Genomic DNA, 108,285 nt, shown 5'->3' with positions numbered 1-108,285 from the left:
TGGGCCGATCGCGGCGCCCGGACCTCCACCACCGAAGCGACCGCCGGCGTCGTCCATCCGGCGCGCCGGCCGCGGCCGCCGGCGATCTGGGGCCGGGGCTAAGGCCGGTGCCTCGCGGCGAAGCGGCGCTCGACCTGAGCCTGACCTGGGTCGAGCTCGTGTGGATCGAGAAACAGACCGAACACTGGATCCGCTTCGGCCAGGTTGCCGCCGAGCAGATCCTCGACCGCCGCCGCCGGCGCGTCGCCTTCCGGCCGGGCTCCGTCTTCGCCCTTGTTCGGTGGAGCGCCAATGACGCCGGAACCGTCGCCTCGCGGTTCGACATCCTGCGCTCAGCGCCGCCCGGGAGCCCTTGTTCGACCACCCCTGGGGTCACGCCGGGCGCAGAGTCGCTATTGCGCATTTCTGGCTGGCCGCGCGTGCGCCTGGCCCTGGCCGCCGTCGATGCGGTGGAGGCCCTGGGTCTTGATCCGGTCGACGCCGCGCCGGACCATTGGCGCCACGTCCATAACCGCTTGATGGGGCGCACCAGGACCAGGCCCTACACCCTGCGTCGGCATCGCGCCTGGCGTCTGCGACAGGGCCTAGACGCATGAACCGGCGCCCGATCACCCTCGCCGCCGTGGCCGGCGGTCTGGTCCTGGGGCTCTCGCCGGCGCTGTTTCGGCCGTCGACGATGGTGATCTGGAACGCCACGGCGAGCGCGCCCGAAGGGCTCTATCGGCTGCGGCCTTCCAACCCATTGCACGTCGGCCAATGGGTCGCCGTGGCGCCGCCACCGGCGCTTTCGGACTGGCTGGCCCGACGCGATGCTGCGCCCAAGGGTGTGTTGCTGATCAAGCGTGTGGCGGCGCTCAGCCCTAGCCTGATCTGCTGGTCGGGGGGCGTGGTCAGCCTCGATGGCCAGCTGGTGGCGATCGCGCAGACCCGCGATCGGAACGGACGCCCGCTGCCCATCCTGATCGGCTGCCGACGCGTGGCGGCCGATCAGGTCTTCCTGCTCAACGCCGCGCCGGGATCGCTGGATGGACGCTATTTCGGGCCGCTGCCACGCAGCGCCGTCATCGGCCAGGTGACGCCGATCTGGGTCGCCGATCATGAGGGCTGACCCTCATCTCGTGCCCGCGCCTTTGTTCGATCAGAACCCTGTCGGCCGCGCCTTCGTCCCGACCATGTCCCGCCAGGCCCGGGAGCGGCGGCGCGGTCCAGGGCGGCCGCCAGGCCGGCGCGACGGCGCCTTGCCCTGGACGGCGACGGCGCCGCGGGCACGCTGGATTGCTCTTGGGGCCCTGGCCTTGATCCTCGCTGGCGCGCCGATTTCGATCGAAGCCCGGGCGCAGGATTTGGCGCGCCCGTCGCGCCTGGAGCGCGAGGACCTGATCTCAGAAGCTGCGACGCGCTTCGCGATCCCGGCGTCCTGGGTCGCCGCCGTGATGGGTGTCGAAAGCGCCAACGATCCGCGCGCGGTCTCCAAGGCCGGCGCACTCGGCCTCATGCAGGTCATGCCTAGGACCTATGCCGATCTGCGGGCGCGGTATGGGCTGGGGGCCGATCCCTTCCATCCCCGCGACAACGTGATGGCGGGGGCGGCCTATCTGCGGGAACTCTACGACCGGTTCGGCGCCCCGGGGTTTCTCGCCGCCTACAATGCCGGGCCGGACCGCTACGCCCAATACCTCCTGCAGGGCCGGCCCTTGCCGCTCGAGACCCGCCGATATCTGGCGATCCTGGCGCCGAGCGTGATGATCCCTGGCGCGGCGACCTCAACGGGGGAGCCTGTCGCGCCGCCGTCGATCTTTGTCCGTCTGCAGGCCGACCCCGCCGACGTCATGCATCCATCTCCCACCCTATTCGTCATCCTCACGGTCCGGGGCGATGCGCCGTGACCTGCTTCGAGGTCGCCTGCGGGTTTTCGCACGGTGTCGCGGGATCGGCGGCGGAAGGTCGGTCTTGGTTCAAAAAGATGGAGCGATGGCAAGATAAAAGCCGCGAGGTGCGGCCATGGTTGGGGGATGAAATACACTACAAAAACAATCCTCTCTCGCGAGGTGTGAAAGCACTGCTCAGCCTGCCAAACCGCTGGAATCCTTATCTCGTAACCGGTTGGCGCACCTCCCGGTGGACGCGCGGCTGATGGTCCAGGACGAGTTCGAGCTCCGGCCAGGTCGGATCCGCAGCCGCGGCGCGGGCGGGGCCAAGACCTTCGTCGGCGAGGCCCTGGCCGCGGCCCAGCGGGCTGGCGGCCTGCATCATCGGGTCCCGAGCCGCGGCAGCGTGTTCGGTCGGGGCCGGGCGTCGAGCCTGTCGGCCAGCCGGGGTCTCGGCCCCCGCGCCCGCCGGGTGATCGTCAAGGCCCGGGTCGTGCGCCAGGCGCCCGGCCGCGCGCCGCTGTCGCTGCACCTGAAATATCTACAGCGGGAGGGCGTCACCCAGGACGGGGAGAAGGGCGCCCTGTTCGACGCTGGCCGCGAACTCGCCGACGGTGCGGCCTTCGCCGAACGGGGCGAGGGCGACCGGCACCATTTCCGGTTCATCGTCTCGCCGGAAGACGCCGCCCAACTGGCCGATCTCAAGGCCTTCACCCGCGACCTGATGGGCCAGGCGGAACGCGACCTGGGAACCCGGCTCGACTGGGTGGCGGTGGACCATTGGAACACCGGCCAGCCGCACATCCACATCATCGTCCGCGGCCGGGACGAGGCGGGCGATGACCTGGTGATCTCACGCGACTACATCGCCGATGGGTTACGGTCGCGGGCCGCCGAACTGGTGACCCTGGAGCTTGGGCCCCGGAGTGATCTCGAGATCCGGCGCGGGTTCGAACAGCAGGTCGGCGCCGACCGCTGGACGGACCTGGATCGCCGGTTGGCTCGGGATGCGGGCCGCGACGGCCTGATCGACGTGCGCCCGCCCGCGGGCGGCGCGACGGACGAGCTCCACGCGCCAAAGGTGGCGCGCCTGCGCCGCCTGCAGCTCCTGGGTCTGGCCGAGGAGGTTCGTCCCGGCCGCTGGCGGCTGGCGGCCGACGCCGAGCCCTGCCTGCGTGAACTCGGCCAGCGCGGCGACATCATCGCACGCCTGCATCGCGCCCTGGGCGCCCAGGGCATCGAACCCGATCCGGCCCGCTTCGTGGTCGAGGGCGACGGGCCCATCATGGGCCGCCTGGTCGGGCGGGGTCTCGATGATGAACTGAAGGCCAGCGCCTATGCGGTGATCGATGGGATCGACGGGCGTATCCATCACGTCGCCCTGCAGGACCTGGCCGACGCCTCGGACGCTGCGCCCGGCGCCATCGTCGAGGTCCGGGCGGTGGGGGAGCGCGGCCGGCGAATCCTGGCCGTGCGCTCTGATCTTGACGTCGGGGCCCAGGTGACAGCCCAGGGCGCGACCTGGCTCGATCGGCAGCTGGTGAGCCACGCGGCCGCCGGGATGGGGCAGGGCGGGTTCGCCGCGGAGGTCGAGACGGCCTTGGTCGATCGGGCCAAACACCTGATCGGCGAAGGGTTGGCGCGGCGGGCGGGGGGCCGTGTGATCTTCATCCGCGATCTGCTGGAAACCCTTCGTGTCCGGGAACTGGCCGCCGCGGCGGCCGGGGTCGCCGCCGAGACCGGCCTCGAGCACCTGCGACTGCAGGACGGCGACACAGTCTCGGGCGTCTATCGGAGCCGGCTGAACCTGGCCTCGGGCCGGTTCGCGGTGATCGAGGGCGGGCTCGGTTTCTCCCTGGTCCCCTGGCGGGCCGATCTGGAACGCCAGCGCGGACGCGAGGTCGCAGGCGTCATGGCCGTCGGCGGGGCGGTGGATTGGACTCTTGGGCGCCAGCGTGCCCCGGAGCGGTGAGGAGGTCGAGATGTCGGGAACCAAGGTGATGTGGGGCCAACTGGCGATCGTTTTCGCCATCGTCCTGGCGGCGATCTGGGCGGCCACCGAGTGGACGGCGCTCAGGCTCGGATTTCAGCCGCAGCTGGGTGCGCCGTGGTTTACGGTCCAGGGATGGCCAGTCTATCCGCCGCCGGCCTTCTTCTGGTGGTGGTTCGCCTTCGACGCCTATGCGCCCAGGGTCTTCCTCGAAGGCGCGGCGATCGCCGTCTCCGGGGGGATGGCCGCCATCGTCGCGGCGCTTGGTCTGTCGATCTGGCGGGCCCGGGAGGCGCACAACGTGACCACCTATGGGTCGGCCCGGTGGGCCAGGCGCGCCGAGGTGCGGCGTTGCGGCCTGTTGAACGCGGCTGGGGTGATGCTGGGCGAGCTCGACGGCGCCTATCTGCGCCACGACGGGCCCGAGCATGTGCTGTGCTTCGCGCCCACCCGCAGCGGCAAGGGCGTCGGCCTGGTGGTGCCGAGCCTGCTGACCTGGCCGGGCTCGGTCATCGTCCACGATATCAAGGGCGAGAACTGGACCCTGACCTCGGCCTGCCGGGCCCGCGTTGGGCGGGTGCTGCTGTTCGATCCCACCAATCGCGACAGCGCGGCCTACAATCCGCTGCTGGAGGTCCGACGCGGCGACAGCGAGGTCCGGGATGTCCAGAACGTCGCCGACATCCTGGTGGACCCGGAAGGCGCCCTGGAACGCCGGTCCCACTGGGAGAAGACCAGCCATAGCCTGCTGGTGGGCGCGATCCTCCACGTGCTCTATGCCGGCCAGGACAAGACCCTGGCCGGGGTCGCCGGCTTCCTCTCCGATCCGGCCCGGCCGATCGAGGCGACCCTTAGGGTCATGCTGAAGACCCCGCACCTGGGCGACCGGCCCCACCCCGTGGTGGCCCAGGCCGCCCGGGAGCTGCTGAACAAGAGCGAAAACGAACGCTCCGGCGTGCTCTCCACGGCCGTGTCGTTCCTGGGGCTCTATCGCGATCCGGTGGTCGCCCATGTCACCCGCCGGTGCGACTGGCGGATCGCCGACCTGGTGGAGGGGCCCCGGCCGGCCAGCCTCTATCTGGTGGTGCCGCCGTCCGACATCAGCCGCACCAAGCCGCTGATGCGCCTGCTGCTCAACCAGATCGGCCGGCGGCTGACGGAGGACCTTGGGCGGCGCGACCAGCGCCATAGGCTGCTCCTGATGCTGGACGAGTTTCCGGCCCTGGGACGCCTCGACTTCTTCGAGAGCGCGCTGGCCTTCATGGCCGGCTATGGCCTCAAGGCGGTGTTGATCGCCCAGTCGCTCAACCAGATCGAGAAGGCCTATGGCGCCAACAACGCCATCCTCGACAACTGCCATGTCCGGGTGTGTTTCGCGACCAATGACGAGCGCACGGCCAAGCGGGTATCGGACGCGCTGGGGACCGCCACCGAGCTTCGGGCCATGAAGAACTACGCCGGTCACAGGCTCTCACCCTGGCTCGGCCACCTGATGGTCTCGCGTCAGGAGACCGCCCGGCCCCTGCTGACCCCGGGCGAGATCATGCAGCTTCCGGCGATGGAAGAACTGGTGCTGGTCTCCGGCGTGCCGCCGATCCGGGCGCGCAAGATCCGCTACTACGAGGACCCGCGTTTGCAGTCGCGCGTGGGCGCGGCGACCGGGTCCACGCCGGGCCTGGCGCCCGGTGACGACTGGTCGGACCTTGCGCCCACGGTCCAGGCCGCGGAGCCGACGCCTCAGATCTCCGCGTCAGGCGGGGAGGGCGGGTTGCGGCGCGAGCCCGAACCCCCCTTCGAGCACGGCGTCGAGCCGGTCCCCGTCGCCGACCGTGAGTTCGAGTTCCCGGACGGCCTTGAGGAGAGCGATGACGACCAACAGGCTGGCGAGCTGCAGCGGCGGTTTCGGCGGGTGGCGCGCCAGGCCGCCCTCGATCCGGACGACGGGGTGGAGCTATGAGCGCCAAGTCGCGCCTTTCGGTCTATCTGGAGCCCGAGCTGTTGCGGGAGCTCGAGGTCTTCGCCGCCCAGCGGGCGAAGTCCAAGTCCCTGGTCGCCGAGGCCGCCATCGCCTCCTTCCTGTCGCCAGACGCCGCCGAGCGGCAGGAGGCGGCGATCGCCCGGCGGCTCGATCAGCACACCCGGGCGGTGGAACGCCTGGAGCGCAACCTCGGCATCGCCATTGAGATGCTGGCCCTGTTCGTCCGGTTCTGGCTGACCACCACGCCGGCCGTCCCCGATGCGCGGCAGAATGCCGCGCGGGCCAAGGGCCAGGAACGCTATGAGGGCTTCGTCGCGGCGCTCGGACGTCGCTTGGCCAAGGGGGTAAGCTTCACCCGCGAAGTGTCGCTGGACCTGCCGTCGGCTTTCGTTGTTCGCGACCCTGACCCCGGACTTGAGGAAACCGAGGGTGACGGAGGCCGGCTTTAGAGGCCCGGCGGCTTGGCCGGCCTTGCCCCCCGCGCAAGACGGACGTCGCCGTAGGCCTGCGCGATCCCTGAGGACTCAGATCACGCGTCGTGGGTGGTTGGCCACATGCCCAGGCGAACAACCCGCTCGCCGTGGGCAAGTCATTGGACGCTGTCGCACTACTACGACCAAAGCCCTGTTGAACCTCGGACTTCCCACCGCTCATTGATCGCCCGTCTCGTCGCCAGCTCGGCGACCCCGGGAGCCGCCAGTGCAAGTCGCGCCCATCCGCAGTGAAGTCCTGGTCCGCAGCGCGCGCATGCTGCGCACGGCCATGGGCCCGCAGATCGCGGCCTGGCTGGATGACCCGGCGGTCGTCGAGATTATGCTCAACCCGGATGGTCGCCTTTGGTTGGACCGGCTCGGGGGAGGGCTGAGCGATAGCGGATACGGTCTGCCGGCCGCCGACGGCGAGAGGATCGTCCGCCTGGTCGCCCATCATGTGGGCGTCGAGGTTCACGCGGGCGCGCCGCGTATTTCGGCCGAATTGCCGGAGACCGGCGAGCGGTTCGAGGGTCTCCTGCCGCCGGTGGTCGCGGCGCCGGCCTTCTCGATCCGAAAGCCCGCCATCTCGATCTTTAGCCTGGAGGCCTACGCGGCGGCCGGAGTGATGTCCCCGGCCCAGGCCCTGACCCTGGGCGCGGCGGTCGCTGGGCGGCGCAACATCCTGATCGCCGGCGGCACCTCCACCGGCAAGACCACGCTCGCCAATGCCTTACTGGCCGAAGTGGCCAAGACTGGGGACCGCGTGGTCCTGATCGAGGACACGCGCGAGCTTCAGTGCTCGGTCCCCAACCTGGTGTCGCTGCGGACCAAGGATGGCGTCGCCTCCCTGACCGATCTGGTGAGGTCGGCCCTGCGCCTTCGGCCCGACAGGATCCCGATCGGGGAGGTGCGGGGCGGGGAGGCGCTCGACCTGCTGAAGGCCTGGGGCACCGGACATCCCGGCGGGATCGGGACGATCCATGCCGGCTCGGCCATGGGGGCGCTGCGGCGCCTCGAACAACTGGTCCTCGAGGCCGTCGCCGTGGTTCCCCGCGCGCTCATCGCCGAGACCATCGATGTGATCGCCGTGCTGTCCGGCCGCGGCGAGTGCCGGAGGCTGAGTGAATTGGCGCAGGTCCGCGGCCTGACCCTGGCAGGCGACTACGCCCTGACCCGCATCCCAGACCCCGAAGGAGACCAACCATGATCCCGCGCCTTTCGCGATGGAGGGCCACGGCTGTTGTCGCCTTGACCACAGTCCTGGCGACCGGCCCAGCCTATGCCGCGGGCTCGTCGATGCCGTGGGAAGCCCCGCTGCAGAAGATCCTGGAGTCCATCGAGGGCCCGGTGGCCAAGATCATCGCGGTGATCATCATCGTGGTCACCGGCCTGACCCTGGCCTTCGGTGACACCTCCGGCGGCTTCCGCCGGCTGATCCAGATCGTCTTCGGCCTGTCGATCGCCTTCGCCGCCTCGAGTTTCTTCCTGTCGTTCTTCTCGTTCGGCGGCGGAGCGCTGATCTGATGGCCCAGATCGCTTCCATTCCAGGGTTCGAGTCGCCGGTTCACCGCGCCCTGACCGAGCCTCTGCTGCTGGCCGGCGCGCCCCGCGCCCTGGCGATCCTCAATGGGACGCTGGCGGGCGCGCTCGGCCTGGGGCTCCGGCTCTGGCTGGTCGGCCTGGTGGTTTGGGCCGTGGGGCATGGCCTGGCGGTCTGGGCGGCCAAGCGCGACCCGCTCTTCGTCGAGGTGGTGCGACGGCATATCCGTACCCCGTCGCACCTGGAAGTCTGAGCTGATGTTCGATCTTCGGGAATATCGCCGCCGCAACGCGCAGCTCGCGGACTTCCTGCCGTGGGCGGCTCTGGTCGGGCCGGGCCTCGTGCTGAACAAGGACGGCGCCTTCCAGCGCACCGCGCGGTTCCGTGGCCCCGATCTCGACTCCGCCACCGACGCCGAGCTGATGTCCGTCGCCGCGCGGCTCAACAATGCCCTGCGCCGTCTGGGTTCGGGGTGGGCCGTCTTCGTCGAGGCCCAGCGCGACGCGGCCGAAACCTATCCCTCGAGCGCCTTTCCCGATCCGGCCTCGGACCTGGTGGATGAGGAGCGCCGAGCCCAGTTCGAGGCCCATGGCGCGCACTATGAGAGCCGCTACTTCCTGACCTTTGTCTTCCTGCCGCCGGCGGAACAGGCCGCGCGTGTGGAAGGCTGGCTCTACGAGGGCCGGCAGGCCGGTGGCGTCGACTGGCGCGAAAGCCTTCGCGGTTTCCAGGATCGCACCGATCGGATACTCGCCCTGTTCGAAGGCGTGCTGCCCCAGGCCGCTTGGCTCTCGGACGTCGAGACGCTGACCTTCCTGCATTCGACGGTTTCGACCTCGCGGCACCTGGTCGCCGAGCCGGAAACGCCGATGCATCTTGATGTGCTCCTGGCCGACCAGCCGCTGGTCGGTGGCCTGGAGCCCAGGTTGGGCGGGAGCGATCTGCGAGTCCTGACCATCAGCGGCTTTCCGACATCGACCTGGCCCGGCCTGCTCGACGATCTCAACCGCCTGGCCTTTCCCTATCGCTGGTCCACCCGCGCCATCTGCCTCGACAAGATCGACGCCGCAAAGGTCCTGACGAGGATCCGCCGGCAGTGGTTCGCCAAGCGCAAGTCGATCATGGCGATCCTCAAGGAGGTGCTGACCAACGAGGCCTCGAGCCTCGTCGACACCGACGCTGAGAACAAGGCGCTCGACGCAGACGAGGCGCTGCAGGACCTGGGCGCCGACTTCATCGGCCACGCCTATGTCACCGCCACGGTCTGCGTCTGGGACGCCAATCCCGCCACCGCCGACGCCAAGCTGCGCCAGGTGGAGAAGGTCATCCAGGGGCGCGACTTCGTCTGCACCATCGAGACCGTCAATGCGGTGGAAGCCTGGTTGGGCGGCCTGCCGGGCCACGCCTACGCCAATGTCCGCCAACCGCCGATCTCGACGCTCAATCTCGCCCATATGATCCCACTCTCGGCGGTGTGGTCGGGTCCGGCCCGCGACGACCATCTCGACGGACCGCCGCTGTTGTTTGCCAAGACCGAAGGCGCGACGCCGTTCCGGTTCTCGCTCCATGTCGGCGATGTCGGCCACACGATGGTGGTTGGTCCCACGGGAGCGGGCAAGAGCGTGCTCCTGGCGCTCATGGCCCTACAGTTCCGGCGGTACGCGCACGCCCAGGTGTTCGCCTTCGATTTCGGCGGCTCGATCCGGGCCGCGGCCCTGGCCATGGGCGGCGACTTCCACGATCTCGGCGCGTCATTGGGGGAAACTCCGACCCAGGCTGTCAGCTTGCAGCCCTTGGAACGCGTGGATGATCATGCCGAACGGGCCTGGGCGGCCGAGTGGATCGCGGGGCTCTTCAGCCGTGAGGGCGTCCATCTGTCGCCAGAGGCCAAGGAGCATGTCTGGTCGGCGTTGAACAACCTGGCCACCGCGCCTGCTGGCGAACGGACCCTAAGCGGGCTAGCCGCCCTTCTGCAGTCGACGCCTCTGAAGCAGGCGATCGCGCCCTTCACCTTGTCAGGACCGTGGGGCGGCCTGCTCGATGGCGACCACGAGCATCTTGGGATCGCGTCCGTCACCGTGTTCGAGACCGAAGGCCTGGTCGGGACCACAGCCGCGCCCGCGGTCCTGGCCTACCTCTTCCACCGCATCGCCTCACGGCTCGACGGTCGCCCCACCCTGGTCATCGTCGACGAAGGTTGGCTGGCGTTGGACGACCCCACCTTCGGCGCGCAGCTGCGCGAGTGGCTGAAGACCCTGCGCAAGAAGAACGCCTGCGTGGTCTTCGCCACCCAGTCCCTGGCCGATATTGAAACCAGCGCCATCGCCGCCTCGATCATCGAGAGCTGCCCGACCCGGATCTTCCTGCCCAACGACCGAGCCCAGGAACCGCAGCTTGCCGCCAGCTATGGCCGGTTTGGTCTCAACCAACGTCAGATTGAAATCCTCAGCCAGGCGACCCCCAAGCGCGACTACTACTGCCAGTCCCGGCGGGGAAACCGGCTCTTCGAGCTGGGTCTGGGGGAGGTGGCGCTGGCTTTCTGCGCCGCCTCGGCCAAGGCCGATCAGCTGGCCATCGCCGACCTCGTGAGCCGCTTCGGTGCGGCGAAGTTCGCCGCGGCCTGGCTCAACCATCGCGGATTGCCGTGGGCCGCCGAACTCCTCGGCCAGCCTCAACCTCAGGCCCAAATGGAGAACCTCAGATGACATCCTCTGGATTCCCTCGCCGCGCCCTGTTTGGCGCCGCCCTGGCGCTGGTGCTCGCGAGTCCGGCCGCCGCCCAGCTCGCCGTGTTCGATCCGACCAACTACGCGTCCAATGTGCTGCAGGCGGCCCGCGCGCTGGAGCAGATCAACAACCAGATCCGCGCGCTGCAGAACCAGGCGCTGAGCTTGGCCAACCAGGCGCGCAACCTGGCGCAGCTGCCCTATTCGTCGCTACAGGCCATCGAGACAAACCTCAACCGGATCAGGGACCTGATGGCGCAAGCTCAGCTGGTCGCCTACGACGTCAAGGCCATCGAGCAGGAGTTCGGGCGCAACTACACCCTCGACGCCAGCGCGTCGGACCTCGCCCTGTTGTCGTCGGCCCAGAAGCGTTGGGCCAATTCCGCCGCGGCCTTCCGCGATGCGCTTAATGTCCAGGCTGGCGTTGTCACCGGCATGCCGGCGGCCCAGGCCGAGACCCGCGCGTTGGTGACCGCCAGCCAGGGGGCCACCGGCATCGTCCAGGCCACCCAGGCCGGAAACCAGCTTCTCGCCCTGCAGTCCCAGCAACTGGCCGACCTGACGGCGATGATGGCGGCCCAGGGGCGGGCGACCGCCCTGGAACAGGCCGAGCGCGCCGCTAGCCGTGACCAGGCCCGGGAACAGTTCCGGCGGTTCATGGATCGCAAGCAGGGCTATCAGGCCCAACCGGTGGAGATGTTCCATTGAACCGGATTCGAACGCGGCTTCTGCCGCTCTTGGCGGTCATGCTCGTGGTCATCTGCGCCTGCCAGCGGGGGACTATGGATCCGTCGAAGAGGCCGGTGCTTCAAGGGGAGGCGCTGGGGCGAGAACTGGATCGCTGCCGCCATCTGGGGTTGGAGGTCTACAGGGACCGAGCCTGCGTCGCCGCCTGGAAGGCCAACGACGACCATTTCCTCGGACGTGACAAGGGTCTGCGGCGATGAACACCGGCGTCGTCGATCGCTTCCTTGAGATATTCACCCGTTACATCGACTCGGGTTTCGGTCTCCTGGGGGGGGAGGTCGCCTTCCTCGCGAGCACGCTGGTCGTCGTCGATGTCACGCTGGCGGCGCTGTTCTGGTCCTGGTCGACCGGTGACGACATCATCGCCCGGCTGATCAAGAAGACGCTCTATGTGGGCTTCTTCGCGTTCCTGCTGTCGAACTTCAACGGCCTGGCGCGCGTGATCTTCGAGTCCTTTTCGGGGCTAGGCCTGAAGGCCACCGGCGGGGCCATGCCGGCTTCCGACTTCCTGCATCCGGGCAAATTGGGTCAAGCCGGCATCGAGGCTGGGGCTCCGATCCTGGAGGCCGCCATGCAGATGTCGGGCTTTCCGGGTGTCTTTGAGCACTTCCCCCAAATCATCGTCCTGATGGTCGCCTGGCTGGTGGTGCTGGTCGCCTTCTTCGTCCTGGCGGTGCAGCTCTTCGTGACCTTGATCGAGTTCAAGCTCACCACTCTGGCCGGCTTCGTCCTCGTGCCCTTCGGACTGTTTGGCCGCACGGCCTTCCTCGCCGAGCGCGTGCTGGGCAATGTCGTGGCTTCGGGCGTGAAGGTCCTGGTCCTGGCGGTGATCGTCGGCATCGGTTCGACCCTGTTCGGCGAGTTCGTGCAGGGCTTCGGTGGGCCGTCGCCGTCGATCGAGGAGGTCCTGGCCCTGGCCCTGGCGGCGCTTTGCCTGCTGGGCCTGGGCATCTTCGGACCTGCCGTCGCTAGCGGCCTGGTCTCCGGCGCGCCACAGCTCGGTGCGGGCGCGGCGGTCAGCACCGGCCTGGCGGCCGGAGGCCTTGGGGTCGCCGCCGCCATGGGCGCCCGGGGCATGGTGGGCGCCGCGGTCGGCGGCGTTCGACAGGCGATTTCGGCGGTCCGGGGTGGTCGCTCCGGACCGACCGGATCCGGCGACGGTGGCCAGGGTCCGCAGTCGGGCGGTCCGAGTGGCGGCGGCTCATCCCCGCCGGCCGGCCCATCCGGCGCTCCGGCCTGGGCCAAGCAACTGCAGCATCGCCAGGCTGCCGTCCATGGCGCGACCGCGGCGGTCCATGCCGTCCGGTCGGGTGACCATGGCGGCGGCGGCGCATCCGTCTCACTTGCGGAGGACCGCTCATGAACCCCTTCCGTCGCCCCGGCGTCCGCTACGGCGAGACCCCGGAGCTCGAAACACCTTACCAAAGGGCTTCACAGGCCTGGGACGACCGGATCGGATCGGCCCGGGTCCAGGCCCGAAACTGGCGGCTCATGGCCTTCGCGAGTCTCCTGCTCGCCAGCGGCCTTGCCGCGGCGCTGGTGTGGCAAGGCGCGCACGGCAGCGTGACGCCCTGGGTGGTGCAGGTCGATCATCTAGGGGAGGCGCAGATCGTGGCCCCGGCGGTGGCGGGATACAAGCCGACCGATCCGCAGATCGCCTGGCATCTCTCCCGGTTCATCGAGGAGGTACGCTCGATCCCGGCCGATCCTGTGGTGGTGCGCCAAAACTGGCTGCGGGCCTATGACTACACCACCGACCAGGGCGCCCTAGCGCTGAGCGCCTATGCCCGGGCTGACGATCCCTTCGCGAAGGTCGGCGCGACCCAGGTGGCCGTGGACGTCTCCAGCGTGATCCGGGCCTCGCCATCCAGTTTCCGCGTCGCCTGGGTCGAGCGTCGATATGTCGACGGGGCCTTGGCCACGACTGAACGGTGGACCGCCATCGTCGGCGTGGTGATGCAGCCGCCCCGTACGGCCGAGCAACTCCGGAAGAACCCCTTAGGGGTCTTCGTCCATGCCCTGAACTGGTCGAAGGAGCTCGGCTGATGCGCGGTCTGATCCCATGGACCATGGCCGGGCTCGCGCTCAGCGGTTGCGCGTCGCATCCGGCGCCAACTGTCTCCAGCGCCGTGGCCACGCCGATCGCTGCCGTCGCCCTCCGCCCGGCCGTCGCCGTGCCGCCTATCCTCGCTTCAACGCCGGCGCCCAATCCGCCGGAGCGTCACACGGGCGTTCCACCAGCGTCAGGCGCAGTTTCGGGGGGCGACCCGCTGGCCCGGGTCGCCAGGGCCAATGCGACGGCCAGGGTGCAGCCTGGGGCAGGAGACTATTCGACCGCCGTGCAGATCTACGCCTTCGCCGAAGGCGCCCTCTACCAAGTCTATGCCGCGCCCGGGCGCGTGACCGACATCGCCCTCCAGGCCGACGAGAAGCTTGCCGGGACAGGCCCCGTCGCCGCCGGAGACACCACCCGCTGGGTGATTGGTGACACCGAGAGCGGAACCGGCCCCGAGCGGCGGGTCCACATCCTGGTGAAGCCGACCCGGCCGGAGCTGCGGACCAACCTAGTGATCAATACTGATCGACGAACCTATCACCTGGAACTGCGCGCGACGCCGAGCACCTATATGGCTGCCGTGTCCTGGCGCTATCCCGCCGACGAAGCCCGCGCCGCGGCGATCCTGGCCGAGGCCGCGCGCCTCGCCCAGGGCGAGGCGCAGGCGGCGCAACCGCTCCCGTCCAGTGTCCTCAACTTCGGATATCGGATCGTCGGGCGCGCGAGCTGGCGACCGGTCCGCGTCTATGACGACGGGCGTCAGACCTTCATCGAGTTCCCGCTCTCGATCGCCCAGGGTGAGATGCCACCGCTATGGGTGGGAGGGGCCGGTCGCGCCCTGGAGCTGGTGAACTACCGCGTTCAGGGGCGGGGCATGATCGTGGATCGCCTCTTCGAGACCGCGGAGCTGCGCCTCGGAGACCGTCGCGGGCATCAGCATGTCCGCATCGAGCGGACTGCGGAGGGCCAGCCATGAGCGACGAGCTCGCCGAACCGCAAATCCCCGCTGAGCTGCGGCTTCGCTCGAGACGACCACCCGTGGTCCGCCTGTCGCGTAAGGCCCTGGTCGGGTTCGGATCGGTGCTGGTCATCTCGGTCGGCGGGGCCGTAGCCTATGCCATGATCGCCCACCGGGTCTCGAAGGCGCCTACCGAGCTCTACAACGTCGGGGGCGGGGCGCTGGAAGCGGTCCGCACACTGCCCAAGGACTATCGTGCGCCCCCGCGCCTGGGACCGCCGCTTCCGGGCGACCTCGGCGGACCAATCCAGGCGGCAGGCGCGCCGGCGCCGGCCATTGGGGCCGCGGAACCGCCTACGGTCGCGCCGGGCGACCCGGCGGCGCAGCAAGGTCGCGAGCGCTTGGCGCAAGAACGGAACGCCGCGCGCACCAGCCGGCTATTTGCGAGCGACGCCAGACCGCTCGGCGCGGACCAACCCCTCGCCTTTGGGACGACGGGACCCGTAGAGCCAGCGCCAGGCCGTCCGGCGGGGGAGGGCATTCTCGACGGTCCCGTCGATCGGCGGACCACCAGTCCCGATCATCTGACGGCTCCCGCCTCGCCCTATGTGGTTCAGGCCGGCGCTGTGATCCCCGCGGCCCTGATCACGGGGATCCGGTCGGATCTGCCCGGGCCGATCATCGGCCAGGTGACGCAGAACGTGTACGACAGCCCGACCGGGCGGTTCCTGCTGATCCCCCAAGGCGCCCGATTGATCGGGTTCTACGACAGCCGCGTCGCCTTTGGTCAGAGCCGTGTCCTGCTGGCCTGGACCCGACTCATCCTTCCGGACGGCCGCTCCCTGGTGCTGGAAAAGCTGCCGGCGGGCGACATCGAGGGCTATGCCGGCCTGCAGGATGACGTGGATCATCACTGGTCCGGGCTCTTCGGCATGGCGGCCCTCTCGACCCTCCTGGGGGTCGGAGCCGAGCTCGGGGCCTCGGACGACGAAAGCAAAATCCTCCAGGCCCTGCGGGCCGGCGCGGCCGGAACCCTCAACCAGGCCGGCCAGCAGGCCGTCGGCCGCGGACTGAGTGTGGCGCCCACCCTTGCGATCCGACCGGGCGCGCCTGTGCGGGTGATGGTGACCCGCGACCTTGTCCTGCAACCCTATCGTCCCTGAGGCCCCATGTCCGAGAAGCTGAAGCTCGCAACCTTGCTCGATGACACCCCAGTCAAGCTCACCGTGGAGCTCCCCGCTGCTGTCCACCGGGACCTCCTCGCCTACGGCGAGGCGCTGTCTCGGAGCAGCGGGCGGATGGTGGAGCCCGCCAAGCTCATTTCGCCCATGCTCGCGCGCTTTATGGGCGCAGATCGGGCGTTTTTGAAGATGAGGCGATCAGGAAGCTGATCGTTGATCCACGGAGACCACGGCCCAGTTTCGCCTCAGGCGCCTCCGCACGGGCGCCTGTTTTGTCCCGAGCGCTGGCGAGATCGGGTCCGAAAGTTCGATCGGCGTCCGGAGGCCCAAGGGGCGGGTGGAGTGCGTGAGCGACCGACAAGTTCGGCCTGACGACCGCGACTGGGTCCGCAGGGGCTAGCGTAGTGATGTCACGAGCGTAGTGATGTCACGAGCACCCGGAGTTGATCGCGAGCCTGTCTGAAGTTCAGCAACATCTCGTCTGCCGACAGGGGGGCGACGCGGGGGTCTTCGATCTGCCACTCGCGCCGATGCAACCCGGCAAATGTGGGAGGCAGCACAAGTTCGGGTTCCACCAGGATCAGCTCGTCCATCATGGCGGCGTTGATGGCGTCGAGCGATTTGCTCTCCTGGGGCGTGATGTCGATGCCGACCTCCGCCATGACCCTAACCGCCCAGTGACTGACCCGGGTCGGCGTGAGACCCGCACTCCATGCGACGACCCCAGAAGGTTCAAGCTGGGCCGCTGCGAAGGCCTCGGCGATCTGCGTCAGCGCATCATTGCGACGGTCGACAAAGAGGATGTTTCGAGGCGGAATGCGACGGGGCATAGCGCCATTTCCGAACAGGCTGGGAGCGGGACCAACCTGGTCTCGGTGGCTTGGCATGTCGAACTCCCGGAATGTGCTTCCATCGAACCCTGAGCCGACCGTTCAGGCGGCGACGCTGCCCACCTGGGCGATACTGCAGCGGGTCCAGAGCTCCTTGAGGGCCGCAGCCAAGCCGTCCATCATGGCGTCCGAATGAGCCGGGGAGGGGGTGAAGCGGAGGCGCTCCATGCCGCGGGGAACGGTCGGATAGTTGACCGGTTGGACGTAGATCCCATGCTCGTTGAGCAGGATGTCGGAGATCAGCTTGCAGTGCGCCGCGTCGCCCACCAGCACTGGCACGATGTGGCTGGCGGATGGCATGACGGGTAGGCCTGCTTTCAGCAGGCGGGCCTTCAGGGCCGCGGCGCGGGCCTGGTGGGCGATGCGAACCTCGTTGTGGTCCTTCAGATAGCGGATCGAGGCCACCGCGCCGGCCGCCAGAGCGGGCGGGATCGAGGTGGTGAAGATGAAGCCATCGGCGAAGCTGCGGATCGCATCCACGATCGCGGCGTCGGCGGCGATATAGCCCCCCATCACGCCAAAGGCCTTGCCAAGCGTCCCCTCGACGATGTCGATCTGGTCCATCACCCCGTCCCGCTCGGCCACGCCGGCGCCGCGGGGGCCGTACATGCCCACCGCATGCACCTCGTCGAGATAGGTGAGCGCGCCGTACTTCTTGGCCAGGGCCACCGTGCCGGCGATGTCGGCGATGTCGCCGTCCATCGAATAGACGCTCTCGAAGGCGATGAGCTTTGGCGCTTCCGGATCGACGGCCGCCAACAACTCCTCCAAGTGTCCCAGGTCATTGTGGCTGAAGACTTGCCGCTGGTCGCGTCCGCCGGCCCGGATGCCGCTGATCATCGAATTGTGGTTCAGGGCGTCGGAGAAGACGATCAGGCCAGGCAGGATCTTGTACAGGGTCGAGAGCGAGGCTTGGTTCGACACATAGCCCGAGGTGAAGAGGAGGGCTGACTCCTTGCCGTGCAGGTCGGCCAGTTCGCGCTCCAGCTCCACATGGTCGTGGGTGGTTCCGGAGATGTTGCGGGTGCCGCCGGAGCCGGCCCCCGTGTCCTCGATCACCCGGTGCATGGCGTCCAGCACCACTGGGTTTTGACCCTGGCCCAGATAGTCGTTGGAGCACCAGACCACGACCTCTGAGCTGGTCCCGTCCTCGCGGGTCCAGGTCGCACGCGGGAACTCACCCCGGTGACGCTTCAGGTCGGCGAAGACCCGATAACGTCCCTCCGCATGAACTTGATCCAAGGCGGCACGGAACACTGATGCGTATTTCATCAAGGCGATCCTACTGGAGTGACCCACGAAGCCCCGCGAGTGCTCGGCCGCGCGCGGAAAACGATGCATTGTGATGCTTATAGCATCAGTAAGCACTATTGATATATCGTCAAAGGCGCATATCTATAGTTTGTTCGGGTAGAGGGCACAGCCCCACCGCTTCGGGGAGGAAGCGCCCCCGACAAAGGCCCGCCGCTTTCCCTCGCGGCAGGCCATCTTATGTGCGGCGCCAGACTTGAGCCCCCGCCGATCCAGGCGGGGACCAAGGGCGGGAAGCCTCATCCCCAAATCCGCAGGGCGACGAAGACGACGGCGATCAGGCCGCCGCAAACCATGACGAGCATCCAGCCCCCGCGGGTGAGCAGGTTGAATCGCTGGCGACGGTAGGGGTGGCGCTTGAGCATGCGCATGGGAGGCAGCCTTCCTTCGGCAAGGTGAGGGTGGGGTCGTGACAAATCGCCGGCTCCGCGCGGCCGGCCTCAGCTCCCGCCGATCTGCTGGGCTTCGAAGGCCGCCAGGGTCGCCATGGTGAGGATGCGGGACACCGAATCCCCGAGCCGGCAGACCTGCACCGGGCGGGAGAGACCGACCAGGATCGGACCGACGACCGCGACCTCGCCCAAGGCCTGCACCAGCTTCGTCGAGATGGCGGCCGAATGGATGGCGGGCATGATCAGCACATTGGCGGGCTCGCTGAGCCGCTGGAACGGGTAGCTATCCCAAAGCGCGCGATCGAGCGCGACGTCGGGCGGCATCTCGCCTTCATACTCGAAGTCCGCGCCGCGCTGATCCATGAGTTCGACGGCCTTGCGCACGCGCAACGGCTGCTCGCCATAGGGATGGCCAAAGCTCGAATAGGACAGGAAAGCGACCCGCGGCGTGTGTCCGAGCCCTCGCACCGCCGCGGCTGCGACGCAGGCGATCTCCACCAGATCCTCGGCGCTCGGCAATTCGCTGACGGAGGTGTCGGCGACAAAAATGGTCCGGCCCCTGGCGAGCAGGGCCGATAGGCCAATCACGCGGCCTCCGGGCGCCGGATCCACGACGCGAGACACCTCTTCCAGGCATTGATCGAAGTTGCGCGTGACGCCGGTGACCAGGGCGTCGGCGTCCCCCAGGGCGACCATGGACCCGGCGAAGCTGTTTCGATCCAGGTTGATCAGGCGCTGGACGTCGCGCTTGAGATAGCCCTCGCGCTGCAGGCGCCCATAGAGGTGGTCGACATAGGCGCCGTTGCGGTCCGAGAGGCGGGCGTTGACGATCTCCAGGTCGAACTCGGTGGCGTCGAGCCCGGCCTCCAGGGCGTTGGCCCGGATCAGATCCTCGCGGCCGACCAGGACGGGAATCCCCAGGCCCTGGGCATTGAAGGCGTGGGCGGCCCGGATCACCGCGGCTTCCTCGCCCTCTGCGAACACGATCCGCTTCCTGGGGCCTGAACGAACCGCCTCGGTGATGGTCTGCAGAAAGCCCGCCGAGGGATCCAGCCGCCGCCGGAGTTGAGCGCGATAGGCGTTCATGTCGGCGATGGGGCGTCGCGCCACGCCGCTGCGCATGGCCGCCTCGGCGATGAAGGGCGGGACAAACCATATCAGCCGCGGATCGAAGGGGGAGGGGATGATGTAGTCGCGTCCGAATTTCAGTTTGCGGCCCTGGTAGGCCATGGCCACCTCGTCGGGCACGTCCTCGCGGGCGAGCATGGCCAGGGCCTGGGCGGCAGCGATCTTCATCTCGTGGTTGATCGAGCGGGCCTGCACGTCCAGGGCGCCCCTGAAGATGTAGGGGAAGCCCAGGATGTTGTTCACTTGGTTCGGATAGTCGGATCGCCCGGTCGCGATGATGGCGTCCTGGCGCACCTCGAGAACTTCCTCGGGCGTGATCTCCGGATCGGGATTGGCCATGGCGAAGATCACGGGATTGGGCGCCATCGAGGCGACCATCGCCTGGGTCAGGACGCCCTTGGCCGAAACCCCGATGAAGACGTCGGCGTCGACCAGCGCTTCGGCCAGCGTCCGGTGTAGGGTGTCGGTGGCGTGGACAGACTTCCACTGGTCCATGCCGACGGTCCTGCCGCGATAGACGACGCCGTCGATGTCGACGAGCGTGGTGTTCTCGGCCCGGACGCCTAGCGCCTTCATCAGGGTGATGGAGCCCAGGCCCGCGGCGCCGGCGCCGCAGAGGACCAGGCGCACATCCTCGATCCGGCGGCCGGTGACCTCGCAGGCGTTGATCAGGCCGGCGGAACAGATGATGGCTGTCCCGTGCTGGTCGTCGTGGAAGACCGGGACGTCCAGCAGGTCCTGCAACTCGGCTTCGATCCGGAAGCAATCGGGGCTGGAGATATCTTCCAGATTGACGCCGCCGAAGGTCGCGCCGATGTGGCGAACGACCTCGATGAAGGCGTCGGCGTCGTTGGTGGCGACCTCGATGTCGAAGGAGTCCAGGTCGGCGAACCGCTTGAAGAGCACCGACTTGCCCTCCATCACCGGCTTGGACGCCAGGGAGCCCAGGTTGCCGAGTCCCAGGATGGCCGTGCCGTTGGAGATCACACCCACCAGGTTGCCCTTGGAGGTGTAGTCATAGGCCGCGTCGGGATCGGCGGCGATCTTGCGCACGGGCGCGGCGACCCCAGGGGAATAGGCCAGGCTCAGATCGCGCTGGGTCGCCATCGGCTTGGTCGCCGCGATGGAGATCTTTCCCGGTTGCGGATAGCGGTGGAAGTCCAGGGCTTCCTGGTCGGCGCGGGCTCGGCGTTCTTCGGCGGTCATGGCCTGGCTTTCAGGAGTGCGGGGGTTTTCCGACCGCCCAGAGAACCCCGACGACCGCGCCCTTGACGACGGGCAGCAAGGTCAGGGTGAGCGCGGCCAAGGCCGGCATGACCAGCGCCAGGACGAGGCCGGTCGGCAGGGTCCAGATGAACTGGAAGATGAGCAACGGAGCCACGACCAGGTGCCCGACGATCAGGATGGTGAAGTAGGGCGGCGCGTCGTCGGCGGGGTATTGGCTGTTGTCGTGACCGCAGATCTCACAGCGGGGGCGGATCTTCAGATAGGCGGTGAACAGCTGACCCTTCCCACAGTTGGGACACTGGCCCCGGGCGCCACGCTTTAAGCCGGTAAGAACTGACCCTGCGGTGGGGGCTTGCTGGCTCATCACCTGACCACGCTCGACTGGGACCAGGACATCAGCGGACGCACGACGTCATGAGCAACCGGTTGCCGGTCTCGAACTCGTCGCTCAGGGCGACGGCGTCCAGGCCCGCATCGGCCAAGGCGCGTTGGAAGGCCCGCCAGTCCGGTCCGAGGTGGAGGCGGTTGGTCACATTGACCAGAACGGCGCCCCCGGGCCGAAGCAGGCGGTCCACGCCCCGCCAGAAGCCCTCCGATAGGTAGGCCGCCGGCGTGACGAGCGAGTCTTGGAAGTCGACGACAATGGCGTCGAAGCAAGCTGGCGGGGAGGTGTCGACATAGGTGGCGGCATCCTCGACGACCACATCGAGGCACGGTGGCGCACGGAAGAACAGGCGCGCCAGATTGCCGGCGCGCGGGTCACAGTCGACCGAAACGACGTTCATGCCCAGCCGATGGAGCATTGAGGAGGCCGCGCCGCCTCCGTGCCCAAGGACGAGCACCCGCTCGGGGGCCTCCTGGGTCAGCACCTGCACGATCGCGTTCACATGAGGCGCGAGGTTGCCCCCATGAGCGTCGATCAGTGTCTGCAGGTGACCGTCCTTGAAATAGCCGACGGCGCCGTCACGCTTGCTCAGGGCGATGGAAATCTCGCCCCTGGTGGTCTGGGTGCGATGCAGACTGATCATGAGCTGGTTCCAATCGCGGCGCGGGCGGCGGCGAAGGTGGGTTGGAAGTCCACCGTCTCCAGGATGTGCGCCTCCATCGTGCGAGACAGATTCCGGCGCACGGTGTCCCGCGCTCCACAGACGATGACCTTGGCCTGATCCTGACTGGCCCGGTGAAGGAACGACGACAGGGCTGCGGCGCCGGTCGGATCGACCAAGGGCACCTCCTCGAACCGCAGAACGTACCGCCGGCTGCGGGCTCCGATCTGGTCGAGCGCGTCCTTCAGCACACTGGTGCTGCCAAAGAACAAGGGGCCGCGGAAGGTGATCACCGAAGTGTAGTGCGGCAGGCCGTCATTGGGCTCATAGGCCGCTTCACCTGTCCGGCTGAAATCGTCCAGATCGGCCTCGATCAGGCTCGGACCGCCGCCTTCGACCGTGGAGAGCTGGCTCATGCGATGCATGAAGACGAAGGAGGCCAGCACCATGCCCACCTCGATAGCCAAGGTCAGATCGACGATGACTGTCAGGCCGAAGGTCAGCAGGAGGACGGCGCGATCTCCATTGGAGGCGCCCAGCAGCATCCGAAACCGGTGCAGCTCGGCCATGTTCAGGGCCACGACGATGAGAATCGCCGCCAGGGCCGCCAGGGGAACGAACTTGGCCAGGGGCGCGAGCAGCAACATGAACAGCAATAGGAAGGCCGCATGCAGCATGCCGGCGACCGGCGAGTGCGCCCCGGATCGGATGTTGGTGGCGGTCCGCGCGATCGCGCCGGTGGCGGGAAGGCCGCCGACAGCCGCCGAGGCGATGTTGGCGATTCCCTGCGCCACTAGCTCAAGGTTCGATCGGTGGCGGCGGCCGGTCATCTGGTCGGCGACGACCGCTGAGAGCAGGGACTCGACGCCGGCCAGGAGGGCGATGGTGAAGGCGCTGGGCAGGACGTCGCGCGCCTTGGCCCAGGACCAGAAGGCGAGGCTGGGGGCGGGCAGGGTCGAGGGGATGCCGCCGAACTTTGTCCCGATGGTCTCGACGGGCAAGCCCAGCAGGAAGACGCCGGCGGCGGCGGCGATGGTGACCACCAGAAAGCCCGGAACCTTGGGCGCGTAGCGCCGCAGCAGCATGATCGAGGTGAAGCAGCCGACCGCCAGGCCAAGGGTCGGCAGGCTGAGGGAGGCTCGCGCGGCCCAAAGCGTCTGGAGCTTGGGAATGAAGTCGGCCGGGACGTGATCTGCGGTCAGACCGAAGATGTCCTTCAGTTGGCTGGCCAGGATGATGGTCGCAATGCCGGTGGTGAAGCCCGTCGTGACGGGATCGGGGATGTACTTGATCAGGGTCCCGATGCGCAAAAGGCCGGCAGCCACCAAGATGACACCCGCCATCACGGTGGCGATCAGTAGGCCGTCATAGCCGTGCTTGGCGATCACGCCGTAGACGACGACGACGAACGCCCCCGTCGGGCCGCCGATCTGGAACCGGCTTCCGCCCAGAAGGGAAATGAGGAAGCCCGCCACCACGGCTGTGATCAGCCCGCGCTCGGGGGTCGTGCCGGACGCGATCGCCAGGGCCATGGCCAGCGGCATGGCGACGATCGCCACGGTAAGCCCGGCGATGACGTCGCCGCGCACATCGCTCAGACTATAGCCTTGACGGAGAACCGTCACCGACTTCGGGACAAACAGTCTCCAGTCGCGCCACATGGGATACTTGCCTTTTCTGAGTTCTTTCAAGCATACGGACGCCGCTCCCGACCCCCGTGCTAGGCGCGCCGTCCGCAATCATCTCGACGCCCGCGGCGGTAAATGCTTCGAGCACCTTCTCCAGGCTGTCCACAACAGCCCGAACCGAACCTTCCGAGGACTCCATCCTCTGGATCGTCGGCAAGGAGAGACCCGACAGCTTGGCCAGATCTCGCTGGTCAAGGCCGAGAAGCACCCGGGCGGCGCGCATTTGCGAGCCGCTGATCATGATCCGCGGCCCCTGCGGGAATTCGGCGAGACGACCCCGACCAGCAGGTGGGCGCTATGGGTCCGTCGGGTCGTCATTGCGCGCCTCGGAAGCCCGGTTGTGGAACTGCAATGCAATCATGATGGCCTTGAACGGCCGCAGGGCGGCCAGGGTCATGATCCCCATCAGCGGGAGCCAGATGAGGATCTCGAGCCAGACCGGCGGATGGAACGCGACCTCGGTGAACAGGAGGCCAAAACAGCCGATGGCGCCGACGATCAACAGAATGAAGACGACGGGCCCGTCACCAGAGTCGGCGTTCGACAAGTCCTCGCCACAAGCCTCGCACTTCGGGCAGACCCGCAGGTAGCCGCAGAACAGGGGCGCCTCGCCACAGTTCGGGCATCGGCAGAGCAGGCCGGCCAGGAACGGGTTGACGCCGGACATGGGAACCCGCGGAGGCGCCGGGTGGGTCATGACGCCCTCGTGCGCGCCGCCAGGACGCAGGACTTTGATTGACGGTACCGCCGCTGCAGAACGCTCCTCAAGGCCGGGCGGGCGGCGACAAGTCGGATGAAGCGCGAGAGCCTCCCGGCTTCAATGGGTTTAACCAGCGCATGGGCGCCCGCGGGCGCGGCGAGCCGGTTGGCCTCGGGAGATCGCGTGAAGATAACCTCGAGGCGCGGCGCGGCGTCCCTGGCCAGCTCGGTGAGCTCCAACTCCGTCAATCGGCCCACGGCGGGTTCCGTGACCAGCATCGCGGCCTTCAAGCCCCGGTTCAGCGCCACAAGCGCTGCTTCCGCAGTGGCGTATTCAACGACGCGCATGCCGTCCAGCCGCAGACCAGCGGCCAGTTTGGCGCGCTGCCCCTCATCGGACTGAACAAGAAGGATGGCGGGGGTGTCAGGCATGGGTGTCCATGGGTTGTGGTCCGAACCAGATTGCGCGACGGGACGTGATGGAAGCCGTTTCACATATATCTAGTGATGTTGCAAGCATCACGATGTGTGATGAAAAGATCACTATCTTGGTCTGAAATGGAAATATTCCCCCGGACGGAGCGTTCTGGCCAGAATCCGTTCAGCCGCCTCCCCATGACCAAGGCTGGTCATTCCCGCCAACGGGCGCTATAGGGCGCGCCTGTAACGATATCCAAGACATCACAATCGATGGTTATGCTGGCGAGATGCTCATTGCCCCGTCGCGTTGGGAGAGACCCATTGGAAGCTGCGGACGATCTTGCCAGGCTGCGGAAGGCGGTCACCCTGCTCGATGGAGAGGTCATGCTCGAAGGATGGGCGGCGGACCGCGTGAGCGTGAGAGAGCGACGCCTCGGCCTGGTCCTGCTCACCAACTGGCGGATTATGTTCGTCGATATGAAGGGGGGATTTTCGGCTATCCCGATCGCGAAGATCGACTATGTCGAGATCATCTCGCCGACCCAGATCATGATCTCGACTTGGTACGACCGCCTGCATCTTGCCTTTGACAGCCGCGGCCCCTCCAGTGCGGTGCTCAACCTGCTGCGTCAGGATCCGAACTGGAACGCGGTGGAGGCCGACCTCTTCGGCAAGCCGGATGTCCGGAGTCTCGCTAACGGAAACGGGCCCGCCGCTGACGAAGGTGAGATGGCGGGGGCTCTGCGGCTCTGCGAACTATCGTCGAGCTGGTGACGCGGTGTTCACGAGCCCATTCTCACAGGTCGATCGCGGCTTGCTGATACCCAAGGTATCACTATAGATAGCCGAATGATCACCGGTTCACAGATGAAGGCTGCGCGCGCTCTCCTTGGGATTGACCAGAAGGAGTTGGCGCGCCTCTCGAATGTTTCGCTTCCGACCATCCAACGGATGGAGGCCAGCGACGGCATTGTCCGTGCGGTTGTAGATAGCCTGGAGAAGGTGGTCAACGCCCTGAACGGGGAGGGGGTCGAGCTCATCGCCAGCGGCGCGCGCAGTGAAGGCACCGGGCGCGGCGTGCGGCTGATCGAGCGGAAATAGAAACGTCGCCTGATGACCAATTGATGTCTGAAGCATCAATTCAGGCATTCTGAACATCGACATGGGTGCGTGGGATGTGCTACCAATCCCGGCATGACCCCTGTAAGGACCGCCCCCGCCCGCCCCGTTGGTGAACCTCTGTCCGCCGCTCTTGCGGCGATGCCTATCGAATCGGGTGAGCGGCGGTCGCTCTCAGAAACGGCGTACGCTGTCGCCACACAGGAGCGGGCCGTCACGCTCGCGCAACCTTGCGAACTCATTCTGTTCCCCGAGATGGGCTCGGAGCGGGACCAGCGGCCGAGCGAGCGGATCAAGCTGCTTTTCGTGTGCCGAACCCACGCCATTCTAAGTCCGATGGCCGAGGGCCTGGCGCGCGCCGCCTACACGCGCCTCAACATCAGTGTTCAGAGCGCCGGTCTCACGGCCGACCCCCTCGACGCCGAGGCCGTCGCGGTGATGGGCGAGATCGGGATCGACATCGCGCCGATCGAGGCCGTGTCTGTGCGCGACCTCGACCTTGCCGGCTTCGACATCGTGGTCTCGCTTGGAGTGCACAGACTTGGCGTTGGTCGTCACCAGATGGCGGTCGCGTGGGAGACCCCCGAATTCCGCAGGCTCCGCCGGCCGCGTCCCCTCGCGCGGCTCCGGGATGTACGCGATGCGCTCTCTGCGCGTGTCCGCGGGCTGGGCGCCGTGCTGACGGCGACCAATCGCGCTTAGGCTTCGGGGCGCCGCTCGGCGGCGCGCTCGTCAGGCTACCGGCGTCTTGGCGACTTCGGGGCCGAGCGCAGTCTCAGTCTCCCCGTTGGGCGCCGGCGTCTGTCGGGACACCACGAGGGTGTTTCCGGCATCATCCTCCAGCACCGAGACCAAGCGTGTCTCGTAGCCTGCCAACCGGAGCGCCTTCGAGATCCATTGGGTCGGCCAGGACTGGGGACTGTCGGCGACGTTCCAGACAATCAAGCCGCCTGGTGTCAGGACTTGGGTGAGCAGGGCGCCGATGTCGCTGGCGAGCATCGACTCCGGAATCTCCACGCCACGGAAAACATCAACGGCGATCGCGTCCCAACGCCGCGATGTCGATCGCAGGAACTGCATGGCGTCTGCATGCACGCACTCGACCTGCGGCGGAAGGCGGAACCATCGGCGGGCGATTTCAAAGGTCATCGACCAGTTGTCGACGGTCGTGACCCGGGCGCCGCGCCGGCTGAGTTGTGTCGCCAGAGCTCCCCCCGCGGTTCCAAGCAGGAGCACGTTCTTTGTGTCCTCAAGGGCCCGGTCCATCTCCGTGATGTATCGGAGGAGATTGGCCCCCTCGGCATCGACATGGGTGTAGAGGGCGCCATCCTCATAGTAGAGGCGCGCGCCGTCCCACCGGCGTTCGATAACGCGCACCTGCCGCCCGTCCTCGTCGCTCCTGAACAGCAGTTTCATTTTCGGAAAATCCCCGTCGTGGCGGCGTCGATGGCCCGCGAGACCCAGGTCTTGTCGCCGACACAAGACCCAAAGGCTTACAGCCCGCGCGGAGCATCATCAGTTATGAGCATAGATATGCAGAACATCACTAACCAGTGTTGCAATATCCATCCTGCACGCCTAGATTTCTGGGTGAGCGGCGCGCCTGATCGCGTCGCCACTCGGGATTGCTGTGGCCTCTATCCAGGCTCGCATCGAGCTGAGGCCGAGCGTTCGATCCGGCGCCGCACAGCATCAGGGTTCACTAGCGGCGCTCTCTCAGGGGGCGGCCCACTTCGAAGTTCGCACGGGCCGCAATTTCCCTCTCCCTAGACGGAGCCCGACATGTCGACAGGTCAGCTCGCCTACCTGGTTATGGTGGTAGCCGCCTTTGCGCTCCTGCAGCTCTCGTTGGCGTGGGCTGTTCTCTACACTTGGCTCGGTGACCGACGAGACCGAAGGGGCGCGGCCTTGGCCTCTAAGCCTCAGGCGCAATTTCACGCATTCGAGACCCGTCAAGCTAAGCGGGTCTCAATCGATCCCTCATATTGATTGCGACGGTCTGCTCGCCCTCGCCAAACGCGACCGGCGAGGAGCGCCGTTTGGATAGTCAGGCGACCCGGTCCGCCAGGGTCTTCTTGATCTCGGCGATGGCCTTGGCGGGGTTCAGGCCCTTCGGACAGACCTGGGCGCAGTTCATGATGGTGTGGCAGCGATAGAGCTTGAGGGGGTCCTCCAGGGCGTCCAGCCGGTCGCCTCATCTCTGGAGTCAATCAGCCAGCGATAGGCGTGCAGCGGGGTGGCCGGGCCCAGGTACTTGTCGCCGTTCCACCAGTAGCTGGGGCAGGAGGTCGTGCAGCAGGCGCAGAGGATGCACTCGTAGAGGCCGTCCAGCTTCTCCCGATCCTGCGGGCTCTGCACCCACTCCTTCTGCGGTTCCGGCGTGGTGGTATGCAGCCAGGGCTCGATGGAGGCGTACTGGGCGTAGAACATGGTCAGGTCGGGGATCAGGTCCTTGACCACCGGCATGCTGGCCAGGGACATGGCCCACCCCGCCAGGATCAGGCGCCGACATAGAGGGCCGAACCGGTGATGCGGTGCAGGATAGACCCCACCATGGTGGCGTGCGGCCGCCAGACCTGGAGGTGCGGCGACAGCGGGCGTTCAACCCTGCGAGACATGTGTTTCGATTCCTCCGGCATATGGTCCCGAAAAGGCCGCTCACCCAGTCCCTTCGAACCACGAGCCACGAGCCCAGGGCGCCTGCGCCCTGGGCTTTTTCGTGTTCGCTTCACAGGAAACCGACCGGCCCCCCAAAGGCACAAACCCCATTTTGGGCGCAAGCCACCTTCTCGCCTTAAAGGCGAATATATAGATTAGAGAACGCCAAGGAAGGTCGTGCCGAACTAAGTCGGAACCATCTTTGGTGTCTCTGGTTGACATGCGAAGCGCTATAATTCTCGAAAGCCGGACGATAGGCCAGAATTACTTGATTAATGTGCGTTAACTCTACTGAGAGGCCAATCTGATGCTTACTGTGTCTCATGAAGATCAAAAGGCTTCGGCCGCAACGGACACGGCCCAGCCTCTCGTGAACGGCGAGCCCGCCTCCTGGGCCGAGCCCTATCCGGGCTATCTCGACCAGGACGTGTCGCGCTTCTTCTATCGTTGGGGCGGTCATCTGTCCTCCAGCCTGGTGCGCGCGCGCAGCCGTTTCGACGGCGATCTGGACCAGTACCTGCTCTATCTGATCTTCCTGCTGGCCGACCTCTCGGAGTCCATGGCCCAGGCGTCACAGCCCCGCAGGATCTCCGGCCGCCCCCGCGGCCTCAACGCCCTGAGCCTGGCCGACATCACCCGCATCCCGCGGGAGAGCGCGCGGCGCAAGCTCCTGGCCCTGGCCGAGCGGGGCTATCTGGTGCGTGACGGGGAGGGTCTGTTCGTCCTGGGAGACCAGTACGGCCTCGACCAGTTCTTCGGCGACCTGCGGCCGCTGTTCTGGGACCGCCCGGAGCCCGGAGCGTCCGACGCCCGGCGCGGCGCGGCATAGAGGTGGTTTCGGTTGACCGCGATGCGTGCGCCCGCGGGTTGGCCACCCAGTTCTTTGGGGCGCCACCACGGACCCATGTCGTGACCGCTGATGCGGCGACCTTTGTGCGCGACGCCGCCGACGGGTCCTTCGGAGCCGCGTTCGTGGACTTCCAGGAGTCGGCGACTGTCCCAAAGTCTTATTTCGCCGTTGGCTTTTGGATTGATCTCGCGCGGGTGGTCCGGCTGGACGGCGCGATCGTTCTGAACGTCACCGAGGGGCTCTGGAAGAGTACAGATTGGAACGCGTGCACGGCGGCCCAGCTCGAAGCTGGACTTGAAGTCGTGGCGATCTCCGCACCCCTTCCGTCCGGCAATCGGACGCTAATCAGCAAGGCTCGCAAGCCAGGCGGGTTCAGTGGGCCCGTTGGCGATGGGGACGGTCTCGCCACGGACTGCGAGACCGATCTCTCGACGGCTTCTCATCCGATGGAAAGACCATCTCCTTCAGGTCCCTCCAGATGATCCGCTCGTCTGGCCCATTGGGTTGCGGCCGAAAGGTCACGATCAGGGCCAGCCCTGACATCGCTGCCGCATAGCCAACTTCACGCCATGCGCGCTCGTGGCGCTCCTGGCCTGGATCCAGAGGGCCCACCCACCATCGCGGTCGCGCGGCGGGCGCGGGCAGTCGACCGCAGATGATCTCCTCGATCTCCTTCAAGGAGAGATGCAATTCAGCAGGATATCTTGCCCTCAAGAAGTCCTGCAGGCGCGCAAGTTTGAGTTCCAACGATTGCCTCCGATTGACTTAGATAATGGAGAGGGAGGGGCGCTCGGGGCGGCGACAGATGATGAGGGTGTTGCTCTCCTCGTCCATCGAGACCGAGACAATGCGGGGGGCGAGGCCGATCAGCCGGAGGGCTCGCGCCACCCAGGCGACGGGCCAGGAGTTCCTGCCCTCGGCGATGTTCCAAACTATCATGCCGCCGGGCTCAAGCGCCTCGACAAGAAGGAAACCAATCTCCGTGGTCAGGAAATGCTTGGGTATCTCGGCCCCGCGAAAGATATCGATCGCGATGGCCGCCCAGCGACGTTTCGTATCCCGCAGAAACGTCAGGGCGTCCGCCTGAATGCACTCAACTTGACGCGGAAGGTGAAACCACCGTCGAGCGACGACAAAGGCGAGCGCCATGTCATCTACCGCCGTAACCTGCGAGCCTGTCCGGCTAAGCTCGGTCGCGAGAGCCCCGCCCGCCGTGCCGAGTAGGAGCACGTCGGGGGAATTCTCAAGGGCGCATCGCATGGCCTCGACATATTCCAGAAGGTTCTCGCCGCTTGCAGCGACATGCGTGTAGAGGTCGCCACTTTCGAAATACAGACGCGATCCATCCGCCCGACGTTCCAGTATCCGGATGCGGCGGTCGCCGTCGTCATGGGATTCAAGCAGTTTCATCTTGTGTAACGATCAGGCCATCAATTCGCATGGATGATCAGGTTGACCGACGATCGCGCTGACGCCCCGATCGTAAAGGCCAAGCCTTTGGCGCGGACCTCAAGCTTCTGTCGAACATCCCTCAGGCGGCGGATCTCTTCACCTAGGGCCAACCCGGTCTCGGACCCGGCGCACGTCCATGTCAGCCGCACAATGCGTTCAAGAGGTGCGGGCGTCTCATGCATCTCATGGAAGGCGACGACCTGCCCGATCCCATCCGGACCAAAATCGCTCAACCGCTCGCTTCGTTGGTCGCGGATGTCGATGCCAATCTCCGCCATGACGTTGACGGCCATGGTGCTGGGAAAAGTCGGCATCATCGCCGCACTAGTGACGTCCACGTCACGGGTCTTCAGCATCTTACGCGCCCACCCGGCCGCCATCTGCGCGCGATCGCCGCCACCGTTATCGACGAAGGGGACCAACATGGGGACTTTGCGCCCTCCAGGAACGCCATCCGGCGATGCCGCCGCCGCTGCTGCTTGATCGATTGCAACCAAGCGGCAGATTGGGAGATTGAATAGTGATCGATACGATCTCTAGCATGATGCGTTAAACATCGATATAGATATTGAGCGTGCGCCGCTGGCCATCAACGCCAGGCGGGCGGCCACCCCTGCGGATGCAATACTCCGAGGAGAGGCGACCGAGACGTTTTGTGGAGACCGTGAAGCCCATGTTCGTTTTCGTGGCAGGCTTTCTACTCTTGGCGACAGCCCTTCTCCTGCGGCGTTGAAGGTCCAGCGTCACCCAAGGCCAACTGGGCGGACGACTTCATCGCACCAATGAATGGATGAGGGCGTGCCCCTGAATGGCCGATGCCAGGGCCGGGCTAGGGGCCTTCGTACGCGACCGCCGTGGGCCATGGAGTTCGGGTCAGAAGCTCTGGCCCTGAACGCTGCTCATGATCGCCATCGAGCGGGAGGCCAAGTGATTTCGAAGGAGGTCGAGTACAAGATCCCTTGCTTGTTCGCTCGCGAAGTTCAGACGGATTTTCTGCTCCCATAAGGTCACCGAAATCGCCTGGGCGTCCGAGGCATCAATCCACGCGATCCTTTCCATGGGCGTCTCCAACACCTCGTTTGGAGAGGCGACGAAAACCAGCCGCTCAGCGGTCATGGACAGAACGCCGGTTATGCGCTCGTCCTGGCGACCAAGGACGACGGGGTGTCCGTCGGTTTCAACGCTTTCGCCAGACAATCCCGCAACCTTCGAGGGGCGCGAGCCGCCAAACCAAGGCCCTACCAACGTACATATCCATTCCATTTCCATCGCTCCGATCTCGGATCGCAGACCTCCCTGGCCGCCACCATCAGGCTTGAGTCGGGCCAGTCGTCGGCGCGACGAGGCGCTTGGGCGGTGGCGTGGGACCTTGATCGTCAGCCCATGGTCGCCTCGTATTGGCGCCATGCGGATCGCGCGCCATCAGAGGCCCGCGCCCTGGGCTTGAGGCGTCAGCAGCCAAGCCGCCTTGGCTTCGGCGAACACGTGGGGCACGCGGTCCCTCAGATCGCAGCTGCGCAGGATCTCAATTCCCACCTCGGCGGCCTTGAACCAGACCGCCTGAGCCTCGTGGGCCTCTCCGGAATCCCACTCCACCACCACGAAGGTGTTGGGCAATGCGCGCGTAGGCTCCACGCCTAGGCGCATGCCTCGAGTTGTGAGATCCAGGATTGTGCAGACCACGCCCGAGGGAAACAGGCGAGCCGCCAAATCAACCGCTTCCCGCGGTCGCAGGCGCTGACCCTCAGGCGCGGAGGACGAAGGTGGCAGGGGTGCTTTGGGTGCGGAACAGGCCTTCATTCTAACGATCAAACCTCCAAGTCCATGACGCTCACCGCCCGGCGCAGAGCCAGCCCGAGCAGCCGTCAGGCCCTCTCAAGGCACATGGCCACGCCCATCCCACCACCGATGCAGAGGGTGGCGAGTCCCTTCCTGGCCTTGGAGCGCCGCATTTCGTAGAGAAGCGTGGTGAGCACGCGCGCGCCCGAAGCGCCAAGCGGGTGACCAATGGCGATCGCCCCGCCGTTGACATTCACCTTGGCGGGATCGAGCCCCAGCTCCTGCATGACGCACAGGGATTGGGCGGCGAAGGCCTCGTTGGCTTCGATGAGGTCCAGATCGGAAACCGACCAGCCAGCCTTCTGCAGCGCCATGCGGGAAGCTGGGATCGGTCCGGTGCCCATGATGTCCGGCTCCACGCCGGCCTGAGCCCAGGACGCAATGCGGGCCATGGGCTGAAGTCCGAGGCGGTTGGCTTGACCCGTCGTCATCAGCACGACAGCGGCCGCGCCGTCATTGATACCGGAAGCGTTGGCCGCGGTGACGGTGCCTTCCTCGCGGAAGGCCGGCCGCAAGCGTGAAATGCTTTCGAGCGTGGCCCCAGCGCGAATGTACTCGTCCTTGTCGACAAGCACCTCGCTCTTGCGCCCCTTCAAGGTGACCGGTGCGATCTCAGCGTCGAACCTGCCGGCCTTCTGCGCCGCCTCGGCCTTATTTTGCGAAGCGACCGCGAATTCATCCTGCGCCTGACGGGTGATCTGCCAGCGGCTGGCGATGTTCTCGGCGGTGTTGCCCATGTGGTAGCCGTGGAAGGCGTCCCAGAGGCCATCCTTGATCATGATGTCGATGAGTTGCAGGTCGCCCATCTTCTGGCCGTTGCGCAGGTGAGCGACATGCGGCGCCTGGCTCATGCTCTCCTGACCGCCGGCGACAACGATGCTGGCATCGCCAGAGGCGATCTGCTGCAAACCCAGCGCGACGGAGCGCAGCCCGGAGCCGCACAATTGGTTGACCGACCAGGCCGGACTCTCGATCGGGATGCCGGCCTTGACGGAGGCCTGCCGCGCCGGGCCCATGCCGGCTCCGGCCTGCAGAACCTGACCCAGGATCACCTCATCCACCTGGCCCGGCTCAAGACCCGCGCGTTCGACCGCGGCCTTGATCGCGACCACTCCCAGGTCGTGAGAGGCCAAGCTCGAGAAGGTGCCGTTGAAGGATCCTACCGGCGTGCGCGCGGCGGAGACGATGACAATGTCGCGCATAGGAGAAGGCTCCGAGAGAAGGTGGGCCGCAGCTTTCCAGCCTTTAGTCTAGATGCGCAAGATATCAATATCAGGGACAAGGACGTCCATGGTGAGAGTTGGCGTTGCCGCGACATCCGTGGGCGATACGACGAAGATCGTCGGGAGGCGGGCAATGAGACGTTCGTCGAGGCCCTATCGGATCGCCCAGAATTGCGGCTCGGACGTCGATGTATCGATGGTCGGCGTGACTTCGAGAACAACGCGCGCGCGGACCAGATTGCCGGGCGCAGTGTCAGGACGTCGGGGTGCTTCTGAGGCCAGAGCCATAGGCTGAAGACTCTGGCTCTGGCCTCGTCCGCCTACAGGCGCTCGACGATGGTCACGTTCGCCAATCCGCCGCCCTCGCACATGGTCTGAAGGCCGTAGCGCTTCCCCCGCTGCTTCAGAGCATGGATCAGTGTCGTCATCAGCTTGGCGCCCGAACAGCCGAGGGGGTGACCAAGCGCGATGGCGCCCCCGTTGACATTGAGCCGTTCCGGGTCGCCGCCGAGCGACTTCAGCCAGGCCACGGGCACCGAGGCGAAAGCTTCGTTCACTTCATAGAGGTCGATGTCGTCCATCCGCAGGCCGGCCCGCTTGAGCGCGCGCTCGGTCGCGGGGAGGGGCGCTTCGAGCATGATGATGGGGTCGCCGCCGCCCACGGTCATCTGATGAATCCGCGCCAGCGGCGCGACGCCAAGCGCCTTCAAGCCGCGCTCGTTGACAACCATCAGGCCCGCCGCGCCGTCACAAATCTGGCTGGACGTGGCCGCGGTGATCGCTCCGCCTTCTTGCAGCAGCTTCACGGCCTTCATCGCTTCCAGCGTGCCCTCGAAGCGGATGCCTTCGTCTGCGTCATGAACTTCCTTCGTGCCGTCGGCGGTCGTGATCTCAAGCTTGATGATCTCATCGCTGAACAGGCCTCCGCGGGTCGCGGCGATGGCCTTCTGGTGGCTGTTGAAGCCGAACTCGTCGAGCTGGTCGCGGGTGAGCCCGTACTTCTTGGCCATCATTTCGGCACCGACGAACTGGTTGAACTGAATGCCCGGATAGCGCTCCTCCATGCGGGAGCTCTTGGATACCCCATATCCGTTCTTTGCCGGAAGCACGGACGCCAGCCCCATGGGCACCCGCGTCATGCTCTCCACGCCCGCGGCGATCACGATATCCATGGCGCCTGACATCACGGCCTGGGCCGCGAAGTGCAGAGCCTGTTGGGACGACCCGCACTGGCGATCCACGCTGGTCGCCGGAACGGATTCCGGGAGTTTGGACGCAAGCACCGCGTTCCGGGCGACATTCCCAGACTGCTCGCCGACCTGGCTCACGCAGCCCATGATGACATCCTCCACCAGGGCGGGGTCGGCGCCCGTTCTCTCGATGAGGGCGTCGAGCACCTTGCTTGCGAGGTCGGCGGGGTGCCAGCCGGCGAGGCGTCCGGCTTTGCGACCGCCGGCCGTACGCGCGGCGGCAACGATGTAGGCTTGGGTCATGATCACTCCGTTACAGGGTCGCGTCGATGGCTGGGCCAACGCCAGTGGATGTGCGGTGGCTGGCGACGGATCGGACCATATCGTCGATCGACTTCCGTGACGGGAAGCAAGCAAAAACGACATAAAGGAGTTCATGAATTATGGTCAGAATATCTATTATGATAAGATGCACATCACCCGGCGACGTGTCGGCAACTCTATTCCGGAGGTCCTTGCGGGGGCTGAGTAGGTGGGGGCGGACCCGGTCGTATTGAGGGGCCGGAATGCGCTAGTGGTGAGATTCTGACGGTCGGTACCCACCGTAACCGTTGCTGGCCAAGGGGTCGTGCCGGTTGCAATGGACTCAAGCGTCCCGTTCTATCCACTAGGATTGGGGCTGCTGCCACGGGCGTCAGAATGACTTGCTTGAATTTGCTGCGGGGAGGCCACGCTATCGGCGTGGCCGTGGCGCCCAGGAATGCCAATCTTCAACTGGATATCCCGCGACCCCCAGTCGATGACGGGGACAGTGCGCCTATTGTAGCCGCGGGGCACATCGCAGGGCTGGCTATGTCGCTTCTAGCCATGGATCGTTGGGTTAGAAGAGTGTCGATTGCTGGAATATAGGTGGAAGTATGGTTGGGCTTTTCACCCGCAGCTGCTTGTTCACATTGAAACGACCAAAGACCACCATGATCGCCGACTGAGGAACGCCGAATTCACCGGCGAGAAAACGCACCATGTGGTCTGTCGCCCGACCCATATGTGGGGCTGCAGTCACGCTGACCTTAAGCTGTTGCCCCTTGGGCTTGCCGATAGCATCTCGGCTGGCGCTGGGTTTGCCCAGAATATTGATCACCAGCGTGTCATCTTCCCACCAGAAAAATGAGCGCCCATCGTCGGCTGTTGATACTGGCGTCGAGCGTAGGTTTTTCATCTGCGGAATCCTGTCAGGTGGGCCAGACGCTCATCGTAGCGGCTTGCCCAAACGCGGCGCCGTCAGCGGACGCCAGTACTGGGCGTGGGACGAGATCCGCAACTCTGTGATGCATGGCAGCTTGGTGAGCCCTTACTCCATCGAACGCGAAGACGAGCAACTGTTAGATCTGGCTGGCATGTTCCACCCACTAACGACTGCTTTCCTTCAGCGGCGCGCGCGCGTCTCGAAGGGCGGCGATGGCTTGCGGAATGAAGAAGTCGGTAGGCACACATCGTTCCCAGTGAGAGGATACATTCTCTCTCACTGGGGGTAAAAATATCCAGCAATTACAATATACTGATATCAGACCAGTAGAATCCTACCGGGCGTTCCAAACCGTGTCCTGGTCCATATCGGTCTGGCGGCCCATCCATTGCAGGTAATCGAGCGAGGGCTCGGCCCAGGGCGTGCCGCGGTGCTTGCCGAAAGGAATGTTCGGCATCAGTTTCGGCTCCTTGGTCCAGGCGATCATTTGTTCGACCGTTGTGACCTTCCGGAGATCGGCGAGCAGGTGTGCCGTCACCCAGGCGTCAGGCCCCCCCGGTGAGGAGGCATGGCCAAATCCAGATCGAGGTTGAGACCACGCCAGTAACGCAACACCTGATTGGAATGGCGCGGGGCTTCCGGCCAGACCCGCAAGGCGACCTTGTAGGTGCAGATCCAGGGCAGGGCGTCGGTCACGGTCTCCGTGACGAACTGGCGTTCGAAATCGGAGCTGTGAGCGACAAGCGCGTCGGGTGCCTCGCCGCCCCAGACAGCGCGGCGCAGACGGTCGGGGGTGCAGACTGGCGTGTCGTCGGTGAAGTCCGCCTCGGTGATGTGATGCACGGCCATCGCCCTGCACGGCAAGCCGGAGATCTTCAACACCGACCAGGGCAGCCAGTTCACCAGCGCGGCCTTCACCGGCCTGCTGGCCGACAACGGCATCGCGATCAGCATGGACGGCAAGGGGGCCTGGCGCGACAACGTCTTCGTCGAGCGGCTCTGGCGATCGGTCAAGTATGAGGAAGTCTATCTGAAGACCTATGACAGCGTCGCTGAGGCCCGCGCCTCGATCGGCCGCTATCTGGAGTTCTACAAACGCAAGCGCCCGCATTCGAGCCTGGGCGCCCGCACCCCGGACCAGGCCCATTTCGACCGCCAGCCCCAGGCCCTGGCGGCATGAAACTTTCGCCGCCGGGGCTGGCGCGTTACTCCAGTCGGGCTACGCCCTCCCTGCGTGACGCGCCAACCGCGGCGAAACACAACCGGCAGAGATTCCACTTAGCCAGCGGCGATCCCTGTCCAGACAATCCCGGCCACCGCTGACCTCGAGTGTTAGCGCCCACGTCAGGCGGCTGTGTTCTGCGGGCCGGGTTCCGCGGCCGCGGCTTCAGTCAGCGCCAGCGTCTGCTCCATCACCTCGAATAGATGGGCGATTTCGATGGGTTTGGGGACCAGGCCGTCCATTCCCGCAGCCTCATACTCGACCACCTGGTGGGTCATGGCGTTGGCGGTCACCGCGACGATGGGGGTGCGGGCTCGACCGGTCTCCAGCTCGCGCAGCCGGATGGCCCTCGTGGCTTCGATGCCGTTCATCTCGGGCATCTGGATGTCCATCAGGATGATGTCCCAGGTCTGGTCTTCCCAGGCGGCGACGACCTCGCGGCCATTAACCACCAGGATTGGTGTGATGCCCGCCTGCGCCAGAAGGGACTTGAGGACCAGCTGGTTGGTGGCGTTGTCCTCGGCCGCGAGGACTCGAAGTTCGGCCGGCCGTTCGGTCTCTGCCGGTCGCGTTTCCGCGGCCTTCGGTTCGGCCAAGGCCTGGGCCGGCTCCAGCGGCAGCATTAGGGTGAATGTGGAGCCCTCGCCAAGCTCGGTAGAGACTTCAATGACGCCGCCCATCAGGGTCGTGAGTTCGCCGCAGATCGTGAGCCCGATGCCCGCGCCGTCATATCGCCGCGTGAGCGTGCCGTCGGCCTGGAAGAAACCTTCGAAGAGGCGCGCAACGTCGTCCTCGGCGATGCCGATGCCCGTGTCGGCCACGCGGAAGACGATGTGCCCGGCGTCGCGGTCGACCCGCAGCCTGACGCCGCCGGTCTGCGTGAACTTCACGGCGTTTTCGGAGAGGCTGTAGAGGACACGCTTGATGCGCGTGGAATCGCCCAGGTAACGCCCGCGGGCCGCCTCGGCGACCTCGAACTCGAACGCCAGCCCCTTCTTCCCGGCCAGCGACTGATAGGCGGCGGCGACGCCGCGCATGAGGTCCTCCAAGTCGAACTCGACCACCTCGGGCTGAAGGGCGCCGGCTTCGATCTTGGAGAGGTCCAACAGATCGTTCAGCGTCGCGAGCAGGGTCTCGCTCGATCGACGGATGACGTTGACGCGTTCGCGCTGAACCCGGGTGAGTCGGTCGCCTGTAAGCGCCTGGACCATGCCGAGCACCCCGTTCAAGGGTGTGCGCAGCTCGTGGCTCATGGTGGAGAGGAACTGCGATTTCGCACGATTGGCCGCGTCGGCGGCGCGCTCACGCTCTTCGGCCTCGTGACGCGCGGTCATGAGCTCGATCCAGGAGGCCGCAAGCTGCGCCCGCGCCGACCAGAACTGGACCGCGAACATCGCAATCGTGAAGATGGATGCGAAGGCGCCGAGCACGTGGCCCTGCTGCAGCGCCGTGCGCGTCAGGCCGAAGCCGACCAATCCCAGGATGATGAGGTAGGGTGACAGGCTCGCCATGAGGATCAGGGGCGATCGATAGTAGCGCATGAGCACGTGGACCATCGAGCTGCTCATCAGCGCGAAGGCGAATAGGCGTGCGCCCGGCCCGCCTTTCACGATCAGGGCGAAGGCCGCGACGGCGTAGACCGTGGTCGCGAAGACCCGAAGCGCCGGCGTCCACACGCCAGCCGCCCGCGAGGAGCGGGCACCCGTGGCGATGAGCCGTAGGAAATGATCCTCCGTGGCGACTGCAGCGATCGCGACCAGGGTCCAGGCCAGGACCATCGGCCACGGCAGGATACTCAGACCCATCAGGCTTACCATGCCCATGCCGAGCGCCTGCACGATCAGGTTTCGGCCGAGCTGAATGGAGAAGGCGCTGGGCTCGGGATATGCGGCCAGGGTCGCTGGGTTGATGTTCGGTCGACGTAACATTGGCATGGAGCGCTCCCTCAACTTGGAGCATTGATCCCGATCGCCTGACGCTACGTTAACAACCTTGGCTTGTTGCTCATCCGTCAACCCTCGCACAGTCACGGACCGTCCGACGACGGTCGGGTCGAGATCGACAACAACACCGTAGAGCGCGCCATCCGGCCCCTGGCGCTCACCTTAAGAACGCGCTGTTCGCCGGTTCCGACGCCGGCGCCGACCACTGGGCCATCCTCGCCTCGCTCATCGAGACCGCCAAGCTCAACGACATCGATCCCCCAAGCCTACTGAGGTAGCGCCGGTTGTCCGTACAGTTTGGCGGCTTGGCTAAGGTTGCTTCAGGTTCAGATCACACCGCCAGTTTGTGCTCAGGGTTGGCCCTATCCGGGGCGAGCCCCGGATAGGGCGGCGCCTGGATTTGCCCATAGGCCTCGTCGGGGGTGGCCCCGGCAAGGGCCGAGTGGGGCCGGTTGGTGTTGTCGTAGCCGATCCACCGGGTGAGGCCGGCCCGCAGTTCCGATCCGGTCTCGAAGGCGTGGATGTAGACGCACTCGTATTTGAGGCTGCGCCACAGCCGCTCGATGAAGACGTTGTCCATCCAGCGCCGCGGCCGTCCATGGAGACCCGCACGCCGGCGTCGTTCAGCACGTCGACGAAGCGGGGCAAGGTGAACTGGCTGCCCTGGTCGGTGTTGAAGATCTGGGGCGGCCCGTAACGGGCCAGCGCTTCTACAGGGCCTGGATGCAAAACTCGGCGTCCATGCTGTTGGAGGGCCGCCAGGACAGGACTTTCCGCGTCGCCCAGTCCATCACCGCCACCAGGTACAGGAAGCCGCGCTGCATCGGGATGTACGTGATATCGGCGCACCAGACCTGGCCCGGCCGGTCGATGGTCAGCCCGCGCAGCAGATACTTGTAGGCCCGGTGTTCCGGGTGCGGGATCGTCGTGCGCGGCTTTTGATAGATCGGCGCCAGGGCCATCTTGGCCATCAGCCGGCGCACCCGCATCCGGCCCACCTCATAGCCCTGGCGGCGAAGATGGCGGGCCATCTGGCGCGAGCCATACCAGGGCGTCTCCAGGAACGCCTCGTCGATCAGCCGCATCAGCGCCAGGTTCAGCGGGGTCTCGCCCGTCGGCTGGTAGTAGAGGCTGATCGGCTGATCGACACCAGGGCGCACTGGCGCTGGATCGATAGTCGGGGATGCTCGGGCTCGATCATCTGCCGCCTCCGGTCCAGGCTCAACGACCGAAGGCTTTGGCTAAAAAATCCCGCTCCACCACCAACTGGCCGATCTTGGCGTGCAGCTTGTCGATCTCGCCCTCCCGGGCGCCCTCGGTCGCCTCGGCCTTGCCGGAGAACACCCCGGAAAGCCCCTCGATGGCCTGCTTGCGCCACGCCGCGATCATCGTCTGGTGGACGCCGTGCTTCGTCGCCAGCTGCGACAGGGTCAGCTCCCCCTTCAACGCCTCCAGCGCCACCTTGGCCTTAAAATCAGCCGAGTACCGCTTCCGCTTCCCAGTCATAAAGTCCGTCCTTCAAGCAGGTCGAGCCTACCTTCGACAACTGTCCGAATTTCCGGTGCCACCTCAACCTGCGGCGCTTAAACCGCGGGCGGCTTTTTCGGTGGATTCACCGTCATCTTTTTCGGTGGATTCACTGTCATCGCACTATCGTCCTTGGCTTCACGCTGACCTCAGGCCCTCAGGACCCATCATGACCGTGGCGGAACTCATTGCCGCATTAGAGGCTTTTCCTTCGAACCTACCCGCCATTGTCGAGGTGGATGGTCGGCCCCTGGAAGTCGAAGGCGTGCATCTTGTGGATTCCGGCAGGTGCTTCCTGGAGTCCACGGGGATTCGCGGGGACGTGGTCCTGCTCGACTGACCCCGTATTCGGTGTGTCGCCGAGTGTCGCCCACAATCTATGCGAGCGCTTGACTCATTCCTAAACCCCGTTCCGCGATGATCCGGAACCAACCACCTTGCCATAGGCGGTCATGACTCAACCTCCCGCACCTCAACGTCTCCCCCTACAAATTGGCGGCGATGTCTTCGCCCACGCCATTGAGACCTACCCCGATTGCGTCAGGGTCTTGAATGTCGATGGCTATGTGGAGTTCATGAATCCGCGCGGGCTGGTGCTCTTCGAGAACGATGACTTCGAGCCCAATCGAAGATACTGGCCGACCCTGTGGCCCGAGGGCACGCGGGCTGTGGTCGAGGAGGCCCTGGAGGCCGCGATCTCCGGCGAGACCCGGTCCTTCCAAGGTTTTTGCCCGACCGCCAAGGGCGCCCCCCGATGGTGGGACACGGTGGTGTTCCCGGTGTTTGCGGCAGGCGGCACTAAGGCGCTGAAGATTCTGGCCCGCTCGCGCGACATCACGACGGAGCGGGAGACCCAGGCCCTGCTCAACGACGCTTTGGCCAAGGCGACGACGGCCAATCAGGCCAAGTCCGATTTTCTGGCGACCATGAGCCACGAGATCCGCACGCCTCTGAATGGAATCCTCGGCATGGTTCAGGTGATGCAGGGCGACGAGGCGACCGCCACCCAGCGGCGGCGGCTGGAGGTCATTCGCCTCTCCGGCGAGACCCTGCTCTCGATCCTGACGGACATCTTGGACCTTTCGCGGATTGAGGCCGGCAAGCTCGAGCTTGAGTTGGCGGAGTTCGACATGGAGCATCTGGTTCGCGACGTCGAGGCCGCCTTCGCTCCGCTCGCCGAGCAGAAGGGCCTGTCGTTCGACTTCGACGTCGAGGCCGCCGCCTGCGGCGCCTTCAATGGCGACATCACCTGTTTTCGACGGCTCCTGTACAATCTCGCCTCCAATGCGGTGAAGTTCACTGACGAGGGAGGCGTGCGACTGGCGGTCAGCCATCGGGACGGGATGCTGGTCATTCAAATGAGCGACAGCGGAATCGGCATTTCGCCCGAGCAGATGCCGACCTTGTTCGAGAAGTTCGTTCAAGGCGATGCGTCCTATGCGCGCCGGTACGGCGGATCGGGGCTTGGCCTGGCGATCTGTCAGGGTCTCGCCGAGCGCATGGGCGGCACGATCCATGTCACGAGCACCGTCAGGACCGGTTCGACCTTCATCGTCAGGGCGCCGCTCGCCCGGCCCCCCAGGACAGCGGGCGACGACCTGCCGCCATCGGCCGCGCGGCGCGTCTCAGGCCAGCCGCAAACCGAGATCAAGATTCTCGCGGCGGAAGACAACGAGGTGAATCAACTCGTCCTGCGGGCCCTGCTTGAGCAGGCTGGTATCGCCCCGCTCGTGGTCGGTAACGGCGCCGATGCGGTCGTCGCGTGGGAGCGCGAGCATTGGGATGTGATCCTCATGGACATCCAGATGCCGGTCATGGACGGTGTAAGCGCCACGCGCGCGATCCGCGCCCGTGAAGCCGCGAACGGCCGGCCGCGCACGCCCATTCTCGCCGTCACCGCGAACGCCATGCCCCATCAAGTGCCGGAGTACTACGCCGCCGGCGTGGACGATGTCGTGCCAAAGCCCTTGGACGCGGCGTTGCTGTTCGCCGCTCTGGATCGGGCGCTCGACCAAATGGCGTAGGCGTCTGGTCGGGGGCCGAGAGGCGGTGTTCCGCAGGCGCCTCCGTCGTGGCCACGCCCGGTCCAAGTCCAACCTGCCTGGATCGGAACTTGCTCAGAATATATCGCCGGCGGCCGCCTTCGATCGTCGCCCATAGGCGGTTCTGGACAGCGGACCGCGACAAACAGCCACGCTGATTTTCGGCCGCGTGCACGTCGTATTCACCAACGTGGAGTAAAGAAGTCCGCAACAAGGCCAATTACCACCGGAGAAATTCGCGTAAGAAGCAGGAAATGAACTCAGCTTCACAAGGCGGCCCTTATTACCTGAGTATACCTAACGTCTGCCTAGGTTCGGTCAAAACTATGATTACCAATGATCGTCTCGAATACATCAATCATCGAGGCGAACTGTTCATCGAAGTCGATCCGCCGATCGATTGTCGCTCTGGTGGGCCAAGAGCCACGAGATGCCGGCGAGCGCAGCGGCTTCGACCCAAAAGAGGCTGTCGTCGACAGTTTTCAAGCGTTCTGCCCGCCCCCAAGGACCACTCCGCGGCCGGAACCGATAGCCGCGTCACATTGAACCCCATCCGGCCGGCCGCGGCCCGCCCGCACCAAGTCCGAGACCGCGCGTCGCTTTCGATCGGGCCGCGCCGCCGCCAACAGTGAAAGGAATTCGAACGTGCCGGCCCTTGCGTGTCTGAGAGTCGCGTTGGATGAGGATCGCACAGGCCTGGCGCCTGAGACGGTCGCTCGCTTGGTCTCGAAGTTCTCGAGCGCCTATCTTGAGACGCGCTGGCTATGGCCGCGAAAGTTCGCGCCGCTCACCGCCTTCTCGTTTCTGCTCACCGATCCGCATGTCGACGACCTGGATCCAGCCGAACTCTCGCGCCTGTCGGACGAGCTTCAGACCAAGCTGTTTGGCGAACGCGACGCGGGCGAGGTCTCGCTCCTGCTGTTCGAAGGGGCGATCGAGGCGATCACGGCCTTTGCGGCTCTGGACCCGGCGACCGCTCTACGTTGCCTTGCCGATCCGTCCCTGGCGCCCGGGGGGCGGCTGACGCAGATCAGACCCACCGACTGGGTTTTCATCGAGCCGGAGGCGACCGAGGGACCCACCCGCGATGCGCGTGCTTCGGAGGCCCGCAGCGAGACCTTTCAGGGTCTCTACCTGCTGGCCCAGCAAACCTTCATGGGCGATGTGATTTCCGTGACACGGGCGGGCGCTACCAGCCGCCTGAGCCTGACCGACGGCGCCGCGCACGAGCCGCGAGACCAGGTCGAATACGACGCCGACTGCCTTGCGGCCGGACTGGGGATGTTGGCCGACCCGCGGGCCAATGGTCTCCTTTACCTACCCGTCGCCTATTCCAATATCCTGCGGCCAAGCCGACGGGCGGCCTATGAACAGCTAATGACGGCGCTTCCAACCGACAGCCGCGGGCGGCTTGGCGCCGTCGTTTACGATGTGCCCCGCGATCCGAGCTTCACCGTCATGGGTCAGCTGTCCAAATCCCTGGGTCAGCACTTCGGCAAGGTGGTGTTGCGCATTTCCGATCCGGAATTCGCAATCGAGGGTCTTCCGGCCAGGATCGTGAGCGGCGTCAGTTTCTCATTGCCGGACGGCGATTCACGCCTTCGACTGGCGGCGCTCCGCCGGTTTGGCGCTCGCCGGGGCCTTTTCCGTCAGAAACTCGTCTGGGCGTCGGTCACCAACGTCCGCAGCCGCGCGGAACTCGGGGTCTGCGCCAGGCTCAATGTCCCCATTGTCAGCGGCCCCGCCGTCGGGCGACCGCGGTCCAGCCCGGTCGCGGGGCTGGCGAGATCGCTCGCCGACCTCCCCGCGACCGAGATCGAGACGCCGACCGTCCCGGTTCTGGCCTGATGTCTGTCAAACGGCGCGCAAAAGTTTTCCACGCCGATTCACAGTGCAAAGCTCGAGGAATGGCGCAAGGACAATACGGCCGAGGTTCTCCAAAGCGATCTCGAGGCTGCAAAGCTGCCGCAGGCTTCCGCGCGCAATCACCGCGAGGCGAGGGTCCACCCAGAACGCCCCAATCGCGAACGGAAGCGACATCAAATGTCGAGGTCGGCGAAGTCTTCCCAAGCCGATGTTCGATCCACCACCCTATGCGCGGCGAATATGCCGATGATGTTGGCGTTGGGTAAGGCTTCCTGGAGCATGTCGCGGCACACCATGAAGCTGCAGCCCGTGGTCAGAACGTCGTCCAGCAGCACGATGAGGTTCGGCGGATTGAAGCGCCTCGGGAACTCACCCTTCTGCTTGAGCTTGTAGATGGTCGTGTCGCCGAGGGGCACGATCTGACGCAGTTCGGAGCGGCGCACCCAGCGTCGAAAATCAAGGCGCTTGGGCTGGAACCGCTCCTGCTCATCGTGAAGCAAGCTGACAGGGGCTGAGGCTAATTTTGAAGTCATGATCGAGCATTGCTCCGCTTGTTTTTGGGGCGCGGAGCAGCGGTCGAAATAGCTGAAGGACGCGTTGATCGGCATGCGCTTTGAGAGGCAAATGTCGGTCGAACGGCGGGAGCGAACTGCGCCCAAATAAGCCTTGTCGACGTTGGACTTACGGCCTGCTAGGCCTGGGAAAATGTCGGTGTTCACGCTTGGAGGAGTCGAACGTCTCCGAAAGTAACGCGAACGTGATGGCTGAAATTCTTCGATGAATTCAATTGGCTGAATTTCTATCGGGTCAAGGGCCGGTATTTACCGTCAGACGAAAAAATTATCCCCGCATTCTCAACTAGTTACCTCACCGATTTACCATCGAGTGGGAGTAGGGCGACCCGTCTAGGCGGGCCGCGCGGCGTCGGCCGCCCCGTCAATCCGCGGGTTCGAGTTCCGCGGCGATGGTGCGCAGGGCCTGTTCGAAGGCCGCCGCGGGCTGGCCGCCGGAGATCAGATAGCGGTCGTTGATCACCACGGCGGGGACGGCCGAGATGCCGGCCGCCTGCCATTTGCGCTCGGCCGTGCGAACCTCGTCGGCATAGCGGCCCGAGGCCAGGATCTCGCGGGCCTCGGCGCCGTCGAGGCCGGCGATCTCGGCGACGGCCACCAGGGTGTCATGGTCGGCGGGGCTCTGGCCGTTGGTGAAATAGGCGTCGAACAACGCGCGTTTCAGCTGCGCCTGGCCGCCGACCATACCGGCCCAATGCAGCAGGCGGTGAGCGTCGAAGGTGTTGTAGATGCGGCTCTCGGGGCCGGTCTTCATGGTGAAGCCGACCTCGGCCGCCCGGGCGTGGATCGCCGCGCGGTTGACCGCCGACTGCTCGGGCGTCGCGCCATACTTCTCGCCGACATGTTCGACGATGTTCTGGCCGCCGACCGGCATGTTCGGGTTGAGCTCGAAGGGCTGGAAATGGATGTCGGCGGTGACGAGGTCACTCACCTGACGCAGGGCCTCTTCCAGACCGCCCAGCCCCACCACGCACCAGGGGCAGGAGACGTCGGAGACAAAGTCGATCTTCAGGGTCTTGGTCATGTGGGTGTCTCCCGCCGCCGTCGTTGTCGCCGCCTCACGCCTGGGCGCGGACCGGCAGTTTCCAGTTCGGGCGCACGAAGTGGCAGGTGTAGCCGTTGGGGATGCGCTCCAGGTAGTCCTGGTGCTCCGGCTCGGCTTCCCAGAAGTCGCCCACCGGCTCGACCTCGGTCACCACCTTGCCCGGCCACAGGCCCGAGGCCTCGACGTCGGCGATGGTGTCCAGGGCCACGCGCTTCTGCTCCTCGTCGGCATAGTAGATCGCCGAGCGGTAGCTCATGCCCAGGTCGTTGCCCTGGCGGTTCTTGGTGGTCGGATCGTGGATCTGGAAGAAGAACTCCAGCAGGGCGCGATAGCTGATCTTGGCCGGATCGAAGATGATCTCGATGGCCTCGGCGTGGGTGCCGTGGTTGCGATAGGTGGCGTTCTTCACGTCGCCGCCGGAATAGCCGACCCGGGTGGAGATCACGCCGTCATAGCGGCGGATCAGATCCTGCATGCCCCAGAAGCAGCCGCCGGCCAGCACCGCACGTTCCTGACTCATCGATCTTCTCCTTCAGCTTTGGGCGACCCTAGAAGCCTGGTCGCGGCAGGCCAAGCCCGCGTCACGAGCCCTTGTCCTAAATGGGGGAGGCGAGGGCTCGATCCAACCCCGCGCGCTCAGGCCAGCCAGCCGGCCGCCTTCAGCAGCGGGGCGTAGGTGCGGCTCACCGGCGCCGTGACGCCGTTCGCCAGCCTGGCCTCGCCCTGACCCCGGCGCCAGCGGACCGCCTCGATGGCGTCGGCGGCGATCCACCAGGAGCGGTGGACCTGGTAGCCGTGGGCGCGGGCGAGTTCGGCCAGGGCGTCGGAGAAGCGCAGGGTGATCAGCTCCTCCCCGGCCTCGGTGTGGACCCGCAGATAGTGGTCGTGGGCCTCGACCGCGATCAGCCGCGCGGTCCGGCGACGCGCCGACAGCCGGCGGAGAAAGGCGGCCTCGGCCTCGGGCAGGGGCGGCTCGATCACCGTGCGGGTCTCCACCCGCACCTGTGGTCCACGCCAGACCAGCGCGTGGACCGCCATGATCGGAAGGGAGATGACGAACACCTGCCAGATCAGGCGGACGAACCCCCGGAAGTTGACGAACTGGCCCAGCATCAGGTGCGCGGTCACCAGCACGAACAGGGACACGGCCGGCGTCATCAAGACGGAGACCACGATCACGCGGCGCCAGGTCGGCGACAGCCGGCGGCCCAGGGCCTCGTCCAGCCCCACCCCGATCAGCCCGCCGCCCAGGATGACCGTCAGCCAGTAGGCGTATTTCAAAGGCGCCGGCATGGTCTCCGACCCGAACGGTCCCAGCACCCCCAGCAACAGGCCGATGGCGCTCAGCACCGCGGCGTCGATCAGGAAGCGCCGTGCGCCTGCCGCCGTCCTCCGGTTCTCGACCTCCGCGCCCATGCCGCCCCGTTCGCGCACTTGCTGCACATCTCGCGAAGACAGGCCTACCGAGGCTGGCCCAGCCCGGCAATCGTCATCGCTCCGGCAGATGAGGAATGGCGACGATGCAGAGGACAGTAGGGCAGGTAGGGGCGAAGACCTGGTGGAGGTTCGCGGCGTTCATGAGCATCGCCATGGCGCTGTTCTCCTACCGCTATCTCCCGCGCGTGGGGCCTCTGGCGCCCGACATCGTCGCCAACCTGTTCGCCCGGCCCTGGCTCGACCTGCACGTGGCCGGCGCGGCCACGGCGCTGCTGTTGGGCTCCTTCCAGTTCATCCCGGCCCTGCGTCGTGGCGGAACGCACCGCTGGGTCGGGCGCGCCTATGTGGTGAGCTGTCTGGTGGGGGGGATCGCCGGCCTGCCGCTGGCCTTCGGATCGACGGCGGGGCCCATCGCCACGGCGGGTTTCGGGCTGCTCGCCGTCCTCTGGCTCGCCACCAACATCCTGGGCTGGCGCGCGGCCCTGCGGCGGGATCTCATCGTCCACCGCCGCTGGATGATCCGCTCCTGGGCGCTCACCCTGGCGGCGGTCACCCTGCGGCTCTACCTCGTGGGGGCGGGGGTCTCTGGCCTGCCGATGGCGGAGGCCTATCGCGCCATCAGCTTCCTCTGCTGGGTCCCCAACCTGATCCTGGCCGAGCTCTATCTGCGGATCTCGCGTCCCGCCTGACACCGCGCCGGCGAATTTCGGCCACAGCCGCGTGGTCTCTCGGCATCCCAAGCAGACGCGGAGACCTCCATGCGCCATCGCCTGATCCTCGCCGGCCTCGCGGCCCTCGGCCTGACCTCCACCGCCCTGGCGGCGGAGGGCCGGTTCATCCACCCGGCCGACACCAACAAGGACGACCGCATCAGCAAGACCGAGTGGGTCGCCTACAAGCTGCCGCCCGAGGCCTTCGCCAAGGCTGACAGGAACGGCGACGGCCTGGTCGACGGGCCGGAGTTCGTCGACTGGCGCACGGCCCAGAAGACCGCGAAATAGCCGGACCTACTTGGCCGCGGCGATCTCGTAGAGGAAGTCCACATAGCTCATGGTGGACCCCACCAGGCCCTCGACCTTAGGATTGCTGGACTCGATCACGTAGTACTCGTTGGGCGCATGCGCCCCGCTGCCGTGGCCCAGGCCGAACTGGCCGGCCGGCAGGCTGATGGGGGCCGAGGTGAAGACCGCCCCCGGCCAGGATCCCGCCAGGCGCGGATAGATGGTGGTGGGGACATTGTTGCGCTTGTAGGTGGCGAGTTCGGCCTTGATCAATCGGCTGTTCTCGTCGGTCTCGGTGGGATCGTAGCCGCCGCTGACATTGATCTCGATGTCCTTGAAGCCGCGCTTGTCCAGGTGGGCGCGGATCTTGGCGACCGAGTCCTCGGTTGTCTGGTTGGGCACCAGGCGTAGGTCGATCTTGGCCACGGCCCGACCGGGCAGCACGGTCTTGCCGCCGGGACCGGTATAGCCGGCCACCAGCCCCTCGATATTGACCGTCGGCTGGGAGGCCAGGCGCTCCAGGGTCTTCTCCCAGGGCAGGTCGTCGATGAAGTGCTCGACGCCGAGGGCCTTCTTGGCGTCGGCCTCGCTGAGCTGCTTGCCGGCCAGCGCGATCAGCTCCTTCTCGCGGGCGGTCAGGGGGCGGACCTTCTCGAAATAGTTGTCGATGGCCGGGGTGTTGCCGTCCGGCGTCACCAGGGTCGAGAGCGCCTGGACCAGGCGCCAGGCGGGGCTGTCGACGCGGGCCTTCTCACTGGAGTGGATGTCGGTCTTGGGCCCGCGGCCCCACTTGGCGCCGCTGGCCACCAGCTCCAGTTCGACGATGCCCTTGGCGCCCAGATTGACGGTGACGCCGCCGTCGCTGGGGCTCTGCCAGCCGGCCGGGATGATCACGCCCTCGCACTTCTTGAGGGCGGCCAGCACGTTGGGCTTGGTGACGATCTGCCGGAAGTGCGGGCTGCCGATCTCCTCTTCGCCCTCGCAGACCAGGACCAGGTTCACCGGCGATGTCTTGCCCGCCGCGCGGATGGCGTGCAGGGCGGCCAGGAAGGCGCCCTCCGGGCCCTTCTGGTTCACGGCGCCGCGGCCGACGATCACCTTGCCGAAGCCCGGCTTGTCGACGATGCGCGCCTCCAGGGGCGGGGAGCTCCACTCGGCCGGATCGAACTGCTTCACGTCGTACATGAAGTAGATGCCCATCCAGCGCTTGGCGCCGGCGTCCAGGGTGGCGAACACGCCGGGCGCGCCGTCGGTGGGCACCTTCTCGACATGCTGGAAGCCGGCGTCCTTGGCCAGCGCCATCATGTACTCGGCCCCCTTGTCCATGTCGCGGTTCTCCGCGGCGATGGAGGGCAGGGCGATCCAGTCCTGGATGCGCTTGACCGACGCGGCATATCCCGCCTCGGCGGCCTTGCGGATGGCGGGCAGGTCACCGCTGGCGGCGAAGGCCAGGCCCGGGGCGAACAGGGTGGCCGCGGCGCCGCCGGCCAGCAGCGCGCGGCGGTTGGGAACGAGGCTCGCGCCTGAGTGCTGGTTCGACATCCCGATTCCTCCAAGCCATGACGGACGGGATTAGGACGGCGATATCGGGAGACGGACAAGGGCGATCTGGCGGAGCGGGGTTCGCCGATCGCGGGTTGAACAGGTCAGGGCAGGGTCTTGACCACCCGGGTCAGGGACGGGTCCTGGGACGGGTGGCGCTCGAAGCCAAAGGCCGCGGCCATGTCCAGCATCGGCCGGTTCTCCCGGTCGATCTCCCCCCACACCTGAACCAGCTTGCGGGCCGCGGCGTAGCCCAGCAGCTCCTGCAGCAGCAGGCGGCCCAGGCCGCGGTTCTGCCAGTCGCTGCGGACCATCAGGGCGAACTCCGCCGTCGCCCCCTCAGGGTCGCCGGCCAGGCGCGAGACCCCCAGGATAGCGCCGTCGGGCGCCGCCGCCACCAGGGCCATCTCCCGGTCGTAGTCGATCTGCGACAGCCGCTGGGCCCAGCTCTCCGGCAGGGGCCGGAAGCCGGTGCGGAAGCGCAGGCGCACGTCCTCCGGCGTGCTCTGGTTCAGCATCTCGATCAGGCGCGGGGCGTCCTGGGGCCGGATGGCGCGCACCGTCAGGGCGGTGTCCCCGACCGTCACGGAATGGGTCAGGTCCTCGGGATAGGGGCGGATCGCCGCCCGCGGCGCGTGGTCGGGCCTGGCCAGGCGGATCCGGGCGTCCAGGGCGATCACCCCGTCGGCGTCAGCCAGCAGCGGATTGATGTCCAGCTCCACCACCTCGGGCAGGTCGGCGGCCAGGCGCGAAAGCCCGATCAGCACCTCCGACAGGGCCGCCAGGTCGGCGGGGGGGCGATCGCGATAGCCGGCCAGGCGCTTGGAGATGCGGGTGCGGCCGATCAGCTCGCGGGCCAGGACGTCGTCCAGCGGGGACAGGCCGATGGCGCGGTCGCCCTCCACCTCGACGGCGACGCCGCCACGGCCGAACAGCACCACGGGACCGAACACCGCGTCCTGCAGGACGCCGACGATCAGCTCCTCGCTCTTGGGGCGCTGGACCATGGCCTCCAGGCTGAAGCCGTCGATCTTCGCCTCGGGCTTGGCGGCGGCGACGGTCTCCAGCATCCGGCGGGCGGCGGCTTCCACCGCGTCCGCGCCCGTCAGGTTCAGGACCACGCCGCCGACATCGGACTTGTGGCTGATGTCCCGCGACAGGATCTTCAGGGCGACGGGGCCGCCGATCGCCTCGGCGGCGAGGCCTGCGGCCTCCGGCGTCGGGGCGGCGCGGCTCTCGATGACCGGGACGCCGTAGGCCTTCATCACCTCGCGGGCCTCGGGGTCGGTCAGTTCCGTGCGCCCGGAGGCCAGCACCGCCTCGATCAGCTTGCGCGCCGCGGCGGGATCGCGGCTGACTCCGGAGGACAGGGCCGGGGTCTGCAGCAGCATCTGCTGGTTCTGGCGATGGGCCACCAGGTGGGTGAAGGCCCGCACCGCCTCGTCCGGGGTCTCGTGGGTGGGGATCTTGGCGGCGGCCAGCACACGGCGGCCCTCGGCCACGGCGCCGTCTCCCAGCCAGCAGCTGAAGATCGGCGGCTTGGTCTTGGCCTTGGCGTAGGTCGCCACGACGGCCCGGGCCGCGTCGGCGCTGTCGGCCACGGCGACGGGGCAGTTGAGCACCAGGATGGCGTCGGCCTCGGGCTCCTGCAGCAGGACCTCCAGGGCCAGGCTGTAGCGGTCGGCCTGGGCGTCGCCGAGGATGTCCACCGGATTGCCGCGCGAGGCGTTGGCGGGCAGGCCGGCGGCCAGGCGTTCCAGCCCCTCCGCCGACAGGGTGGCGAGCCGTCCGCCCCGGGCCTCCAGCGCGTCGACCGCCATGACGCCCGCGCCGCCGCCATTGGTGAGGATGGCCAGCCGGTCGCCCTGGATCGAGAGGCCGGCGGTGAGGGTGGTGACGGCGTCGAACAGCTCCCGCAGCTCGCCCACCCGCAGCATGCCCGCCCGCCGGAAGGCCGCGTCATAGACCGCGTCGGAGCCGGCCAGGGCGCCGGTGTGGGAGAAGGCCGCCTTGGCCCCGGCGGCGCTGCGTCCGGCCTTGATCACCACCACCGGCTTGGTGCGGGCGGCGATCCGGCCGGCGGTCATGAACTTGCGCGCGTCGGTGATGCTCTCGACATAGAGCAGGATCGCCTTGGTCTCGGGATCCAGGGCCAGATAGTCCAGCAGGTCGCCGAAATCGACATCGGCGGCGTCGCCGATGGTGACCACGTGGGAGAAGCCGAAGCCTCGGCTATTGGCCCAGTCCAGGGCCGCGGCGGTGACGGCGCCGGACTGCGCTACCAGGGCGATGCCGCCGGCGGCCGGGGTCAGGTGGACGAAGCTGGCGTTGATCCCGCGCTTGGGGGAGATGAATCCCAGGCAGTTGGGGCCGACGATCCGCAGCAGATGAGGCCGGGCGGCCTGCAGCAGTTGCTGGCGCAGACCCCCTTCGCCGGCGGCGAAGCCCGCCGAGATCACCACGGCGGCGCGGCAGCCGCGCGCCCCAAGGTCGGCGATGATCTGGGGCACGCCCGGCGCCGGGGTGGCGATGACCGCCAGGTCGGGGGTGATGGGAAGGTCGGCCACCGAGGTGTAGCTCAGGGTCGAGCGGATCGCCTGCTCGTGCGGATTGACCGCCAGGACCGGGCCTTTGAAGCCGCTCTCCAGCAGATTGCGCGCCAGGACCGCGCCCACGGTGTGGGGCGTGTTGCTGGCGCCCACCAGGGCGATAGCCCGCGGCTCGAAGAGGGCGTCGAGGTTACGAGTGGTCATGGGAACCGGTGGGTTAGGCGGAGGCGTCCGCCGCGAAGCTGCGGCGCAGGGCGGCGCGGACCTGGTCTAGCATGTCGGCGGCCGGGTCCTCCGCCAGGTTGGGGACGATGCCGCCAAAGTGCGAATGACCCAGGACCGTCAGGCCGCAGACTCCGGCCAGGTGATAGTCGAACACCGTCATCAGGGCCTTGAGCGCCCCGGTGGAATTGACCCACTGGTCCGGCGCGCCGGAGGTGGAGAAGCTCAGCAGGCTCTTGGCCTCCAGCAGGGGCTCGGTGCCGTCCGAGGCCGGGGCGAAGCCGAAGCGCATGCCGAAGACCCGGTCGACATAGCCCTTCAGGATCGCCGGGGGCGCGTTGAACCAGAAGGGGTAGACGAAGATGAAGCTGTCGACCCCGGCCAGCAGGCCGCGCTCGGCGGCGACGTCGGCGGCGGCCTGGAATCCGGCGTCGGTGGGCAGTTCCTGCGCCTTCAGGCGCGGGTCGAAGTCCATGGCGTAGAGGTCGCGCAGGATCGCGGTGTGGCCCAGCTCGGTCAGGGTCTCGACGCAGGTCCGTGCGATGGAGGCGCAGAAGCTGTCGGGCTTGGGATGGGCGAGGACAACGGCATGCTTCATGGCGGCGATCCCAAGGCGCCGGCGAGACCGGCTGATGACAAGTATCAGGGGCGGCCCCGGCCGGGTTTGATCTCAGTCACAGGGCGTGGTTTGGACAGGCGCAGTTTGTCGGGTCGGGGCGCAGGACGCAAACCCGATGCGAGCTTGGAGAACTCAAGATGGCGCGACCCCCGTCGGTGACGATCTACGGCATCAAGGCCTGCGACACGATGAAGAAGGCGCGCACCTGGCTCGACGACCACGGCATCGCCTACGCCTTCCACGACTACAAGACCGCCGGCATCGAGCGCGCGCGCCTGGAGACCTGGGCCGCCCAGGTGGGCTGGGAGCTGCTGCTCAACCGCTCGGGAACCACCTTCCGCAAGTTGCCGGAGGCCGACAAGGCCGACCTCGACGAGACCAAGGCCATCGCCCTGATGCTGGGCCAGCCGTCCATGATCCGGCGGCCGGTCCTGGATGTCGGCGGCGGGGTCATCGTCGGCTTCACGCCCCATGCCTATGCGGCCTCCTTCGGCTAGGACTGGGCGCCGGCCGTCTCCCTGCTAGACTTTCTGGCTGGGAGGCGGAGATGGCCCAGCCGAACAAGACCCAACCCACGCAGGCCGACGTCGAGGCCTTCCTCGCCGCGGTCGAGCCGGCGCAACGTCAGGCCGATGCGCGAGCCATTTGCGAGCTGATGGCCCGGGTCAGCGGCCATCGGCCGAAGATGTGGGGGCCCAGCATCGTGGGCTTCGGCCAATATCACTATCGCTACGACAGCGGCCGGCAAGGAGACGCTCCGCTGGTGGGGTTCTCGCCCCGCAAGGCGGCGCTGACCCTCTATGTCGGCGCGAGCTGGCAGGATCCGGCCCTGATGGCCCGGCTGGGCAAGTTCACCACCGGCAAGGGCTGCCTCTACCTGAAAAGGCTCGCCAGCGTGGACCTGGGCGCCCTGGAGGCGGTCGTCGCCGACAGCCTGGCCCGCACGGCGGCGGCCCATCCGCCGGACTGAGCCAACTTTTTTCGCACGCCCGCATCCGATCGGCGTGGCGGCGGCGACTAGGGATGAACGGGCGGACGGACGACCCCTCCGCCCCGGAACCACTCGGGGGCTCAAGCTCATGGACACATCGACCGTGCAGGACTTCTTCCACAGCTACTGGTGGCTGATCTTCCCGATCGGCGGCTTCATCTTCGCGGCCTGGGACCGCTGGCTCAGCTACCAGCGCAGCCGCGACGCCCTGGACCTCATCAAGACCTATTCGGCCCAGGGCAAGGACGTGCCGCCCGAACTGCTGCGTCAGGTGCAGGACGATGTCTGGGAAGATGACGATGACCGATATGGTGGTCGTCGCGGTCGGCGGGCCGCACGCCGCTACTATCGGCACGGTCCCTACTGGCAGTTTCGGTCAGCCATCTACACCGGCGCCATCGCCGCCGCCTTCTGGGTGGCTTCGCAATACGCCTTCGTGCCGGGCACGGTCGGGCCGTTCCGGGTGGTGGCGATCATCCTGACCTGCATCGCCGCGGCCAACCTGGCCCTGGCGCTCCTGTCCTCCGCCTTCAAAGGCAAGTGACGCCGATGGCGTTCGATGGCGGCCATGTTCCGACGCAGGACATCGCCCGGCTCGTCGAGCGCCACCAGCAGGCGCTGCGGGCCTTCCTGCGCCGGGCCTGCGGCGACTGGGCCCTGGCCGACGACCTGGCCCAGGAGACCTTCCTGACCGCCTGGGAGAAGATCGGTGAGCTGCCGCCGGACGTCAATGTCCGGGCCTGGCTCTGCGGGATCGGCTATAACAAAACTCTGACCGCCCTGCGCTCGGCGCGCCGAGCCAGGCGGCGGGAGGCGGACTATCAGGAGACGGCGCCGACGACCGAGGCGCCGCATCCGGCCGACCGCCTGGCCCTGGACCGGGCCATGGCGGACCTGCCGGTGGAACAGAGGGCCGCGGTCGCCCTCTGTCTCGCCGGGGACTTCAGCCACGCGGAGGCCGCCCAGATCCTGGCGCTTCCGCAGGGCACAGTGAAATCGCATGTCAGTCGCGGCCGCGCGCGTCTGCTGCAAGCCTTGGGAATAGCCGATGACCCGGCCTGACGATCACCTCGCCGCCCTGTTCGCCCAGGACCTGCCGCCGGCCCGCGACCCGGCCTTCTCGGCGGGGGTGCTGGAGGCGGCGGCGCGCCGGCGCTTCCAGCAGGAACTGGCCTTCATCGCCGCGGCCAGCCTCGCCGGCGCCGCGGCCCTGGCCATGCTCTGGCCGGTGCTGCAGCCGGCCCTGCGCGCCCTGGCGGAGGGCCTGGCCCCCGCCGGCCTGGCCATCGGCGGAGCGGCCCTGGTGGTGGCCCTGGCCTCCGGACGGCTCGGAGCGGTCTTGAGTTTCCGATGATGACAAAGATTTCATGGCTCCGCTTGCATCTGTACGCAGCCGAGCAAGCCTCTTTCCCTACAGAAGCGGGCTGAAACGGCCCCAACTGGAGAGACCACATCATGGAAGCCGTCCTCATCGTCTTCATCATTTTCGGTTCGATCGCCTCGCTGTTCCTGGTGCCGAGCTACCTGAAGAGCCGCGAACGCTCGCGCCTGCACGACACCCTCAAGGCGTCGATCGAACACGGCCAGCCGATCCCCGCCGAGGTGATCGAGGCCATCACCAGCGATGTGAAGATCAAGGCTCCGGCCTCGCCCACCCGCGACCTGCGCGTCGGCATCATCTGGCTGGGGGTCGCCGTCGGCTTGGCCGCCTTCGGCTTCGCCATCAGCTTCGAGGAGCCGGACGCCCTCTATCCGCTGATCGGCATGGCCGCCTTCCCGGGTTTCATCGGCCTCGCCTTCATCGCCATCTCGTTCTTCGGGCGCGGCAAGTAGGCCGGTTCCAGGGGGAGCAAGCCCAATGTCGGGCGCACAACAGCTACGGTATGCGAGCCTCCACGATGTGGAGCTGGCGGCCCTCGCCGCCGCCGGGGAACGGGGCGCCTTTGGCGAGCTGGTCCGTCGGCATGGCTCGGCCGTGCGGGGCCTCCTGCGCCGGATGGGCGCGGGCGGGGCGGAGGCCGACGACACGGCCCAGGACGCCTTCCTCGCGGCCTTCGAGAGCATCACCGAGTTCCGGGGCGAGGGGACCTTCGCCGCCTGGGTCAAGCGGATCGCCGCCCGGCAGTACCTGAAGCGCCTGCAGCGCGAACGGCGCCTGGCGAGCCTGGCCGTCGAAGCCGAGGAGGGGGCGCAGACCGCCCACCTCCCCGACGCCGCCGGCCGCATCGATCTGGATGAAGCCATGAAGTGTTTGGGGGCGGCGGAACGTCTCTGCGTGAGCATGTGCTACGGCGCGGGCCTTTCCCACGCCGAGGCCGCGGACGCCTTGAATCTGCCGCTTGGAACGGTCAAATCCCATGTCAAACGTGGTCTGGAGAAGCTCAGAACGCGACTGGCGCCTGAGGGCGCGGAGCTTGAGGGGAGGCGCGGCAATGGCTGAGATCGATTTCGAGCGCCGCCTTGAGCGGCTCTTCGCCGAGGCGCCCGTCTTCCCGGACGAGAGCGCCTTCGCCGCGCGCGTGGAGCGCCGGCTGAACTATGGCTGGAACCTGCGCCGCTGGTTCATCGGCGCCGCGGGCCTGGCCGGCGGCGTCATCGGCGCGAGCCAGCTGATCATGTCCAACTTCGTCCAGCGGGTGGAGGACGCCTCGGAGGGGTCCTCGCGCATCCTGCAGGCCGGCATCGCCCAGGCCCGCCCGGGCATGGACTTGTTCGCCATGGTGCAGTCCGACTGGACCGTGGTCTGGATCGCCAGCGGCCTCGCCGTCCTGGCCATGGGCTTCGTGCTCACCCGCGTGATCGAGGAGATCTGATGTCGTCCCACCGTCAGGAGACCGTCCGGCGCCTCGCCGCGCCGGACATCACCGCGCGCAAGGGCGGCGTGCCCATCGTCTGCCTCACGGCCTACACCGCGCCGATGGCCGAGCTGCTCGACGAGCACTGCGACCTGCTGCTGGTGGGCGACAGCGTCGGCATGGTGGTCCACGGCCTGCCCAACACCGTGGGCGTGACGATGGAGATGATGATCCTGCACGGCCAGGCGGTGATGCGGACCTCCAGGAAGGCCATGGTGGTCGTCGACATGCCCTTCGGCTCCTACGAGGGCGCGCCGGAGACCGCCTATGAGAACGCCGTGCGCATCATGAAGGAGACCGGCGCCTCGGCCGTGAAGGTCGAGAGCGGCCAGACGGTGGTGGAGACTATCGAATACCTTGTGAAGCGCGGCGTGCCGGTCATGGGCCATGTCGGTCTGCGGCCCCAGGCGGTGCTGGTGGACGGCGGCTTCAAGGCCAAGGGCCGGGGCGGGGACGAACGCGCCCGCATCCTGGAGGAGGCCAAGGCCACCGCCGCGGCCGGCGCCTTCGCCGTCGTCGTCGAGGGCGTGGCCGAGGGCCTGGCCCGCGAGATCACCGAGACCATCGCCGTCCCCACCATCGGCATCGGCGCCTCGGCGGGCTGCGACGGCCAGATCCTGGTGACCGACGACATGCTGGGGCTGTTCGACTGGACGCCCAAGTTCGTGCGCCGGTACGGCGACCTGCGGGGCGAGATCTCCAAGGCCGTCGCCGCCTATGCCGACGATGTGCGCCAGCGCAACTTCCCCGGCCCGGCCGAGATCTATTTCGCCAAGGCCGCCAACACCTAGGCGAAGACCACCACAGGCTCGGCCTGCGGTTCGAAGGTCCTGGCCATATCCACGGCCTCGGCCTCGACGGCCTTTCGGTCCTTGTCGCTCAGCGTCTCGAAGGCGGTGACGGTCACCGTCGCGGTCCTGCGCTTGGCCTCCAGCCTCCAGGTCCCGGCCACGAAGCCGTCCACCAGCAGCATCGGCGGCACCTGCAGGTTCTTGCTGGCGATCCTCGGCGCGTGTTCGGCGGGCAGGATGCGGGCGCGGTCCTGGTGGCCCTGGGTGACGGCGTCGAAATCCGGCACGAAGCGAGGCGGCGCCGGCGTGTCGCCCCCGGGCCGCGGGGCGTCCTTCAGGTCGTAGAGGGTCTTGCCCCGCTCATCGCGGACGGTGATCAGGTCGTCCCCCAGCTCACCGAACAGGGCGGCGACGCCCTTCAGGCCCGACCAGCCGCTGAAGTCCGCCGGCGTCGCCGGACCCCAGGCGGCCAGGTAGCGGCGCAGCAGCTCGGCCGGCGCGGGCTCGCCGACCGCCTGGCCCAGATAGGCCTGGGTCAGGACGAACTCGCCCCCCGGCGCGAAGCCATAGGCGGCGTCGGAGGCGGCCTGCACCAGGGGCAGGAGCTGGCGCGCCGCATAGGCCATGACGCGAACGTCGGAATAGCCGGCCTTTTCAAGAACCTCGCGGAAACTCTCGAAGGCCCTCGGCTCGGCGAAATGGGCCCGCGCAAGGGCCAGGACGGGCTCCAGCTCGGCCACCGTCGTCTTGGCGCCGCCGGGCAGGGTCATGGCCTCGTCGGTGCGCAGGCTGCCACGCAGGGCCAGGAAGGCCGCGGCGGTCATCAGATAGAGCGTGCCCCGCATGGCGGTGGCGCGCACCACCTGGCGGTCGGCGATGGCCTGGCGCAGGGTCTCGGGCTTGAACCCCGCCAGCCGCGCCCAGAGGCCGATGAAGGGCGTGCGCGGCAGCTGGGCCTGGATGGCCAGCAACCGGCCCAGGGCCTCGACGGGCGCCGCCGCCTCGCGCGCCAGCAGCATTTGCCGGGCCAGCAGGGCGCGGTTCAGGTCCCGGGCGCTCAGAATCTCCTCGGCCATCGGCCGAGGATCGCCGAGGCCGGACGTCTAGACCAGTCCCGTCACCGGCGCGGCCGCGGCGCTGTCGGGGAAGACCGTGGTGTCCAGGGCCCGGCGGTCCACGCCCAATTGGTCGGCCAGCACCCCCTTGAACAGGCCGCGCATGTCCAGGGTGGGAGCCAGATCGCGGGCCTCGAACAGGGCCGAGCTCTTCAGGGTGGGCCAGTCGCCGACGATGCCGCCGGGCTTCAGCCCGCCCCCCAGCACCAGGGCTGTGGAGGCCGTGCCGTGATCGGTGCCGCCGGTGCCATTGACCCGCGCCGTGCGTCCGAACTCCGTCGCCACCAGCACCACGCTGTTCTTCCATTCGTCCCGCAGGCCGGTGTGCAGGCCGTCCAGCACCGCGTCCAGATAGGCCAGGCGCACGTTCAGCTGGTTGGTCTGGCCGGCATGGGTGTCGAAGCCGTCCAGGCTGAGCACGGCGATCTGCGGCCCGCCGGGCTCGCGCAGGAAGCCGGCCAGGGTGGCGCCCAGGTTGCGGGCGGCGTCGGTCCCCTGGCGCATCAGGCCCGCGGCGCCCGGCGCGGCCAGGGCGGTCTCGCCGCTGAGCGAGGTCATGGCCGCCTGGGCCATGCTCTCGGTGGCCAGGCCGCGGGCGAGCGCCGGGCCCAGGACGGGATCGTCCTTGTAGAGGTCCTGCAGCAAGGTCGGCAGGCGGGCCGAGGCGTCCACCCCGCGCCCGGGCGACCAGGAGGAGGCCGGCGCGGGTCCCCGCAGGATCAGGGGCGCTGTGGGCCCACCGACAGGGCCTCGACCCTGCGCTGCGAGGACAGGGTAGTGAGCGCCCGGTTCAGCCAGCCGCTGGAGGTTCCGTAGACGACCGCCGCGCCGCTCTCCAGGACGTCCTGCGCCTCGAAATGGGAGCGGGCGCGGTCCGGCGTCGCCACCGCCGGGACGATCCGCGCCTGGCCGGCCTGGGCCAGGGCGTGGACCCCGGCCAGGGACGGGTGCAGGCCGAATGTTCCGTCGAGCTTCAGGGCGCGCTCATCCACGGCGATGGCGCCTCGCAGACCGCGATAGTCGGGGTCGCCCACGGGCGGCGTCACCGACAGGCCGTCGAGGCCGCCGCGGCAGATCACCACGATCAGCTTGCGCCGCGCGGCGGCGCCTTCCGAGGCCGCGAAGGCCTGGCGAGCCAGCAGGTCCAGGGAGAGGCCGAAGCCGGCGGCGGCGGCCAGGGCCGCGCGGCGGGTGGGGTTGGGGGTCATCGGCGTTGGAACTCCGGACTCATCAGCAACAGGGCGAACCCCTCGGCGCGGGTTTCGGATCGAGCGATGGCGGTGGCGGCGGCCGGCGACAACCGCGCCCCCAGGGCCTGGGCGGCCAGCGCCCTCGGATCGCGGTCCTGGATCGCGGCGGCGGCGAAGGCCTGGGCCCAGGCCATCCGTTTGACGATGGCGTCGGGCGCGGTCCAGGCGGCGGCATCCTCCGGCCAGCCCTTGGGGGAGGGGGCGCTGAAGGCCTTCTGACCCATGGCGTTGAGGACGGGGGCCAGCACGGTGATGTCGCGGGGCGCGCCCCCCGCCGCCCGCCAGCTGGAGATCAGGAACTCGTAGGGGGTCTTGAACTTGGCCGGCGCGGGGTCCCAGGCTTCGGGCGCCTCCACCAGGGCCCGGGCCACCTGGGCCAGGTCGCCGCCGGTCTCGCGCCAGCGGCGCTCCAGCCGGGCCGTCAGGGCCGGCGGCGGGTCATCGGCCACGAAGTGGCGGGCGATCTTGCCGCAGATGTGCCGGGCGGTCTCCGGCCGGGCCGCCAGATCGGCCAGGATGGCGCCGGCCTGCTCCTTGCCGCCCTCGGGATAGCGATTGCCCAGCACGGTGCGGGCGCCCGGTTCGTGGGCCGCGGCGCGGAACACCGCGGCCCCGGCGCGGCTGGGGTCCTCCCGCAACCCGCCCACCGACAGGCCGGTCATGGCGCGGGCGAACTCGGTGACGTCGGCCTGGCTGTAGCCGCCGTTCACGCCAAGGGTGTGCAGTTCCAGGATTTCCCGGGCCAGGTTCTCGTTCAGGCCCGGGGTTCGGCCGCCGGCCTGGGCCAGGCCGCCGCCTCGGCCCCCGCCGCGCTTCAGGACCTGGGCCGCCGGACTGCCCGGTCCCACCGACTGGGCCTGGTCCAGGTAGAGCAGCATGGCCGGATGGGTCTCGGCCGCTCCTAGCAGGGTCGCGAAGCTGCCGAACACGTGGGGCCGGATCGCCTCCTGCTCGAAGGGGCCGACAATGGTGGCGGTGATCAGCTTGGTGGCCGAGACCGTGAAGTGATTGGCCCAGAACAGGGCCCAGCGTTCGGCGAACCCATCCGGGGTTTCGGCGCCCAGCCGCGCGCGGGCGGCGAAGTCCGCGCCGGTCTCCTCGCGCAGCATCCTCTGGGCCATCTTCACCGGATCGCGGGGGTCGGGCTTGGGGGCGTCGGGCCCCTGGGCCTGCTTCATCGCCCGGCGGTCCTGCTGGTAGGCGCGGAACTCCGCCAGTCGCGCCTGGGCGCTCTCCGGCTCGGCCTGGGGCTGGGCCGCGCCCGCCGGCCGAATCTGAGCCTTCAGGAAGCCACGCGGGTCGCTGCGGGCCTGCGCGATCTCGCCCGGCCGCGCTCCCAGCCCGAAGCGGGTGACGGCGATGGCGGCGTCCAGGTCGCGATCGGCCAAGCGAGCCTCCTTGCGCAAATCTCATCCAACGCTCATTTGCACGCGCACGACGACAGGTTTCCGTCGTTGGCGTCTGGAGGACCATGTGGCGAAGGGATTCAAGGAGGCCGGCGAGAAGCCGCGGCGCTTCTACAAGCAGGTCGCCGTGGGGCCCGCCGAGGGCGGCTTCGCGGTCATGCTCGACAACCGCAACCTGCGCACCCCCAAGGCCGCCTTGATGGTTCTGCCGACCCGGGCCCTGGCCGAGCTGGTGGCCGAGGAATGGGCCGCCCAGGGCGACCACATCGAACTGGCCCTGATGCACGCCACCCGCCTGGCCAACACCGCCCTCGACGCCATTCCCGCCGCCCGCGAGGGCACCGCCGACCAGATCGCCCAGTACGCCGGCTCCGACCTGCTCTGCTACTACGCCCAGGACCCGGCCGTGCTGCTGGAGCGCCAGGTGCGCCACTGGGAGCCGGTGCTGGAGCGCGCCGAGCACGAGTTCGACGTCGCCTTCGTCCGCGCCGCCGGCATCGTCCACCAGTCCCAGCCGGAGCAGACCCTGGCCAAGGTCAAGGCCATGGCGCTGGCCCTCGACGACTTCGGCCTGGCGGGCGTAGCCTTCGGCACGGCCCTGTTCGGCTCGGCGGTCCTGGCCTTTGGCCTGTCTCGGGGCTGGATGACCGGGGTCCAGGCCCTGGAGCTGTCGCGCCTGGACGAGATCTTCCAGGAGGAGAAGTGGGGGATCGACGACGAGGCGGCCGAGCGCACCGCCCGCCACATGGTCGAGGCCCAGATGCTGGAGCGCTGGTTCAAGGCGCTCTGACCGGCGGCGCCCGTCCGCAGGCTGACGTGCGGTGAACTTGCGCAGGCTTCCGGGCGCGACTAGGGCTTGCTCCCAGCACAGAGCGTTAAGAGGGGCCGGCCTTGAAGCATATCATCGAGGAGCTTGAGAAGCGTCGCAACGAAGCCCGGATGGGCGGGGGCGAGCGGCGCATCGAGAACCAGCACGCCAAGGGCAAGCTGACGGCCCGCGAGCGCCTGGACCTGCTGCTGGACGAGGGCTCCTTCGAGGAGTTCGACATGTTCGTCGAGCACCGCGCCACCGACTTCGGCATGGCCGAGAACCGCGTGCCCGGCGACGGGGTGGTCACCGGCTGGGGCAATATCAACGGCCGCCTGGTCTTCGTCTTCTCCAAGGATTTCACGGTCTTCGGCGGGTCTCTTTCCAACGCCCACGCCCAGAAGATCGTCAAGGTGCAGCAGCAGGCCCTGAAGGTCGGCGCCCCGATCATCGGCCTGTTCGACGCCGGCGGCGCGCGCATCCAGGAGGGCGTCGACGGCCTGGCCGGCTATGCCGACATCTTCCTGCAGAACACGCTGGCCAGCGGCGTCATCCCGCAGATCAGCGTGATCATGGGCCCCTGCGCCGGGGGCGACGTCTATTCGCCGGCCATCACCGACTTCATCTTCATGGTGAAGGACACCTCGTACATGTACGTCACCGGCCCCGACGTGGTCCGCACGGTGACCCACGAGGAGGTGACTCACGAGGAGCTGGGGGGCTACCGCGTCCACGCCATGAAGTCCGGCGTCGCCGACGGCGCCTTCGAGAACGACCTGGAGGCGCTGACGCAGGTCCGGCGGCTGGTCGATTTCCTGCCCTTGTCCAACCGCGAGAAGCCGCCTGTCCGGGAGAGCTTCGACAGCGTCGATCGCGACGAACCGAGTCTCGACACCCTGGTGCCGGCCAATCCCAACAAGCCCTACGACATGAAGGAGCTGATCCTGAAGGTCGTGGACGAGGCCGATTTCTTCGAGATCGCCCCCGACTTCGCCAAGAACATCATCTGCGGCTTCGCCCGCATGGACGGCCAAACCATCGGCGTCGTCGCCAACCAGCCCCAGGTGCTGGCCGGGGTTCTCGACATCGATTCAAGCCGTAAGGCGGCGCGCTTCGTGCGCTTCTGCGACGCCTTCGAGATTCCCCTGGTGACCTTCGTCGACGTGCCGGGCTTCATGCCGGGCACCAAGCAGGAGCAGGGCGGCCTGATCCGCCACGGCGCCAAGCTGCTGTTCGCCTATGCCGAGGCCACCGTGCCCAAGGTGACCCTGATCACCCGCAAGGCCTATGGCGGGGCCTATGACGTGATGAGCTCCAAGCACATCCGCGGCGACGTCAACTACGCCTGGCCCACCGCCGAGATCGCCGTCATGGGCTCGAAGGGCGCCGTGGAGATCATCTTCCGCGCCGAGATCGGCGATCCCGAGGCCATCGCCGCCCGGGAGGCCGAGTACAAGACCCGCTTCGCCAACCCCTTCATCGCCGCCAGTCGCGGCTATATCGACGACGTCATCAAGCCCCACAACACCCGCAAGCGCATCGCCCGCTCGCTGAAGAACCTGCGGGGCAAGGTGCTCACCAACCCCTGGAAGAAGCACGACAACATCCCGCTGTAGGGGTTTGACCCGCCTTGCGGTCTTGGTGCGCGCCCCTCGACAGGGGCGGCGCCGGGTGCTGACCTGCCTCCAACAGAACGGAGGAGACGCAGGTGTCCGACACTTTGACAGACGACCTGGCCTGGGCGTCGGCCGGTGACGTGAGCCGGGCCCTGGCGGCCGGCCAGGTGAGCGCCGTGGACCTGACCGAAGCGGCCATCGCCCGCATCGAGGCCCGCGACGGCCCCATCAACGCCGTGGTGGTGCGCGACTTCGACGAGGCGCGGCTCGCGGCCAGGGCGGCCGACGCGGCCCTGGCCCGGGGCGAGCGGCGGCCCCTGCTGGGCGTGCCGATGACGGTCAAGGAATCCTACAATGTCGAGGGCCTGCCCACCACCTGGGGCTCGCCGGCCTTCGGAAGCTGGATCGCGCCGCAGGATTCCGTCGGGGTCGCGCGGCTGAAGGCGGCGGGGGCGGTCGTGCTGGGCAAGACCAACGTGCCACCCTTCTTGAGCGACTGGCAGAGCGCCAATCCGATCTATGGCCAGACCCGCAACCCCTGGAACCTGGACCGCTCGCCGGGCGGCTCATCGGGCGGGGGGGCCGCGGCCCTGGCCTCCGGCATGGTCCCGCTGGAGTTCGGCTCCGACATCGGCGGCTCCATCAGGATCCCCGCTGCGTTCTGCGGCGTCTATGGCCACAAGCCCAGCTTCAACCTGATCCCCCAGCGCGGCCATGCGCCGCCCGGCGTGGAGGGAGCCGGGGTGGAACTGGCGGTGCTCGGGCCGCTGGCGCGCACCGCCGCCGACCTCGACCTGGCGCTGTCGGTGCTGGCCGGCCCTGAGGGCCTGGAAGCCAAGGGCTATCGCCTGGATCTGCCGCCCGCGCGCCATGCCGGCCTCGCGGCGTATCGCGTGCTGGTGATCGACCATCACCCCGCCGCCGTGCTGGCCGAGGAGATCAGGACGGGCCTCCACGCCTTGGCCGCGCGGCTGGACGGGGAGGGGGTAGAGGTCGCCCATGCCAGCGACCTGCTACCCGACCTCGCCCACCAGCAGGAGGTCTACGGCCAGATGCTGGGGAGCGCCATGTCGCGCGGCGCCCCGCCCCAGCCGGGCGCGCTCTCCGCCCACGACTGGATGGGGTTGCAGGACGCCCAGTTGGCCCTGCGCCGTCAGTGGGAGGCGCTGTTCGAGCGCTTCGACGTGGTGTTGGCGCCCGCCTTCGGGACCGTGGCCTTCCCGCATGATCTCAGTGAAAACACCGTCGCCCGCACCCTCAGGATCGACGGCCAGGACACCCCCTATTGGGGCCAACTCGCGTGGCCGGGCCTGGCGACCCTGCCCAACCTGCCGGCCACCGCCGTGCCCATCGGGCTCGGCCAGGGCGGCCTGCCGATCGGGATCCAGGTGATCGGAGCCTATCTGGAGGACCGCACCACCATCGGCTTCGCGGGCTTGCTGGAACAGGCCTTCGGCGGCTTCCAGCGCCCGCCTGGATACTGAGCCGTAGGAACTGGCCCCAAGCGGCTTCCGTTGTGAACGCAAGGCCGCCTTGGCCACAACAACACAGGGAGACCACGTCATGGCCGGCAGATGGGAAGACGACCGCGAGTGGCGCGAGCGCGATGCGCAGTTCAGCCGCGGGTATCCGGGCGAGGACGACGAACCCCGCGAACCCTATCGCGCCAGCGAGACGCGCAGCTTCCAGCGCGGTCCTCGGGGCCCGGTGTTCGGCGAGCGTGAGAGCGGCGCCAGCTATACCGATCCCCGGGAGGCCCGTGACGGATACGCCGGTGGCGCGCGCCGCTTCGGCTCCCCGATTCGCGGCGCCGACCGGGGCTATGCTTCCGGCCACGACGGGGCCGATCGCGAGCGCGCCTACCGCGCCGCCTATGGCGAGGACTACGACCACCCCCGCCGCGACTATGCCGGCGACGAGGCCCGCTACTATCGCGACAGCGCCGAGCGCTGGGACCGCGACCATCGCGGCCCCGAGCCGCGCAACTTCCTCGATCGCGCGGCCGACAGCGTCGCCTCCTGGTTCGCCGGCGACCGCCATCGCGACGGCCCACGTCCGGAAGCGCCCCGTCGGGACCTCGGGCACCGGGGCCTGGGCCCCCAGGGCTACAAGCGCCCCGATGAGCGCATCACCGAGGAGGCCCACGAGCGCCTCACCGAGGACGCCTGGGTGGACGCCTCCAATATCGCCATCTCGGTCTCCGGCGGCGAGGTGACCCTCTCGGGCACGGTCACCGAACGCGAGGCCAAGCACCGCGCCGAGCGCCTGGTGGAGGACATTTCCGGCGTGACCCACGTGCAAAACAACCTGCGGGTTGATCGGGGCAACTTCCTCACCCGGCCCGCCGCCGGCTTCGGCGACAGCCTCCAGGCCGCCCAGATGAAGGCCGCCGACCGCCGTAACGACAGCTAGGTCGGCGCCCCGCGCCTTGTCCTGGATCAAGGCGCGGGGTTCCAACTCCTGGCCGCTAGGGGGCCATGGACACCCTGGCGCACCAGCTTCTCATCTCGACCGCCATCGTCTCGGCCACGGTGGTGATCCATCTGCTCGGCCTCGACGCCCTGCAGATGGTGCTGCGGCTGCACCTGGAGCGCTTCACCCGCTGGATCCACCTGGACCGCATGGTCGTGCCCCTGGGCATCGTGCTGGGGCTTTTCGTCCTGCACGGGGTGGAGATTTGGCTCTACGCCTTGGTCTACTGGAAGATGGGCATGCTCCCGAACCTCGAGCAGGCGCTCTATTTCTCCACCAGCTCCTACTCCACCGTGGGGGAGACCGGCGCCATCCTCTCGACCCGCTGGCGCATCGTCGGCGTGCTGGAGGCCATCAACGGCATGCTGCTGATCGGCTGGTCCACCGCCTTCCTGTTCCAGATCCTGCACCACCTGATGTGGAACGAGAGCGACGAGCACCCCCTGCCCAGGGGCGCCATCGCCCGCCGCGCCAGGTCCCCCGGAACAAGCCGCCCGCCCCGGGGTTGAAGGGCCAAAGCCCCTCGCAACACGGGAGAACGCAGATGGCCGGCAGATACGATGATCGGTGGGATCGGGAAGACGTGGCCTACGGCCGCGACGCGCGGCGCGACGGTCCCCTCGACGACGGGCTCGGGGGCGCCCCTGGCGAGGCCCGCAGCTTCCGGAGCATCCGCGCCGCCTGGCCGGGTCCCGAACACGGCGGTGAGTTCACCGGGCCCCGCTACGGCGCCGGCGGCTACGGTCAGAACGGCAGCGATCCGGGGCGGCGGGTGTCGTCCTATGGCGACCGGGTCTATCGCGGCGGCGTGGGCGGCGGCGGTCCGGCCGAGGACTACCGGCGCGGCGGGGATCGTCACGGCCCGGCGGACCTGCCCTACGGCGCCGAATACGGCGCGGTCTGGCCGGGCGCTGACCTGGGCCGCGCGAGCCATCGCGGCCTCGGGCCCAAGGGCTACAGGCGCAGCGACGAGCGGATCAACGAGGACGTCCACGACCGCCTCACCGAGGACCCCCACATCGACGCCTCCGGCATCGTCGTGATGGTGCAGGAGGGCGAGGTCACCCTGTCCGGCTCGGTCAGCGACCGTCGCGCCAAGCACCATGCCGAGGCCATCATCGAGCACATCGCCGGGGTGACCCACGTGCAGAACAATCTGCGGGCCGATCCGGGCGAGGCCCGCGGTCCGACGCCCCTCGGCGAGAACACCGTCCTGCGCGACCAGGCGCAAGGCGAGAAACCCTGACTGAAGACTCCACGCGCCGCTGGCCCTAGTCTGGCGGCGTGTCGGAGGAGACGTTTGAGACCTGGATCGACCGTTGGGGCCTTACCCCCGACGGTGAGCCGTTCACCAGCCTTGGCGGACGGCTCCTGCCGGTGCGCCAAAACGGCGTGGCCGCCATGCTCAAGGTCAGCCACGCGCCCGAGGAGATCGCCGGCGGCGTCCTGATGACCTGGTGGGACGGCCAGGGGTCGGCCCCGGTCCTGGCCCATGCGAGCGAGGCGCTGCTCATGGTCCGCGCCACCGGGACGCAGTCACTGGCCGACATGGCCCGGAACGGCCGGGACGACGAGGCCAGCCGCATCATCTGCGCGGCCCTGGACGGGTTGCACGCGCCCCGGCCGGGCCGCCTTCCGTCGAGCCTCAACCCCTTGCCCGACTGGTTCCGGCAATTGGGGCCGGCCGCCAGGACCCACGGCGGGGTGCTGACCAAGGCCTATGACATGTCGCGGCGCCTGCTGGCCGACCCCCGCGAGGTCTGCGTCCTGCACGGCGACGCCCACCACGGCAACTTCCTGGACTTCGGGGATCTGGGCTGGCTGGCCATAGACCCCAAGGGCCTGATCGGCGACCGGGGCTACGACTACGCCAACCTGCTGTGCAATCCCGACCGGGCCACGGCGGTGGCGCCGGGCCGCCTCGCCCGGCAGGTGGAGGTGGTGGCCCAGGCCGCCGCGCTGGAGCCTGAGCGTCTCCTGCAATGGCTGCTGGCCTATGCGGGCCTGTCGGCCGCCTGGACCCTGTCGGACGGAAACAACCCGGCCGGCGCCCTGCAGATCGCCGAGATCGCGGCCGCGGAGCTGGGCCTCTAGGCGGTCGCCACGTGCTGGTTGTCGCCGCGCTGCAGGGGGTCGCGCAGGGACTGGCCGTTCTGGACGAATTCCAGGGACACCGAATTGATGCAGTAGCGCAGCCGGGTCGGCGGCGGGCCGTCGGGGAAGACGTGGCCCTGGTGGCTGTCGCAGCGGGCGCAGCGGGTCTCGATGCGGACCATGCCGTAGCTGACGTCCTTCACCGCCACCACATGGGCCTCGTCATAGGGGGCGAAGAAGCTCGGCCAGCCGGTGCCGCTCTCGAACTTGGTCTTGGCCTGGAACAGGGGCAGGCCGCAGAGCCGGCAGCAATAGGCGCCGTCCTCCTTGTTATCCAGCAGGCCGCCGCAGAAGGGGGCCTCGGTGCCGTGGTGCAGCAGCACATCGGCCTCCTCGCGGCTGAGGTGGGCCTCGAGGCGCTTGCGTTCCGCTGCGTCGGGAGGTGTCAGGTCGAAACCGGACGGGGAGAGGGTGGCTTCTGGCGTGCTCATGGGGTCCAATCTAAGGTCTCTCCCCACAGTACGGAAGCACCCCAGGGGAGGTTACGTTCATGATCGGCCACAGAAATTCCGCCATTGGCCCCGCAGCCCAAAAACTGCGCTAAGACGGCTCCCATGTTCTCAAAGATTCTGATCGCCAACCGCGGCGAGATCGCGGTCCGCATCATCAAGACCTGCCGCCGGATGGGTATCGCCACGGTGGTGGTCTATTCCGAGGCCGACGCCGACTCCATGGCCGTCGAGATGGCCGACGAAACGGTGTTCATCGGCGGGGCTCCGGCCTCCGAAAGCTACCTGGTGGCCGACAAGATCGTCGCCGCCGCCCGCGAGACGGGCGCCGAGGCCATCCACCCCGGCTTCGGTTTCCTGTCGGAGAACGCGTCCTTCGCCCGCCGGCTGGAGAAGGAGGGGATCGTCTTCATCGGTCCCAACCCCCACGCCATCGAGGCCATGGGCGACAAGATCGAGAGCAAGAAGTTCGCCACCAAGGCCAAGATCTCGGTGGTGCCGGGCCATGTCGGCGAGATCGACGACACCGCGCACGCCATCAAGATCAGCGAGGACATCGGCTATCCGGTGATGATCAAGGCCTCGGCCGGCGGCGGCGGCAAGGGGATCCGGGTCGCCTGGAACCGCAAGGACGTCGAGGAAGGTTTTCCGGCGGTGAAGTCGGAGGCCAAGTCCAGCTTCGGCGACGACCGCATCTTCATCGAGAAGTTCATCGAGAGCCCGCGCCACATCGAGATCCAGGTGATGGGGGACAAGCACGGCAATGTCGTCCACCTGTTCGAACGCGAATGCTCCATCCAGCGCCGCAACCAGAAGGTCATCGAGGAGGCGCCGAGCCCGCTCCTGGATGAGGAGACCCGCGCGGCCATGGGCGCCCAGGCCGTGGCGCTCGCCAAGGCCGTGAACTACGACTCCGCCGGCACGGTCGAGTTCGTCGCCGGCCAGGACAAGAGCTTCTTCTTCCTTGAGATGAACACCCGCCTGCAGGTGGAGCACCCGGTCACCGAGCTGATCACCGGGGTGGACCTGGTCGAGCAGATGATCCGCTCGGCCTATGGCGAGAAGCTGGCCTTCGAACAGAAGGACCTGGCCATCAAGGGCTGGGCCATCGAGAGCCGCATCTACGCAGAGGACCCCTATCGCGGCTTCCTCCCCTCCATCGGCCGCCTGGTGCGCTACTATCCGCCGGAAGAGGGCGCCAAGGGCGACATCATCGTGCGCAACGACGCCGGCGTCCGCGAGGGCGACGAGATCTCGATGTTCTACGATCCCATGATCTCCAAGCTGTCGACCTGGGCGCCGGAGCGGCTGGCGGCCATCGACGCCATGGGCCGGGCGCTGGAGGATTTCCACATCGAGGGCCTGGGGCAGAACATCCCCTTCCTGGCCGCGGTGATGGACCAGGAACGTTTCCGCTCCGGAAAACTGTCGACCAACTACATCAAGGACGAGTTCCCCGAGGGCTTCATCGGGACCCCGCCCACCGACTGGCAGCGGGACCTGGTCTCGGCCGTGGCCTGCGCCATGCACCGCATCGTCACGGCCCGCTCCGCGCCCCAGTTGCTGCGCGACGAGTGGATCGTCATCGCCGGCCACGACAAGCGCCTGGTGCGCCTCTCCAACGGCGGGGCGGCCTATCAGGTGGAGTACGTCAACGAGAACCGGGCGCTCACCCTCACCGACGTCGACTGGCGGCCGGGCAAGCACGTCTTCCGCGGCGTGCTGGACGGCAAGGCCTTTACCGTGGCGGTCAAGCCCGCCGCCGAGGGCTTCGTCGTCCGCCACCGGGCCACCACCCTCAACGTCCTGGTCCTGACCCCGCGCTCGGCCGACCTGCACGAGAAGCTGCCGGCCAAGAAGGCCGCCGACACGTCGAAGATGATCCTCTCGCCCATGCCGGGCCTGGTGGTGACCCTGGACGTCATCCCGGGCCAGCTGGTGCGGGCCGGCGAGGCGGTCTGCGTGGTGGAGGCCATGAAGATGCAGAACATCATCCGCGCCGAGCGGGACGGCACCGTGAAGACCGTCGGCGCCAAGGCCGGTGATTCGGTCGCCGCCGACGAGGTGCTGGTGGAGTTCGCGTGATCGCCGCGCCGCCCTATAGTGGCGGCGTCGATTCACGGGGACGCCGGGCATGAACGCCGACTGGGGGGCGCTGTTCTTCACCGCCGACGGAAGGTTGGCGCGCACGCCCTTCCTGATCGGGGCGGCGGTCCTGATCGTGCTGGGCGCCATCTATGAGGCCGTGGCCGGCGTCACCCTGCACTGGCTGACCGGATGGTTCGTCTATCCGGCGCTGATCTATGGCGGCGCCTGCGTGCTCTCCAAGCGGCTGCATGACCGCGGCAAGTCCGGCTGGTGGGCGGCGGTGATCCTGTTCGCCCTGGTGGCGGTGTGGCAGCCGCCCCTGAACCCCGCCGACGTCCTGCTCACCGTCCTGCTGCTCTGGGCCACCGTGGAGCTGGGGGTCATGCCCGGCGAGCAGGGGACCAACCGCTATGGCGCCAATCCGCTGCGGACGGTGGCGGCCTAGATCTCAGATCCTCCCCCAGCGCGTCAGCGCGATGTGGGGGAGGTGGATCGTCGCGAAGCGGCGAGACGGAGGGGGATCGCCGTAGGCGACACTTTCGATCCTGGAAACAAGAGTCAAAGTCCCCCTCAGTCAGCTTCGCTGACAGCTCCCCCAGGAGGGGAGCATCTATTCAGATCGGCGCTTCGACCCGCGCCACCGGCCCGAACACCTCGATAAAGGCCTCCATCAGCGCCGCGTCGGCCTCGTCCATCGTGACGGGGAGGCCCAGGTCCACCAGACTGGTCACCCCGTGCTCGGTCTGGCCGCAGGGCACGATGCCGGAGAAGTGCGAGAGGTCGGGCTCCACGTTCAGCGAAACCCCGTGGAAGGACACCCAGCGGCGCAGTTTCACCCCGATGGCGGCGATCTTGTCCTCCCGAATCGGGGCGCCGGAGACCTTGCGTTCCACCCAGACGCCGACCCGGCCGTCGCGAATCTCGCCGGCCACGTTGAACCGGGCCAGGGCCGCGATGATCCAGGCCTCCAGGGCAGCGACGAAAGCGCGCACATCCCGGCGCCGGGCGGTGAGGTCCAGCATCACATAGGCCACCCGCTGGCCGGGGCCGTGATAGGTGAACTGCCCGCCGCGGGCGGTGGGGAAGACCGGGAATCGGTCCGGCTCCAACAGGTCGGCCGACTTGGCGGAAACCCCGGCCGTATAGAGGGGCGGATGCTCCAGCAGCCACACCAGCTCGCCGGCCGAGCCGTCGGCGATGGCCGCCGCGCGGGCCTCCATCGCGGCCACGGCGGCCTCGTAATCCACATAGCCCGGCGACACCGCCCAGCCGGCCGGCGCGCCGTCGGCCCTTGAGAAATAAGGGGGCGCGGCTTCAGCATTTAACGACCGGTCAAGCATGTCAGCGCCAATGTGGGCCCAAGGATCGAGGGGCGCAAAGCCCCCTTTGATTTCTTAGAGTTTTTTGATGGGTGGGGTTTTGGGTCAGGTTAACGCCGTCAATGTCGAGATCTCGGTGGTGTTGGGTCGTTCCACCCTGCCCATGCAGCAGCTGCTGCGGATGGGCCGGGGTGCGGTGATCCCGCTGGACGCCGGTGTCAACGAAGAGGTTTGGATCCTGGCCAACAACCACCCCGTGGCGCGCGGAGAGATTCAGATCAACGAGGATCGCATCTCCATCGCCGTCACCCGCGCGGCCGATGTTTACGACTATATGGCCGGCAGCTAGCCACAACGCTTCACAAACGCTCGGGGGTTTGCTACCTGCCGCGCCTCACCACGAGCGGTCGTGGCGGAATTGGTAGACGCGCAGCGTTGAGGTCGCTGTGGGGCAACCCGTGGAAGTTCGAGTCTTCTCGACCGCACCAGTGAATCAGGGTCTTTCGCAGCTGCAGAGCTAGAGCATCGTCATACGTTAGGAGGGGAGGTCCGCATGAGCCGCGACACCGAACATCCGAGCGAAGACGACGTTCTGGCCCTGAAGGCCTCCCGGGAGAGCCTGACGTCCGCCGAGGTCGAGGACCTTGAGGATCTCGCCCTTGGCGAGGACTACGCCCTAAACCCCGACTTCGTGGCCATGGTCGTCGATGCGATCGACCGTGGCGACGCCGAGCGCCTGCGCGAGCTGCTGGCGGCCCTGCACCCGGCCGACGTGGCCGACCTGATGGGCTTCCTGTCCTCCGACTACCGCGCCGAGGTGGTGGCCCACCTCGATCCCGAGGCGCTCGCCGAGATCCTCTCCGAACTGGACACCGAGATCCGCGAGGACGTGCTGGAGCACGTCCCGTCGGCGACCCTGGCCAAGGCGCTGGGGGAGATGGACTCCGACGACGCGGTGGACGTCGTCGACGACCTGGAGGACGACAAGCGCGCCCAGGTGCTGGCGGCCATGCCGGAGATGGAACGCACCGCCATCGAGACCAGCCTGGCCTATGAGGACGAGACCGCCGGGCGCCTGATGCAGCGCGAGGTGGTCTGGGCGCCCCAGTTCTGGACCGTCGGCCAGACCATCGAGCACTTCCTGAAGGAAGGCGACGACCTGCCGGAGCTGTTCTTCGACGTCTATGTCGTCGACCCCTCCCACAAGCCGGTGGGCGCCGTCCCGGTCAGCCACCTGCTGCGGGCCCGCCGTGATGCGCCGCTGGCGCAGATCATGGAGCCCATCACCGAGATCCCGGTCCAGATGGACCAGGAGGAGGTGGCCTACATCTTCGACAAGTACCACCTGATCTCGGCGCCGGTCGTCGAGCCGGGGGGGCGCCTGGTGGGTCAGATCACCGTCGACGACATCGTCGGCGTCATCCAGGACGAGAGCGAAGAGGACATCCTGGCCCTGGCCGGGGTCTCCGACGCCGGCCGCGACGCCGGCGTGCTGGGCATCGTCCGCTCGCGCCTGCCCTGGCTGATCCTCAACCTGCTGACCGAGACGGTGGCCGTCAGCGTCATCGGGGCGTTCCAAAACGAGATCGCCAAGCTGGTCACCCTGGCGGTGCTGATGCCCATCGTCGCCTCCCTGGGGGGCAACGCCGGGACCCAGACCCTGGCCGTCGCCGTGCGCGCCCTGGCCAACCGCGAACTCAACGCCTCCAACGCCATGCGCATCTTCCTGCGGGAGGCCAGCGTGGGGGTGATCAACGGCGGAGCCCTGGCCGGGGTGATGTCGGTGGCCGTCTTCCTGTGGTTCCACGACCTGCGGCTCTCCATCACCGTGGCTCTGGCCCTGATCGTGAATGTATCCATCGCCGCGGTGGCCGGCATCCTCGCGCCGCTCACCCTCGACCGCCTGGGCCGCGATCCGGCCGTTTCGTCGTCGGTCTTCGTCACATTCGTGACCGACTTCATGGGCTTCCTGTCGTTCCTGGGCCTGGCCGCTGTGATCCTGCTGTAACCGGCGCCTATCTTGCCGGTTGAGAGCCAAGCGCTCACGCGCCTGTCTCAATGTGGGTCAGATGGCCATGAAACCGCGTCACCAAGTCTCCCGGACTGCGATCGACCTGATCAAGCGGTTCGAAGGATACCGCCGGAAGTCCGCGCAGCTGGCCGATGGCCGCTGGACGATCGGCTATGGCCACACGCTCACCGCCCGGCAAGGCGCCGAAGTCTCGGAACAGGACGCCGAGGCCCTGCTGCTCTACGACCTGATCGCCGTCGCCCATTCGGTCAACGAGTGGACCTACACGCCGCTCACCCAGAACCAGTTCGACGCCCTGTGCGCCTTCGCCTTCAACATCGGCGTCGACAACTTCCGCCGCTCCTCGGTCCTGCGCCGGGTCAATGAGGGCCAGCTGCTTCAGGCCGCCTGCGCCATGGAGCTGTGGCGCAAGGCCGACTTCGAGGGCGAACGCATCGTCATCGACGCCCTGGTCCGCCGCCGCTCGGCCGAGAAGACCCTGTTCCTGACCCCCACCCACGGCTGGGTGCCCGCGCCGTCCCCGATCCTGCGTCCCAATGTGGACATGGACGCCGCTGGGGTCGTGCCGCGTCAGACCCCCACCGCCCTCAAGGCGCCGATGGAAGGTCCCCTGGCGATCGTCGAGCGCGAGGCCGCCCCGGCCGCCGCGCCGCAACCGGCTCCCGCGCCGGAGCCGGTCGCCCAGGCCGCGCCGGCGCCGGCCGCCCCGTTCGTGCCCGCGCCGCCCGAGGAGGACCTGCCCAGCCCCACCCAGGCGGCGGCGGCCAGCGTCACCTCGCGGCTCTCCACCATCTTCCGCGACACCACCGCCGAGCAGTCCGCGCCGGAGCCCGCCCCCGCGCCGGAGCCCACCCCCGCGCCGGCGGCCCCGCCCGTCGAGGCCCTGGCGCAACCCGCGCCCCAGCCCGCGCCGCCTCCGCCGCCCGCCGCGCCCATCGCCCTGGCCGGGGGCGACCGCGCCTTCGTCCTGACGCCGCCGGAGGAGGTCTACGAGACCCCCGCGCCCGCCGCGCGGATGGAGCTGCCGGTGGCGGCCAACGAATCGCATCCGACCCTGTTCGACCGCCAGACCTCGGCGGCCAACGACCAGCTGGGCCTGCCCTCGCCGCCGCGCGCCGAGGAGCGGCCGCGGATCCTGATCGACGACACCCTGGAATACGACCCCGCCTTCGACATGCTGGAGCCGGAGCAGCCCAAGCTCAGCCTGCCCCTGCTGGTGGGCCTGACCGTGGTGGGCCTGGCCTTCTTCGCCGGCGGCCTGTTCTGGGCGGCCAGCGTTAGCCCCGACAGCGACGGCGGCCTGTTCAACCCGCTCACCGTGGGCTGGATGGCGGCCCTGGCCGGCATCGGCTTCTTCGGGGTCGCGGTCTATCTGATGCTCGACCGGCTCGGCCGCGGCGATATCGACGACGAGGGCGAACTCGACGCCGAGTGACACTTCCCGGGGGGGATTGAGTGGGAAAAGGGCCTGGCGCGTATCGCCGGGCCCTTTTTCTGTCCGAACCGCGGCTCGCGGCGCATTTCGGCCCGTGCTAACACCGCGCCATGATCCCGAACCATGGACCTTCGCTGGATTTCGGCCTGGGCGAGACCGCCGACGCCATCCGCGACACCACCCAGCGCTTCGCCGCTGACCGCATCGCCCCGCTCGCCGCGGAGATCGACGCCACCAACACCTTCCCGCGCGCCCTGTGGCCGCAGATGGGGGCGCTCGGCCTGCACGGCCTGACGGTGGAGGAGGAGTACGGCGGCCTCGGCCTGGGCTACCTCGAACACGTCGTGGCCATGGAGGAGGTGAGCCGGGCCTCGGCCTCGGTGGGCCTGTCCTACGGGGCCCACTCCAACCTCTGCGTGAACCAGATCCGCCGTTGGGGCTCCGACGAGCAGAAGCGACGCTACCTGCCGGCCCTGATCTCCGGCGAGCATGTCGGATCACTGGCCATGAGCGAGAGCGGCTCCGGCTCCGACGTGGTCTCCATGAGCCTGAAGGCCGAGCATCGCGGCGACCGCTACGTTCTGAACGGAACCAAGTTCTGGATCACCAACGCGCCGCACGCCGACGTCCTGGTGGTCTACGCCAAGACCGCGCCGGGCGAGAGCAGCAAGGGCATCACCGCCTTCCTGATCGAGAAGGATTTCAAGGGATTCTCGGTCGGCCAGAAGCTGGACAAGATGGGCATGCGCGGCTCCGACACCGGCGAGCTGGTGTTCGAGGACTGCGAGGTCCCCGAAGAGAACGTCATGGGGCCCGTGAACGGCGGCGTCGGGGTGCTGATGAGCGGCCTCGACTATGAGCGCACGGTGCTCTCGGGCGGGCCGCTGGGCATCATGCAGGCGTGCCTGGACGTGGTCCTGCCCTATGTCCGGGAGCGCAAGCAGTTCGGCAAGCCCATCGGCTCCTTCCAGCTCATGCAGGGCAAGGTGGCCGACATGTACGTCGCCCTGAACTCGGCCCGGGCCTATGTCTACGCCGTGGCGCGGGCCTGCGACGCCGGCCAGACCACCCGTTTCGACGCCGCCGGCGCCATCCTGATGGCCTCGGAGAACGCGGTGAAGGTCAGTCTGGAGGCCATCCAGGCCCTGGGCGGGGCGGGCTACACCCGCGACTATCCCGCCGAGCGCCTGCTGCGGGACGCCAAGCTCTACGACATCGGGGCCGGCACCAATGAGATCCGCCGCTATCTGATCGGGCGGGAGCTGATCGGGGCCTGACCAAGGCGCTGCGCGTCAACGGTTTCTACACCTCCGATTCACTTTAGATGATGCGAACCACGCGGGGGCGGAGGTGAGATCGATGCGCAGAGTCGTTGTTCCGATGCTGCTCCTGTCCCTGGCCGGCTGCGCCAGCCTGCAGCAGCCCAGCTGCGCGGCCGGCGAAGAGCCCATGCGCACCGCCCAGCTCTTCTTCGGCCAGAACATCGGCGACAAGCCCGGCGTCTCCGACGCCGAGTTCCGCAAGTTCGTCGATGAGGTGCTGACCCCACGCTTCCCCGAGGGCCTGACCGTCCTGGACGGCGGCGGCCAGTGGACGGGACCGGAGAACAAGCTGATCCGCGAGGCGGCCAAGGTGGTGGTCCTGGTGATCCCGCGGAAGGACCTCCACACCCAGCACAAGCTTGGCGAGGTGCGCCAGGCCTATGTCCAGCGCTTCCACCAGGACAGCGTGATGATGGTCAGCCAGCGGGCCTGCGTGTCCTTCTAAGTCCGGAACCCGACGCGCGGCCTGGGGGTTTGGTCTCCGCAATCAGGAGAAAAACCATGCGCAAGATCCTCATGCTCGCCCCCGCCGCCCTCATCGCCATGACCCTCGCGGCCTGCGGCACCACCGTCACCGAACGCGCCGCGACCGGCGCCCTTGGCGGGGCCGCGGTCGGGGCGGCGGTGAGCGGCGACGCCAAGGGCGCGCTGGCCGGCGCGGCCATCGGCGGCGTCGCCGGCGCGGCCACCACGCCCCGCAACTAAGACGACCTAGTCCAGCCCGGCGGCCATCGCTCCCAGAGCCTTGGCCGTCGCGGCGTCGGCCGGGAAGAAGGTTTCCAGGGTTAGTTCCGACAGGGTCACGTCCACCGGGGTGCCGAACACCGTGGTGGTCGACAGGAAGGACAAGATCCCCGTCTCCGTCCGCAGCTGGAACGGGATGGCGACCCCCGCGAATTCGTCGGACGGTTTACGGGACGGCTGGTCCCCCGGGATCGGATAGGCCCTGACCTCGGTCAGCAGGGCGGCGAGGCCCGGGTCGGCCGTCAGCTCCACCTCTCGCCGCAACCTCTCCAGGATATGGGCGCGCCATTCGTGCAGATTGGCGGTGCGCCGCGCCAGTCCGCGAGGATGCAGGCTCAGCCGGATGACATTCAGCGGCGGCGTCAGCAGCTCGGCGTCGATCCCCGCCAGCAGCGGCGCCACCATCCGGTTGGCGCTCACGAGGTTCCAGCCCCGGTCCACCGCCAGGGCCGGGAAGGGCTCATGCCCCGTCAGGATCAGGTCCACGGCGCGGCGCGCGGCGGCCAGGGCCGGATCGTCCAGCGACCTCTGCGGAAACACCGGGGCGAAACCCCCCGCCACCAGGATCACATTGCGCTCCCGCAAGGGGATTTCGAGCTGGTCGGCCAGGCGCAGCAGCATGTCGCGGCTGGGCTGGGCCCGGCCGGTCTCCACGAAGCTCAGATGGCGGGTGGAGATCTCGGCCTCCAGGGCGAGGTCGAGCTGGCTCATCCGGCGGCGCTGGCGCCAGTCGCGAAGGTGGTCGCCCACCGCGGTTGCTGTTCCCATCATGCCGCGAGGATAGCCGCGTCCCCGCGGCGGCTCCATGACCTGGCAGGTAATCGCCCGGCCTCGCCGCGCCGGCCAGTCTCTCCCCACGCCGCGACGGTTCGCGGCGGCAGAAGGAGACCTCCCATGCTGGAAGACCTGATCGACCGCTATATCGCCGCCTGGAATGAAGCCGACCCGGCCGCGCGGCGCGCCCTGGTGGCCCGGACCTGGACCGACGGCGCCTGCTACCTCGACCCGATGATGGCCGGGGAGGGGCACGACGGCATCGACGCCATGATCGGCGCCGCCCAGGGCCAGTTCCCCGGCCTGACCTTCACCCGCCGCGGCGCCCTGGACGCCTTCGGCGACCATGTCCGGTTCAGCTGGGACCTCGGCCCGCCCGGCGCCGCGCCGGTGGCCGGCGGCACTGACTTCGCGGTGGTGAAGGGCGGACGCCTCGCCGCCGTCACCGGTTTCCTGGACTTCGCGCCCGGCTAGCGGTCGCCAGACATGCGAAAGGCCGCCGGGGGGCCCGGCGGCCTTTCCACTGTCAGATCCCGGGGCGGCTCAAGCGAGCCTCTCCAAGCGCCCCGTGACCTGCAGCGTCCGCTCTAAGGGAAGCCTCAGCGGGGGCGCGAGACGGAACCCTGAGCAGATGCGTTGGCCCCGACCGAGGCGTTCGCCCCGTGGCGCGAGGCGTTGACCGAGCCGTCCGCGCTGGCGTCGCCGGAGGCCGAGGCCCCGGCCGCCGAGGCGTCCAGGGCGCTGTCGATCGAGTTGGCCGCGCGGGCCGAGCTGTTCCTGGTCGCGCGGGCCGCGGCGCGGGCGTCGGCCTTGGCCTGGCGCGCGGCTTGGCGGGCGGTCTGGCGGCCGTAGCTGGACGCGCTGGCGGCCGTCTCGCGACCATAGCCGGCGACGCTGGCGGCCGTGTCGCGGCCATAGCCGGCGTTGTCGCGGGCGATCGATCCGACGCCGCCGATGGCGCTGGAGCCGCTCAGGCCGCCCGAGCCCATGACGCCGCCGCCGAGGCCGCCGCCGGCGCCGCCGACCATGCCACCGACACTGCCGCCGCCGCCCACGGCGCCGCCGAGGATCTGGGCTTGGGCGCCGGCGCCGAAGGCCAGCAGGGTGGAGGCGGCCGCGGCCGCGATAATCGTGGTCTTACGCATGTGTTCTTCTCCCAATTTTGCGAGGCGCGGGGGCGTCTCTGGGAGGTCAAACGCTCGAGGGTGAGATTTTCATCCCGGGTTTCTTCAACTTTTTCCGTTCACTCGCCCGCGAGCAGGCGGCCGCCGGCCCCGACGGCGGACGGCGCGGTGCGCAGGTCGAAGGCCACCAGGCCCTTGCCGTAGACCGGGTCGGGGCCGCGCGCGCCCAGGTCGCTGGCCTGGCGCGACAGGCCCTCCAGCGCCCGCGCCGCGCCGGCCCGGTCGGGCTGGGGCAGGGCCAGGGCCAGGCGTCCGGCCACCAGCGGCGCGGCGAAGGAGGTGCCGCGCAGGGCCACATAGCCCCCCTGGGGCGCCGCTCCGGCCATGTCGGCCCCGGGGGCGGCGAAGTCCACATGGCCGCCGCGCCCGGCCTCGGGCAGCACCCGGCGGCGCGCGTCGACCCCGGTGACCGAGATCACCCCGGGATAGGCGGCGGGATAGAGCGGCGGGGCGGCCGGGCCGTCATTGCCCACCGCGGCCACCACCAGGTGCCCCCGGGCCACGAGGGCGGCGATGGCGGCCTGCAGGGTCAGGTTGGGCGGCCCCACCAGGCTGATATTGATCACCGGCACGCGGTTCTGGGCCATCCAGGCCAGGGCCTGGGCGATGATCGCCGCCGAGCCCCCGGTGGGGGTCGACCCATAGACGTCGGCCACCAGCAGCCGCGCCCCCGGCGCCGCGCCCCGGAAGGCGCCGGCGCGTCCCGCCATCAGCGAGGCCACGGCCGTCCCGTGGGCGCTGACCCTCAGGCCGCCGGGGGCGAAGCCCCGCTGCTCCACCGGGCCGAGGCTGGGATGGGCGGCCACGCCGCCGTCCACCAGGCCGATGCGCGGGCCCGACCCGCCGCCGCTCGCCGCGGGTCCCCGGGCGGCGGCCGTCACCCGGCCCGCCCCGAGATAGATGTGGTTGAAATCGTACAGCCCCTCGGGGTCGAGGGCCCGGAGCCGCGCCACCGCCTCCCGGGCCGACAGGCCGGGGGGCGGGGTCAGGGTGATCGTCGAGAGGCCCAGGCTCTCCAGCCGCGCCTCCGCCCCGACCTCGAACCCGGCCCGCCGGGCGATGGCCAGGGAGGCCGGCGAGGGGGAAAGGACCAGAACCTGCCCGCGCACCACCGCCTGGCCATGGTCGTCCACGTCGATCACGTCGGCGTGGTCGCGGATCAGGGCCTGGACCTGGGCGCCGCGCGCGGTCGAAAGGGCGTCCCGCGCCGTCGATCGGGCGTCCCGCGCGGTCGCGGTCGCGCGCCGGCTCACGTCTCGCGTCAGGTCGCGGGCCACATCGGCGGCCTGGGGGGGCAGGCGGGGCGGCCGGGGCAGGTCCGGGACGCCGGGAAGGTCGCCCGGACGCTGGACGGGAAGGCCCCCGAGGCCTCCGAGGGGCGAACCGCCGACCGGCGGGCCGCCGCCCCTCAGGCCGCCCAGTCCGCCCAGGCCCTGGCTCTGGGCCGGCAGGGCGGAAAACGCCATGGCGGCCACGCCGAGGGCGCGGATGACCCATAGCTGCGCCGGTCCGGCCATGAATTCCTGCTCCTGACGGACACCTAAGCGCGGCAATGGCGTTTTGTTCCTTGTCACGAGGGATGAAACGAACGGCCCGGGTCGTTTCATCCCCAGACAGAGGCGAGGTCTTGGACGTCTTCGAAACTGAGATCGTCGAACTGCTTCCCCGCCTGCGCCGCCTGGCGCGGGCGATCACCCGGGACGTGGCCGACGCCGACGACCTGACCCAGCTGACCGTGGAACGCGCGCTGGTGCGCGCCGACCAGTGGCGGCCCGGGACGCGCCTCGACAGCTGGATGTATCGGATCATGAAGAACGCCTGGATCGATGAAGCCCGCGCCCGGACCCGCCAGCGCAAGGTGTTCGCGCCCGAGGACGATGGCCTGAGGGTGGGGGTCGACGGCGCGGCGGCCATGGAGGCCCACCTGGAGGCCGCCTCGGTGGAGCAGGCGATGGCCCGGCTGCCCGACGATCAGCGACTGGCCGTGGCGCTGGTGCTGGTGGAGGGTCTATCCTACCGCGAGGCGGCCGCGGTGCTGGAGGTTCCCGAGGGGACCCTCACCAGCCGCCTGGTCCGGGGCCGCAACGCCCTGCTGGCCGATCTGAGGGGTGCGGCATGAAGATCGATGATCGAAAACTGATCGCCTATGTGGACGGCGAGCTCGACGCCGCCGGCCGCGCCGAGGTGGAGGCGGCCGTCGCCGCCGATCCTGTCCTCGGGGTGCGCCTGGACGAACACCGCCTGTTGCGCGGCAAGGTGGCCGGCGCCTATGCCCGGGTGGCCGACGAAAGCGTGCCCGCCCGCCTGATGGCCGCGGCCCAGGCCGGGGCCAGGGCCAACGCCGACAATGTGGTGAAGCTGGCCGACCGCCGAAAGCCGCCGCCGCCGCCCAGGGTCTCGCGGCCGGTGGCCTGGCCCGCCTGGGGCTCCATGGCCGCGACCCTGATGGTGGGGGTCGTGGCGGGTTACGTCCTGTCGCAGCAGACCCCGGCCGCCATGGCGCCGGGCTTCGACGGGGCGCTGGTGGCCCGCGGGGGCCTGGCCAAGGCCCTGGACAACAACCTCTCGGCCACCTCCGGGCCCGTGCGCCTGGGGCTCAGCTTCAAGACCGCCGACGCCCGCTACTGCCGGACCTTCCAGGTGGACGCCCAGCGCACCGCCGGGATCGCCTGCCGCGAGGGCGCGCGCTGGGTGGCGCGCATGACGACGGAGGCCCCGCGTCCGACCCAGGGCTTCGACTATCGTACGGCGGCCACGGCGACCTCGCCGGCCGTGCTGGCCGCGGTGGACGCCATGATCGAGGGCGAACCTCTCGACCGTAAGGGTGAGATCGCCGCCAAGGCGCGGCGCTGGCGGGATTAGGCGCGGAGGTCGAACATCGTCCCGCGCGCCATGTCCTGGGCGCGCTGCTGGGTGACCTGCTGGTCGACCTCTCGATGCCGGTGTTCAGCCGAGGCGCGGGCCTGGGCCTCGCGCAGGTGGCTGTTGTCGGCCACCTGGGGCGGCGCGGGGCCGTCCTGCTGGGCCTTGGGAGGCTCGACGCGGGCGATGAGCCGGCCGCGAGGTTCCTGGGGTCTGGCGGCATAATCGACCGCCGAGGTGGTGGCGCTGATCTGTTCCATGCCCTCACCCTGACAGACCAGCATCAACCTTTCGTTCAGACTTGCGGTTAATACGCGCAAAGGCTGTTCGCCCGGTCCTGCGCGCGAAGGTCGAGTCGCGGCGACGTCGCCCCCCGGACATGCGAACGGCCGGCCCGTTGTCGGGACCGGCCGTTCCATTGTCGGACCGCTCAGCGGTCCCGCAAACCTGAAGCGCTTACGCGCAGACCTCGTAAGCGGAGGCCCAGATCACGGTTTCCACCTGCGGATGAAGACAATGAGACACTGGGTCACCTCCTTTCAGTTGTTGAACAAGACCTCGAATATGGGACCGATTTGATCGATCCGCAAACGGCGCGGTTGTCGCATGCCGATATCGTGTAGCGGCGCCTGGCGCGCAGGCCTTCCCGGCGCATCCACGCTGTCATCCCGGCCGCCGCGAAGTCCTCCGGTCCGACCGCTTGGTCGGCCCAAGGATAAGCTCCGCGCCGGGACCCGGAGTCCTCTCGCCGGCTGGGGGCTGGCCCTCCGTTCGTGTGGTTCGTGGTTCAGAATCTTCCGGCCGCGACGCCGCGAGACCGAACAAGATCGTCCACGAACCACACGAACCTCACGAACAGGTTCGCCGAAAACCTGGGACAGAACCGCCGACCGCCATTGGATGGCGGCGCCCTAGCGTCGTCCCGTCGAGATCTCGTGCAGGCTGGGGCGGCGGCGCAGGTCGGTGACGGGGACCGACAGCTTGTCCAGGGCCTCGATCATCGCCTTGTAGCCCCCCGCGACGGCGGGCTCGAAGGCCGCCCAGTCGCGAATCTCCACGCCCGCCACCTCCGGCGTCACCAGGACGTCGGTGGCGTCGCGGGCGGCCGCCAGGTCGCGGCCGGTGGAGACGGTGGCCGCCCGCATCAGCAGGGAGACGATGGGCGGACCCTTGCGCCATTCGCCCGACAGGATCCAGCGCCAGACCGAGGAGGGCCGGGCGACGTCGGCGGCGGTGATGGAGCGGCCGCGGGAGACGTCGATGCCGATGATCGGCCCCAGTTCGTTGATCCGCATGACGTCGGCGGGGAAGTTCTTCATCACCGCCCCGTCCACCAGGACGTCGTTGTTGTCGGTGGCCGGGGGCAGGATGCCGGGCAGGGAGATGGTCGCCCGCAGGGCGCGGCGCAGCAGGCCGCGCCGGTGCAGCTGGTAGGTGCCGGTGGTGAGGTTGGAGGACAGGCAGAAGAACGGCAGCCACATGTCGGCGATGTGCACCTCGCCGAAGTGCTCGGCCAGGCGCTCGCGGACCTTCTCCCCCCGGGTCATGGCCAGCAGGGGGATGGCGATGTCGTCCAGGGGGCTGGTGTTGACGAAGGCCGCGCGGATGCGGCGCTCCATCTCCTCATTGTCCCAGCCCAGCCCGACCCCGGCCGCGACGATGGCGCCCATGGAGACCCCGCCCACGAAGTCGATGGGCACCTTGCGCTCCCGCAGGGCCTTCACCGCCCCGATGTGGGCGTAGGCCCGCGCGCCGCCGCCCGACAGCACCAGGCCCACGGCCTGGCCGGTCAGCACCCGGGCGATGCGGGCGACGTCGCCGCCGTGCTCGCGCCGCATGTGGAACAGCCGCGCCGGCCGGGCCAGGTCCATCCAGGCCTCCGACCCGACCGGGGCCTCGGCGTTGCGCTTCTGGATGAGGATCAGGTCCACCAGGTTCTGGGTCTGCAGCGGCTCGGCGCCGTGGGCGAACTCGGCCGGCGGAGGCAGGTCGCCACGGCCCACCCGGAACAGCCGGTCCACCTGCCGCCCCACCACCTGGCGCCAGCCGTGGTCGTCGGCCTCGGCGCAGTAGAGGACGAAATCGTAGTCCCGCTCGACCTCGGAGAACCATTCGGTCGGGGCGTGCTGGGCCTCGCCCCCCACCACGGTGACCGAATAGCCCAGCTTGCCGATCTCGCGGGCGATGCGGTCGACCTGGGGCCGCAGCACCACCGGTTCGCCCAGGGTGACGAAGCCGAACACCGAGGGGACCCCGGCCGAGGTCTTGGCGGCCGCCTGGCGGCTGCGCAGGATCATCAGACGGGCCAGCTCGACCATGACGGCCGAGTCCTCCTCGCAGGCGTCGAAGAAGGCCTCGCGGGGCAGGGCGAAGATTTCCGAATCGCGCAGGGCCACCACGTGGCCCGAGTGCGGGGCGCCGGAGATCAGGCTCATCTCGCCGGCCGGCTCGCCCGGGCGGATCACCCCCAGGAAGTGCGGCTCGTGGCCCTCCTCGCGGCGGAAGGCGCCCAGGCGTCCGGCTCGGACGAAATAGAGGTGGTCGGCGGGCTCGCCGGCGTCGAACAGGGTCGCGCCGCCGGGCAGGGAGAACCAGGTGGCCTCGCCCTGGGCGCGCTCGTCCTCGAACAGTCGCGCCAGCGCGGAGTCGGTCGATATGCCGGGGAGGTTCGCCACGGAACGGGAGCCTAGAGTGTGTTTCGCACAAGTGTGAACCGGTTTTGCGTCGCGCGCGCCTCAGGAGCGTCAGGGGGCGTCGCATATGGAATTGGCTCAGCCGCGTCGCGGAGCGTGACGTGGATCCTCCCCCAGGCGCGTAGCGCCGATGTGGGGGAGGTGGCGCGGACCGCAGGTCTGTGCCGGAGGGGGATCAACGTAGTTGACCCTTACCGCCCGCAAACAGGAGTCAAAGTCCCCCTCAGGCGCTTCGCGCCAGCTCCCCCAGAGGGGGAGCATCTGCGGGCCTGCGCCTATGCGACACACCTGCGCCACAGGCCCGGTTTGACATGGCGCATGTTTCGCCGCGGCGATCTCGGCCAGGATCGCGGCATGACTCAAAGCTCTCATTTCCGGCAGCTCCTCGACGCCGCCGCCGCCCAGACTGAACCCCAGCGCCTGCTGTTCGTGTTCGCCGCCGCCGAACTGCCCGACGGCGCCAGCGAGGCGCAGCGCGAGCGCTTCCTGGCCGGGGAGGGCGGCGCGCTGGCCCCCCTGATGTGCGTCGACAAGGCGCCGGGCGAGCTGGCCGATTTCGAGGCCCTGCTGGCCGAATCGCGGCGCGCCGGCCCGCCCTGGCAGGTGGCCTTCGCCGCCAGCCTGTCCGGCGCAGGCGGCTCGCCCCCCACCACGGCCCAGATCGAGGTGGCCCTGCAATCCATGGTCGACGCCGTGCGCGTCGGCGGCGTCGGCCGTTTCGCCGCCTATGACCCGGACGGCGAGCCCATCCTCTTCCAGTAGTCCGCGAGGGGCGCGGCCCTAGCCTGCGTCGTCCGGCCCGGCTATGCCTTGCCCATGCCCACACTGAAGTCCGCCATCGACACCAACGGCGAGGCCTTCCAGGCCAACGAGATGCTCAACCGCGCGCTGGCGGCGCAGCTGCGCGAGCGGGTGGCCCAGGCGGCCCTCGGCGGTCCCGAAGAGTCCCGCAAGCGCCACGCCGGCCGCGGCAAGCTCCTGCCCCGCGAGCGGGTCATGCGCCTGCTGGACGCCGGATCTCCCTTCCTGGAGGTGGGCGCGCTGACCGCCCACGGCCTCTATGACGGCGAGGCGCCCGGCGCCGGCGTCATCACCGGGATCGGCCGGGTCTCCGGGCGCGAGGTGATGATCGTGGCCAACGACGCCACGGTGAAGGGCGGGGCCTATTTCCCGCTTACCGTGAAGAAGCACCTGCGCGCCCAGGAAGTGGCGATGCAGAACCGGCTGCCCTGCATCTATCTGGTGGATTCCGGCGGCGCGAACCTGCCCCACCAGGCCGAAGTCTTCCCCGACCGCGACCATTTCGGCCGCATCTTCTTCAACCAGGCGCGGATGAGCGCCGACGGCATCGCCCAGATCGCCTGCGTCATGGGCTCCTGCACCGCCGGCGGGGCCTATGTCCCGGCCATGAGCGATGAGACCGTCATCGTGCGCGGGACCGGCGAGGAGAGCCAGGGGACCATCTTCCTGGGGGGCCCGCCCCTTGTGAAGGCCGCCACCGGCGAGGTGATCAGCGCCACGGAGCTCGGCGGGGCCGACACCCACGGTCGCCGCTCCGGGGTGGTGGACCATGTGGCCGCCGACGACGAGCACGCCCTGCAGATCGTCCGCTCCATCGTCGCCAACCTCAACACGAAGAAGCCCGAGCAACTCGTGCTGGCCGAACCGCGCGAGCCGCTGTTCGATCCGCAGGAGCTCTACGGGATCGTCCCCACCGACGTCCGCGCGCCCTATGACGTGCGCGAGGTGATCGCCCGCATCGTCGACGGCTCGGAGTTCGACGAGTTCAAGTCCCTCTACGGCACGACCCTGGTCACCGGCTTCGCCCGCATCTGGGGCCAGCCGGTCGCCATCCTGGCCAACAACGGCGTGCTGTTCTCCGAGAGCGCGCTGAAGGGCGCCCACTTCATCGAGCTGGCCTGCAAGCGGGGCATCCCGCTGGTCTTCCTGCAGAACATCTCGGGCTTCATGGTGGGCGGCAAGTACGAGGCCGGCGGCATCGCCAAGGACGGCGCCAAGCTGGTGACGGCGGTGGCCTCGGCCGAGGTGCCCAAGTTCACGGTCCTGATCGGCGGCTCCTTCGGGGCCGGCAACTACGGCATGTGCGGCCGGGCCTATTCCCCCCGCTTCCTTTGGACCTGGCCCAACAGCCGCATCAGCGTCATGGGCGGCGAGCAGGCGGCCAGCGTGCTGGCCACCATCCGCCGCGACGGCGTCGAGGCCCGGGGCGGGGCGTGGCCGGCGGCCGAGGAGGAGGCCTTCAAGGCGCCGATCCGCGACCGCTACGAGACCGAGGGCGACCCATATTTCGCCACTGCCCGCCTGTGGGACGACGGGATAATCGATCCGGCCCAGACCCGCGACGTCCTGGGCCTTTCGATCTCGGCGGCGCTCAACGCGCCGATCCCGGAAACGAGGTTCGGCATCTTCCGCATGTAGGGGTCTTCAGGGGGGACGGGCTTGAACGCACTCTGGAACGTCGGGACGCTGGACCGCGTCATCCTCCTGTTCCCGATGACCGTCTTCGCCGTGATCCTGGCGGGGGTTCTCTATCGCATCGGCCGCAAGCGCCGGGTGCGGACCACCGAGTTCTGGGAGCCCATCGTGGCGGCCCTGACCGTGGTCCTGGTCTTCGTCGGGATCTATGCCGGCTACGCCTCCTTCCGCAACCAGACCCGGCTGGCGGCGGAGACGGCGCTGAACGAGGGCGCGGACAACCTGTTCGCGGTGGAGATCGAGCACCCGGAGATCCGCTGCCTCTATTCGAACTTCGGCCATGACGACCCGCAGGCCTGCGTCGCCCGCCTGGCCGCCGACCGCGATCGCTGGAGCCTGGCCATCTTCTATGTGGAGGAGAGCTGGTTCACCCTGGAGAAGGCCGCCGAGGACCGCGCCAACTGGGGCTCGCAATACGCCAGCGACATCGCCTACTGGGCCGACGACGTCTCCGACGATCCGTCGGGCCTGTTCTCCTACTACCTGGTGAACCAGCACAGCCTGGCCGGGGCCAAGGCGCGGATGAAACGGGCCGGGGTCTGCATCCCCGATCTCTGCGCCGGCTATTCGAGGGTCCGCGGCGCCCTGCTCAAGGCCAAGGCGGCCCCGGCCGGCCCCGATCTCTGCGCGACGCCCGCGGCCAGGGCGCAGGCCCGCAGCGTCTGTCCCGGCTAACCGCCGATCAGGGCCCGGAATTACGGTGGCGCTGTGTGAAATCACAGGATCCCCGGATCGCGGCTGATCCCGGCGATGAGAAGACAGGCCTGGTTCCGACAGCATCACCGCAATGGGAACTCGATCAGGCCACGAACGCCACCACGCGAGCCGGCGCCGCGCTGCATCGGTTGAGCTTCATCGGGAAGAAGCCGACCTTGAAGCCGCTGGCTGGCAGCGCCTGAAGATTGTCCAGCTGCTGGACGATGAACACCTCCCGTTCGCGCCCGGCGAAGTGGCCGTCCCAGATCTGTGCTGCGTCGCCGGTCTCGCGGAACATCCGGCGCATGACGCCGAACGGCCGATCCCAACCGACCGCGTCGGTGCCCAGCACCTTGGCGCCCAGCCCCGCCAGGAAGAGGGTGCCCTCCCGACTCATGCCCGGATACGAATACCAGGCCAGCTGCGACAGATCGTAGGCTTCCTGTCCGGTGCGGATCAGCAGGGCGCAGCCGGGCGTGACCTCGCCACCATTGGCCTCCAGCGCGGCCTGCAGGGCGGAGACCTCGATCGCTTCATCGGGCCTCGCCCAGGGCCGGACATCCAGCACCAAGCCGTCGCAATAGAGTTCGGTCAGGGCGATGTCGCCAATGGTGCGGGCCGGACGGCCCTCGCACAACGAGCCATAGTGCAGCGGCGCATCGACGTGGGTGCCCAGATGCGAATTGATGCGGATCCGTTCCTCACCCCAGCCTTCGCCGTCCGGCAGATGGTGGCGCTCGCAGCCGAAGAGGCCGCACATCACCTCGGCGCCCTTGCCGGCCGGGGTCACGTACTCCACCTCCGGCACGAGCACCGAGGCTGAGGCCTTGACGCGTTCCGGCAGGCGGTCGAGATCGGCCGAGTCGAGCATCCGGGTGAGATCGATCAGTTGCATGGGTGTCTCGCCTAGAGCGCAAGCCGACGAAGTGGCCGCCGGTCCGCCGGGAAATTGCGCGATAAAACAAAGATTTAGAGCCTGAAGACGATCTTTCCGGTGGTCTCGCCGGCCTCGAACGCACGCTGCACGGCGACGAGATCCTCGATCGGATGGATTTCCGGAACGATGAGCTCCTCGCTCGCGAGCCAGTCGGCGATGAAGGTCGTGGCGGCGGCGGCGTCCTGCGTCCCCTGCCAGGCGATGGACGAGAAGGGCATGACGGTGATGCCGTCATAGCCGAACTGCGCGGTGTCCAGCCGACCGCGACCGGCCGAGTAGCCGTAGATGACCCAGCGCCCGCGTTTGCGTATCACCTGCCAGTCGGTGGACAGGGTGTCACCGGAGACCCCGTTGAACGCCACATCGACCCCACCTTCCTGACGGCCGCCGGTCTGGAAGCCGGAGGCCTTGGGCCCCCAGATCTTCAGCACCTCGGCCACGTAGTCCTGGGTCTTGCGATTGATGACGTGGTCGGCGCCTTCGCCGCGCAGCAGCTGAAGCTTGTCCTCGGTGCTGGCGATGGCGACGACCTCGACCGAGCGGAACTTTCGCTTGAGGATCTGCAGCGCCAGCAGGCCGACCCCGCCAGCGGCGGCATGCAGCAGCACCCGCTCGCCCTCGCGCACCCTCGCCCACGTATAGACCATGTAATAGGCGGTCCGCAGGTTCACCGGATATGCCAGCACCTGCTCCAGACCGACATGGTCGGGCACGGCGGTGAGCAGGGCGGGGTGGGCCGCCACATACTTCGCCCAGGCGCCGCCGCCCGAGACCATCACCCGCTGGCCGATCCGCCAGTCCCGGACCTCGGGGCCGACCTCGACGATCACGCCACTGGCCTCCTGGCCGGCGACGAATGGCGTGGGGCGGGCCCGGCTGGGCAGGCCGTTGCGGGACATGACATCGCCCCAGCGCAGACCGCCGAACTCGGCTTCCACCATCACCTCGTTCGGCCGCAGGCTCGGCTTTTCCGCGTCGCCGACACCCAGGTTCTCGACCGCGCCATAGTCGTTGATGAAAGCCGCCTTCACTGCCGTCCCCCCTGGTTGACGCGGCAGGTCTAGGCGGGGGGTATCCGCCTTGCTACTGAAATGGCGTCATGAGTGATATCGACATTTCTAAGATCAGGCAGATCGACGGCGCGCTGTTGCTGGTCTTCCAATCGCTGGTTCGCCACCGACGGACAACGATCGCGGCGGAACGCCTGAACGTCAGCCAGTCCACCATCAGCCATGCCCTCGCCCGGCTGCGTCTGCTGTTCGACGATCCGCTGTTCCTGCGTCGGCCGCATGGGTTGCAGCCGACCATCAGGGCCGTGGAGCTTGCCCCGCAGATCGACGCCTTGATCGACGCCGTCGGCGCGGCGCTGGGCGGGAAGGTCGGGTTCGACCCGGCTGTCGCGACCCGCAGCTTCCGCCTGGCGACCTCCGACTTCCTGGCCACCCTGCTCGCGCCGGGCCTGCTTTCGGAGTTCCAACGCCAAGCCCCCAATAGCCGGTTCGCCATAGGGCTGGCGCTGGGCGAGGCCGCTCTTCGGCAGGTACGGCACAACGAGGTCGATCTCGCGCTCGGGCAATTCCTCACGACCCCCGATGGGCTCGACGCCGTCCCCCTGTTCACCGACGACTATTGCCTGGTGTTGCGGCGCGGCCATCCATCGATCGTGGCCGGGCGGATCGATCGAGAGGTGTTCGCGACCCTGGACCACGTGGCGGTCTCTGTGGCCGGAGACTATCGGACCCCCACGGAGCGGGACTTTGCCGACCGCGGCCTCAGCCGCAGGATCATTGCGGCCGCGCCGCGGTTTCCGACGGCGTTCGCCATGGTCGCCACCTCGCTGGCGACCTGCATCGCCCCGCGCCGCCTTGCGACAGCCCAGGCGGGCGCGTTTGGCCTTGAGGTCTGCGACCTGCCGGTCGGTCTTCCGTCGATTCGGATCGTGGCCGTCCGGCGCGGCATTCCCGACGCTGGCGTCGACTGGCTTCTGGGCGCGCTTCTTGCCGCGCTTCAGACGCCGCAACGGTCGTGATGCGAGCTCGCGCCGAAGCCGACGAAGCGGCCGTCGGCTCGGCGCAGAGACGCGCGGAGAACTCGGAGATCCAGGCGCCCGGCCGATTCAATCGGAACAGATCACGCGCTAACCGCCGACGAGCGCCCGGCCGAGCTGGCCCACCAGCAGGCCCAGGCCGACGCAGCTCGACATCACGCCCAGGGTCAGGGCCAGCCTGGCCTTGGCCCGGCGGGCGGCGAGGGTCCGGCCGCGTCGCGGCGCCTCCCGCCGGGACTTGGCGGCGCTCAGAAGCTGGGTCAGGCTCGCCTCTTGGGTCCGGCGCATCGTTCTTCCTTCCCGCGGCGTCCGGGGCCGGGCGCCGCGTGGTCGTTTCCTGACAGCTGTCTCGACCAGGCGCGCGCCGCGATCAAGCCGGTTGGGGCCCGAACTGGGGTGATTTGCGGGGATGACCGCGAATTCAGCGCCGCGGGACGTCGGGAAGGACAGGACCTATGTCAAAGACCGGGCGTTGGGATTATGTCCCGATGCGACATCCCCAAACGAGGCTTCCATGACCAATCCCATCGCCGATCCCCTGGTTGAAGTGGCCGACAGCGATATCGACGAGACCCTCGTGCATATCGAAGCCACGGTGGAGGGGGTGGCCACGGTCACCATCAACCGTCCGGCGCGTCGGAACGCCTTCGACGCCCGGTTGATCGGCGCCCTGCGCGAGGCCTTCGAGACCCTGCAGGGGGCGGAAGGCGTGCGCGTCGTCTTCCTGCGCGGCGCGGGCGGCATGTTCAGCGCCGGAGCCGACCTGGACTGGATGCGCGAGGCCGCCGACCGCTCCGAGAGCGACAACCGCGACGACGCCTACCAGATGGCGGTCATGCTCAAGAGCCTGTGGGACATCCCGGCCCTGACCGTGGCCCTGGTGGAGGGCGGCGCATTCGGGGGCGGGGCGGGCCTGGCCGCCGTCTGCGACCTGGCCGTCGCCACCGCCACCGCCAAGTTCAGCTTCTCCGAGGTCCGGCTGGGCCTCATCGCGGCCACCATCAGCCCCTATGTGGTGGGCGCCGTCGGCCCCCGCACGGCTCGCGCCCTGTTCGCCACCGGTTCGGTGTTCGACGCCGCCTATGCCGAGAAGGTCGGACTGATCACCGAGGTGGTGGCCGACACCGCCGCCCTGGAGGCCGCCCGCGACCGCATCGCCGCTGAGATGATGACCTGCGCCCCCGGCGCCGTGGCCGACTCCAAGAAGCTGGTGGAGGACGTGGCCTACCGTCCCATCGAGAGCGTCATGGACGAGACCGCCAAGCGCATCGCCCGCACTCGCGTCAGCCCCGAGGGCCAGGAGGGCGTCCGCGCCTTCCTCGACAAGCGCAAGCCGTCCTGGGTGGTCTGAGCCGGGATCTCGCACGGCGTCTGGCAGGACTCTCCCCGGCCCTCTAGGATCGGGGCATGATCAAATCCGTCCTCGTCGCCAATCGCGGCGAAATCGCCCGCCGGGTCTTCAAGACCGCCCGCCGCATGGGGATCGCCACCGTGGCGGTCTATTCGGAAGCCGACGCCGAGGCGCCCCATGTGCGCGAGGCCGACCAGGCCGTGCTCATCGGCCCGGCGCCCGCCCGCGACAGCTATCTGGTGGCCGAGCGGGTCATCGCCGCGGCCCTGGAGACCGGCGCCGAGGCCATCCATCCCGGCTACGGCTTCCTCTCCGAGAACGCCGCCTTCGCCGAAGCCGTCATGGCCGAGGGCCTCGTCTGGATCGGCCCGCCGCCGTCGGCGATCCGGGCCATGGGATTAAAAGACGCCGCTAAGTCCTTGATGGAAAAAGCCAATGTCCCGGTGACTCCCGGCTATCTCGGCCAGGACCAGTCGGCAGAACGCCTGCAGCAAGCGGCAGAAGTCACCGGCTACCCCGTCCTGATCAAGGCGGTGGCCGGCGGCGGCGGCAAGGGCATGCGCAAGGTCGAGCGCGCCGAGGACTTCGCCGCCGCCCTGGCCTCCTGCCAGCGCGAGGCCGCCGCGTCCTTCGGCGACGACCGGGTGCTGATCGAGAAATACGTCACCCGGCCCCGCCACATCGAGGTGCAGATCTTCGGCGACAGCCACGGCAACGTTGTCCACCTCTTCGAGCGCGACTGCTCCCTCCAGCGCCGCCACCAGAAGGTGATCGAGGAAGCCCCGGCGCCTGGCATGAGTCCCGAGGCCCGCGCCGCCGTCACCGAGGCCGCGGTCAAGGCCGCCCGGGCGGTGAACTATGTCGGCGCCGGCACGGTGGAGTTCATCGCCGACGCCAGCGCCGGCCTGCGCCCCGACCGCATCTGGTTCATGGAGATGAACACCCGCCTGCAGGTGGAGCACCCGGTCACCGAGGCCGTCACCGGCGTCGACCTGGTGGAGTGGCAGTTCCGCGTCGCCTCCGGCGAGCCGCTGCCGCTGACCCAGGACCAGATCAAGCTCACCGGCCACGCCGTGGAAGCCAGGCTCTACGCCGAGAACCCCGCCGCGGGCTTCCTGCCCTCCATCGGCGGTCTGGATCACTTCGTCCTGCCCGACAGCGTCCGGGTCGACACCGGGGTGGAGGAGGGCGGCGAGGTCAGCCCCTTCTACGATCCGATGATCGCCAAGCTGATCGCCCACGCCCCCACCCGCGAGGGGGCCGGCGACCTGCTGGCCCAGGCCTGCGCCGAGGTGGAGATCTGGCCGGTGAAGACCAACGCCGGCTTCCTGGCCCGCTGCCTGGACCACCCCGACTTCATCGCCGGCGACGTGGACACCGGCTTCATCGAGGCCCGGCTCGACGCCCTGGCCGCCACGCCCCAGCCCTCCGACGAAATACTCTCCGTGGCCGCCGCCGCGGTCCTCGGGGAGGGGGAGGAGGCCTCGCCGTGGAAGGGTCTCACCGGCTTCCGCATGAACGCCGAGCCCCAGGCGGCCGTCCGTCTCTTCCTGGACGGCCGGGCGATCGACGCGCCCCTGGCCGACGGCGACATCGAGGCTGACATCCTGATGACCGCCGACGGCGAGGTGGTGGTCTTCGAGGGCGGCGAGACCTACGTGCTCGCCACCCGCCCGCCGCTCCGGGACCTGGACGATCTGACCGGCGACGCCCAGGTGCGCTCGCCCATGCCGGGCAAGGTGGTGGCCGTCGCCGTGGCGGTGGGGGACACCGTGCTGCGCGGCCAGCCCCTGCTGACTCTGGAGGCCATGAAGATGGAGCACGCCCTGACCGCCCCCTTCGACGGCCATATCGAATCCCTGAGTGTCTCGGTGGGCGACCAGGTCAGCGAGGGCGTGACCCTGGTCCGGCTGAAGGCGAACGCCTGATGGCCTTGCATATGCTCCGCCTGTGCGTCGGCTGCGACACCATCGAAGACCTGCTGGCCTATCATCCCGACGACAGCCAACCCTGGCTGCTGCACACCCGCATGTCCCCCAAGCGGGCCGACGAGTTGCTGGACGGCGGGTCGCTCTACCGGATCTTCAAGGGGATGATCCTCTGCCGGCAAAGGATCCTGGCCATCCGCACGGTGGGGGAACACCCCAACGCCCGCTGCGAGATCACCCTGGACCGGGAGATCGTCCGCGTGGCGCCGACCCCGCGCCGCGCCTTCCAGGGCTGGCGCTATTTCGATCCCAAGGACGTCCCACCGGACCTCGCCGCGGACGGCGACGACGAGATCCCCATGGAACTGGCCCGCCAGCTCCGCGAGGTCGGCGCCTGGTAGGCTAGACGGCCATGTTGTCGATCAGGCGGGTCTTGCCCAGGACAGCGGCGGCCAGGATGCGGGCCGGGCCCTCCAGGGGGCCGGGCCCCAGGTGCGCCAGGCTGGCGGCGTCGCGCACCTCGAAATAATCGATCCGGCCAAAGCCCGCCCGCTCCAGGGCCGCGCGGCCCGTGGCCTCCACCCGTTCGACGGGGGTCCCCTTGCGCAGGCGCTCGATGGCGTCGAGGAGGGCGGCGGCCAGGCTGGGGGCGATCTCGCGCTCGGCCGCCGTCAGGTAGGCGTTGCGGGAGGAGAGCGCCAGGCCGTCCGGCGCGCGGGCGGTGGGGGCGCCGATCACCTCCACCGGGATGTCGAGGTCGGCCACCAGGCGCTTGATGACCTGGAGCTGTTGATAGTCCTTCTCCCCGAACACCGCGAGGTCGGGACCGCATTGCAGCAGCAGCTTGGTCACCACGGTGGCGACCCCGGCGAAGTGGCCCGGCCGCGCCGCGCCGTCCAGGGGCTCGGAGACCCCGGCCACGGTGACGGTAGTGGAGAAGCCCGGGGCGTACATCTCGGCCACGCCGGGGGCGAACAGCAGGTCGCAGCCGGCGCCCTGGAGCAGGGCGGCGTCCCGGGCCTCGTCTCGAGGATAGGCGTCGAAGTCCTCGTGCGGCGCGAACTGGGTCGGATTGACGAAGACGCTGGCCACCACGCGCCGGGCCCGGCTCTTGGCCAGGGTCACCAGGGACAGGTGGCCCTCGTGCAGCGCCCCCATGGTGGGAACCAGGCCGACGGTCTCTCCGGCGGCCCGCCAGGCGGCCACCTGGGCGCGCAGGTCGGCCACGGTGCGGACGATGGCGAGGGGCATGGGGAAGGCTCCGTCTCGGTAGGCGGCCGCTTATGGCGTGGCCGGCGCCCGCCGTCCATCCGTCCACAGGCCGCGACCTCAGGCGCGTTGACGGGGCAGGGGGTGGGGGCTCACCTGTTAACCAATCGAATCAGCGCAACGACGCTGGCTGAGATGGTGTGGAGTTTTAGAGAACCATGTCCCAACCCAAGGTCATTGTGGTCGGCAACGAGAAGGGTGGCGCGGGCAAGTCGACGCTGGCCATCCATATCGCCACGGCCCTGCTGCACTCCAGCGCGCGCGTCTCGGTGCTCGATCTGGACCTGCGCCAGCAGTCCATGGGCCACTTCTTCGCCAACCGGGCCGCCTGGCTGGCCGCCAATGGCGTCAGCGCCCCCATGCCCGTCGAGCATCCCCTGAGCGCCGATCTCGCCAAGGCCTCGGACGAGGAGGCCCTGGGCCGCTTCGAGGAGGCCTTCGCCGCCGCCGAGGGCGCCGACTTCGTGCTGATCGACACCCCCGGCGGCGACACCGCTGTCAGCCGCGCCGCCCACGGCCTGGCCGACCTGATCGTCACGCCGATGAACGACAGCTTCGTGGACTTCGACATGCTGGGCATCGTCGATCCGGTCACCCTCGATCTGAAGCGCCCGAGCCTCTATTCCGAGACGGTCTGGAACAGCCGCAAGATCCGCGCGGCGTCCTCGGGCAAGTCCATCGACTGGATCGTCCTGCGCAATCGCCTGGCCCCCACCGAGGCCCGCAACCGCAAGCGGGTCGACGAACGGGTCCAGGCCCTGTCGCGCCGCGTGGGCTTCCGCGTCGGCCCCGGCCTGCGCGACCGGGTGATCTATCGCGAGCTCTTCCCCTTCGGCCTGACCATCGCCGACCTGTCCCCCACCATCCGTCCCGTGGCGATGAGCCTGCAGCACGTGGCCGCCCGCCAGGAGCTGCGGGCCCTGGTGGGCTCGCTGGGCCTGGGCGAGATGGCTAACGAGCTCATGGCCGCCCAGTGACCTATATCGCCCTCGGCTGCCTGGTTCTGGCGCTGTTGCTGTGGGCGAATGGAGGCAAGCCGATCCTCAAGCGCCGCGAGTGGCGTTTCATCTCCGGCGCCTTCGCGGTAGTGGCCTTCGCGGGGGCGGCCTATGTCGGGCTGCGGGGAAGCTGGGGCTCGGCCATCGTCCTGGTGGTGCTGGGGCTGGGCTTGGCGGTCTCCACCCGGCGAACGGGGGCGCCCGCGCCCCGGGGCCGCGGCGGGGCCATGGGCGAGGCCGAGGCCCGCTCGATCCTGGGGGTGGGGCCCGAGGCCTCGGCCGAGGAGATCCAGGCGGCCTACAACCGGCTGATGCGCCTGGCCCACCCCGACAAGGGTGGCACGGACGGCCTGGCCGCCCAGCTCAACGCCGCGCGGGATCGGCTCTCCCGCAAATGAGAGGCGTCAGCCCGGCTTGACCACCATGCAGGCCAGTTTCTTGGCCTTGAGCGCGCTGCAGGCGTCCTTGGCCGAGGCTTCGGTGAAGCCCTTGAAGCGGGCGCGATAGGTGCCGCCGATGGAATCGGCGTCGCCGTCCGCCTTGCCGAAGTGATTGCCGAACCGCTTCTCGACGAGGGCCAGCTGCTCCTTGGCCAGGGCCTTGGACTTGAAGGCCCCGACCTGGACGATCCACTTGCCGGCGGGCTTCCTGTCTTCCTTCTCGGCCTTCTTCTTGTCGGTCTTCTTGTCGGTCTTCGGCGTGTCGGCCGGTTGCGAGCCGCGCAGGAGGTTGCGGGTCGGAGCCACGAAATCGTTGCTGGAGAAGGAGGCGGGAGGAGGGGCCGAGGCCAGGACGATCTTCAGGCCGTCCTGTTCGCCGTCACCCTGTTCGACCGAGGGGCGCTCGATCGGACCCGCGGGCTCGGGCTCGAACAGGTTCTGGGCGATGGTGATCTTCTCGCCGCGGGCGCGCCGGTTCATCACGTCGAAGCCGGTGAGCAGCAGGTCCTCGGCGTTGTTGTTGCGCTTGGCGGTGGACGGCGCCCCCAGCACCACGGCGATCAGGCGGCGGTTGTCGCGCACGGCCGAGACCGCCAGGTTGTAGCCCGAGGCGTTGGTGTAGCCGGTCTTCAATCCGTCGACGCCCGGCATGGCCCCCAGCAGGCCGTTGTGGTTGTTCATCGGCGTGCCGCGGAAGGTGAACGACTGCTGGCTGAACAGCCGATAGTACTGCGGATAGTCGCGCATCACGGCGCGGGACAGGATGCCGATGTCGCGGGCGGTGGAGACCTGGCGGCTGTCGGGCAGGCCCGAGGCGTTCACGAAGCGGGTGTTGGCCATGCCCAGCTCCTGGGCGCGGAGGGTCATCATTGCGGCGAAGCGGGCCTCGCTGCCGCCGAGCTTCTCGGCCAGGGCCACGGCGATGTCGTTGGCCGACTTGATGGCCAGTGCCTGCATGGCCTCGTTGACGGTCAGGGAGTCGCCGGCCGAAAGGCCGAGCTTGGTGGGGGCCTGGGCCGCGGCGCGCGGCGAGATCATCACCCGGTCATCGGACCGCAGGCGGCCGGAGCTCAGGGCCTCGAAGGTGAGGTAGAGCGTCATGATCTTGGTGATGGAGGCGGGATAGCGGGGACTGTCGGCGCGCTTGGCGTAGAGGACCTCACCGGTTTTCGCGTCCACCACGATGGCCGCATATTTCGGCGCCGTGGTCGGCAGCGAGGGCATCGAGAGGTACGGGACTTGCGCCTGGGCGGAGGTCGCCAGCGGGGAAACCGCGGTCAGGACGGCTGCGCCAAGGGCGAGAAACAGGCGGCGGGCGCGCTCGAACATACGGTTCGTCCGTCGAATCAAAGGGTTGGGGGCGACCCCCCAAGGTCGCCGTTACAGAAATCCTATCATGACACCTTGGAGCTTGCGCGAGGGTAAACACCTCTTGAGCGAGCCCATTTGTCGCGCCGCCAGATATGCAGGCATGCGGAGCACTCGCTCCAGCGGCGATTGTGCAGTGCAACAAAGTCGCTTGACTGCTGCACTGCAACATGAGAAATAGGCTTCGAGATCAAAGAGCCGCAACGCCCGAGTGGTGCGACGCGGCAAAGCCCGTCAACCACGTTCCAGGAGTTTCCTCCCATGGCCGCCGCCGAAACCGTCAAGAATACCGTCGAGCAGTTCACCACCGCCGGCAACGCCGCCTTCAAGGACGCCATCGAAAAGTCCCTGGCTGGCCTGGCCGACGCCAACGCCCATTCCAAGAAGAACCTGGAAGCCGTCATCGCCTCGGTGACCGCCGCCACCAAGGGCGCTGAAGCCCTCGGCGCCCAGGCCACCGCCTATTCCAAGAAGGCCGTGGAAGCCAACGTCGCCGCCGCCAAGTCGCTGTCGGGCGCCAAGTCGATCCAGGAAGTGGTCGAGCTGCAAACCAGCTTCGCCAAGACCGCCCTGGAAACCTACATGGCCGAAATCGCCAAGATGGGCGAGATCGTCTCGGCCTCCATGAAGGACTCCATGAAGCCCCTCAACGAGCGCGTCACCGCCGCCGTCGAGAAGCTTCAGGCCGTCCGCTAAGCCTTCCAACAGTCCCTCCAGCCGCGCCTGCGTATTTGGCGCGGACCCTGCGAAGCCCCGGACCCGCAACGGTCCGGGGCTTTTCGTTTTTCGGGGCTTCGGTGGTTTCCCAGCGGCCTGAAACCGCGCTAGACCTTGGCTCATGTCACAGGTCGAAGATCGCTTGGCCGCGCAGGGGATCACCCTTCCGCAGCCCGTCGCCCCGGTCGCCAACTATGTCCCGTTCGTACGGGTCGGCGCCCTTGTCCACATCTCGGGCCAGGTGTCCCTCGACGCCGGCGGCGGGGTGCGCGGCGTCGTCGGCGAGGATGTCGACATGGAGGCCGCCAAGGTCGCGGCCCGCCTGTGCGGGATCAACCTGATCGCCCAGATGCGCGCGGCCTGCGACGGCGACCTGGACCGGGTGGTCCGGGTGGTGAAGCTGGGGGGCTTTGTTCAGGCCGGCCCCGGCTTCTTCGAGATCCCCCAGGTGGTGAACGGCGCCTCGGACGTCATGGTCCTGGCCTTCGGCGACGCCGGCAAGCACGCCCGCTCGGCGGTGGGGGTCTATCGCCTGCCGATGAACTTCGCCGTGGAAGTCGACGCCGTGGTGGAAATCCGGTGAAGGACGCCCTCAAGACCCAATTCGGCGAGGCCTGGGACTTCCTGTTCCATCCCCCCGTCGCCCACCGCGGCCTCTGGACGCCGGACGGCGCGCCGGAGAACTCGCTCGGCGCCTTCCAGGCCGCCTGCCAGGCGGGCTACGGCGTGGAGCTGGACGTCCACCTCTCGGCCGACGGCGAGGCGGTGGTGTTCCACGACTATTCGCTCAAGCGCATGACCGGCGCCGAGGGCCGCATCAAGGACCGCACCGTGGCCGAACTGGCCGAACTGCGGCTCAAGGACACCGACGAGCGCATCCCGACCCTGATGGAGACCCTGGCCCTGATCGGCCACCGGGCCATGGTCCATGTCGAGCTCAAGACGCCGTTCGGCGAAGTCGGCCCCCTGGAGCAGCGGGTTCACGAGATCCTCATCGACCATGCCGGCCCCACCTGCGTGATCGGCTTCAATCCCTATTCCCACGCCTGGTTCGCCGACCGGTTCCCCGGCGTGCTGCGCGGCCTGGACAGCTACGCCTGGGAGGACGACACCCCGCACCTGTCGGCCGAGCAGCGCAAGGCCTTCGCCCGGCTGGAGCAGATCTCCATCGCCCGGCCGCACTTCCTGGCCATGAGCCTGGACACCGTCGCCAGCGACATCGTGGCCAAGCACCGCGCCGAGGGCATGCCCGTCGTCGCCTGGACGGTGCGCAAGCCCGAGCAGTGGGACGCCATCAGGGACCACTGCGACAACCTGATCTTCGAGGGCTGGGCCGCGTGAGTTTGAAGGCGGCGGTCAAGGTCAGCCGCCGGATCGCCGAGATCGGCCGCGCGGGCTGGGACGCCTGCGCCGCCAACCCGGACTACGCCGCCAACCCCTTCGTCTCCTTCGACTTCCTGGACATCGCCGAGGAGGCTGGCTGCGCCGTGGAGCGCACCGGCTGGGGGCCGCAGCATCTGTCGGTGGAGGACGCCGAGGGCGTCGCCGCGGTGATGCCGCTCTATCTGAAGTCCCACAGCCAGGGCGAGTACATCTTCGACCATAGCTGGGCCGAGGCCTATGAGCGGGCCGGCGGGCGCTACTATCCCAAGCTGCTGTCAGCCGCCCCCTTCACCCCGGCGACCGGCCCGCGCCTGCTGGTGCGGCCCGGCGTGGATGTCGACGCCGCCCGCAGGACCCTGCTGGGCGGGGCCGTGGCCCTCTGCGAGCGCTACGACGCCTCGTCCCTGCACATCAACTTCCCAACTCCCGAGGAGTGGACCTGGCTGGGGGCTCAGGGGCTCGCCCTGCGCGAGGGCCAGCAATATCACTGGGAGAACGCCGGCTACGCCGACTTCGAGGCCTTCCTGGGCGCCCTGTCCTCGGGCCGCCGCAAGACCATCCGTCGCGAGCGGCGCGACGCGCAGGCCGTGGTGGACATCGTGGCCCTGACCGGCGCCGAGATCACCGAGGAGCACTGGGACGCCTTCTACGCCTTCTACATGGACACCGGCTCGCGCAAGTGGGGCCGGCCCTATCTGAACCGGCTGTTCTTCTCCCTGCTGGGGGAGCGGATGGCCGACCGGGTGCTGCTGCTGATGGCCCGCCGTAACGGGCGCTGGGTGGCCGGCGCGCTCAACCTGATCGGGGCCGACTGCCTCTACGGCCGCAACTGGGGCTGCGTCGAGGACATCCCCTTCCTGCATTTCGAGCTCTGCTACTACCAGGCCATCGAATGGGCCATCGGTCGGGGCCTGGCCCGGGTCGAGGCCGGCGCCCAGGGCCAGCACAAGATCGCCCGCGGCTACCTGCCCAGCCAGGTCCACTCCGCCCACTTCATCGCCGATCCCATGCTGCGGGGGCCGGTGGAGGATTTCGTCGCCCGTGAACGGGCGGCGGTGGAGGGCGAGATGGAATGGTTGGCGGAAGAGTTCTCCCCCTTCCGCCAGGAACCTTCCTAGTACTTCAGGGTGAAGGCGACGCCGTAATAGCGCGGTTCGCCGGCGATGAAGGTGGCGATGCCGAAGGCGTCGCCGGTGTTGCCCGCGTCCTTGATGTAGTCCTGGTCCAGGGCGTTGGTGACGAAGGCCTCCACCGACCACGGCCCCTCGGCCGGCGTGTACCCGACCTTGAAGTTCAGCAGGCCGTAGGCGCCCTGTTTCTCGTCCTGGATCTTGTCGGCGGCCTGCAGGGCCGGCAGGTCGTTGTTGTTGTCGAAGAAGACCTCCGACTGCCAGGTGTAGCTCGGGGTGAGGGCGAAGGTCCCGCCCAGGGCCGCCAGGCTCAGCTTCGCCCCCAGCGAGACCGTATGGTCGGGGGCCAGGCGGAAGCTGTTGTCCTTGAACAGGCCGTTGCCGAACCGGGCGTGGTTGTAGCCGTAGGTGCCGAAGAGCTCGAGATTGGCGTTGGGCTTGGCGGTGACCTGGCCCTCGAAGCCCGTGGCGCTGGCCTCGCCGGCGTTGGCCGAGACGATCTGGCCCGCGGCGTTTCGCACCGAGGTTTGGAAGTTGTCGTAGGCGTAGTGGTAGACCGAGCCCTCCAGGGACAGGCGGCGGTCGAACAGTTCGGTCTTCACCCCGCCCTCCAGGGAGTCGACCTGCTCGGCGGGCAGTTCGGAGAACCGCACCGGACCGCCGGGGGTCGCCGGCGCGGCCACCGCCAACACCTTGGGCCGCCGGCCGCGGGCGTAGGAGGCCCACAGGCTGGTGTGGTCGTCATAGCTGTAGCGGGCGACGGCGCGATAGGTCAGGCCGCTGTCGGTGAAGCTCCTGGTCTCCACCCGTCCGCCCGCGGTAGGCTGCAGGAAGAGGCCGCGGGCCAGGGCCGGGGTCGAGCCGGCCAGAACGGAACCACCGTTCTCCAGCACCGCGCCATAGCCGCTGGTCTTGTCGTCATAGGTGTAGCGCAGGCCCGCGGTCAGCTCGAGCTGGTCGGTAAGCCTGTAGGTGGCGTCGGCGAAGACGTCATAGGACTTGGTCTCGCCAACGTTGCGATAGGTCTCGCGGTGGACCGACTTGAGCGCCGCCGGCGCCAGGGCGTTGATCACCGGCAGGGACAGGCCGCCGGGCCGGGGCATGGAGCCCAGCAGGGCGTAGACCTTCTCGTTGAACTGCAGCGGCACCCGCTGATAGCCGTCCTCCCAGAAGTAGCTGATCCCGGCGAAGGCGGTCAGGCGGTCGCCGCTGTCGTAGTTGAGCCGAAGCTCCTGGCTGGCCTCGCGGCCATGGGCGTCCTCGGCGAAGACCATCAACGGCAGGGAGAAGCCGTCCGGATCGAACACCTCCAGGCTGTCGAAGCGGCGATAGGCGCTGATGGAAGACAGGCTGAGCGTATCGCTGATCTCGTAGTCCACCAGGGCGGTCAGGCCGCGCACCGAGCGGTTCAAGCCCAGGTCCTTGCCGCCTTCGAAGCCGTCGGAGGTGGACAGGGCCGCGCCGGAATTGCGGCCGACGTCGCCGATCAGGACCCCGGTGCTCGGGTCGGTGGGGGCGAAGGTCAGGGACTTGAAGGAGGTGCCGGTGGGCCGATCCTGTTCGTAGTTGAAGATCAGGTCGGCGTTGAGCCTGTCGTTGGGCCGCCAGTTCAGGGTGACGCGGCCGGCGGCGGTGTCGGTGGAGTTGAAGTCGGGTCCGCCCAGCAGGTTCTCCACGAACCCGTCGCGCTTCTTCAGCCGGCCGGCGAAGCGGATCGCCAGGGTGTCGCCGACGGGCACGTTGAGCATGCTCTCGAACATGACGTAGCCGTTGTTGCCGGCCTCGACCCGGGAGCGGGCGTCCCACTTGGTGGGATCGGCCTTGGCCTGGACCAGGTTCACCGCCCCGATCAGGGCGCCACGGCCATAGAGAGTCGACTGCGGACCCTTGGCGATCTCCACCCGGGCCAGGTCGAACAGCTCGATATAGGAGCCCCGCGACTTGGAGATCGAGACTCCGTCCTGGAAGACCGAGACCCGCGGCTCATTGGTGGCCTCGCCGGAGTCCGAGGTGATGCCGCGCATCACGAAGCCGGGATTGTTGGGAGACTGGTTCTGCACCTCGAAGCCCGGGACGTAGAGCGACAGCTCCTCGAACTCCTGGATGCCGTCCCGCTCCAGCTGATCGGCGCCGTAGGCGGTGATGGCGATCGGCACGTCCAGGGTCTTCTGCTCGCGCTTCTGGGCGGTGACGATCAGCTCCTCGACCTGGGCCGCGTCATCGGCGGCCTCGGCGAAGGCCGGGTTCGCGCCGGCAAGAACGGCGGCCGCGCTGGCCAGCAGGAGTAGTTTGTGATGCGACATGGACATTCCCCAACCTCGGTGAGGGGGCTGTCTAGGCGCCGCCAATGACAGTCAGGCGAAGGGGATTTGACGTTAGGATGACGGCCTAAATATCTGCAAAACCATCAGAAAAATTCTGCGTAAGAGTCAATTCGGCCGTGATGTCAGGACGCCTCCCAGGCCTGCCTGATCAGGGCCTTCACCCGCTCATCCAGGTCAGCGGGCGAGGCGAGGGTGAGTTTGGCCTTCAGGCGCTCCGACCAGCCCTCCGCCTTCGGGACCTGCAGCCGGGGATCGGCCTCGGGGCTCACCGCCAGGCCAAGCACCACCTGGCCGCCTTTGATGGGCTTGGCCGAGGCGAACTGGAAGTTGCGGGAGAAGCCGGTGAAGGCCTTGCGCTGACCGGTGACGACGTCGGGCAGGGCGGCGGCCGTACGCTCCACGGCCTCGAAGATGGCCGTGGCCGCCGGATCCTTCCACAGGGCCGCCCGCAGCTTGGCCGGCTCGTCCCATCCCGAGCCGGTGGGGAAGGCCTGCGACATGACCAGGTTGGCGCGGTTCATGCCCAGGCCGTGGTGTTCCTTCATCCAGGCGATCCGGGCCATGGTCTTGATCTCGGGGCAGGTCCTGGCGATGGCGACCCATGCGTCGAGGGTCTTGCCGGTGTCCTTCTCCAGGCTGGCGCGGGCGGTGGCGAACCACTTCTGCTGCCGCGGGCTGAGCCCCTTGGTGTTCTCCGCGTCGGCGGTTCCCATGGGGACCTCCCTCTGTGCTAGGACGCTCCTGACATCAGAGGAGCGCGCCATGAGCTTGGACGGGACCTACGACGACGGCAATATCTTCGCCAAGATCCTGCGGGGCGAGATGCCCAGCGCCCGGGTGTTCGAGGACAGCCACGTCTACGCCTTCATGGACGTCTTCCCCCAGGCGCGCGGCCACACCCTGGTGATCCCGAAGCATTCGACCGCCCGCAACCTGCTGGAGGAGGAGCCGGAGGTCCTGGCGCCCCTGATCCTGGGGGTTCAGCGCGTCACCCGCGCCGTCCGCGCGGCCCTGAAGCCGGACGGCATCGTGGTCACCCAGTTCAATGGATCGACCGCCGGCCAGACCATCTACCACCTGCACTTCCACATCATCCCGCGCTGGGAGGGTCAGGCCCTGGGGCGGCATGGCGAAGGCGGCATGGCCGACCCCACCGAGCTGAAGGCCCTGGCCGACCAGATCGCCGCCCAGATCGCCTAAACCTTCTCAGGCCGAGGCGGCGTCGGGCCATTTCGGACCGTCAGCCGCCCGCCAGGGATGAAGGGCGGCGGCCACCAGCCGCTCCTGCTCGATCGGCTTGGCGAGGTGGGCGTCCATGCCGGCCGCCCGGCAGCGGGCCACGTCCTCGGGCAGGGTGGCCGCCGTCATCGCCACCACGGGGGTGTCGGCGCCGTCGCCCTCCAGGGCGCGGATCGCGCGGCAGGCCGTCAGGCCGTCCATCACCGGCATGTGGAGGTCCATGAAGACCACGTCGAAGGGGCGGCTGCGCACCGCCTCCACCGCCTGGGCGCCATCCTCGGCGGTCTCGACGTCGAACCCCGCGGCCGCCAGCATCATCGAGGCCACCTGACGGTTCACCGGATGGTCGTCCACCACCAGGATGCGTCCCGCGCCCCCGTCGGCAGTCTCGGCCGGGGTCGCCTGCGCCGACGCCTCAAGCCGGCGCAGGGGAATCTCGAACCAGAATTCCGAGCCCGCCCCCAGGTCGCTTTCGACCCCGATCCGGCCATTCATCTGCTCGACCAGGGACTTGGAGATGGCCAGGCCCAGCCCCGCGCCCTCGAACCGACGCGTGGCGCTGGTGTCGGCCTGGGTGAAGGGCTGGAACAGCTGGGCGATCGCTTCGGGCGCCAGGCCGACGCCGGTGTCGCGCACGCTCACCCGCACCCGGTCGGCGCCGTCCTGCGGCCGCAGATCCACCCGCACCTCGATCCGACCCTGGTCGGTGAACTTCACGGCATTGCCCAGCAGGTTGAGCAGCACCTGCAGGATGTGGTTTTCGTCCCCCTCATGGACCAGGCCGTCGACCGCCGAGACCTCGAGGGTCAGGGTTAGGTCCCCCAGGCCAGGCCGGACGATTTCGCCGGCCGTCCGCACGAGTTCGGCGAGGGACAGGCGCGCGTGGGCCAGGGCGCGTGCGCCGGCGCCAAGCCGCGAATAGTCCAGAATGTTGGTGATCAGGGCGAGCAGCACCTGGCACGAAGCCTGGATCACGCCGAGCTGGTCCCGCGCCTGGGGCGCCAGGTCCGCGCGCGCGGACAGCAGCTGGGCATGACCCTTGATGCCGTTCAGGGGTGTCCGCATCTCGTGGCTCATCACCGCCAGGAAGCGTCCCTTGGCCCCGTCGGCGGCCACGGCGTCCCGCCGGGCGGCGCGGGCCACGGCCAGGGCCCGGCGCAGGCCCGCCTGGGCGGCCGCGCGCTGGGCCAGGACGCTGGACAGGATGATGGCCGAGGAGACGATGGTGGCCAGATAGAGCTGCAGGACCAGGATCTGCCGCGGCATGTCGCCCGGGAACTGGGCCACGATGGGCCCGTGGCCCGCCACTGTGGCGCTGGCGGCGATGAACGACACCAGCATGACCATGAGCGCCGTGTAGGGACTGCTGAGCCGTATGACCACCAGCAGGCCGAGGGGGAAGAGCAGGAAGAGGGTGGGCAGGGGGGTGGAGAAGATCAGCGCCGCCGCCGCCACGGCCAGGCCGATCAGGCCGAGGATCTCGAAGCGCGAGGCCGGGGCGCCCACGTCATAGCGCCGGAAGCGCGCCAGGAGCAGGGCGGCCGGCGCGCCGATGATCATGCCCAGGAAGTCCCCGAACACCCAGGTCTTCCAGGCCGTCAGCAAGTCGTCGCGGAACATCAGGGCGGCGAGGCAGGCGCCGAGCGTGCCGATGGCGAGCGCGGCGGGCAGGGCCGCCAGCAGGACGAAATTCCGGAAACGCGGGAGGACGTTCATGTCCAAGCCTGCGCCGCAGACTCGGCGGATCAGGACCGCCGCCAGGACCGCCTCTGTGAGGTCGGAGCCTGCGATCAGCAGGCCTCGCGCCGGGGTGCTGCCGCTGTTGAGCGCCGCCAGCAGGTCGATCGTCGTGCAGAGCACGGCCAGGACCAGAGCCTTCCGCCGGGGCAGCAGCAACAGGCCGGCGGCCAGCAGGCCGTTGCAGATCCACAGAACGGCGAGGCCGTTGACGCTGGTGGTCCAGGTGTAGGCCAGCAGGGCGCAGACCGCGTAGGCGGCCAGGAAGGCCAGGTCGAGGCCGGGCGCGCGAGGGGCCTGGGCCGGTCGAGAAAGCCTGATACGCGACGCCATTCGGGCAACCCCCCAGTTGCGCAGTCGACTGTAGGCCTGGGCTTCAATCTC

Annotated in this window: 118 protein-coding genes, 1 tRNA gene and 4 pseudogenes (1 of these 123 running past the window's edge); 72 read left to right on the top strand and 51 right to left on the bottom strand. The window is 68.4% G+C overall.

Translation table 11 applies throughout. The annotated features are described in order from the left end of the window. From ACO06I_RS06645 to ACO06I_RS06560, 18 genes are all read left to right on the top strand, one after another. On the top strand, positions 1–102 hold the final stretch of the coding sequence (locus ACO06I_RS06645; protein WP_421931795.1) for a helix-turn-helix transcriptional regulator. It extends 171 nt beyond the left edge of the window; 102 of the gene's 273 nt are visible here — the last part of the coding sequence; its start codon lies off the left edge, out of view; its stop codon occupies positions 100–102. A 5-nt stretch (positions 103–107) separates the two neighbouring features. Continuing rightward, complete coding sequence (locus tag ACO06I_RS06640) at positions 108–596, top strand: DUF2840 domain-containing protein (RefSeq protein WP_421931794.1); 489 nt, start codon at positions 108–110, stop codon at positions 594–596. Continuing rightward, the gene (locus ACO06I_RS06635; RefSeq protein ID WP_421931793.1) at positions 593–1,108 is read left to right on the top strand and encodes a S26 family signal peptidase; all 516 of its coding nucleotides are present in this window, start codon (positions 593–595) and stop codon (positions 1,106–1,108) included. Before ACO06I_RS06640 ends, ACO06I_RS06635 begins: the two co-directional genes overlap by 4 nt. A gap of 130 nt (positions 1,109–1,238) precedes the next feature. Continuing rightward, a complete protein-coding gene (locus ACO06I_RS06630) occupies positions 1,239–1,886 on the top strand; it encodes a lytic transglycosylase domain-containing protein (RefSeq protein ID WP_421931792.1) in 648 nt (215 codons plus the stop codon). Positions 1,887–2,118: 232 nt separating this feature from the next. Next, positions 2,119–3,840: a relaxase/mobilization nuclease domain-containing protein gene (locus tag ACO06I_RS06625; protein WP_421931791.1), complete on the top strand. Its 1,722-nt coding sequence runs from the start codon at positions 2,119–2,121 to the stop codon at positions 3,838–3,840. 10 nt (positions 3,841–3,850) lie between these two features. Beyond that, a complete protein-coding gene (locus ACO06I_RS06620; protein ID WP_421931790.1) occupies positions 3,851–5,815 on the top strand; it encodes a conjugal transfer protein TraG in 1,965 nt (654 codons plus the stop codon). Further along, positions 5,812–6,285: a CopG family transcriptional regulator gene (locus ACO06I_RS06615; protein WP_421931789.1), complete on the top strand. Its 474-nt coding sequence runs from the start codon at positions 5,812–5,814 to the stop codon at positions 6,283–6,285. The genes ACO06I_RS06620 and ACO06I_RS06615 overlap by 4 nt, the downstream gene beginning before the upstream one ends. 298 nt (positions 6,286–6,583) lie before the next feature. Next, positions 6,584–7,516, top strand: a complete 933-nt coding sequence (gene trbB / locus ACO06I_RS06610) for a P-type conjugative transfer ATPase TrbB (protein WP_421931788.1) — start codon at positions 6,584–6,586, stop codon at positions 7,514–7,516. Further along, the gene (locus ACO06I_RS06605) at positions 7,513–7,833 is read left to right on the top strand and encodes a TrbC/VirB2 family protein (protein WP_421931787.1); all 321 of its coding nucleotides are present in this window, start codon (positions 7,513–7,515) and stop codon (positions 7,831–7,833) included. The genes trbB and ACO06I_RS06605 overlap by 4 nt, the downstream gene beginning before the upstream one ends. Further along, positions 7,833–8,102, top strand: a complete 270-nt coding sequence (locus tag ACO06I_RS06600) for a VirB3 family type IV secretion system protein (RefSeq protein WP_421931786.1) — start codon at positions 7,833–7,835, stop codon at positions 8,100–8,102. Before ACO06I_RS06605 ends, ACO06I_RS06600 begins: the two co-directional genes overlap by 1 nt. A 4-nt stretch (positions 8,103–8,106) precedes the next feature. Then, on the top strand, positions 8,107–10,554 hold the full coding sequence (gene trbE, locus ACO06I_RS06595; protein ID WP_421931785.1) for a conjugal transfer protein TrbE: 2,448 nt from the start codon (positions 8,107–8,109) through the stop codon (positions 10,552–10,554). Next, positions 10,551–11,282 (top strand): P-type conjugative transfer protein TrbJ, encoded by a 732-nt coding sequence (gene trbJ, locus ACO06I_RS06590; protein WP_421931784.1) that lies wholly within the window; start codon positions 10,551–10,553, stop codon positions 11,280–11,282. Before trbE ends, trbJ begins: the two co-directional genes overlap by 4 nt. After that, positions 11,279–11,521 (top strand): putative entry exclusion protein TrbK-alt, encoded by a 243-nt coding sequence (gene trbK-alt / locus ACO06I_RS06585; RefSeq protein ID WP_421931783.1) that lies wholly within the window; start codon positions 11,279–11,281, stop codon positions 11,519–11,521. The genes trbJ and trbK-alt overlap by 4 nt, the downstream gene beginning before the upstream one ends. Next, entirely contained in the window at positions 11,518–12,684 is a 1,167-nt protein-coding gene (gene trbL, locus ACO06I_RS06580; RefSeq protein WP_421931782.1) for a P-type conjugative transfer protein TrbL, read from the top strand. Before trbK-alt ends, trbL begins: the two co-directional genes overlap by 4 nt. After that, a complete protein-coding gene (gene trbF / locus ACO06I_RS06575; RefSeq protein ID WP_421931781.1) occupies positions 12,681–13,367 on the top strand; it encodes a conjugal transfer protein TrbF in 687 nt (228 codons plus the stop codon). The genes trbL and trbF overlap by 4 nt, the downstream gene beginning before the upstream one ends. Then, complete coding sequence (gene trbG, locus ACO06I_RS06570; protein ID WP_421931780.1) at positions 13,367–14,353, top strand: P-type conjugative transfer protein TrbG; 987 nt, start codon at positions 13,367–13,369, stop codon at positions 14,351–14,353. Before trbF ends, trbG begins: the two co-directional genes overlap by 1 nt. After that, entirely contained in the window at positions 14,350–15,498 is a 1,149-nt protein-coding gene (locus ACO06I_RS06565; protein ID WP_421931779.1) for a TrbI/VirB10 family protein, read from the top strand. Before trbG ends, ACO06I_RS06565 begins: the two co-directional genes overlap by 4 nt. A 6-nt stretch (positions 15,499–15,504) precedes the next feature. Beyond that, entirely contained in the window at positions 15,505–15,726 is a 222-nt protein-coding gene (locus ACO06I_RS06560; protein ID WP_421931778.1) for a DUF2274 domain-containing protein, read from the top strand. 200 nt (positions 15,727–15,926) lie between these two features. Here ACO06I_RS06560 and ACO06I_RS06555 read toward each other — a convergent pair whose 3' ends face one another. From ACO06I_RS06555 to ACO06I_RS06510, 10 genes are all read right to left on the bottom strand, one after another. Further along, positions 15,927–16,346: a hypothetical protein gene (locus ACO06I_RS06555; RefSeq protein WP_421931777.1), complete on the bottom strand. Its 420-nt coding sequence runs from the start codon at positions 16,344–16,346 to the stop codon at positions 15,927–15,929. A 102-nt stretch (positions 16,347–16,448) separates the two neighbouring features. Next, positions 16,449–17,678, bottom strand: coding sequence for a 5-aminolevulinate synthase (hemA, locus tag ACO06I_RS06550; RefSeq protein ID WP_421931776.1), 1,230 nt, complete (start codon positions 17,676–17,678; stop codon positions 16,449–16,451). A 278-nt stretch (positions 17,679–17,956) separates the two neighbouring features. Next, positions 17,957–18,088, bottom strand: coding sequence for a hypothetical protein (locus tag ACO06I_RS06545; RefSeq protein ID WP_421931775.1), 132 nt, complete (start codon positions 18,086–18,088; stop codon positions 17,957–17,959). Between the two features lie 69 nt (positions 18,089–18,157). Then, positions 18,158–20,443, bottom strand: coding sequence for an NADP-dependent malic enzyme (locus ACO06I_RS06540; RefSeq protein WP_421931774.1), 2,286 nt, complete (start codon positions 20,441–20,443; stop codon positions 18,158–18,160). A 10-nt stretch (positions 20,444–20,453) separates the two neighbouring features. After that, on the bottom strand, positions 20,454–20,828 hold the full coding sequence (locus tag ACO06I_RS06535) for a DUF983 domain-containing protein (RefSeq protein ID WP_421931773.1): 375 nt from the start codon (positions 20,826–20,828) through the stop codon (positions 20,454–20,456). Between the two features lie 31 nt (positions 20,829–20,859). After that, complete coding sequence (locus ACO06I_RS06530) at positions 20,860–21,492, bottom strand: spermidine synthase (protein WP_421931772.1); 633 nt, start codon at positions 21,490–21,492, stop codon at positions 20,860–20,862. Further along, the gene (locus ACO06I_RS06525; RefSeq protein WP_421931771.1) at positions 21,489–23,171 is read right to left on the bottom strand and encodes a SulP family inorganic anion transporter; all 1,683 of its coding nucleotides are present in this window, start codon (positions 23,169–23,171) and stop codon (positions 21,489–21,491) included. The genes ACO06I_RS06530 and ACO06I_RS06525 overlap by 4 nt, the downstream gene beginning before the upstream one ends. Further along, on the bottom strand, positions 23,110–23,421 hold the full coding sequence (locus ACO06I_RS06520) for a helix-turn-helix domain-containing protein (protein ID WP_421933603.1): 312 nt from the start codon (positions 23,419–23,421) through the stop codon (positions 23,110–23,112). Before ACO06I_RS06520 ends, ACO06I_RS06525 begins: the two co-directional genes overlap by 62 nt. Before the next feature lie 72 nt (positions 23,422–23,493). Continuing rightward, entirely contained in the window at positions 23,494–23,895 is a 402-nt protein-coding gene (locus ACO06I_RS06515) for a DUF983 domain-containing protein (protein WP_421931770.1), read from the bottom strand. Continuing rightward, positions 23,892–24,329: a hypothetical protein gene (locus tag ACO06I_RS06510; protein WP_421931769.1), complete on the bottom strand. Its 438-nt coding sequence runs from the start codon at positions 24,327–24,329 to the stop codon at positions 23,892–23,894. The genes ACO06I_RS06515 and ACO06I_RS06510 overlap by 4 nt, the downstream gene beginning before the upstream one ends. A 309-nt stretch (positions 24,330–24,638) precedes the next feature. Between ACO06I_RS06510 and ACO06I_RS06505 the strand changes: the two genes are divergently transcribed. The 3 genes from ACO06I_RS06505 (at position 24,639) to ACO06I_RS06495 (ending at position 26,138) form a co-directional block, all read left to right on the top strand. Then, entirely contained in the window at positions 24,639–25,091 is a 453-nt protein-coding gene (locus ACO06I_RS06505) for a hypothetical protein (protein ID WP_421931768.1), read from the top strand. Positions 25,092–25,166: 75 nt separating this feature from the next. After that, complete coding sequence (locus ACO06I_RS06500) at positions 25,167–25,418, top strand: helix-turn-helix domain-containing protein (protein WP_421931767.1); 252 nt, start codon at positions 25,167–25,169, stop codon at positions 25,416–25,418. 159 nt (positions 25,419–25,577) lie between these two features. Then, a complete protein-coding gene (locus ACO06I_RS06495) occupies positions 25,578–26,138 on the top strand; it encodes a low molecular weight phosphatase family protein (protein ID WP_421931766.1) in 561 nt (186 codons plus the stop codon). A 30-nt stretch (positions 26,139–26,168) separates the two neighbouring features. Here the strand turns inward: ACO06I_RS06495 and ACO06I_RS06490 are convergent, their stop codons facing one another. From ACO06I_RS06490 to ACO06I_RS06480, 3 genes and pseudogenes are all read right to left on the bottom strand, one after another. Continuing rightward, on the bottom strand, positions 26,169–26,852 hold the full coding sequence (locus ACO06I_RS06490) for a spermidine synthase (RefSeq protein WP_421931765.1): 684 nt from the start codon (positions 26,850–26,852) through the stop codon (positions 26,169–26,171). 631 nt (positions 26,853–27,483) lie between these two features. After that, positions 27,484–27,911, bottom strand: a pseudogene (locus ACO06I_RS06485) (4Fe-4S dicluster domain-containing protein); the annotation flags it as partial. A 23-nt stretch (positions 27,912–27,934) separates the two neighbouring features. Continuing rightward, a complete protein-coding gene (locus tag ACO06I_RS06480) occupies positions 27,935–28,054 on the bottom strand; it encodes a hypothetical protein (RefSeq protein WP_421931764.1) in 120 nt (39 codons plus the stop codon). Positions 28,055–28,464: 410 nt separating this feature from the next. Between ACO06I_RS06480 and ACO06I_RS06475 the strand changes: the two genes are divergently transcribed. Beyond that, a complete protein-coding gene (locus ACO06I_RS06475; RefSeq protein ID WP_421931763.1) occupies positions 28,465–28,923 on the top strand; it encodes a hypothetical protein in 459 nt (152 codons plus the stop codon). 80 nt (positions 28,924–29,003) lie between these two features. Next, positions 29,004–29,426, top strand: a complete 423-nt coding sequence (locus ACO06I_RS06470) for a hypothetical protein (RefSeq protein WP_421933646.1) — start codon at positions 29,004–29,006, stop codon at positions 29,424–29,426. Here ACO06I_RS06470 and ACO06I_RS06465 read toward each other — a convergent pair. From ACO06I_RS06465 to ACO06I_RS06420, 10 genes are all read right to left on the bottom strand, one after another. Further along, positions 29,317–29,691 (bottom strand): DUF7662 domain-containing protein, encoded by a 375-nt coding sequence (locus ACO06I_RS06465; protein ID WP_421931762.1) that lies wholly within the window; start codon positions 29,689–29,691, stop codon positions 29,317–29,319. The two genes, ACO06I_RS06470 and ACO06I_RS06465, sit on opposite strands and share 110 nt — an antisense overlap. Before the next feature lie 18 nt (positions 29,692–29,709). Further along, positions 29,710–30,354, bottom strand: a complete 645-nt coding sequence (locus ACO06I_RS06460) for a spermidine synthase (protein WP_421931761.1) — start codon at positions 30,352–30,354, stop codon at positions 29,710–29,712. Between the two features lie 20 nt (positions 30,355–30,374). Beyond that, entirely contained in the window at positions 30,375–30,821 is a 447-nt protein-coding gene (locus ACO06I_RS06455) for a hypothetical protein (protein ID WP_421931760.1), read from the bottom strand. A 448-nt stretch (positions 30,822–31,269) separates the two neighbouring features. After that, positions 31,270–31,665 carry a hypothetical protein gene (locus ACO06I_RS06450; protein ID WP_421931759.1) on the bottom strand — a complete coding sequence of 132 codons (396 nt, stop codon included), beginning with the start codon at positions 31,663–31,665 and terminating at the stop codon, positions 31,270–31,272. Positions 31,666–31,818: 153 nt separating this feature from the next. Next, positions 31,819–32,013 carry a hypothetical protein gene (locus ACO06I_RS06445; protein WP_421931758.1) on the bottom strand — a complete coding sequence of 65 codons (195 nt, stop codon included), beginning with the start codon at positions 32,011–32,013 and terminating at the stop codon, positions 31,819–31,821. Between the two features lie 248 nt (positions 32,014–32,261). Beyond that, on the bottom strand, positions 32,262–33,437 hold the full coding sequence (locus ACO06I_RS06440; RefSeq protein WP_421931757.1) for an acetyl-CoA C-acetyltransferase: 1,176 nt from the start codon (positions 33,435–33,437) through the stop codon (positions 32,262–32,264). A gap of 341 nt (positions 33,438–33,778) precedes the next feature. Further along, positions 33,779–34,951 (bottom strand): acetyl-CoA C-acetyltransferase, encoded by a 1,173-nt coding sequence (locus tag ACO06I_RS06435; RefSeq protein ID WP_421931756.1) that lies wholly within the window; start codon positions 34,949–34,951, stop codon positions 33,779–33,781. A 577-nt stretch (positions 34,952–35,528) separates the two neighbouring features. Next, a complete protein-coding gene (locus ACO06I_RS06430) occupies positions 35,529–35,867 on the bottom strand; it encodes a DUF167 domain-containing protein (RefSeq protein ID WP_421931755.1) in 339 nt (112 codons plus the stop codon). 361 nt (positions 35,868–36,228) lie between these two features. After that, complete coding sequence (locus tag ACO06I_RS06425; protein WP_421931754.1) at positions 36,229–36,432, bottom strand: hypothetical protein; 204 nt, start codon at positions 36,430–36,432, stop codon at positions 36,229–36,231. After that, positions 36,429–36,848 carry a hypothetical protein gene (locus ACO06I_RS06420; protein WP_421931753.1) on the bottom strand — a complete coding sequence of 140 codons (420 nt, stop codon included), beginning with the start codon at positions 36,846–36,848 and terminating at the stop codon, positions 36,429–36,431. Before ACO06I_RS06420 ends, ACO06I_RS06425 begins: the two co-directional genes overlap by 4 nt. On the opposite strand from ACO06I_RS06420, the pseudogene ACO06I_RS06415 reads away from it, so the two are divergent. After that, positions 36,739–37,074, top strand: a pseudogene (locus ACO06I_RS06415) (transposase); the annotation flags it as partial. The gene ACO06I_RS06420 and the pseudogene ACO06I_RS06415 overlap by 110 nt on opposite strands. Positions 37,075–37,238: 164 nt before the next feature. Here ACO06I_RS06415 and ACO06I_RS06410 read toward each other — a convergent pair. Then, a complete protein-coding gene (locus ACO06I_RS06410; protein ID WP_421931752.1) occupies positions 37,239–39,044 on the bottom strand; it encodes an ATP-binding protein in 1,806 nt (601 codons plus the stop codon). A 111-nt stretch (positions 39,045–39,155) separates the two neighbouring features. On the opposite strand from ACO06I_RS06410, the pseudogene ACO06I_RS06405 reads away from it, so the two are divergent. Next, positions 39,156–39,331, top strand: a pseudogene (locus ACO06I_RS06405) (IS66 family transposase); the annotation flags it as partial. A 59-nt stretch (positions 39,332–39,390) separates the two neighbouring features. Here the strand turns inward: ACO06I_RS06405 and ACO06I_RS06400 are convergent. Then, positions 39,391–40,565: pseudogene (locus ACO06I_RS06400) on the bottom strand (IS3 family transposase). Positions 40,566–40,755: 190 nt separating this feature from the next. On the opposite strand from ACO06I_RS06400, the gene ACO06I_RS06395 reads away from it, so the two are divergent. The 3 genes from ACO06I_RS06395 (at position 40,756) to ACO06I_RS06385 (ending at position 44,476) form a co-directional block, all read left to right on the top strand. Continuing rightward, a complete protein-coding gene (locus ACO06I_RS06395; protein ID WP_421931751.1) occupies positions 40,756–40,926 on the top strand; it encodes a hypothetical protein in 171 nt (56 codons plus the stop codon). Positions 40,927–41,038: 112 nt separating this feature from the next. Beyond that, positions 41,039–42,610, top strand: a complete 1,572-nt coding sequence (locus ACO06I_RS06390; protein WP_421931750.1) for an ATP-binding protein — start codon at positions 41,039–41,041, stop codon at positions 42,608–42,610. Positions 42,611–43,348: 738 nt separating this feature from the next. After that, complete coding sequence (locus ACO06I_RS06385; RefSeq protein ID WP_421931749.1) at positions 43,349–44,476, top strand: hypothetical protein; 1,128 nt, start codon at positions 43,349–43,351, stop codon at positions 44,474–44,476. Between the two features lie 191 nt (positions 44,477–44,667). Here ACO06I_RS06385 and ACO06I_RS06380 read toward each other — a convergent pair whose 3' ends face one another. From ACO06I_RS06380 to ACO06I_RS06365, 4 genes are all read right to left on the bottom strand, one after another. Further along, positions 44,668–45,213 carry a hypothetical protein gene (locus ACO06I_RS06380; protein ID WP_421931748.1) on the bottom strand — a complete coding sequence of 182 codons (546 nt, stop codon included), beginning with the start codon at positions 45,211–45,213 and terminating at the stop codon, positions 44,668–44,670. A gap of 217 nt (positions 45,214–45,430) precedes the next feature. After that, positions 45,431–46,090 (bottom strand): DsbA family oxidoreductase, encoded by a 660-nt coding sequence (locus tag ACO06I_RS06375; protein ID WP_421931747.1) that lies wholly within the window; start codon positions 46,088–46,090, stop codon positions 45,431–45,433. A 34-nt stretch (positions 46,091–46,124) separates the two neighbouring features. After that, complete coding sequence (gene msrA, locus ACO06I_RS06370) at positions 46,125–46,631, bottom strand: peptide-methionine (S)-S-oxide reductase MsrA (protein ID WP_421931746.1); 507 nt, start codon at positions 46,629–46,631, stop codon at positions 46,125–46,127. Positions 46,632–46,747: 116 nt separating this feature from the next. Continuing rightward, positions 46,748–47,545 carry a LytTR family DNA-binding domain-containing protein gene (locus ACO06I_RS06365; RefSeq protein ID WP_421931745.1) on the bottom strand — a complete coding sequence of 266 codons (798 nt, stop codon included), beginning with the start codon at positions 47,543–47,545 and terminating at the stop codon, positions 46,748–46,750. An 86-nt stretch (positions 47,546–47,631) separates the two neighbouring features. Here ACO06I_RS06365 and ACO06I_RS06360 point away from each other — a divergent pair, with 86 nt between their 5' ends. Both ACO06I_RS06360 and ACO06I_RS06355 read left to right on the top strand, forming a co-directional pair. Beyond that, positions 47,632–48,237 carry a DUF2306 domain-containing protein gene (locus ACO06I_RS06360; protein WP_421931744.1) on the top strand — a complete coding sequence of 202 codons (606 nt, stop codon included), beginning with the start codon at positions 47,632–47,634 and terminating at the stop codon, positions 48,235–48,237. Positions 48,238–48,306: 69 nt separating this feature from the next. Further along, positions 48,307–48,549 (top strand): hypothetical protein, encoded by a 243-nt coding sequence (locus tag ACO06I_RS06355; protein ID WP_421931743.1) that lies wholly within the window; start codon positions 48,307–48,309, stop codon positions 48,547–48,549. 6 nt (positions 48,550–48,555) lie between these two features. Here the strand turns inward: ACO06I_RS06355 and ACO06I_RS06350 are convergent, their stop codons facing one another. From ACO06I_RS06350 to ACO06I_RS06340, 3 genes are all read right to left on the bottom strand, one after another. After that, positions 48,556–50,091, bottom strand: coding sequence for a M20/M25/M40 family metallo-hydrolase (locus ACO06I_RS06350; RefSeq protein WP_421931742.1), 1,536 nt, complete (start codon positions 50,089–50,091; stop codon positions 48,556–48,558). 104 nt (positions 50,092–50,195) lie between these two features. Further along, the gene (locus ACO06I_RS06345) at positions 50,196–52,844 is read right to left on the bottom strand and encodes a GNAT family N-acetyltransferase (protein WP_421931741.1); all 2,649 of its coding nucleotides are present in this window, start codon (positions 52,842–52,844) and stop codon (positions 50,196–50,198) included. Between the two features lie 13 nt (positions 52,845–52,857). Next, positions 52,858–53,460, bottom strand: coding sequence for an NAD(P)H-dependent oxidoreductase (locus ACO06I_RS06340; protein WP_421931740.1), 603 nt, complete (start codon positions 53,458–53,460; stop codon positions 52,858–52,860). Positions 53,461–53,618: 158 nt separating this feature from the next. On the opposite strand from ACO06I_RS06340, the gene ACO06I_RS06335 reads away from it, so the two are divergent. The 9 genes from ACO06I_RS06335 to panB all read left to right on the top strand — a co-directional run bounded on the left by ACO06I_RS06335 (position 53,619) and on the right by panB (position 58,118). Next, the gene (locus ACO06I_RS06335) at positions 53,619–53,978 is read left to right on the top strand and encodes an ArsC family reductase (RefSeq protein ID WP_421931739.1); all 360 of its coding nucleotides are present in this window, start codon (positions 53,619–53,621) and stop codon (positions 53,976–53,978) included. Positions 53,979–54,028: 50 nt separating this feature from the next. After that, positions 54,029–54,451 carry a DUF1801 domain-containing protein gene (locus tag ACO06I_RS06330; RefSeq protein ID WP_421931738.1) on the top strand — a complete coding sequence of 141 codons (423 nt, stop codon included), beginning with the start codon at positions 54,029–54,031 and terminating at the stop codon, positions 54,449–54,451. A gap of 109 nt (positions 54,452–54,560) precedes the next feature. Next, positions 54,561–55,016, top strand: a complete 456-nt coding sequence (locus tag ACO06I_RS06325) for a hypothetical protein (RefSeq protein ID WP_421931737.1) — start codon at positions 54,561–54,563, stop codon at positions 55,014–55,016. Between the two features lie 5 nt (positions 55,017–55,021). Then, positions 55,022–55,534 carry an RNA polymerase sigma factor gene (locus ACO06I_RS06320; protein WP_421931736.1) on the top strand — a complete coding sequence of 171 codons (513 nt, stop codon included), beginning with the start codon at positions 55,022–55,024 and terminating at the stop codon, positions 55,532–55,534. Continuing rightward, complete coding sequence (locus ACO06I_RS06315; protein ID WP_421931735.1) at positions 55,521–55,826, top strand: hypothetical protein; 306 nt, start codon at positions 55,521–55,523, stop codon at positions 55,824–55,826. The genes ACO06I_RS06320 and ACO06I_RS06315 overlap by 14 nt, the downstream gene beginning before the upstream one ends. Before the next feature lie 101 nt (positions 55,827–55,927). Beyond that, the gene (locus tag ACO06I_RS06310; protein ID WP_421931734.1) at positions 55,928–56,305 is read left to right on the top strand and encodes a DUF6249 domain-containing protein; all 378 of its coding nucleotides are present in this window, start codon (positions 55,928–55,930) and stop codon (positions 56,303–56,305) included. Positions 56,306–56,330: 25 nt separating this feature from the next. Next, entirely contained in the window at positions 56,331–56,912 is a 582-nt protein-coding gene (locus tag ACO06I_RS06305; protein WP_421931733.1) for an RNA polymerase sigma factor, read from the top strand. Further along, on the top strand, positions 56,905–57,285 hold the full coding sequence (locus ACO06I_RS06300) for a hypothetical protein (RefSeq protein ID WP_304700603.1): 381 nt from the start codon (positions 56,905–56,907) through the stop codon (positions 57,283–57,285). Before ACO06I_RS06305 ends, ACO06I_RS06300 begins: the two co-directional genes overlap by 8 nt. After that, positions 57,285–58,118 carry a 3-methyl-2-oxobutanoate hydroxymethyltransferase gene (panB, locus tag ACO06I_RS06295; RefSeq protein WP_421931732.1) on the top strand — a complete coding sequence of 278 codons (834 nt, stop codon included), beginning with the start codon at positions 57,285–57,287 and terminating at the stop codon, positions 58,116–58,118. Before ACO06I_RS06300 ends, panB begins: the two co-directional genes overlap by 1 nt. On the opposite strand, the gene ACO06I_RS06290 is transcribed toward panB, so the two are convergent. The 4 genes from ACO06I_RS06290 to ACO06I_RS06275 are packed head-to-tail and all read right to left on the bottom strand — an operon-like array spanning position 58,115 to position 61,871. After that, positions 58,115–59,194 carry a winged helix DNA-binding domain-containing protein gene (locus ACO06I_RS06290; protein ID WP_421931731.1) on the bottom strand — a complete coding sequence of 360 codons (1,080 nt, stop codon included), beginning with the start codon at positions 59,192–59,194 and terminating at the stop codon, positions 58,115–58,117. The genes panB and ACO06I_RS06290 overlap by 4 nt on opposite strands. 27 nt (positions 59,195–59,221) lie before the next feature. After that, entirely contained in the window at positions 59,222–59,905 is a 684-nt protein-coding gene (locus ACO06I_RS06285) for a DUF1501 domain-containing protein (protein WP_421931730.1), read from the bottom strand. A gap of 47 nt (positions 59,906–59,952) precedes the next feature. Then, positions 59,953–60,441, bottom strand: coding sequence for a DUF1501 domain-containing protein (locus tag ACO06I_RS06280; protein WP_421931729.1), 489 nt, complete (start codon positions 60,439–60,441; stop codon positions 59,953–59,955). Next, positions 60,438–61,871 carry a DUF1800 domain-containing protein gene (locus ACO06I_RS06275; protein WP_421931728.1) on the bottom strand — a complete coding sequence of 478 codons (1,434 nt, stop codon included), beginning with the start codon at positions 61,869–61,871 and terminating at the stop codon, positions 60,438–60,440. The genes ACO06I_RS06280 and ACO06I_RS06275 overlap by 4 nt, the downstream gene beginning before the upstream one ends. Before the next feature lie 85 nt (positions 61,872–61,956). On the opposite strand from ACO06I_RS06275, the gene ACO06I_RS06270 reads away from it, so the two are divergent. The 7 genes from ACO06I_RS06270 (at position 61,957) to ACO06I_RS06240 (ending at position 68,879) form a co-directional block, all read left to right on the top strand. After that, positions 61,957–62,679 (top strand): ATP12 family chaperone protein, encoded by a 723-nt coding sequence (locus ACO06I_RS06270; RefSeq protein ID WP_421931727.1) that lies wholly within the window; start codon positions 61,957–61,959, stop codon positions 62,677–62,679. A gap of 101 nt (positions 62,680–62,780) precedes the next feature. Then, positions 62,781–64,313 carry an acyl-CoA carboxylase subunit beta gene (locus ACO06I_RS06265; RefSeq protein WP_421931726.1) on the top strand — a complete coding sequence of 511 codons (1,533 nt, stop codon included), beginning with the start codon at positions 62,781–62,783 and terminating at the stop codon, positions 64,311–64,313. Between the two features lie 92 nt (positions 64,314–64,405). Then, positions 64,406–65,797, top strand: coding sequence for an amidase family protein (locus ACO06I_RS06260; protein WP_421931725.1), 1,392 nt, complete (start codon positions 64,406–64,408; stop codon positions 65,795–65,797). Positions 65,798–65,876: 79 nt separating this feature from the next. Continuing rightward, on the top strand, positions 65,877–66,725 hold the full coding sequence (locus ACO06I_RS06255) for a BON domain-containing protein (protein ID WP_421931724.1): 849 nt from the start codon (positions 65,877–65,879) through the stop codon (positions 66,723–66,725). Positions 66,726–66,790: 65 nt separating this feature from the next. Next, on the top strand, positions 66,791–67,294 hold the full coding sequence (locus ACO06I_RS06250; RefSeq protein WP_421931723.1) for an ion channel: 504 nt from the start codon (positions 66,791–66,793) through the stop codon (positions 67,292–67,294). Between the two features lie 35 nt (positions 67,295–67,329). Continuing rightward, positions 67,330–68,031, top strand: a complete 702-nt coding sequence (locus ACO06I_RS06245) for a BON domain-containing protein (protein WP_421931722.1) — start codon at positions 67,330–67,332, stop codon at positions 68,029–68,031. Positions 68,032–68,069: 38 nt separating this feature from the next. Continuing rightward, the gene (locus ACO06I_RS06240; protein WP_421931721.1) at positions 68,070–68,879 is read left to right on the top strand and encodes an aminoglycoside phosphotransferase family protein; all 810 of its coding nucleotides are present in this window, start codon (positions 68,070–68,072) and stop codon (positions 68,877–68,879) included. On the opposite strand, the gene msrB is transcribed toward ACO06I_RS06240, so the two are convergent. Next, on the bottom strand, positions 68,876–69,370 hold the full coding sequence (msrB, locus tag ACO06I_RS06235; protein ID WP_421931720.1) for a peptide-methionine (R)-S-oxide reductase MsrB: 495 nt from the start codon (positions 69,368–69,370) through the stop codon (positions 68,876–68,878). The genes ACO06I_RS06240 and msrB overlap by 4 nt on opposite strands. A gap of 123 nt (positions 69,371–69,493) precedes the next feature. Between msrB and ACO06I_RS06230 the strand changes: the two genes are divergently transcribed. Together ACO06I_RS06230 and ACO06I_RS06225 are read left to right on the top strand one after the other, a co-directional pair. Continuing rightward, positions 69,494–71,473, top strand: a complete 1,980-nt coding sequence (locus ACO06I_RS06230) for an acetyl-CoA carboxylase biotin carboxylase subunit (protein WP_421931719.1) — start codon at positions 69,494–69,496, stop codon at positions 71,471–71,473. A gap of 49 nt (positions 71,474–71,522) precedes the next feature. Continuing rightward, the gene (locus tag ACO06I_RS06225) at positions 71,523–71,921 is read left to right on the top strand and encodes a DUF805 domain-containing protein (RefSeq protein WP_421931718.1); all 399 of its coding nucleotides are present in this window, start codon (positions 71,523–71,525) and stop codon (positions 71,919–71,921) included. Positions 71,922–72,090: 169 nt separating this feature from the next. Here the strand turns inward: ACO06I_RS06225 and lipB are convergent, their stop codons facing one another. Then, positions 72,091–72,816: a lipoyl(octanoyl) transferase LipB gene (gene lipB, locus ACO06I_RS06220; RefSeq protein WP_421931717.1), complete on the bottom strand. Its 726-nt coding sequence runs from the start codon at positions 72,814–72,816 to the stop codon at positions 72,091–72,093. A gap of 67 nt (positions 72,817–72,883) precedes the next feature. Between lipB and ACO06I_RS06215 the strand changes: the two genes are divergently transcribed. The 7 genes from ACO06I_RS06215 to ACO06I_RS06185 all read left to right on the top strand — a co-directional run bounded on the left by ACO06I_RS06215 (position 72,884) and on the right by ACO06I_RS06185 (position 78,289). Then, the gene (locus tag ACO06I_RS06215; RefSeq protein ID WP_421931716.1) at positions 72,884–73,144 is read left to right on the top strand and encodes a FliM/FliN family flagellar motor switch protein; all 261 of its coding nucleotides are present in this window, start codon (positions 72,884–72,886) and stop codon (positions 73,142–73,144) included. A gap of 54 nt (positions 73,145–73,198) precedes the next feature. Further along, a tRNA-Leu gene (locus tag ACO06I_RS06210) sits at positions 73,199–73,283 on the top strand. Positions 73,284–73,348: 65 nt separating this feature from the next. After that, positions 73,349–74,803, top strand: a complete 1,455-nt coding sequence (mgtE, locus tag ACO06I_RS06205) for a magnesium transporter (RefSeq protein ID WP_421931715.1) — start codon at positions 73,349–73,351, stop codon at positions 74,801–74,803. A 67-nt stretch (positions 74,804–74,870) separates the two neighbouring features. Further along, positions 74,871–76,262 carry a lysozyme gene (locus ACO06I_RS06200; protein WP_421931714.1) on the top strand — a complete coding sequence of 464 codons (1,392 nt, stop codon included), beginning with the start codon at positions 74,871–74,873 and terminating at the stop codon, positions 76,260–76,262. Between the two features lie 110 nt (positions 76,263–76,372). Further along, on the top strand, positions 76,373–77,539 hold the full coding sequence (locus ACO06I_RS06195; protein ID WP_421931713.1) for an isovaleryl-CoA dehydrogenase: 1,167 nt from the start codon (positions 76,373–76,375) through the stop codon (positions 77,537–77,539). 82 nt (positions 77,540–77,621) lie between these two features. Continuing rightward, on the top strand, positions 77,622–78,029 hold the full coding sequence (locus ACO06I_RS06190) for a DUF3574 domain-containing protein (RefSeq protein WP_421931712.1): 408 nt from the start codon (positions 77,622–77,624) through the stop codon (positions 78,027–78,029). A gap of 56 nt (positions 78,030–78,085) precedes the next feature. After that, entirely contained in the window at positions 78,086–78,289 is a 204-nt protein-coding gene (locus ACO06I_RS06185; protein WP_421931711.1) for a hypothetical protein, read from the top strand. Between the two features lie 6 nt (positions 78,290–78,295). Here ACO06I_RS06185 and ACO06I_RS06180 read toward each other — a convergent pair whose 3' ends face one another. Further along, the gene (locus tag ACO06I_RS06180) at positions 78,296–79,099 is read right to left on the bottom strand and encodes a helix-turn-helix domain-containing protein (RefSeq protein ID WP_421931710.1); all 804 of its coding nucleotides are present in this window, start codon (positions 79,097–79,099) and stop codon (positions 78,296–78,298) included. A gap of 123 nt (positions 79,100–79,222) precedes the next feature. On the opposite strand from ACO06I_RS06180, the gene ACO06I_RS06175 reads away from it, so the two are divergent. Then, positions 79,223–79,576: a nuclear transport factor 2 family protein gene (locus ACO06I_RS06175; RefSeq protein WP_421931709.1), complete on the top strand. Its 354-nt coding sequence runs from the start codon at positions 79,223–79,225 to the stop codon at positions 79,574–79,576. Positions 79,577–79,701: 125 nt separating this feature from the next. On the opposite strand, the gene ACO06I_RS06170 is transcribed toward ACO06I_RS06175, so the two are convergent. Next, positions 79,702–80,247: a hypothetical protein gene (locus ACO06I_RS06170; RefSeq protein WP_421931708.1), complete on the bottom strand. Its 546-nt coding sequence runs from the start codon at positions 80,245–80,247 to the stop codon at positions 79,702–79,704. A gap of 98 nt (positions 80,248–80,345) precedes the next feature. Continuing rightward, positions 80,346–81,803, bottom strand: a complete 1,458-nt coding sequence (locus ACO06I_RS06165; RefSeq protein WP_421931707.1) for a S8 family serine peptidase — start codon at positions 81,801–81,803, stop codon at positions 80,346–80,348. A gap of 110 nt (positions 81,804–81,913) precedes the next feature. On the opposite strand from ACO06I_RS06165, the gene ACO06I_RS06160 reads away from it, so the two are divergent. Together ACO06I_RS06160 and ACO06I_RS06155 are read left to right on the top strand one after the other, a co-directional pair. Then, complete coding sequence (locus tag ACO06I_RS06160; RefSeq protein ID WP_421931706.1) at positions 81,914–82,405, top strand: RNA polymerase sigma factor; 492 nt, start codon at positions 81,914–81,916, stop codon at positions 82,403–82,405. Beyond that, the gene (locus tag ACO06I_RS06155) at positions 82,402–83,148 is read left to right on the top strand and encodes an anti-sigma factor (RefSeq protein ID WP_421931705.1); all 747 of its coding nucleotides are present in this window, start codon (positions 82,402–82,404) and stop codon (positions 83,146–83,148) included. Before ACO06I_RS06160 ends, ACO06I_RS06155 begins: the two co-directional genes overlap by 4 nt. Here ACO06I_RS06155 and ACO06I_RS06150 read toward each other — a convergent pair. Together ACO06I_RS06150 and ACO06I_RS06145 are read right to left on the bottom strand one after the other, a co-directional pair. Further along, entirely contained in the window at positions 83,145–83,408 is a 264-nt protein-coding gene (locus ACO06I_RS06150; RefSeq protein ID WP_421931704.1) for a hypothetical protein, read from the bottom strand. The genes ACO06I_RS06155 and ACO06I_RS06150 overlap by 4 nt on opposite strands. Before the next feature lie 651 nt (positions 83,409–84,059). Continuing rightward, positions 84,060–85,823: a patatin-like phospholipase family protein gene (locus tag ACO06I_RS06145; RefSeq protein ID WP_421931703.1), complete on the bottom strand. Its 1,764-nt coding sequence runs from the start codon at positions 85,821–85,823 to the stop codon at positions 84,060–84,062. A gap of 372 nt (positions 85,824–86,195) precedes the next feature. Between ACO06I_RS06145 and ACO06I_RS06140 the strand changes: the two genes are divergently transcribed. Genes ACO06I_RS06140 through ACO06I_RS06130 form a run of 3 tightly spaced genes read left to right on the top strand, consistent with a single transcriptional unit; the run spans position 86,196 to position 89,012 of the window. Continuing rightward, entirely contained in the window at positions 86,196–86,603 is a 408-nt protein-coding gene (locus ACO06I_RS06140) for a ribonucleotide reductase subunit alpha (protein ID WP_421931702.1), read from the top strand. A 54-nt stretch (positions 86,604–86,657) separates the two neighbouring features. Then, complete coding sequence (locus ACO06I_RS06135; protein WP_421933602.1) at positions 86,658–88,280, top strand: carboxyl transferase domain-containing protein; 1,623 nt, start codon at positions 86,658–86,660, stop codon at positions 88,278–88,280. 21 nt (positions 88,281–88,301) lie between these two features. Continuing rightward, positions 88,302–89,012, top strand: a complete 711-nt coding sequence (locus tag ACO06I_RS06130; protein WP_421931701.1) for a hypothetical protein — start codon at positions 88,302–88,304, stop codon at positions 89,010–89,012. A gap of 124 nt (positions 89,013–89,136) precedes the next feature. Here ACO06I_RS06130 and ACO06I_RS06125 read toward each other — a convergent pair whose 3' ends face one another. Both ACO06I_RS06125 and ACO06I_RS06120 read right to left on the bottom strand, forming a co-directional pair. Continuing rightward, positions 89,137–89,928, bottom strand: a complete 792-nt coding sequence (locus ACO06I_RS06125; protein ID WP_421931700.1) for a cyclase family protein — start codon at positions 89,926–89,928, stop codon at positions 89,137–89,139. 74 nt (positions 89,929–90,002) lie between these two features. Beyond that, positions 90,003–91,001 (bottom strand): quinone oxidoreductase family protein, encoded by a 999-nt coding sequence (locus tag ACO06I_RS06120; RefSeq protein WP_421931699.1) that lies wholly within the window; start codon positions 90,999–91,001, stop codon positions 90,003–90,005. A gap of 68 nt (positions 91,002–91,069) precedes the next feature. On the opposite strand from ACO06I_RS06120, the gene ACO06I_RS06115 reads away from it, so the two are divergent. After that, a complete protein-coding gene (locus ACO06I_RS06115) occupies positions 91,070–91,999 on the top strand; it encodes a LysR substrate-binding domain-containing protein (RefSeq protein WP_421931698.1) in 930 nt (309 codons plus the stop codon). A gap of 108 nt (positions 92,000–92,107) precedes the next feature. Here ACO06I_RS06115 and ACO06I_RS06110 read toward each other — a convergent pair whose 3' ends face one another. After that, positions 92,108–92,305: a hypothetical protein gene (locus ACO06I_RS06110; protein ID WP_421931697.1), complete on the bottom strand. Its 198-nt coding sequence runs from the start codon at positions 92,303–92,305 to the stop codon at positions 92,108–92,110. A 226-nt stretch (positions 92,306–92,531) separates the two neighbouring features. Between ACO06I_RS06110 and ACO06I_RS06105 the strand changes: the two genes are divergently transcribed. The 3 genes from ACO06I_RS06105 to ACO06I_RS06095 are packed head-to-tail and all read left to right on the top strand — an operon-like array spanning position 92,532 to position 95,697. Next, entirely contained in the window at positions 92,532–93,368 is an 837-nt protein-coding gene (locus tag ACO06I_RS06105) for an enoyl-CoA hydratase-related protein (protein WP_421931696.1), read from the top strand. Positions 93,369–93,424: 56 nt separating this feature from the next. Next, a complete protein-coding gene (locus ACO06I_RS06100) occupies positions 93,425–95,296 on the top strand; it encodes an acetyl/propionyl/methylcrotonyl-CoA carboxylase subunit alpha (protein WP_421931695.1) in 1,872 nt (623 codons plus the stop codon). Beyond that, on the top strand, positions 95,296–95,697 hold the full coding sequence (locus tag ACO06I_RS06095; RefSeq protein ID WP_421931694.1) for a DUF1489 family protein: 402 nt from the start codon (positions 95,296–95,298) through the stop codon (positions 95,695–95,697). The genes ACO06I_RS06100 and ACO06I_RS06095 overlap by 1 nt, the downstream gene beginning before the upstream one ends. Position 95,698: 1 nt before the next feature. On the opposite strand, the gene panC is transcribed toward ACO06I_RS06095, so the two are convergent. Beyond that, entirely contained in the window at positions 95,699–96,547 is an 849-nt protein-coding gene (gene panC / locus ACO06I_RS06090; protein ID WP_421931693.1) for a pantoate--beta-alanine ligase, read from the bottom strand. A 176-nt stretch (positions 96,548–96,723) separates the two neighbouring features. On the opposite strand from panC, the gene ACO06I_RS06085 reads away from it, so the two are divergent. Both ACO06I_RS06085 and ACO06I_RS06080 read left to right on the top strand, forming a co-directional pair. Continuing rightward, positions 96,724–97,542, top strand: a complete 819-nt coding sequence (locus tag ACO06I_RS06085; protein ID WP_421931692.1) for a division plane positioning ATPase MipZ — start codon at positions 96,724–96,726, stop codon at positions 97,540–97,542. After that, entirely contained in the window at positions 97,539–97,961 is a 423-nt protein-coding gene (locus tag ACO06I_RS06080; protein ID WP_421931691.1) for a J domain-containing protein, read from the top strand. Before ACO06I_RS06085 ends, ACO06I_RS06080 begins: the two co-directional genes overlap by 4 nt. 6 nt (positions 97,962–97,967) lie before the next feature. Here the strand turns inward: ACO06I_RS06080 and ACO06I_RS06075 are convergent, their stop codons facing one another. Beyond that, positions 97,968–99,332 carry a D-alanyl-D-alanine carboxypeptidase gene (locus ACO06I_RS06075; RefSeq protein ID WP_421931690.1) on the bottom strand — a complete coding sequence of 455 codons (1,365 nt, stop codon included), beginning with the start codon at positions 99,330–99,332 and terminating at the stop codon, positions 97,968–97,970. 300 nt (positions 99,333–99,632) lie between these two features. Between ACO06I_RS06075 and ACO06I_RS06070 the strand changes: the two genes are divergently transcribed. The 4 genes from ACO06I_RS06070 to ACO06I_RS06055 all read left to right on the top strand — a co-directional run bounded on the left by ACO06I_RS06070 (position 99,633) and on the right by ACO06I_RS06055 (position 102,589). Then, the gene (locus ACO06I_RS06070; protein ID WP_421931689.1) at positions 99,633–100,067 is read left to right on the top strand and encodes a phasin family protein; all 435 of its coding nucleotides are present in this window, start codon (positions 99,633–99,635) and stop codon (positions 100,065–100,067) included. A 142-nt stretch (positions 100,068–100,209) separates the two neighbouring features. After that, positions 100,210–100,671: a RidA family protein gene (locus tag ACO06I_RS06065; RefSeq protein WP_421931688.1), complete on the top strand. Its 462-nt coding sequence runs from the start codon at positions 100,210–100,212 to the stop codon at positions 100,669–100,671. Further along, on the top strand, positions 100,668–101,429 hold the full coding sequence (locus ACO06I_RS06060; protein ID WP_421931687.1) for a glycerophosphodiester phosphodiesterase family protein: 762 nt from the start codon (positions 100,668–100,670) through the stop codon (positions 101,427–101,429). The genes ACO06I_RS06065 and ACO06I_RS06060 overlap by 4 nt, the downstream gene beginning before the upstream one ends. After that, positions 101,426–102,589, top strand: coding sequence for a GNAT family N-acetyltransferase (locus ACO06I_RS06055; RefSeq protein WP_421931686.1), 1,164 nt, complete (start codon positions 101,426–101,428; stop codon positions 102,587–102,589). Before ACO06I_RS06060 ends, ACO06I_RS06055 begins: the two co-directional genes overlap by 4 nt. Here the strand turns inward: ACO06I_RS06055 and ACO06I_RS06050 are convergent. Together ACO06I_RS06050 and ACO06I_RS06045 are read right to left on the bottom strand one after the other, a co-directional pair. Next, a complete protein-coding gene (locus ACO06I_RS06050; protein ID WP_421931685.1) occupies positions 102,586–104,904 on the bottom strand; it encodes a TonB-dependent receptor in 2,319 nt (772 codons plus the stop codon). The genes ACO06I_RS06055 and ACO06I_RS06050 overlap by 4 nt on opposite strands. Before the next feature lie 143 nt (positions 104,905–105,047). After that, positions 105,048–105,638, bottom strand: a complete 591-nt coding sequence (locus ACO06I_RS06045) for a DUF4287 domain-containing protein (RefSeq protein ID WP_421931684.1) — start codon at positions 105,636–105,638, stop codon at positions 105,048–105,050. Between the two features lie 49 nt (positions 105,639–105,687). On the opposite strand from ACO06I_RS06045, the gene ACO06I_RS06040 reads away from it, so the two are divergent. Continuing rightward, positions 105,688–106,125: an HIT family protein gene (locus ACO06I_RS06040; protein ID WP_304701030.1), complete on the top strand. Its 438-nt coding sequence runs from the start codon at positions 105,688–105,690 to the stop codon at positions 106,123–106,125. Between the two features lie 6 nt (positions 106,126–106,131). Here ACO06I_RS06040 and ACO06I_RS06035 read toward each other — a convergent pair whose 3' ends face one another. Then, positions 106,132–108,234 (bottom strand): ATP-binding protein, encoded by a 2,103-nt coding sequence (locus tag ACO06I_RS06035; protein ID WP_421931683.1) that lies wholly within the window; start codon positions 108,232–108,234, stop codon positions 106,132–106,134. Positions 108,235–108,285 lie beyond the last annotated feature (51 nt).

The organism is Phenylobacterium sp. (assembly GCF_965229015.1).
Lineage (GTDB): Bacteria > Pseudomonadota > Alphaproteobacteria > Caulobacterales > Caulobacteraceae > Phenylobacterium.
Note: the sequence above shows the minus strand (reverse complement) of the source record. Positions and strands in the feature narration are given on the sequence as shown.

Excerpts from the sequence above, each read along its gene's own strand:
- ACO06I_RS06525 (WP_421931771.1), bottom strand. The coding sequence starts at position 23,171 with ATGTGGCGCGACTGGAGACTGTTTGTCCCGAAGTCGGTGACGGTTCTC.
- ACO06I_RS06330 (WP_421931738.1), top strand. The coding sequence starts at position 54,029 with ATGGCCCAGCCGAACAAGACCCAACCCACGCAGGCCGACGTCGAGGCC.
- trbF (WP_421931781.1), top strand. The coding sequence starts at position 12,681 with ATGAACCCCTTCCGTCGCCCCGGCGTCCGCTACGGCGAGACCCCGGAG.
- ACO06I_RS06290 (WP_421931731.1), bottom strand. The coding sequence starts at position 59,194 with ATGGCCGAGGAGATTCTGAGCGCCCGGGACCTGAACCGCGCCCTGCTG.
- ACO06I_RS06150 (WP_421931704.1), bottom strand. The coding sequence starts at position 83,408 with ATGGAACAGATCAGCGCCACCACCTCGGCGGTCGATTATGCCGCCAGA.
- ACO06I_RS06050 (WP_421931685.1), bottom strand. The coding sequence starts at position 104,904 with ATGTCGCATCACAAACTACTCCTGCTGGCCAGCGCGGCCGCCGTTCTT.
- ACO06I_RS06225 (WP_421931718.1), top strand. The coding sequence starts at position 71,523 with ATGAACGCCGACTGGGGGGCGCTGTTCTTCACCGCCGACGGAAGGTTG.
- ACO06I_RS06565 (WP_421931779.1), top strand. The coding sequence starts at position 14,350 with ATGAGCGACGAGCTCGCCGAACCGCAAATCCCCGCTGAGCTGCGGCTT.
- ACO06I_RS06315 (WP_421931735.1), top strand. The coding sequence starts at position 55,521 with ATGACCCGGCCTGACGATCACCTCGCCGCCCTGTTCGCCCAGGACCTG.
- ACO06I_RS06395 (WP_421931751.1), top strand. The coding sequence starts at position 40,756 with ATGACCGTGGCGGAACTCATTGCCGCATTAGAGGCTTTTCCTTCGAAC.
- ACO06I_RS06345 (WP_421931741.1), bottom strand. The coding sequence starts at position 52,844 with ATGACCACTCGTAACCTCGACGCCCTCTTCGAGCCGCGGGCTATCGCC.
- ACO06I_RS06170 (WP_421931708.1), bottom strand. The coding sequence starts at position 80,247 with ATGCGTAAGACCACGATTATCGCGGCCGCGGCCGCCTCCACCCTGCTG.
- panB (WP_421931732.1), top strand. The coding sequence starts at position 57,285 with ATGTCGTCCCACCGTCAGGAGACCGTCCGGCGCCTCGCCGCGCCGGAC.
- ACO06I_RS06620 (WP_421931790.1), top strand. The coding sequence starts at position 3,851 with ATGTCGGGAACCAAGGTGATGTGGGGCCAACTGGCGATCGTTTTCGCC.
- ACO06I_RS06440 (WP_421931757.1), bottom strand. The coding sequence starts at position 33,437 with ATGCGCGACATTGTCATCGTCTCCGCCGCGCGCACGCCGGTAGGATCC.
- ACO06I_RS06335 (WP_421931739.1), top strand. The coding sequence starts at position 53,619 with ATGGCGCGACCCCCGTCGGTGACGATCTACGGCATCAAGGCCTGCGAC.
- ACO06I_RS06615 (WP_421931789.1), top strand. The coding sequence starts at position 5,812 with ATGAGCGCCAAGTCGCGCCTTTCGGTCTATCTGGAGCCCGAGCTGTTG.
- ACO06I_RS06155 (WP_421931705.1), top strand. The coding sequence starts at position 82,402 with ATGAAGATCGATGATCGAAAACTGATCGCCTATGTGGACGGCGAGCTC.
- ACO06I_RS06165 (WP_421931707.1), bottom strand. The coding sequence starts at position 81,803 with ATGGCCGGACCGGCGCAGCTATGGGTCATCCGCGCCCTCGGCGTGGCC.
- ACO06I_RS06070 (WP_421931689.1), top strand. The coding sequence starts at position 99,633 with ATGGCCGCCGCCGAAACCGTCAAGAATACCGTCGAGCAGTTCACCACC.
- ACO06I_RS06435 (WP_421931756.1), bottom strand. The coding sequence starts at position 34,951 with ATGACCCAAGCCTACATCGTTGCCGCCGCGCGTACGGCCGGCGGTCGC.
- ACO06I_RS06430 (WP_421931755.1), bottom strand. The coding sequence starts at position 35,867 with ATGAAAAACCTACGCTCGACGCCAGTATCAACAGCCGACGATGGGCGC.
- ACO06I_RS06490 (WP_421931765.1), bottom strand. The coding sequence starts at position 26,852 with ATGAAACTGCTGTTCAGGAGCGACGAGGACGGGCGGCAGGTGCGCGTT.
- ACO06I_RS06605 (WP_421931787.1), top strand. The coding sequence starts at position 7,513 with ATGATCCCGCGCCTTTCGCGATGGAGGGCCACGGCTGTTGTCGCCTTG.
- ACO06I_RS06135 (WP_421933602.1), top strand. The coding sequence starts at position 86,658 with ATGCCCACACTGAAGTCCGCCATCGACACCAACGGCGAGGCCTTCCAG.
- ACO06I_RS06190 (WP_421931712.1), top strand. The coding sequence starts at position 77,622 with ATGCGCAGAGTCGTTGTTCCGATGCTGCTCCTGTCCCTGGCCGGCTGC.
- ACO06I_RS06460 (WP_421931761.1), bottom strand. The coding sequence starts at position 30,354 with ATGAAACTGCTTGAATCCCATGACGACGGCGACCGCCGCATCCGGATA.
- ACO06I_RS06085 (WP_421931692.1), top strand. The coding sequence starts at position 96,724 with ATGTCCCAACCCAAGGTCATTGTGGTCGGCAACGAGAAGGGTGGCGCG.
- ACO06I_RS06300 (WP_304700603.1), top strand. The coding sequence starts at position 56,905 with ATGGCTGAGATCGATTTCGAGCGCCGCCTTGAGCGGCTCTTCGCCGAG.
- ACO06I_RS06110 (WP_421931697.1), bottom strand. The coding sequence starts at position 92,305 with ATGCGCCGGACCCAAGAGGCGAGCCTGACCCAGCTTCTGAGCGCCGCC.
- ACO06I_RS06355 (WP_421931743.1), top strand. The coding sequence starts at position 48,307 with ATGCGCCATCGCCTGATCCTCGCCGGCCTCGCGGCCCTCGGCCTGACC.
- ACO06I_RS06515 (WP_421931770.1), bottom strand. The coding sequence starts at position 23,895 with ATGACCCACCCGGCGCCTCCGCGGGTTCCCATGTCCGGCGTCAACCCG.
- trbB (WP_421931788.1), top strand. The coding sequence starts at position 6,584 with ATGCTGCGCACGGCCATGGGCCCGCAGATCGCGGCCTGGCTGGATGAC.
- ACO06I_RS06520 (WP_421933603.1), bottom strand. The coding sequence starts at position 23,421 with ATGCGCGCCGCCCGGGTGCTTCTCGGCCTTGACCAGCGAGATCTGGCC.
- ACO06I_RS06360 (WP_421931744.1), top strand. The coding sequence starts at position 47,632 with ATGCAGAGGACAGTAGGGCAGGTAGGGGCGAAGACCTGGTGGAGGTTC.
- ACO06I_RS06545 (WP_421931775.1), bottom strand. The coding sequence starts at position 18,088 with ATGCGCATGCTCAAGCGCCACCCCTACCGTCGCCAGCGATTCAACCTG.
- ACO06I_RS06325 (WP_421931737.1), top strand. The coding sequence starts at position 54,561 with ATGGACACATCGACCGTGCAGGACTTCTTCCACAGCTACTGGTGGCTG.
- ACO06I_RS06555 (WP_421931777.1), bottom strand. The coding sequence starts at position 16,346 with ATGCCCCGTCGCATTCCGCCTCGAAACATCCTCTTTGTCGACCGTCGC.
- trbJ (WP_421931784.1), top strand. The coding sequence starts at position 10,551 with ATGACATCCTCTGGATTCCCTCGCCGCGCCCTGTTTGGCGCCGCCCTG.
- ACO06I_RS06100 (WP_421931695.1), top strand. The coding sequence starts at position 93,425 with ATGATCAAATCCGTCCTCGTCGCCAATCGCGGCGAAATCGCCCGCCGG.
- ACO06I_RS06180 (WP_421931710.1), bottom strand. The coding sequence starts at position 79,099 with ATGATGGGAACAGCAACCGCGGTGGGCGACCACCTTCGCGACTGGCGC.
- ACO06I_RS06245 (WP_421931722.1), top strand. The coding sequence starts at position 67,330 with ATGGCCGGCAGATACGATGATCGGTGGGATCGGGAAGACGTGGCCTAC.
- ACO06I_RS06530 (WP_421931772.1), bottom strand. The coding sequence starts at position 21,492 with ATGATCAGTCTGCATCGCACCCAGACCACCAGGGGCGAGATTTCCATC.
- trbG (WP_421931780.1), top strand. The coding sequence starts at position 13,367 with ATGCGCGGTCTGATCCCATGGACCATGGCCGGGCTCGCGCTCAGCGGT.
- ACO06I_RS06600 (WP_421931786.1), top strand. The coding sequence starts at position 7,833 with ATGGCCCAGATCGCTTCCATTCCAGGGTTCGAGTCGCCGGTTCACCGC.
- trbE (WP_421931785.1), top strand. The coding sequence starts at position 8,107 with ATGTTCGATCTTCGGGAATATCGCCGCCGCAACGCGCAGCTCGCGGAC.
- ACO06I_RS06320 (WP_421931736.1), top strand. The coding sequence starts at position 55,022 with ATGGCGTTCGATGGCGGCCATGTTCCGACGCAGGACATCGCCCGGCTC.
- ACO06I_RS06200 (WP_421931714.1), top strand. The coding sequence starts at position 74,871 with ATGAAACCGCGTCACCAAGTCTCCCGGACTGCGATCGACCTGATCAAG.
- ACO06I_RS06215 (WP_421931716.1), top strand. The coding sequence starts at position 72,884 with ATGGGTGGGGTTTTGGGTCAGGTTAACGCCGTCAATGTCGAGATCTCG.
- ACO06I_RS06105 (WP_421931696.1), top strand. The coding sequence starts at position 92,532 with ATGACCAATCCCATCGCCGATCCCCTGGTTGAAGTGGCCGACAGCGAT.
- ACO06I_RS06310 (WP_421931734.1), top strand. The coding sequence starts at position 55,928 with ATGGAAGCCGTCCTCATCGTCTTCATCATTTTCGGTTCGATCGCCTCG.
- ACO06I_RS06125 (WP_421931700.1), bottom strand. The coding sequence starts at position 89,928 with ATGCAACTGATCGATCTCACCCGGATGCTCGACTCGGCCGATCTCGAC.
- ACO06I_RS06635 (WP_421931793.1), top strand. The coding sequence starts at position 593 with ATGAACCGGCGCCCGATCACCCTCGCCGCCGTGGCCGGCGGTCTGGTC.
- ACO06I_RS06305 (WP_421931733.1), top strand. The coding sequence starts at position 56,331 with ATGTCGGGCGCACAACAGCTACGGTATGCGAGCCTCCACGATGTGGAG.
- ACO06I_RS06455 (WP_421931760.1), bottom strand. The coding sequence starts at position 30,821 with ATGTTGGTCCCCTTCGTCGATAACGGTGGCGGCGATCGCGCGCAGATG.
- ACO06I_RS06035 (WP_421931683.1), bottom strand. The coding sequence starts at position 108,234 with ATGGCGTCGCGTATCAGGCTTTCTCGACCGGCCCAGGCCCCTCGCGCG.
- ACO06I_RS06065 (WP_421931688.1), top strand. The coding sequence starts at position 100,210 with ATGTCACAGGTCGAAGATCGCTTGGCCGCGCAGGGGATCACCCTTCCG.
- ACO06I_RS06480 (WP_421931764.1), bottom strand. The coding sequence starts at position 28,054 with ATGTCTCGCAGGGTTGAACGCCCGCTGTCGCCGCACCTCCAGGTCTGG.
- ACO06I_RS06350 (WP_421931742.1), bottom strand. The coding sequence starts at position 50,091 with ATGTCGAACCAGCACTCAGGCGCGAGCCTCGTTCCCAACCGCCGCGCG.
- ACO06I_RS06340 (WP_421931740.1), bottom strand. The coding sequence starts at position 53,460 with ATGAAGCATGCCGTTGTCCTCGCCCATCCCAAGCCCGACAGCTTCTGC.
- ACO06I_RS06115 (WP_421931698.1), top strand. The coding sequence starts at position 91,070 with ATGAGTGATATCGACATTTCTAAGATCAGGCAGATCGACGGCGCGCTG.
- ACO06I_RS06040 (WP_304701030.1), top strand. The coding sequence starts at position 105,688 with ATGAGCTTGGACGGGACCTACGACGACGGCAATATCTTCGCCAAGATC.
- ACO06I_RS06410 (WP_421931752.1), bottom strand. The coding sequence starts at position 39,044 with ATGTTACGTCGACCGAACATCAACCCAGCGACCCTGGCCGCATATCCC.
- ACO06I_RS06230 (WP_421931719.1), top strand. The coding sequence starts at position 69,494 with ATGTTCTCAAAGATTCTGATCGCCAACCGCGGCGAGATCGCGGTCCGC.
- ACO06I_RS06075 (WP_421931690.1), bottom strand. The coding sequence starts at position 99,332 with ATGTTCGAGCGCGCCCGCCGCCTGTTTCTCGCCCTTGGCGCAGCCGTC.
- msrB (WP_421931720.1), bottom strand. The coding sequence starts at position 69,370 with ATGAGCACGCCAGAAGCCACCCTCTCCCCGTCCGGTTTCGACCTGACA.
- ACO06I_RS06255 (WP_421931724.1), top strand. The coding sequence starts at position 65,877 with ATGGCCGGCAGATGGGAAGACGACCGCGAGTGGCGCGAGCGCGATGCG.
- ACO06I_RS06375 (WP_421931747.1), bottom strand. The coding sequence starts at position 46,090 with ATGACCAAGACCCTGAAGATCGACTTTGTCTCCGACGTCTCCTGCCCC.
- ACO06I_RS06095 (WP_421931694.1), top strand. The coding sequence starts at position 95,296 with ATGGCCTTGCATATGCTCCGCCTGTGCGTCGGCTGCGACACCATCGAA.
- ACO06I_RS06450 (WP_421931759.1), bottom strand. The coding sequence starts at position 31,665 with ATGGAAATGGAATGGATATGTACGTTGGTAGGGCCTTGGTTTGGCGGC.
- ACO06I_RS06280 (WP_421931729.1), bottom strand. The coding sequence starts at position 60,441 with ATGACCCCCAACCCCACCCGCCGCGCGGCCCTGGCCGCCGCCGCCGGC.
- mgtE (WP_421931715.1), top strand. The coding sequence starts at position 73,349 with ATGAGCCGCGACACCGAACATCCGAGCGAAGACGACGTTCTGGCCCTG.
- ACO06I_RS06140 (WP_421931702.1), top strand. The coding sequence starts at position 86,196 with ATGACTCAAAGCTCTCATTTCCGGCAGCTCCTCGACGCCGCCGCCGCC.
- trbL (WP_421931782.1), top strand. The coding sequence starts at position 11,518 with ATGAACACCGGCGTCGTCGATCGCTTCCTTGAGATATTCACCCGTTAC.
- ACO06I_RS06495 (WP_421931766.1), top strand. The coding sequence starts at position 25,578 with ATGCCTATCGAATCGGGTGAGCGGCGGTCGCTCTCAGAAACGGCGTAC.
- ACO06I_RS06535 (WP_421931773.1), bottom strand. The coding sequence starts at position 20,828 with ATGAGCCAGCAAGCCCCCACCGCAGGGTCAGTTCTTACCGGCTTAAAG.
- lipB (WP_421931717.1), bottom strand. The coding sequence starts at position 72,816 with ATGCTTGACCGGTCGTTAAATGCTGAAGCCGCGCCCCCTTATTTCTCA.
- panC (WP_421931693.1), bottom strand. The coding sequence starts at position 96,547 with ATGCCCCTCGCCATCGTCCGCACCGTGGCCGACCTGCGCGCCCAGGTG.
- ACO06I_RS06175 (WP_421931709.1), top strand. The coding sequence starts at position 79,223 with ATGCTGGAAGACCTGATCGACCGCTATATCGCCGCCTGGAATGAAGCC.
- ACO06I_RS06185 (WP_421931711.1), top strand. The coding sequence starts at position 78,086 with ATGCGCAAGATCCTCATGCTCGCCCCCGCCGCCCTCATCGCCATGACC.
- ACO06I_RS06510 (WP_421931769.1), bottom strand. The coding sequence starts at position 24,329 with ATGCCTGACACCCCCGCCATCCTTCTTGTTCAGTCCGATGAGGGGCAG.
- ACO06I_RS06045 (WP_421931684.1), bottom strand. The coding sequence starts at position 105,638 with ATGGGAACCGCCGACGCGGAGAACACCAAGGGGCTCAGCCCGCGGCAG.
- msrA (WP_421931746.1), bottom strand. The coding sequence starts at position 46,631 with ATGAGTCAGGAACGTGCGGTGCTGGCCGGCGGCTGCTTCTGGGGCATG.
- ACO06I_RS06195 (WP_421931713.1), top strand. The coding sequence starts at position 76,373 with ATGATCCCGAACCATGGACCTTCGCTGGATTTCGGCCTGGGCGAGACC.
- ACO06I_RS06540 (WP_421931774.1), bottom strand. The coding sequence starts at position 20,443 with ATGACCGCCGAAGAACGCCGAGCCCGCGCCGACCAGGAAGCCCTGGAC.
- ACO06I_RS06500 (WP_421931767.1), top strand. The coding sequence starts at position 25,167 with ATGATCACCGGTTCACAGATGAAGGCTGCGCGCGCTCTCCTTGGGATT.
- hemA (WP_421931776.1), bottom strand. The coding sequence starts at position 17,678 with ATGAAATACGCATCAGTGTTCCGTGCCGCCTTGGATCAAGTTCATGCG.
- ACO06I_RS06560 (WP_421931778.1), top strand. The coding sequence starts at position 15,505 with ATGTCCGAGAAGCTGAAGCTCGCAACCTTGCTCGATGACACCCCAGTC.
- ACO06I_RS06390 (WP_421931750.1), top strand. The coding sequence starts at position 41,039 with ATGACTCAACCTCCCGCACCTCAACGTCTCCCCCTACAAATTGGCGGC.
- ACO06I_RS06250 (WP_421931723.1), top strand. The coding sequence starts at position 66,791 with ATGGACACCCTGGCGCACCAGCTTCTCATCTCGACCGCCATCGTCTCG.
- ACO06I_RS06420 (WP_421931753.1), bottom strand. The coding sequence starts at position 36,848 with ATGCTGATCGCGATGCCGTTGTCGGCCAGCAGGCCGGTGAAGGCCGCG.